At 71.4% G+C, this 115,343-nt stretch carries 96 protein-coding genes, 1 tRNA gene, 2 rRNA genes and 4 pseudogenes (2 of these 103 only partly in view); 38 read left to right on the top strand and 65 right to left on the bottom strand.

Going from position 1 to position 115,343, the window contains the following annotated elements; all coding sequences use genetic code 11:
• From ACQP26_RS12710 to ACQP26_RS12700, 3 genes are all read right to left on the bottom strand, one after another.
• A protein-coding gene (locus ACQP26_RS12710) for a family 43 glycosylhydrolase (RefSeq protein WP_433495819.1) crosses the window boundary here: on the bottom strand, positions 1-727 show its 5' portion. 728 nt of this gene lie to the left of the window's left edge; the window shows 727 of its 1,455 coding nt (coding positions 1-727); its start codon is at positions 725-727; the stop codon falls past the left edge of the window.
• Positions 728-982: 255 nt separating this feature from the next.
• Positions 983-1,435, bottom strand: a complete 453-nt coding sequence (locus ACQP26_RS12705; RefSeq protein ID WP_433495818.1) for an OsmC family protein — start codon at positions 1,433-1,435, stop codon at positions 983-985.
• 9 nt (positions 1,436-1,444) lie between these two features.
• A complete protein-coding gene (locus tag ACQP26_RS12700) occupies positions 1,445-2,242 on the bottom strand; it encodes a TIGR02452 family protein (protein WP_433495817.1) in 798 nt (265 codons plus the stop codon).
• A gap of 276 nt (positions 2,243-2,518) precedes the next feature.
• Between ACQP26_RS12700 and ACQP26_RS12695 the strand changes: the two genes are divergently transcribed.
• Together ACQP26_RS12695 and ACQP26_RS12690 are read left to right on the top strand one after the other, a co-directional pair.
• A complete protein-coding gene (locus ACQP26_RS12695; RefSeq protein ID WP_433495816.1) occupies positions 2,519-4,801 on the top strand; it encodes a fibronectin type III domain-containing protein in 2,283 nt (760 codons plus the stop codon).
• 11 nt (positions 4,802-4,812) lie between these two features.
• Entirely contained in the window at positions 4,813-5,523 is a 711-nt protein-coding gene (locus ACQP26_RS12690; RefSeq protein ID WP_269706788.1) for a hypothetical protein, read from the top strand.
• Between the two features lie 59 nt (positions 5,524-5,582).
• Here the strand turns inward: ACQP26_RS12690 and ACQP26_RS12685 are convergent, their stop codons facing one another.
• The 7 genes from ACQP26_RS12685 to ACQP26_RS12655 are packed head-to-tail and all read right to left on the bottom strand — an operon-like array spanning position 5,583 to position 14,323.
• Positions 5,583-6,863, bottom strand: coding sequence for a sensor histidine kinase (locus tag ACQP26_RS12685; protein ID WP_433495815.1), 1,281 nt, complete (start codon positions 6,861-6,863; stop codon positions 5,583-5,585).
• Positions 6,863-7,534: a response regulator transcription factor gene (locus tag ACQP26_RS12680; protein ID WP_269706790.1), complete on the bottom strand. Its 672-nt coding sequence runs from the start codon at positions 7,532-7,534 to the stop codon at positions 6,863-6,865. Before ACQP26_RS12680 ends, ACQP26_RS12685 begins: the two co-directional genes overlap by 1 nt.
• A gap of 52 nt (positions 7,535-7,586) precedes the next feature.
• On the bottom strand, positions 7,587-8,855 hold the full coding sequence (locus tag ACQP26_RS12675; RefSeq protein WP_433495814.1) for a cation:proton antiporter: 1,269 nt from the start codon (positions 8,853-8,855) through the stop codon (positions 7,587-7,589).
• On the bottom strand, positions 8,852-10,183 hold the full coding sequence (locus ACQP26_RS12670; RefSeq protein WP_433495813.1) for a cytochrome P450: 1,332 nt from the start codon (positions 10,181-10,183) through the stop codon (positions 8,852-8,854). The genes ACQP26_RS12675 and ACQP26_RS12670 overlap by 4 nt, the downstream gene beginning before the upstream one ends.
• Positions 10,180-11,256 carry an alpha-hydroxy acid oxidase gene (locus tag ACQP26_RS12665; RefSeq protein WP_433495812.1) on the bottom strand — a complete coding sequence of 359 codons (1,077 nt, stop codon included), beginning with the start codon at positions 11,254-11,256 and terminating at the stop codon, positions 10,180-10,182. Before ACQP26_RS12665 ends, ACQP26_RS12670 begins: the two co-directional genes overlap by 4 nt.
• Before the next feature lies 1 nt (position 11,257).
• Complete coding sequence (locus ACQP26_RS12660) at positions 11,258-12,823, bottom strand: NAD(P)-binding domain-containing protein (protein WP_433495811.1); 1,566 nt, start codon at positions 12,821-12,823, stop codon at positions 11,258-11,260.
• Between the two features lie 12 nt (positions 12,824-12,835).
• Positions 12,836-14,323, bottom strand: a complete 1,488-nt coding sequence (locus ACQP26_RS12655) for an aromatic amino acid ammonia-lyase (protein WP_433495810.1) — start codon at positions 14,321-14,323, stop codon at positions 12,836-12,838.
• 63 nt (positions 14,324-14,386) lie between these two features.
• On the opposite strand from ACQP26_RS12655, the gene ACQP26_RS12650 reads away from it, so the two are divergent.
• The 5 genes from ACQP26_RS12650 to ACQP26_RS12630 all read left to right on the top strand — a co-directional run bounded on the left by ACQP26_RS12650 (position 14,387) and on the right by ACQP26_RS12630 (position 19,530).
• The gene (locus ACQP26_RS12650; RefSeq protein WP_433495809.1) at positions 14,387-15,931 is read left to right on the top strand and encodes an NAD(P)-binding domain-containing protein; all 1,545 of its coding nucleotides are present in this window, start codon (positions 14,387-14,389) and stop codon (positions 15,929-15,931) included.
• Positions 15,921-17,354, top strand: a complete 1,434-nt coding sequence (locus ACQP26_RS12645) for a class I adenylate-forming enzyme family protein (RefSeq protein ID WP_433495808.1) — start codon at positions 15,921-15,923, stop codon at positions 17,352-17,354. The genes ACQP26_RS12650 and ACQP26_RS12645 overlap by 11 nt, the downstream gene beginning before the upstream one ends.
• Before the next feature lie 25 nt (positions 17,355-17,379).
• A complete protein-coding gene (locus ACQP26_RS12640) occupies positions 17,380-17,796 on the top strand; it encodes a hypothetical protein (protein ID WP_433495807.1) in 417 nt (138 codons plus the stop codon).
• Between the two features lie 166 nt (positions 17,797-17,962).
• On the top strand, positions 17,963-18,157 hold the full coding sequence (locus ACQP26_RS12635) for a hypothetical protein (protein WP_433496239.1): 195 nt from the start codon (positions 17,963-17,965) through the stop codon (positions 18,155-18,157).
• The gene (locus ACQP26_RS12630; protein WP_433496133.1) at positions 18,064-19,530 is read left to right on the top strand and encodes a CopD family protein; all 1,467 of its coding nucleotides are present in this window, start codon (positions 18,064-18,066) and stop codon (positions 19,528-19,530) included. Before ACQP26_RS12635 ends, ACQP26_RS12630 begins: the two co-directional genes overlap by 94 nt.
• Before the next feature lie 29 nt (positions 19,531-19,559).
• Here the strand turns inward: ACQP26_RS12630 and ACQP26_RS12625 are convergent, their stop codons facing one another.
• The 7 genes from ACQP26_RS12625 to ACQP26_RS12595 all read right to left on the bottom strand — a co-directional run bounded on the left by ACQP26_RS12625 (position 19,560) and on the right by ACQP26_RS12595 (position 24,420).
• Positions 19,560-20,483 carry a M56 family metallopeptidase gene (locus ACQP26_RS12625; RefSeq protein WP_269706801.1) on the bottom strand — a complete coding sequence of 308 codons (924 nt, stop codon included), beginning with the start codon at positions 20,481-20,483 and terminating at the stop codon, positions 19,560-19,562.
• Positions 20,480-20,842, bottom strand: a complete 363-nt coding sequence (locus ACQP26_RS12620) for a BlaI/MecI/CopY family transcriptional regulator (RefSeq protein ID WP_269706802.1) — start codon at positions 20,840-20,842, stop codon at positions 20,480-20,482. Before ACQP26_RS12620 ends, ACQP26_RS12625 begins: the two co-directional genes overlap by 4 nt.
• Before the next feature lie 87 nt (positions 20,843-20,929).
• Positions 20,930-21,589, bottom strand: a complete 660-nt coding sequence (locus ACQP26_RS12615; protein ID WP_269706803.1) for a DUF305 domain-containing protein — start codon at positions 21,587-21,589, stop codon at positions 20,930-20,932.
• A gap of 76 nt (positions 21,590-21,665) precedes the next feature.
• Positions 21,666-22,073, bottom strand: coding sequence for a DUF6153 family protein (locus ACQP26_RS12610; RefSeq protein WP_269706804.1), 408 nt, complete (start codon positions 22,071-22,073; stop codon positions 21,666-21,668).
• Between the two features lie 139 nt (positions 22,074-22,212).
• Positions 22,213-22,677: a DUF3237 family protein gene (locus tag ACQP26_RS12605; protein WP_281578191.1), complete on the bottom strand. Its 465-nt coding sequence runs from the start codon at positions 22,675-22,677 to the stop codon at positions 22,213-22,215.
• A gap of 49 nt (positions 22,678-22,726) precedes the next feature.
• Positions 22,727-23,194, bottom strand: coding sequence for a MarR family winged helix-turn-helix transcriptional regulator (locus tag ACQP26_RS12600; RefSeq protein WP_269706806.1), 468 nt, complete (start codon positions 23,192-23,194; stop codon positions 22,727-22,729).
• Positions 23,191-24,420, bottom strand: coding sequence for a flavin-dependent oxidoreductase (locus tag ACQP26_RS12595; protein ID WP_281580012.1), 1,230 nt, complete (start codon positions 24,418-24,420; stop codon positions 23,191-23,193). The genes ACQP26_RS12600 and ACQP26_RS12595 overlap by 4 nt, the downstream gene beginning before the upstream one ends.
• 248 nt (positions 24,421-24,668) lie before the next feature.
• Between ACQP26_RS12595 and ACQP26_RS12590 the strand changes: the two genes are divergently transcribed.
• From ACQP26_RS12590 to ACQP26_RS12570, 5 genes are all read left to right on the top strand, one after another.
• Complete coding sequence (locus ACQP26_RS12590; protein WP_281578192.1) at positions 24,669-25,643, top strand: ABC transporter substrate-binding protein; 975 nt, start codon at positions 24,669-24,671, stop codon at positions 25,641-25,643.
• A gap of 7 nt (positions 25,644-25,650) precedes the next feature.
• Positions 25,651-26,421, top strand: coding sequence for an ABC transporter permease (locus ACQP26_RS12585; RefSeq protein ID WP_269706808.1), 771 nt, complete (start codon positions 25,651-25,653; stop codon positions 26,419-26,421).
• Complete coding sequence (locus ACQP26_RS12580; RefSeq protein ID WP_433495806.1) at positions 26,418-27,233, top strand: ABC transporter permease; 816 nt, start codon at positions 26,418-26,420, stop codon at positions 27,231-27,233. The genes ACQP26_RS12585 and ACQP26_RS12580 overlap by 4 nt, the downstream gene beginning before the upstream one ends.
• Positions 27,226-28,074 (top strand): ABC transporter ATP-binding protein, encoded by an 849-nt coding sequence (locus ACQP26_RS12575; protein ID WP_281578193.1) that lies wholly within the window; start codon positions 27,226-27,228, stop codon positions 28,072-28,074. The genes ACQP26_RS12580 and ACQP26_RS12575 overlap by 8 nt, the downstream gene beginning before the upstream one ends.
• Positions 28,075-28,450: 376 nt before the next feature.
• Positions 28,451-30,853: a phosphoketolase family protein gene (locus ACQP26_RS12570; RefSeq protein WP_433495805.1), complete on the top strand. Its 2,403-nt coding sequence runs from the start codon at positions 28,451-28,453 to the stop codon at positions 30,851-30,853.
• A gap of 107 nt (positions 30,854-30,960) precedes the next feature.
• On the opposite strand, the gene ACQP26_RS12565 is transcribed toward ACQP26_RS12570, so the two are convergent.
• Positions 30,961-32,925 carry a right-handed parallel beta-helix repeat-containing protein gene (locus ACQP26_RS12565; RefSeq protein WP_433495804.1) on the bottom strand — a complete coding sequence of 655 codons (1,965 nt, stop codon included), beginning with the start codon at positions 32,923-32,925 and terminating at the stop codon, positions 30,961-30,963.
• Positions 32,926-32,979: 54 nt separating this feature from the next.
• Positions 32,980-34,638: a CocE/NonD family hydrolase gene (locus tag ACQP26_RS12560; RefSeq protein WP_433495803.1), complete on the bottom strand. Its 1,659-nt coding sequence runs from the start codon at positions 34,636-34,638 to the stop codon at positions 32,980-32,982.
• Between the two features lie 98 nt (positions 34,639-34,736).
• Here ACQP26_RS12560 and ACQP26_RS12555 point away from each other — a divergent pair, with 98 nt between their 5' ends.
• Positions 34,737-36,266, top strand: coding sequence for a glycoside hydrolase family 43 protein (locus ACQP26_RS12555; RefSeq protein WP_433495802.1), 1,530 nt, complete (start codon positions 34,737-34,739; stop codon positions 36,264-36,266).
• Between the two features lie 17 nt (positions 36,267-36,283).
• On the opposite strand, the gene ACQP26_RS12550 is transcribed toward ACQP26_RS12555, so the two are convergent.
• From ACQP26_RS12550 to ACQP26_RS12525, 6 genes are all read right to left on the bottom strand, one after another.
• Positions 36,284-37,153, bottom strand: a complete 870-nt coding sequence (locus tag ACQP26_RS12550) for a carbohydrate ABC transporter permease (RefSeq protein WP_269706815.1) — start codon at positions 37,151-37,153, stop codon at positions 36,284-36,286.
• Positions 37,150-38,103, bottom strand: a complete 954-nt coding sequence (locus ACQP26_RS12545) for a carbohydrate ABC transporter permease (RefSeq protein WP_269707118.1) — start codon at positions 38,101-38,103, stop codon at positions 37,150-37,152. Before ACQP26_RS12545 ends, ACQP26_RS12550 begins: the two co-directional genes overlap by 4 nt.
• A gap of 70 nt (positions 38,104-38,173) precedes the next feature.
• Positions 38,174-39,433, bottom strand: a complete 1,260-nt coding sequence (locus ACQP26_RS12540; RefSeq protein WP_269706816.1) for an ABC transporter substrate-binding protein — start codon at positions 39,431-39,433, stop codon at positions 38,174-38,176.
• A gap of 342 nt (positions 39,434-39,775) precedes the next feature.
• A complete protein-coding gene (locus ACQP26_RS12535; protein ID WP_433495801.1) occupies positions 39,776-40,531 on the bottom strand; it encodes an SDR family oxidoreductase in 756 nt (251 codons plus the stop codon).
• A gap of 131 nt (positions 40,532-40,662) precedes the next feature.
• Complete coding sequence (locus tag ACQP26_RS12530; RefSeq protein WP_433496132.1) at positions 40,663-41,592, bottom strand: phosphotransferase enzyme family protein; 930 nt, start codon at positions 41,590-41,592, stop codon at positions 40,663-40,665.
• Between the two features lie 413 nt (positions 41,593-42,005).
• A complete protein-coding gene (locus ACQP26_RS12525; protein WP_433495800.1) occupies positions 42,006-43,331 on the bottom strand; it encodes a polysaccharide pyruvyl transferase family protein in 1,326 nt (441 codons plus the stop codon).
• Positions 43,332-43,741: 410 nt separating this feature from the next.
• Between ACQP26_RS12525 and ACQP26_RS12520 the strand changes: the two genes are divergently transcribed.
• From ACQP26_RS12520 to ACQP26_RS12510, 3 genes and pseudogenes are all read left to right on the top strand, one after another.
• Entirely contained in the window at positions 43,742-44,473 is a 732-nt protein-coding gene (locus tag ACQP26_RS12520) for a hypothetical protein (RefSeq protein WP_433495799.1), read from the top strand.
• Between the two features lie 66 nt (positions 44,474-44,539).
• A pseudogene (locus ACQP26_RS12515) lies at positions 44,540-44,779 on the top strand (transposase); the annotation flags it as partial.
• A 426-nt stretch (positions 44,780-45,205) separates the two neighbouring features.
• Positions 45,206-45,688, top strand: a complete 483-nt coding sequence (locus tag ACQP26_RS12510; protein ID WP_433495798.1) for a cytidine deaminase — start codon at positions 45,206-45,208, stop codon at positions 45,686-45,688.
• A gap of 585 nt (positions 45,689-46,273) precedes the next feature.
• Here the strand turns inward: ACQP26_RS12510 and ACQP26_RS12505 are convergent.
• Positions 46,274-46,708, bottom strand: a complete 435-nt coding sequence (locus tag ACQP26_RS12505) for a DoxX family protein (RefSeq protein WP_281578205.1) — start codon at positions 46,706-46,708, stop codon at positions 46,274-46,276.
• A gap of 505 nt (positions 46,709-47,213) precedes the next feature.
• The gene (locus ACQP26_RS12500) at positions 47,214-48,239 is read right to left on the bottom strand and encodes a DUF808 domain-containing protein (RefSeq protein ID WP_269706823.1); all 1,026 of its coding nucleotides are present in this window, start codon (positions 48,237-48,239) and stop codon (positions 47,214-47,216) included.
• 508 nt (positions 48,240-48,747) lie between these two features.
• Here ACQP26_RS12500 and ACQP26_RS12495 point away from each other — a divergent pair.
• The 4 genes and pseudogenes from ACQP26_RS12495 to ACQP26_RS12480 all read left to right on the top strand — a co-directional run.
• Positions 48,748-49,404: pseudogene (locus ACQP26_RS12495) on the top strand (ABC transporter ATP-binding protein); the annotation flags it as partial.
• Between the two features lie 53 nt (positions 49,405-49,457).
• On the top strand, positions 49,458-50,222 hold the full coding sequence (locus ACQP26_RS12490) for an ABC transporter permease (RefSeq protein ID WP_433495797.1): 765 nt from the start codon (positions 49,458-49,460) through the stop codon (positions 50,220-50,222).
• A complete protein-coding gene (locus ACQP26_RS12485; RefSeq protein ID WP_433495796.1) occupies positions 50,223-51,551 on the top strand; it encodes a sensor histidine kinase in 1,329 nt (442 codons plus the stop codon). It begins immediately after the preceding gene.
• Positions 51,548-52,168 carry a response regulator gene (locus ACQP26_RS12480; protein ID WP_281578208.1) on the top strand — a complete coding sequence of 207 codons (621 nt, stop codon included), beginning with the start codon at positions 51,548-51,550 and terminating at the stop codon, positions 52,166-52,168. Before ACQP26_RS12485 ends, ACQP26_RS12480 begins: the two co-directional genes overlap by 4 nt.
• Positions 52,169-52,526: 358 nt before the next feature.
• Here the strand turns inward: ACQP26_RS12480 and ACQP26_RS12475 are convergent, their stop codons facing one another.
• The 5 genes from ACQP26_RS12475 to ACQP26_RS12455 are packed head-to-tail and all read right to left on the bottom strand — an operon-like array spanning position 52,527 to position 57,655.
• A complete protein-coding gene (locus ACQP26_RS12475; protein WP_433495795.1) occupies positions 52,527-54,071 on the bottom strand; it encodes a long-chain-fatty-acid--CoA ligase in 1,545 nt (514 codons plus the stop codon).
• Positions 54,068-54,532, bottom strand: a complete 465-nt coding sequence (locus ACQP26_RS12470; protein ID WP_433495794.1) for a MaoC family dehydratase — start codon at positions 54,530-54,532, stop codon at positions 54,068-54,070. Before ACQP26_RS12470 ends, ACQP26_RS12475 begins: the two co-directional genes overlap by 4 nt.
• A complete protein-coding gene (locus tag ACQP26_RS12465) occupies positions 54,529-55,701 on the bottom strand; it encodes an acyl-CoA dehydrogenase family protein (protein WP_433495793.1) in 1,173 nt (390 codons plus the stop codon). Before ACQP26_RS12465 ends, ACQP26_RS12470 begins: the two co-directional genes overlap by 4 nt.
• 32 nt (positions 55,702-55,733) lie before the next feature.
• Positions 55,734-56,492 carry an SDR family NAD(P)-dependent oxidoreductase gene (locus tag ACQP26_RS12460; protein ID WP_433495792.1) on the bottom strand — a complete coding sequence of 253 codons (759 nt, stop codon included), beginning with the start codon at positions 56,490-56,492 and terminating at the stop codon, positions 55,734-55,736.
• Between the two features lie 14 nt (positions 56,493-56,506).
• Positions 56,507-57,655 (bottom strand): acyl-CoA dehydrogenase family protein, encoded by a 1,149-nt coding sequence (locus ACQP26_RS12455; protein ID WP_433495791.1) that lies wholly within the window; start codon positions 57,653-57,655, stop codon positions 56,507-56,509.
• 90 nt (positions 57,656-57,745) lie between these two features.
• On the opposite strand from ACQP26_RS12455, the gene ACQP26_RS12450 reads away from it, so the two are divergent.
• On the top strand, positions 57,746-58,411 hold the full coding sequence (locus ACQP26_RS12450) for a TetR/AcrR family transcriptional regulator (protein WP_433495790.1): 666 nt from the start codon (positions 57,746-57,748) through the stop codon (positions 58,409-58,411).
• A 73-nt stretch (positions 58,412-58,484) separates the two neighbouring features.
• On the opposite strand, the gene ACQP26_RS12445 is transcribed toward ACQP26_RS12450, so the two are convergent.
• Together ACQP26_RS12445 and ACQP26_RS12440 are read right to left on the bottom strand one after the other, a co-directional pair.
• Positions 58,485-58,796 (bottom strand): hypothetical protein, encoded by a 312-nt coding sequence (locus ACQP26_RS12445; RefSeq protein WP_433495789.1) that lies wholly within the window; start codon positions 58,794-58,796, stop codon positions 58,485-58,487.
• A gap of 618 nt (positions 58,797-59,414) precedes the next feature.
• Positions 59,415-60,392: a helix-turn-helix transcriptional regulator gene (locus ACQP26_RS12440; protein WP_433495788.1), complete on the bottom strand. Its 978-nt coding sequence runs from the start codon at positions 60,390-60,392 to the stop codon at positions 59,415-59,417.
• Between the two features lie 63 nt (positions 60,393-60,455).
• Between ACQP26_RS12440 and ACQP26_RS12435 the strand changes: the two genes are divergently transcribed.
• The 6 genes and pseudogenes from ACQP26_RS12435 to tuf all read left to right on the top strand — a co-directional run bounded on the left by ACQP26_RS12435 (position 60,456) and on the right by tuf (position 66,963).
• Positions 60,456-61,640, top strand: a complete 1,185-nt coding sequence (locus ACQP26_RS12435) for an epoxide hydrolase family protein (protein ID WP_350816846.1) — start codon at positions 60,456-60,458, stop codon at positions 61,638-61,640.
• Positions 61,641-61,702: 62 nt separating this feature from the next.
• The gene (locus ACQP26_RS12430) at positions 61,703-62,545 is read left to right on the top strand and encodes an NAD(P)H-binding protein (RefSeq protein WP_433495787.1); all 843 of its coding nucleotides are present in this window, start codon (positions 61,703-61,705) and stop codon (positions 62,543-62,545) included.
• Between the two features lie 57 nt (positions 62,546-62,602).
• Entirely contained in the window at positions 62,603-63,748 is a 1,146-nt protein-coding gene (locus ACQP26_RS12425) for a winged helix DNA-binding domain-containing protein (RefSeq protein WP_433495786.1), read from the top strand.
• Between the two features lie 710 nt (positions 63,749-64,458).
• Positions 64,459-64,887: a GNAT family N-acetyltransferase gene (locus tag ACQP26_RS12420; RefSeq protein ID WP_433495785.1), complete on the top strand. Its 429-nt coding sequence runs from the start codon at positions 64,459-64,461 to the stop codon at positions 64,885-64,887.
• Positions 64,888-64,961: 74 nt separating this feature from the next.
• Positions 64,962-65,462, top strand: a pseudogene (locus tag ACQP26_RS12415) (sigma-70 family RNA polymerase sigma factor); the annotation flags it as partial.
• Positions 65,463-65,775: 313 nt separating this feature from the next.
• Positions 65,776-66,963, top strand: a complete 1,188-nt coding sequence (tuf, locus tag ACQP26_RS12410; protein WP_433495784.1) for an elongation factor Tu — start codon at positions 65,776-65,778, stop codon at positions 66,961-66,963.
• A 226-nt stretch (positions 66,964-67,189) separates the two neighbouring features.
• On the opposite strand, the gene ACQP26_RS12405 is transcribed toward tuf, so the two are convergent.
• The 3 genes from ACQP26_RS12405 to ACQP26_RS12395 form a co-directional block, all read right to left on the bottom strand.
• Positions 67,190-68,134: a lysostaphin resistance A-like protein gene (locus tag ACQP26_RS12405; protein ID WP_433495783.1), complete on the bottom strand. Its 945-nt coding sequence runs from the start codon at positions 68,132-68,134 to the stop codon at positions 67,190-67,192.
• 3 nt (positions 68,135-68,137) lie between these two features.
• Positions 68,138-68,713 carry a hypothetical protein gene (locus ACQP26_RS12400; RefSeq protein WP_208576637.1) on the bottom strand — a complete coding sequence of 192 codons (576 nt, stop codon included), beginning with the start codon at positions 68,711-68,713 and terminating at the stop codon, positions 68,138-68,140.
• Between the two features lie 153 nt (positions 68,714-68,866).
• Positions 68,867-69,883 (bottom strand): protein kinase domain-containing protein, encoded by a 1,017-nt coding sequence (locus ACQP26_RS12395; RefSeq protein WP_433495782.1) that lies wholly within the window; start codon positions 69,881-69,883, stop codon positions 68,867-68,869.
• Positions 69,884-70,464: 581 nt separating this feature from the next.
• Between ACQP26_RS12395 and ACQP26_RS12390 the strand changes: the two genes are divergently transcribed.
• Positions 70,465-71,253 carry a hypothetical protein gene (locus ACQP26_RS12390; RefSeq protein WP_433495781.1) on the top strand — a complete coding sequence of 263 codons (789 nt, stop codon included), beginning with the start codon at positions 70,465-70,467 and terminating at the stop codon, positions 71,251-71,253.
• Here ACQP26_RS12390 and ACQP26_RS12385 read toward each other — a convergent pair.
• Positions 71,231-73,966 (bottom strand): AAA family ATPase, encoded by a 2,736-nt coding sequence (locus tag ACQP26_RS12385; protein WP_433495780.1) that lies wholly within the window; start codon positions 73,964-73,966, stop codon positions 71,231-71,233. The two genes, ACQP26_RS12390 and ACQP26_RS12385, sit on opposite strands and share 23 nt — an antisense overlap.
• 341 nt (positions 73,967-74,307) lie before the next feature.
• Here ACQP26_RS12385 and ACQP26_RS12380 point away from each other — a divergent pair, with 341 nt between their 5' ends.
• The 6 genes from ACQP26_RS12380 (at position 74,308) to ACQP26_RS12355 (ending at position 79,395) form a co-directional block, all read left to right on the top strand.
• Positions 74,308-75,204, top strand: coding sequence for an ABC transporter ATP-binding protein (locus tag ACQP26_RS12380; protein ID WP_210890708.1), 897 nt, complete (start codon positions 74,308-74,310; stop codon positions 75,202-75,204).
• A 16-nt stretch (positions 75,205-75,220) separates the two neighbouring features.
• A complete protein-coding gene (locus ACQP26_RS12375) occupies positions 75,221-75,940 on the top strand; it encodes an ABC transporter permease (RefSeq protein ID WP_433495779.1) in 720 nt (239 codons plus the stop codon).
• Between the two features lie 72 nt (positions 75,941-76,012).
• Entirely contained in the window at positions 76,013-76,852 is an 840-nt protein-coding gene (locus ACQP26_RS12370; RefSeq protein WP_433495778.1) for an alpha/beta fold hydrolase, read from the top strand.
• 50 nt (positions 76,853-76,902) lie between these two features.
• Positions 76,903-77,547, top strand: a complete 645-nt coding sequence (locus ACQP26_RS12365) for a GOLPH3/VPS74 family protein (RefSeq protein WP_433495777.1) — start codon at positions 76,903-76,905, stop codon at positions 77,545-77,547.
• A gap of 289 nt (positions 77,548-77,836) precedes the next feature.
• Complete coding sequence (locus tag ACQP26_RS12360; RefSeq protein ID WP_433495776.1) at positions 77,837-78,694, top strand: NAD(P)-dependent oxidoreductase; 858 nt, start codon at positions 77,837-77,839, stop codon at positions 78,692-78,694.
• Between the two features lie 29 nt (positions 78,695-78,723).
• A complete protein-coding gene (locus ACQP26_RS12355; protein WP_433495775.1) occupies positions 78,724-79,395 on the top strand; it encodes a hydrolase in 672 nt (223 codons plus the stop codon).
• A 275-nt stretch (positions 79,396-79,670) separates the two neighbouring features.
• Here ACQP26_RS12355 and ACQP26_RS12350 read toward each other — a convergent pair.
• The 9 genes from ACQP26_RS12350 to ald form a co-directional block, all read right to left on the bottom strand.
• Positions 79,671-79,744: transfer RNA gene (locus ACQP26_RS12350), tRNA-Pro, on the bottom strand.
• A 150-nt stretch (positions 79,745-79,894) separates the two neighbouring features.
• Positions 79,895-81,304 carry a ribosome biogenesis GTPase Der gene (der, locus tag ACQP26_RS12345; RefSeq protein ID WP_433495774.1) on the bottom strand — a complete coding sequence of 470 codons (1,410 nt, stop codon included), beginning with the start codon at positions 81,302-81,304 and terminating at the stop codon, positions 79,895-79,897.
• A 46-nt stretch (positions 81,305-81,350) separates the two neighbouring features.
• Entirely contained in the window at positions 81,351-82,031 is a 681-nt protein-coding gene (gene cmk, locus ACQP26_RS12340; protein WP_269700365.1) for a (d)CMP kinase, read from the bottom strand.
• Between the two features lie 173 nt (positions 82,032-82,204).
• Entirely contained in the window at positions 82,205-82,975 is a 771-nt protein-coding gene (locus ACQP26_RS12335; protein WP_433495773.1) for a pseudouridine synthase, read from the bottom strand.
• A complete protein-coding gene (scpB, locus tag ACQP26_RS12330; protein WP_433495772.1) occupies positions 82,962-83,969 on the bottom strand; it encodes an SMC-Scp complex subunit ScpB in 1,008 nt (335 codons plus the stop codon). Before scpB ends, ACQP26_RS12335 begins: the two co-directional genes overlap by 14 nt.
• Positions 83,970-83,973: 4 nt before the next feature.
• Positions 83,974-84,984, bottom strand: coding sequence for a segregation and condensation protein A (locus ACQP26_RS12325; RefSeq protein ID WP_433495771.1), 1,011 nt, complete (start codon positions 84,982-84,984; stop codon positions 83,974-83,976).
• A gap of 41 nt (positions 84,985-85,025) precedes the next feature.
• Positions 85,026-85,949 carry a ParA family protein gene (locus tag ACQP26_RS12320; RefSeq protein WP_013285595.1) on the bottom strand — a complete coding sequence of 308 codons (924 nt, stop codon included), beginning with the start codon at positions 85,947-85,949 and terminating at the stop codon, positions 85,026-85,028.
• Between the two features lie 194 nt (positions 85,950-86,143).
• Positions 86,144-87,115, bottom strand: coding sequence for a tyrosine recombinase (locus tag ACQP26_RS12315; protein WP_269700371.1), 972 nt, complete (start codon positions 87,113-87,115; stop codon positions 86,144-86,146).
• Between the two features lie 11 nt (positions 87,116-87,126).
• Entirely contained in the window at positions 87,127-88,242 is a 1,116-nt protein-coding gene (gene ald / locus ACQP26_RS12310) for an alanine dehydrogenase (RefSeq protein WP_260032712.1), read from the bottom strand.
• Positions 88,243-88,413: 171 nt separating this feature from the next.
• Here ald and ACQP26_RS12305 point away from each other — a divergent pair, with 171 nt between their 5' ends.
• Positions 88,414-88,785, top strand: a complete 372-nt coding sequence (locus ACQP26_RS12305) for a TM2 domain-containing protein (protein ID WP_332367293.1) — start codon at positions 88,414-88,416, stop codon at positions 88,783-88,785.
• Positions 88,786-88,852: 67 nt separating this feature from the next.
• Here ACQP26_RS12305 and ACQP26_RS12300 read toward each other — a convergent pair whose 3' ends face one another.
• From ACQP26_RS12300 to recN, 9 genes and pseudogenes are all read right to left on the bottom strand, one after another.
• A complete protein-coding gene (locus tag ACQP26_RS12300) occupies positions 88,853-89,458 on the bottom strand; it encodes an NUDIX domain-containing protein (RefSeq protein WP_269700373.1) in 606 nt (201 codons plus the stop codon).
• On the bottom strand, positions 89,455-91,185 hold the full coding sequence (locus ACQP26_RS12295) for a CTP synthase (protein WP_269700375.1): 1,731 nt from the start codon (positions 91,183-91,185) through the stop codon (positions 89,455-89,457). Before ACQP26_RS12295 ends, ACQP26_RS12300 begins: the two co-directional genes overlap by 4 nt.
• A 243-nt stretch (positions 91,186-91,428) precedes the next feature.
• Positions 91,429-93,768 (bottom strand): annotated as a pseudogene (locus ACQP26_RS12290) (hypothetical protein); the annotation flags it as partial.
• Positions 93,768-94,901: a glycosyltransferase family 4 protein gene (locus ACQP26_RS12285; protein ID WP_433495770.1), complete on the bottom strand. Its 1,134-nt coding sequence runs from the start codon at positions 94,899-94,901 to the stop codon at positions 93,768-93,770. The pseudogene ACQP26_RS12290 and the gene ACQP26_RS12285, both read right to left, overlap by 1 nt.
• Positions 94,898-96,595 (bottom strand): murein biosynthesis integral membrane protein MurJ, encoded by a 1,698-nt coding sequence (murJ, locus tag ACQP26_RS12280; protein WP_433495769.1) that lies wholly within the window; start codon positions 96,593-96,595, stop codon positions 94,898-94,900. Before murJ ends, ACQP26_RS12285 begins: the two co-directional genes overlap by 4 nt.
• A gap of 1 nt (position 96,596) precedes the next feature.
• On the bottom strand, positions 96,597-97,460 hold the full coding sequence (locus ACQP26_RS12275; RefSeq protein ID WP_047894135.1) for a hypothetical protein: 864 nt from the start codon (positions 97,458-97,460) through the stop codon (positions 96,597-96,599).
• A 59-nt stretch (positions 97,461-97,519) separates the two neighbouring features.
• Entirely contained in the window at positions 97,520-98,461 is a 942-nt protein-coding gene (locus ACQP26_RS12270; protein WP_433495768.1) for a copper transporter, read from the bottom strand.
• A gap of 27 nt (positions 98,462-98,488) precedes the next feature.
• Positions 98,489-99,667 carry a putative cytokinetic ring protein SteA gene (steA, locus tag ACQP26_RS12265; protein ID WP_269700385.1) on the bottom strand — a complete coding sequence of 393 codons (1,179 nt, stop codon included), beginning with the start codon at positions 99,665-99,667 and terminating at the stop codon, positions 98,489-98,491.
• A 118-nt stretch (positions 99,668-99,785) separates the two neighbouring features.
• Positions 99,786-101,540 (bottom strand): DNA repair protein RecN, encoded by a 1,755-nt coding sequence (gene recN, locus ACQP26_RS12260; protein ID WP_269700387.1) that lies wholly within the window; start codon positions 101,538-101,540, stop codon positions 99,786-99,788.
• A 79-nt stretch (positions 101,541-101,619) separates the two neighbouring features.
• Here recN and ACQP26_RS12255 point away from each other — a divergent pair, with 79 nt between their 5' ends.
• On the top strand, positions 101,620-102,594 hold the full coding sequence (locus tag ACQP26_RS12255; RefSeq protein ID WP_433495767.1) for a helix-turn-helix domain-containing protein: 975 nt from the start codon (positions 101,620-101,622) through the stop codon (positions 102,592-102,594).
• 46 nt (positions 102,595-102,640) lie between these two features.
• Here ACQP26_RS12255 and ACQP26_RS12250 read toward each other — a convergent pair whose 3' ends face one another.
• From ACQP26_RS12250 to ACQP26_RS12230, 5 genes are all read right to left on the bottom strand, one after another.
• Positions 102,641-106,369: a S8 family serine peptidase gene (locus ACQP26_RS12250; RefSeq protein ID WP_433495766.1), complete on the bottom strand. Its 3,729-nt coding sequence runs from the start codon at positions 106,367-106,369 to the stop codon at positions 102,641-102,643.
• Between the two features lie 468 nt (positions 106,370-106,837).
• On the bottom strand, positions 106,838-107,722 hold the full coding sequence (locus ACQP26_RS12245) for an NAD kinase (RefSeq protein ID WP_120570454.1): 885 nt from the start codon (positions 107,720-107,722) through the stop codon (positions 106,838-106,840).
• Entirely contained in the window at positions 107,719-108,567 is an 849-nt protein-coding gene (locus ACQP26_RS12240) for a TlyA family RNA methyltransferase (protein WP_269700394.1), read from the bottom strand. The genes ACQP26_RS12245 and ACQP26_RS12240 overlap by 4 nt, the downstream gene beginning before the upstream one ends.
• A 21-nt stretch (positions 108,568-108,588) precedes the next feature.
• Complete coding sequence (locus tag ACQP26_RS12235; RefSeq protein WP_194799848.1) at positions 108,589-108,816, bottom strand: hypothetical protein; 228 nt, start codon at positions 108,814-108,816, stop codon at positions 108,589-108,591.
• Positions 108,813-109,394 (bottom strand): phasin family protein, encoded by a 582-nt coding sequence (locus tag ACQP26_RS12230; protein ID WP_269700397.1) that lies wholly within the window; start codon positions 109,392-109,394, stop codon positions 108,813-108,815. The genes ACQP26_RS12235 and ACQP26_RS12230 overlap by 4 nt, the downstream gene beginning before the upstream one ends.
• 111 nt (positions 109,395-109,505) lie before the next feature.
• On the opposite strand from ACQP26_RS12230, the gene ACQP26_RS12225 reads away from it, so the two are divergent.
• A complete protein-coding gene (locus ACQP26_RS12225; RefSeq protein WP_269700399.1) occupies positions 109,506-109,841 on the top strand; it encodes an SCP2 sterol-binding domain-containing protein in 336 nt (111 codons plus the stop codon).
• A gap of 13 nt (positions 109,842-109,854) precedes the next feature.
• Here ACQP26_RS12225 and ACQP26_RS12220 read toward each other — a convergent pair whose 3' ends face one another.
• Both ACQP26_RS12220 and ACQP26_RS12215 read right to left on the bottom strand, forming a co-directional pair.
• The gene (locus tag ACQP26_RS12220) at positions 109,855-110,922 is read right to left on the bottom strand and encodes an HAD-IIA family hydrolase (protein WP_433495765.1); all 1,068 of its coding nucleotides are present in this window, start codon (positions 110,920-110,922) and stop codon (positions 109,855-109,857) included.
• A complete protein-coding gene (locus ACQP26_RS12215; protein ID WP_433495764.1) occupies positions 110,919-111,854 on the bottom strand; it encodes a Replicase polyprotein 1ab in 936 nt (311 codons plus the stop codon). The genes ACQP26_RS12220 and ACQP26_RS12215 overlap by 4 nt, the downstream gene beginning before the upstream one ends.
• On the opposite strand from ACQP26_RS12215, the gene ACQP26_RS12210 reads away from it, so the two are divergent.
• Positions 111,831-113,402, top strand: a complete 1,572-nt coding sequence (locus ACQP26_RS12210; RefSeq protein ID WP_433495763.1) for a hypothetical protein — start codon at positions 111,831-111,833, stop codon at positions 113,400-113,402. The genes ACQP26_RS12215 and ACQP26_RS12210 overlap by 24 nt on opposite strands.
• Positions 113,403-113,496: 94 nt before the next feature.
• On the opposite strand, the gene rrf is transcribed toward ACQP26_RS12210, so the two are convergent.
• Positions 113,497-113,613: ribosomal RNA gene (gene rrf / locus ACQP26_RS12205) — 5S ribosomal RNA — on the bottom strand.
• A gap of 75 nt (positions 113,614-113,688) precedes the next feature.
• Positions 113,689-115,343, bottom strand: a 23S ribosomal RNA gene (locus tag ACQP26_RS12200); it runs 1,455 nt beyond the window's last position.

The raw sequence follows: 115,343 nt of genomic DNA, 5'->3' as shown, positions 1-115,343 counted from the left end.
CCGCGTTGCGAAAGGCGATCCGGTCGGCGGAGGTCTTCAGCGCGATGTCGTCACCGGTGTGCGCGACGAGGTACGTGCCGTCGGGCCGTTTGACCACCGTCGGGTCGTGGACACCGATGTCGCCGGTGACCCGGCCGGGCTGCGGGTAGGCCGGTGCCGGGCTGGTGGGTGCCGGGCTGATGGGTGTCCCGCCGCCCAGCCGGATCAGCTGCCACTGCTGGTTGGCGCCGTCCAGGTCGGAGTAACCGGCCAGCCGCCCACCGTCGGCTGTCGACCAGCCCCACACGTCGACGACCTTGTTCCACTGCCGGTTCACGAACCGCACGAACCCACCCGCGGAGTCCTGCAACCGGAACTGCTGGGTGGCCGAGGACCGGTCAGTGGACTGCACCAGCTGGGTGCCGTCGGTGCCGCTCGGCAACTCCAGCACCTTCCCGCTGTGCCGCGACCGCACCTTGTAGAACCCGCCACCGGCGTCCACGAACTGCCACTGCTGCACCGCGAGGTCGTTGCGCGTCCACTGGTTCACCGGCGCGTTCTCCGCGGTCGACCAGTCGTACAGGTCCATCGCCTTGCCGCTGTGCCGGTTCACGACCACGTACGACGCGGTCGTGTCGACCGTCGCCGCCGACGCGGGCGGCACCCCGGCCAGCACTCCCGCGCCGAGTACCACTGTCGCCGAGAACACCGCCGCTACCGTCCGCGTCGTCTGAGCGGTCCCTGCCACCGAAACCTCCCGCGCTTGGTCGCCTCCGCTCCCGGGATCACGAGACGGGGCGAGCGATCATGGCAGCGGCGTTACGTCCGGGTTACCAGTCATGTTTTCGATAACATAGACGACTGTCAAGGTGAGCACGGGGGTGAAGCTTCCCGGATGGCCTTCTTGGGTCGAACGGCCGCGCATGCCGGAGCGCCGCCCTGGTATGTGGTTAGCGTTAACAATCCCCGCCGATCGGGTCGGGTGGCGTCGGACTTTCCTCGGTCACCGCGACTCGGCCGAGCCCGGGTCGCTCGCGTCCACCATGGTGACGGGGGTGCCCAGCTCCACCGTGCGGGACACGGTGCAGAGCCGGTCGTGTGACTGCCGCAGCGATCGGGGCAGGACCTCGCGGGCCCGGTCACCGTCCGCGCCTGCCGGAAACTCCACAGCGAAGGTGACGGTGAGGTTCTGCATCCGGTTGCCGGCTTCCGGGTCACGGATCTTGTCACCGCTCACCGTGACGGCGAACCGGGCCGGTTCGGCACGACGGCTGGTCACCAGGTCGACGTCGACTGCGGTGCAGCCACCGAGCGCCGCCAGCAGCAACTCCACCGGCGTGAAGGTCGCGTCCTCCCCCGTACCCATCGACAGCTCGCCGCCCCGGGCGTTGCGCACGACGTACCTGCCCACGCTGGTGCGCTCGATCTCCACCGACCGGAGCGTGTCCTCACTCATGTGACGAACCTACCGAAAACGCTCCGCGAAGGTGCGGTACACCGGTGTCCCCGGCAGCCCGTCGCGAACGGCGAACACCACGAGGTCGAACCGGTCGACCACCCGGAGCGCGTCGGCGAACGCGCCGGCCACCACTGCCGGGTCGTTGCGGAACACCCCGCACCCCCACGCGCCCAGCACCAGTGTCCGATGCCCGTGCGCGGCCGCCACCTCCAGCACCCGCCGGGCCCGCCGGCCCAGCACCGCCGGCACGTCCGCGGCGTGCTCCGGCTGGTTGCGCACTATCGCGCCCAGGTTCGGCGCCGCCGCGGTCAGGAAGGACGTCGTGTACGGCCGGTCGAGCAGGTTGCCCTTGTCGTCGCGGAACACCGGCACGCCCGGGGACCAGACGACCCGGTCGCTGTAGCGCAGGTCCCGCTGCCCTCTGTGGAAGGCGTAGAAATCCGGGGCGGCGAGCAGACACGGGTACAGCGCCGACGAGCGGGCGATGCTCTCCTCCTGCGCCGTGGCGCCGCCCAGGAACCCGCCACCCGGGTTCTTCGCCGACGCAAACACCAGACACGCCGCGCCGGGTCCGAGCCGGCGGGCGGCCTGCAACGTCGACTCGTACGCCACCTCCACGGCACCGGCGCCCGGCCGCGCGCCGTCGAGCTGGAGGACGTCGTCGGGCAGGTGCTCGCGGGTGCCGGCGACCGCGGCGCGTACCGCCGCTCCGATCTCGACGTCGTCACCGGCATCGTTGCGATAACGTCCGGCTTCCGCGATCGCGACCGTCTGCCGGGCGATCTCGCGGAGACGGCTGCTCATCCGGCACGCCCGTCGATGTCGTGCATGAGCGGCAATCTAGGCAGCCCTCACCGGACGGGCAACCGATTAGCGACCCCCGCTCCGGCCACGTCACCTGGTGCGACCGGGCGACGAGGGGGCACCACGATGGACCGTGCCTTGCTAATGTCCGCCCAACCATTGATTGGCGTCATTCACACGGGGGTAGGCATGGCCAACCATGGGCACGACAGGCATTTCAGCAGATTCATACGAGCTACGGCACTCGCCGTCTCGCTCATCCTCCCCGTCGGCCTGGTGAGCCAGCCGGCTGCCGAGGCGACTCCGGCCGAGCAACTTCCCGCGTGCGCCGACCCGTCGGTGCCGGAGGACGTCAACCACGCCTCCATCCGGCTCGAAGGGCCGACGACCGGGACCGAGGTCGCGGTCGACGAGCACGGGAAGATCGCTCTCAACGGCTTCCTGCACAAGAACGCCACCATGGTCGACGTCTCGATCGGCCGGCTGACCACCACCGACATCACCCTCGGGCCGCCGCCGGCCGGGGTGTCGAACTGGTCGGCGTCGTGGACCGCCAGTCTTCGCCCGGCGGAACTGGGCGAGAACGAGGTGTGCGCCCGTGCCGAGCGCGAACCCGGACGCTACGCCCGGATCCTGCGGTCCGTCACCGTGGTGGACCTGCTCCCGCCGAGCGCCGTCCCGGGCCTGACCATCGGCGCGATCACGGCGACCTCGGCCAAGGCGACCTGGGGCGAGGCCACTGACAACTACGGCCTTGCCGGGTACGAGGTCACCGTCGACGGCGGGACCCCGCACCGGACCACCATCGGCACCCGGTCGTACTCCATCACCGGGCTGTCGCCGTCCACCGACCACACGGTGTCCGTGGTCGCCGTCGACCTGGCCGGCAACAAGTCCCCGACCCGCGCCACGGCGTCCTTCACGACGGCCGCCGCACCGCCACCACCGGATCCCGATGCCGACCTGGTCCTCGACCCGGAGCAGGGTGCCGCCACAGCAACCTGGCAGCCCGACCCCGCCACCGAGAGCAGCTACCGCGCCTACCTCGACGGCCAGTTGTACGACGAGTTCTCGCTGACCCACTTCTGCCAGGACGCCGACGGCAATCCGGCGAACCCGTGCACGGCGGAGAACAGCATCGTCCTTCCGATCGGCCCCCTGGAGGAGTACACGCCGTACACGTTCCGGGTCGAGGCGCTACGCGCCGACCGCACGGTGGCCCGTGAGCTCTCCGCCGACTTCACCACCATGATCAATACGGACGAGGTGTCTCCCGCCGCCACCCAGCAGGCGGCAAGCGAAGGCTCTCAGTGCGCCGGGAGCGGCGGAGACTTCTACCTCGCTGCGGACTCGCGTACCAGTGTCACGGTGCCGGCCGGCAGCACGGAGCTGTTCCCGGGCTGCTACACCGTCTCGAACGACAGCTGCCTGGACGCCTTCCTACCGCCGTCCGGGGAGAAGCTCGTCAAGTGCGCGGACAGCCTCACCCAGCTTCTCTTCTCGGCGGCGCCGCCCGGCCGTGGTCCGGTGATCTCCTCGGTGGCCCCGGCCCCCGGTCGCGTCTCGACGCTGTTCGACCCGGGCAACGCGACGATGCCGATCACCTGGTGCGCCCAGAACACCACCACGTGCACGCTCGTGCTGGCCCCTGCGGCGCAGGCCGTCCGGCTCGTCGCGGTCGCGCCCGCTGCCGCCGTCGGCACCTCCTGGGTCGTCGTCGCTCTCTCGGGCATCGGCGTCGGACTCGCGCTCTGGGCGCTGCTCGAGATCCTCTTCCCCGGTCAGATCGGCATCCACGGCATCCTCGAGTACCCGATCCGGCACGACACCGACTTCGACACGTTCGAGAACTGGGGCGCGGACGAGGGCGAGTGGTACAACAGCTTGAAGATCTACGCGGAGGTGATCAAGACGACGAAGCTGGTGGCCGACCGGGACGGCATTCCCTTCGCCTGGACCAACGCCGAGGACGGCCGGCTCAAGCGGATCATCGATGCGGCGTGCACCGCCCAGCGTGGCACCCAGGGTACGGCCGGCTGCGACAACGGCTTCGCCGTCTACGTCCCCGGTGGCGTGTCCTACGACCTCCGGCCCATGAAGGAGACCGGGACCCACATCGTGACGGCGATGGGTGACGGTGGATATCCGCAGCCACCGACGCGGGCCCAGTGGTTCTACCCGGCTCGCAGCCAGGGCGGTCGGGCCGCCATCGACGCCGGCTATCCACGCCGGTGGTTCAACACCCATTTCACGCCGAACGAGTGCACCGGGCGCGCGCCGGGAACCGTGTGCGACGAGTTCCCGTTCTGGGTGACCAACCAGGCGGTGAACCTGTCGGGCGAGCGCGCTTCCCTGAAGCCGGTTCCACCGTCGGAGTCGAGCCCGCAGGGCACCGAGATGTCGGCGTTCTTCCGCAAGTGCGAGGTCGCCGACGGAGAGCGGTTCATCGTGCTGCCGGTGAAGCCGTGGGTCGCGGCGAACGGGCCGAGCTTCGGGTTCCGGGTCAGTGAGGGCGGGGCCAGCATGTGCATGAGCCCCAAGCCGGCGGCGGCTCCCTGATGCTCGACGACATGCGCGTACTGCGTGACGCCGTCGCGGAGTACCGTGCGGCGGCGACCGCGGCCGGCCTCGACTGGCCCGAGCACGCCGAGGCGCCCGCCGGGCAGCCGCCCGGCTCGGTCTACCGCATCTTCGGCGTGGACCACGTCGCGGAGCAGCTGACCTGGTTCCAGTCACAGAACTGGCCGCCCCGGCGGCTGCTCCCCAACGGCGGTTGGATCATGCCGTGGCCGGCCGACGGGGGCGAGGAACTCGACAGCCTGGCCATCTCGATCGGCACGCCGTTCCCGTGGCGGCACCAGGTGCGGTTGTTCAACTTCGAGGATCTGGTCTACACGTTCGTGCTCGCCGGCGACCACGAGGGCGAGATCTGGCGTTACGAGTTCACCCCCGACGTCTGGGGTTCGGCTCGTGCCGCCACCAGTCTCGCCGCGCTCTTCACCGGCTGGACGAAGGGCATCGCCGCCGGCGCGGTCGTCCACGACGACCTCAACGGCTGGCTTCTGCTGCGGGACGACGGGCCGGACGAGGTCGGCATGCTCCGGGAACGGGTTCCCGACGTCGATTTCCTGACCTTTCCGGTGTACGTGGCGGACGAGTCACTGCTGCGCGCGCGACAGCGCGAATGCGGGGTCGACATGGACTGCATCGAGCGGGGATTCGACTGCTACGAGGAACTGTCCGACACGGTGCGGGCCACCCGGAGGTCGCTCGGCATCTGACCCTGCGCCGCCGGCCCAGGCATCGCCCGGGCCGGCGGCGATCTCGTCCCGTCCGGCGCTCACGTACCGGCACCGAGCTGCCACACCCGGAGGTTCCTGATCCGCGCGGCCCTGCCCGGGACGCTCGGCGATCGCCCCATCGGGAGACGTACGGTGAAGCGGGCTCCCCGCCCCGGGCTGCCCTCGGCCTCGATCGTGCCGTGGTGGCTCGTGACGACCTCCTGGAGCAGGGCCAGTCCCAGGCCGAAGCGTCGGCCCCCGGCGCCCGCACCCCTGTGGAACCGGTCGAAGATCCGCCGGGCGTCCGCCTGGTCGAAACCCTTCCCGGTGTCGGCGATCACGAACTCGGCGACGTCGCCGTCGGCCCGGAGCGTCACGTCGATCCGGCCTCCGGCGGGGGTGTGGGCAAGCGCGTTCGCGAGCAGTTCGCCGACGACCCGGCGCAGGGCCGACTCGACACCCGGCACCGGCAGCGGGTCGCCGGGTGTGTCCAGGGTGAGGGTGACCTGCCGTTCGGCGGCGCGGTCGCTCTCGGCGGCGACCGTCGTCCCGATCAGCGTGGTGAGGTCGACGGGCGGGTCCGGTTCCCGGTCGGCGGGAGCGGCGGCGAGCCGGGCCGAGAGCAGCAGGTCGTCGACGATCTCGCCGAGCCGGCGGGTGGTGCCGATCAGCCGTTCCAGGTCGTCGAGGTTCGTGGCGGCGCCGTCGTGGCGCGCGCGCCGCGCGATCAGCTGGGCCCGGGTGTGCACCTGGGCGATCGGCGTGCGCAGTTCGTGGCTGGCGTCCGCGACGAAGCGGCGCTGCCGGGTCAGCGCCTCCGCGAGTGGTGCGACGGCCCGGCGGCCGACGAGCACACCGGTCAGCACGGCGGCGAGCAGCCCGGCAGCCGCCGCGAGGCTGAACGCGAGCAGGAGGTGCCGGCGGTCGGACATCTGGAACCGGGCGTCGAACACCGCCTGGACCACGTGGTCGCCGCGCGCCTCGGTGCGTACGTGGTAGGTGGTGCCGTTGCGGGCGACGGTGGTGACCTCGGTGGCCCGGGTGGTGGCCACGGCGTCCAGTGTGTCGCGCATCGGGAAGCCCGGTGGCGGCGGGTTCGCGCCGGTACGCACTGTGGTCCCGTCGTACTGGAAGATCCAGCTGCAGGCGGGCGGGCCGGCGATCGTCCCGTGTTCGGTGCCCCACGCCAGCTCCCGATGGATCTGCGCCTCCTGGCCGCGGACCAGGACCGCGTACGAGATGCCGCCGGCCAGCAGCAGCAGGCCACCGATGGTCAGGCCGACGAGAAGGCCGATCCGTAGCCGGGCCCGTCTGACGATCGCCTGCTCGGCCGCCTCCATCAGAGGGTTCCGAGCCGGTAGCCGAGCCCGTGCACGGTGCGTACCACCGCGCGGCCGAGCTTGCGCCGGAGGTAGTAGACGTAGGTGTCCACTATCGACGCGGCGGCGGCCTCCTCGAAGACCTTGCGGCGCAGTACCGCGCGTGGGTGGACGGTGCTGGGCCGGGCCGCCAGCACCCGGAGCAGCTCGAACTCGCGGGTCGACAGCGCCACCCGGGTGCCGTCGGCCAGCACCGCCTCGCGTGGCGCGAGGTCGAGCAGTCCGGCCCCGATGCGCAGCACGTCCGTCGGCTCGGGCCGGCGCCGGCACAGCGCCCGGACCCGGGCGCTCAACTCGTCGAGGTCGAAGGGCTTGACCAGGTAGTCGTCGGCGCCCGCGTCCAGCCCGGCGATCCGGTCGTCGACGGTTCCGAGCGCGGTCAGCATCAGGGTCCGGGACGGGACCGCCCGGGCCCGCAGCCGGGCGACCAGGTCGAGGCCGTCGAGCGCCGGCAGCATCCGGTCGATGACCATCACGTCGTACGAGCGGGTCAGGCCGAGATGCAGCCCGCGCTGGCCGTCGAAGGCCTGGTCGACCAGGTAACCTTCATGGCCGAGCGTCTCGGTGAGCATCTCGGTCAGATCCGCGTCGTCCTCGACCAGCAGCAGCCGGTTCGATCTTCCGCCCCGCATATGTTAACAATCCCATAGATGCGGATCGATTAGACCATCGTTATTTGCTTCTTCAACTATCTGAAACCGCGAGCACCGGTGTGCGGACGACATCGGGCTGCCGGGCCTCGCGGCGCTCGATCCAGCTCAGCGCCGGTGTCGTCATCAGCGTGGTGACCAGTGCGACGAGGACCAGCACGGTGAACAGGGCCGGGCTCACGATGCCCGCCTCCAGCCCGACGTTCAGCGCGATGAGCTGCATCAGGCCGCGGGCGTTCATCAGCGCGCCGACCCGCAGCGCGACGCCCGACGGCTCGCCCCGGAGCCGGGCCGCCGCCCAGCAGGCACCGAACTTGCCGGCGATCGCCGCCGTCACGCAGGCCAGCGCGAACAACAGCACCGGCGGCGAACCGAGCAGGCCGAACTCCGTACGCAGGCCCGAGTAGGTGAAGAACAGCGGCAGGAACAGCGTCGCGGCGACCGGGGTGAGCGTGTCCACCACCTTGTCGGTGTTGTCGGTGCGGGGCATCACCACGCCGACCGCGAACGCGCCGAAGACCGCGTACAACCCGATCTCGTCGGTGTACCAGGCGACCAGGAACAGCAGCGCGACGGTGCCGAGCAGCCGGGCGCGGTCGTTGAGGGCACGGTGGGTCATCAGCGTGGCAGCGGCCGTACGTCCGCCGAACCAGAGCACCAGCCCGAACAGGACCGCTCCGCCCGCGGTGACGATCGCGGGACCGGCCCGGCCGGACGCGACAGCCAGCACGGCGGCCAGCATGATCCAGGCGACCACGTCGTCGATCGCGCCGCTGGCCAGGGCAAGGGTGCCGTGCCGGGTGCCGGCGTGCCCTTTCTCGGTGATGATCCGGGCCAGCATCGGGAACGCGGTGATGGCCAGCGCGACGCCGACGAACGCGGCCGAGACCCCGAGTGACGTCCCGTCGGCCCGGATCGGCACGGCGCCCGCCGTCACCAGCACCAGCAGCACCCCGAGCAGGAGCGGCGCGGTGACCCCGGCCAGGGAGACCACTCCGGCGGTGCCGGCCAGCCCGGTGACCCGGTGGGCGCTGAACGCGTACCCGGCCTGGAACATGAACAGCACCAAGCCGACCTGACCCACGACGTAGAGGATCGGAAGCAGGGGGGCCGGGAACAGGGCGTTCTGCACGTCCGGCAGGAGGAGCCCGAGCAGCGACGGGCCGAGGAGGACGCCGGCGAGCATCTCGCTGACCACGGCGGGCTGGCCCGCCTTGCCGAGCAGCCAGGCGACCCCTTTGCAGAAGATCAGGATCACCGTGACCGCGATGAAGAAGCGTGGTGCCAGCTCCGTTGGTGTCATCGGACAGCCCTCTCGAAGTAGTCGGTGCACAACCGCTGCCGGCGGGCGTCGACCACCATCCAGGTGCCGAACACCAGTTGCCGGAGGCTGCGGCCCACGTCGGCCCACCGGTCCCGCGACCGCATCGCGGCCAGCCGCAGCCGCCCCGGGCCGGTGAGCCCGGCCGGTGTCAGATACGCCGGGCCCCGGCTCGGCAGGGACCGGGTGTGTGAGGCCGACGAGGTCAGGAGGTACCGGCGCAGCACCTCACGGGTCGCGGCGCGCATCATCACCGGCGCCACGCCGCGGGCCGGGCAGGCCCGGTTGGCGGTGACGCCGTACGGGATGAAGTGCGCGTCGCCGCGCTTGAGCGTCAACCACCGGTCCGGGTCGAACCGGTCGTCGGCGGCGGCTCCGCCGCGGTGGAACGCCAGGTAGTTGAAGAGCAGTACCGTCCCGGTGGGCAGGGACACGCCGGTGGGCAGCGTGATCGGCGCCGACGTGATCCGGTGCGCGACGCCGAAGAGCGGATGCACCCGCAGCGTCTCGTCGACCACCCGGTCCAGCGCCTCGTCGTCGTCGAGTCCCCGCTGCAGGTCGGGACGGGTGGCGAGGGCGAGCAGCACGTGCGCCATCGCCTCGGACATTTGCACCACGGCGGTGTTGAAGAAGGCGCCCTGGAGATACCAGGCCGTCTCCTGTGTGGTGAACGGCGGCGGCAGCGTCACCGGGCAGGTCCCCGCCTCGATCCGGTCTTGCAGATACGCGGTCAGCCGCTCGCGCCGCCGCATGTGCCGCAGGCCGGTGCACTTCAGCCCGTTCACCACGTCCTCGGCGTTGGCGACGATCAGCGCCCGCGCGTCCGCCGGGCACGTCTCGCCGAAGACGAGTTCGTAGTAGACCTCGGCCCAGACCGGCATCATCAGATCGCGCAGCCGGACGTGGCTGGTCCGGTCGGCCGGCAGCCGGTCGAGCGCCCGCCGGGTGGCGGCGGTCGCGAGGTCGTCGCAGCGCCGGCGGCGTACCGCGAGCACCCGCCGGGTCGTCGCGGCGACGGTCCGGTAGCGCTCGCCCGGCTCCAGGTGCTCCTGGTGCATGTGCGGTCCGGGCGCCAGCCAGTACCAGAACAGGTCGGACAGCCCGGCGCCCCGGCTGCGCCCGTCCGCCGCCGGATCGGCGTACACCCGCTCGAAGTGCTCCATGCCGACGGTGGGACCGGGCACCGGTACGCCCTCGACGCCGTTGACGGTGACGAACACCCACTCCCGCAGCCGGACCACCGTGCGGGGCAGCCAGTACGGCAGGGTCCACGCCACGCCGACCCCCGCCAGGACGATCAGAGCGCTCATCCGTACGCCACCGTGGCGACCAGATCCCCGCGCAGGTCGGCCGGCCCGGTGGCACCGGCCAGCGCCAGCGCCCGGTCGAGGTCGGCGCGCAGCAGGTCCAGCACGTGGCGTACCCCGGCGGCGCCGCCCACCGCGAGGCCCCACAGCACCGGACGGCCGACGAGCACCGCCGTCGCCCCGAGCGCCAGCGCCACCAGGACGTCGGTCCCCCGGCGGACGCCGCCGTCCAGCAGCACCGGCAGCCGCCCGCCCACCGCCTCCACCACGGCGGGCAACGCGTCCAGGGTGGCCAGCGCCCCGTCGAGCTGCCGGCCTCCGTGGTTGGAGACCAGCAGACCGTCGACGCCGTACGAGACGGCGAGCGCCGCGTCCGCCGGATGCAACACCCCCTTCAGCAGGATCGGCAGCGTGGTGACCTCGCGCAGCCAGGCGATCCGGTCCCAGTCCAGCCCCGCGTCCATCCCGATGTCCCGCACCCGGCCGCTCGCGTCGCGCATGTTCTCGCAGACCAGGCCGGGCGGCAGGTCGGCGAAACCGTGCCGCAGATCGCGTTCCCGCCGCCCGAACACGGGCGAGTCGACGGTGACGACCAGGGCGGTGCAGCCGGCCATCTCCGCCCGCCGCACGACCGACGCGGTGAAGTCGAGGTCCGCCTGCGGGTAGAGCTGGAACCAGAGCGGCCCGCCTTCGGCGGCGATCTCCTCGACCCGCCGGGTGGCCGCCATGCTGACCACCATGATCGTGCCCGCCTCGGTGGCGGCGCGTGCGGTGGCCACCTCGCCCTCCGGGTGGGCCAGCCGGTGGAACGCGGTCGGCGCGATCAGCACCGGCATCGAGATCCGCGTGCCGAGCAGCGAGATCCGCAGGTCGCGGTGGCCCGCGCCGCGCAGGACGCGGGGCACCACGTAGCGCCGGGTGAAGGCGGCCTCGTTGGCGCGTACCGTGCGTTCCTCGCCCGCTCCACCGGAGTAGAAGTCCCAGTACACCGGGTCCAGGCGGCCCCGCGCGTCGGCTGCCAGCTCGGCCAGGTTCAGCGCCGGGCCGTCCAGCGCCGTGCCCTCCGACGGGCGCATCTCAGCTCTCTACTCGGCTCAGGCAGCAGTCGACGAACGCGACCAGCGGTGCCACGTGCGTCTCCGGCCGGTCCCATCGGTTCTCCAGGTTCTCCGCCAGGTGGTGGGTGGCGACGACCTGGCCCGCCCGGTGGTGGCGGACGACCGGATGCAGGTAGGCGGCGTCGTGGGCCTGGCCGGGTACGTCCTGGGCGACCCGGCTGACGGTGATGTCGAACGGGTCCACCCGGTCGTGGTCGGGGCCGTACTCGAGGGTGACGACGAAGGCGTCCGTGTAGTCGTGGTCAGGGGTACGCAGGCCGGTGCGGGTGAAGTACTCGACCGGCACCTCGTCGTGGTAACGCGCGTCGGATCCGGCCACCGTGACCACGTCGCCGAGGAAGCCGAACTGCTGCCACAGGGCGGAGGTGCGGTTGACCCGCGCGACGACAGCGCCGGCGATCGACTCGCCGGTGGCGTCCAGCTTCTCCGCCGGCCACGGCGTGTCGCCGTACCGCCGTTCCAGGATCCGGTGCAGCGCCCGTACGGCGTACCGGAAGCCGTGGATGAAGCCGCTTGTCGAACGCTTGAAGTCCCGTTCCTGGCTGATCGTGCCGGCGAAGTACAGGCCGGGGACGTTCACCGACTCCCACTCCGGGGTCTGCGCCGGAAAGCGGTCCCTGATCGCGAGCGCCGGACGGCAGGTGTCGTCGAAGACGGACGCGTCGAAGGCGAACCCGGTGCAGGCGAGCACCCGGTCGTACCACAGCTCCTTGACCACCTCGTCGGCGCGGGAGAACGAGAACGTCACCTTGTATCCGGTGCCGTCGCGCTCGATGCGCTTGACGTCGCCGTCGAGGATCGCGTTCGCCGACTTCAGCTGGTAGGTGTCCAGGAAGTTGTTGTTCACCGCGCGCAGGTGCCCCACGTAGTGGGTGCGCCAGGCCATCCGCACCGAACTCGGGCCGGCGACGTGGATCAGCGTGGTGGTCTCCATCAGGCTGTCCGCGGTCTCGAACGCGGAGTTCCCCTTGCCGATGATCAGCACCTTCTGGTCGAGGTAGTCGCGCGGGTCGACGGACATCTCCGCGTACTGCTCGGCCAGTTCCAGCCCGGGGATCTCCGGCCGGTACGGCCGGGAGACGCCGGTGGCGACGATCAGCCGGCGCGCCCGGAAGACCTCCTCCCCCGCCCGGACCTCGAACACCCCGTCGACCTTGCCGACCGACGTCACGCGGCAGCCGTACCGGACCCGTACCCCCGTCTTCGCGGCGAAGTCCGCCAGGTAGCGGACCATCACGTCGGCGTCGGGGAAGTACCGCTCGGTGTAGCCGGTGAACCGCAGCGCCGGGTCGTCGCTGAGCAGCGAGTTCCAGTCCAGCCGCAGGTTCAGCTCCGGGTCGTCCGAGCCGGTGTGCGGCTTGTTGATGGAGATCAGTTGCCGGTGGCGGGGAAAGGTGGCGAAGAACGCCCCCGGAATATCCGCCTGTTCCAGGACCAGATAGTCGCGTCTGCCGTCGGCCTCCAGCAGAGCCGCGAGTTGCAGGCCCGCCGGTCCGGCCCCGACGATCAGGTAGTCAAGCGTCATGTGCGTCCACCCTCAGGAAAGAGAAACGGAGAAATCCGCGATCACGTCGGCCGCGCGCCGCACGTCACCGTCCAGCGGCCGGTCCGGGTCGACCGGCGGTACGACCGCCGCCAGCGCCGCCAGCGCCTCGGCGCAGCCGGAGGCGGTCGGCGTACGCGCACCCACGTACGCGGCCTGGCGCAGCCCCAGCGCGAGCGACCCGACGACGAGGTGCAGCAGCCGGGCCTGGTCCAGGGCCCGCAGCGCGGCCTGGGTGCCGAGCGGGACGACGTCCTGGTTGTGCAGGTTGGTCGGCACGCTCTGCATGCTCGCGGGCATGGTGTCCCGCCGGATCTCGGTGATCAGCGCGGTCGCCGCCAGCTGCACCCCCTGGAGCCCGTGCTGCTGTCCCGGGCCGGCGGCCAGCATCGGCGGCAGGCCGCCGTTGCGGTTCGGGTCGACGAGCAGGTCGAGTTGCCGTTCGGCGAGGTTGCCGACCTGCGCCACGACCATCGACAGCACATCGGCGGCGAACGCGGCCGGCTGGCCGAAGAAGTTGCCGCCGTGCACCACGAGGTCGTCGTCGGGAAAGAACAGCGGGTTGTCGGTGACGCTCGCGAGGTCGGCCGCGACGACGGCGTCGACGTAGCGCAGGGCGTCCTCGGCCGCGCCGAGCAGTTGGGGCGTGCACCGGATGCTGTACGGCTCCTGCAGCGGGCGCGCGCCGGACGCGACGAGGCCGTCGCTGACCCGTCGCATCCGCGCGCCCACGTCGATCGCGCCCGGATGGCCGTACGCGCCCAGCAGCCGGGCGTCGAGGAACTGCGTGTCGCTGCCGAGCAGGTCGGCGAGCAGGCAGGTGAGCACCTGGACCGCCCGGTGCGCGGCGCGGACCGCGTCCAGCGCCAGCGCTGTCGCCGCGGTGGTCAGCGACGTCCCGTTGACCAGGGCGAGGGCGTCCCGGCCGTCCAACGGCAGCGGTTCCAGGCCGGCCAGCTTCAACGCCTCGCCGGCCGGCATCCGCGTCCCGTCCAGATAGGCGTGGCCGCGGCCCCGTAACGCCTGGGCGGCCGCGCCCAGCGGGATCAGGTCGCCACTGGCACCGACCGAACCCAGCCGGGGCATCGCGGGGACGAACGTGGTCGCGAGCATCGCCGCGAGGGCGTCGATCACGTGCGGGGAGACTCCCGACGCGCCGCGGGCCAGCGACCCGGCCCGCAGCAGCAGGGTCGCGCGTACCACCTCCGGACCGAGGTCCGCGCCCTGCCCCGCGCCGAGGTGGGCGAGCGTGTTGTCGGCCTGGTCGCGCAGGTCGGCGCGGCCCGCGTACCCGACCAGGGCGCCGAAGCCGGTGGTGGCGCCGTACACCGCGCGGTCGTCACCGAGCACCGCGGACAGGAAGGTGCGGGCGGCCGTGACCCGGTCCCGGACCCGCGGTCCGATCACGACTTTGACCGGGTCACGGGCGGCGCGCAGATCGGCGATCCGCAGTGGGACATCGAGGTCCACCTCTGTCGTCATGCGATCGCACCCTAGAGACGAATTCTCAGAACGCTCTGAGATCGAGTCGCTACGTTGCGGCGCATGACGCTCGACTATCTGATCATCGGAGCCGGACCGGCCGGGCTGCAGCTCGCTCACCTGCTCGATCGCGACGGCCGCGACTATCTGGTCCTGGAGGCCGGCCCGTCGCCGGGCACGTTCTTCGCCACCTATCCCCGGCACCGGAAGCTCATCTCGATCAACAAGGTCTGGACCGGCTCCGACGATCCGGAGTTCAACCTGCGCGCGGACTGGAACTCGCTGCTCACGGACGATCCGGCGCTGCTGTTCAAGAACTACAGCCGGCGCTACTTCCCGGACGCCGCGGACCTGGTGCGCTACCTCGCCGACGCCGCCCGCGGCCTGCGGATCAGGTACGACACCCGGGTCTCCCGGGTCGCGCGCGACGGTGACCTGTTCACCGTCCACGCCGGAGACGACACCCTCACCGCCCGCCGGGTGGTCGTCGCCACCGGCGTGTCCCAGCTGTACGTGCCGCCGATCGAGGGCGCCGAGTTCGCCGAGCGGTACGACACCGTCAGCGTCGACCCGGACGACTTCACCGACCAGCGTGTCCTCATCATCGGCAAGGGCAACTCCGCCTTCGAGACCGCTGACGCGCTCGTCGAGACGGCAGCTGTCATCCACGTCGCCGGCCCGCACTCGATCAAGCTGGCGTGGCAGTCGCACTACGTCGGGCACCTGCGCGCGGTGAACAACAACTTCCTCGACACGTACCAGCTCAAGTCGCAGAACGCGGTCCTCGACGGCACCGTGGAGCGGATCGCCCGGCGCGACGACGGCGGCTTCCGGATCGACTTCCGGTACGCCCGCACCGTCGAGGCGATCCGGCAGATCGACTACGACCGGGTCATCCTCTGCACCGGGTTCCGGTTCGACGCCACCATCTTCGACCCGTCCGCCCGGCCCCGGCTCGTCATCAACGACCGCTTCCCCGAGCAGACCTCGGCGTACGAGTCGGTGAACGTACCAGGCCTCTACTTCGCCGGCACGCTCACCCAGCAGCGCGACTTCAAGCGCTCGACGAACGGGTTCATCCACGGCTTCCGGTACGGCGTGCGCGCCCTGCACCGGATCCTCGACGCCCGCCACCACGGCACGCCGTGGCCGGCCCGGTCGCTGGAGGTCACCCCGGAGGCGATCGCCGACGCGATCATCGAGCGGATCAACCGCACGTCGGCGCTGTGGCAGCAGTTCGCCGTCCTCGGCGACGTCGTCGTCGTCTCCGGTGACACCGCGCGCTACCACGAGGAGGTACCCGTCGCGTACGTGCACGACGGCGGCCTGGGTCCGGAGCTGTTCGCGTTCGTGGTCACCCTCGAGTACGGGCCGGACCACGACCAGGTCGACCCGTTCGACATCACGGTGCCGCGGATCGCCGAGAACGACGCCGCGCACGCGCACGACGCCAGCTACCTGCACCCGGTCGTCCGGGTCCACCGCGGCGGCCGGGTCGTCGCGGCGCACCACCTCGCGGAGAACCTGGAGAACCACTGGAATCTGCCGGACGTGCACCACCAGCCGCTCGTGCTCTTCGTCAAGGGCGTCCTCTCCGATGCCGGCTGAGGTCTGGCCGCAGCCCGTGCTGGACCTGCTCGCCGCCGGTGACGACCGGCCGGTGTTCGAGGACGGCGACCGGAGGGTCACCACGGCCCAGATGTACCGGCTGGTCCGGCGCATCGCCGCCGGGCTCCGGGCCGCCGGGGCCGGCCCCGGTGTCGGGGTGGCCCTGCGACTCGGCGTCACCGCGGAGGCGTTCGCGACGATCATCGCGGCGTTCGCCGTCGGCGCCCGGGTCTCCGGGGTCCGCCCCGACCTGAGCCCGGCCCACCGCGGCTGGCAGCTCGGCGAGAACACGCTGTTGATCGACGACGCCCGGGTCGCCGAACTGGCACGAACGCCCGACGACGGAGGCCCGCTCATCGCCGCCGGCCGTCCGGACGACGTCGCCCGGATCATCTGGACCAGTGGCAGCACCGGCAGCCCGAAGGGCTGCGCGCAGACGTACGCGGCGATGAGCGCCGCCTGGGCGCCGTACCCGGATCGCTGGCCGCCGGCCATCGCGGACCTCGCCACCCGGCTCCAGCGTTATCTCGTCTTCGGTTCGCTGAGCAGCCAGGTGATGCTGGAGTACGGCATCCTCACCCTGGCCGCGGGCGGCACGCTGGTCGCGGCCCGGCCCCCGGGTTTCCCCGGCATGATCGCCCGGCACCGGGCCACCGCGAGCGTGATCACCGTGGGCAAGCTGTACCAGCTCGTGCGGGACCAGCGCGCCCACCCGGTCGACCTGAGCAGCCTGCGGGCCCTGCTGGTCTCCGGCTCTCCGCTCGCGCCGGGCCGGCTCGCCGAGGCGCTCGACGTGCTCGGCCCGGTGGTCTTCCACGGCTACGGCCAGACCGAGACCGGCATGATCACGATGGTGACGCCGGCCGAGATGCTGGCGTCCCCGGCCGCGCTCGCCTCGGTCGGCCGGCCTCCCCCGGTGACCGCGCTGTCCATCCGGGACGCCGACGGCCGTCCTGCCACCGAGGGCGAGCTGTTCGTGCGCACACCGGCGCAGGCCGCCGCGTACTGGAACGATCCGGCCGAGAGCGCCGAGGTGTTCGCCGACGGCTGGGTCCGCACCCGGGACCTGGCCCGGCGCGACGGCGACGGCTACCTGCACCTGCTCGGCCGGATCCGGGACGTCATCATCGTGCACGCCAACCTGGTGTACGCGGGCCCGATCGAGCGGGTCCTCGCCGCCGATCCCACAGTCGCCGAGGCGTACGTGGTCGGCCGTCCCGACGACGCGACCGGGGAGGCGGTGCACGCGTACGTGGTGCCGGCCGCCGGTCACACACCGGATGCCGGACGGCTGCGCGCCCTGGTAGCCGAGGCGCTGGGAGAGGCGTCGGTCCCGCGGACGATCCGGTGGATCGACCGGGTGCCGGTGGGACCGAGCGGAAAGCCGGACAAGCGCGCCCTGGAACGCGCGCCGATCCGGTGAACCACCGGTGGCCTACCATCCGTGCATGGCCGTACTCGACGAGGCAGCGCAGCGTACCCGCACCCGGCTGCGGGGCACCGCCGTCGGATTCGCCGCCCTGTGGTCCGTCGCCCTCACCGCGTTCGCGGGCGTCACCGTCGTGACCGGGGCGCGGAACAGGGATTACCTGCTGCAGTACGGCAGCGACGCGGGCGATCGGTTCGGGACCAACGTCGTGGTGTTGCTGTCGTGGCTCGGCATCGTCGCCACTGTCGGCCTCGCCACGTGGGTCACCGCGCTGCTCGTGCTGGCGCGCACCCCCGACATGCACAAGGTGCTGCGTACCCGGGTCCGGGTGGCATCGACGGTGGTGCTCGTCGGCACGCCGGTGGTCACCGTCGCCGCGCTCGTCCTCGCGTACACGCTGATCGTGCCGTGGATCTACGCGGGAGTGCAGGCCTGAGGCCCAGGGCTTCCCACGCCCCCGGAAGCATTTCCCCGACGCGGTAGGCGGCGCAGCACACCCGGTCGGCCGCGCGCTCTACTACCAACCGCTAGTAGTTCCCTTAGGATGGCGACCGCATCAGGTCGGGGCGATGGGCGCCGGCTCCACGGCGAAGGGATCAGCGGTGCCATTCCCGCGGCGTCATCGGTTTACGGCGCGCGGCGCGGCGCGATGGCTGCTGCTCGTGTGGCTGGCGTGCTGTCCCGCCATGTTCGTGGTGCTCGGATTCGCCTCGCCCGCCGCCGCGCACTTCAAGCTGCTCAAGGCCGTGCCGGCGGACGGCGCGCGCGTGGACGGCGCGGTCGGGAGATCCGGCTGACGTTCAGCGCCCCCGGCACGCCCACCGGGGCCGGCTTCCGGCTCTCCCGCGACGGTACGGCCGTGCCGGCGACCAGTCACACCCCCGACGGGGGCCGCACGTGGCTGGTCCACCCCGCCGCCGCGTTGACCGACGGGAAGTTCACGCTGCGCTGGACCGTGGCCGCCCCGGACGCCCACCCGCTGACCGGAACGGTCACGTTCACGGTGGTCCCGGACGCCGCGGCACCCGGCGCCACCGCCACCCCTCGCCCCACCACCGGTTCCCACGGGCACGCCGGTCACGGCGCACCAGCGGTTCCCTCGGCGTCGCCGCCGGCCCACTCCGGCGGGCACGCGGTGGGTCACACCGCCGACGCCGACCAGGGTCCGGTGCGGTTCGTCGGCACGGCGGGGCGCTGGCTGTCCTACGGGGCGATCCTGCTCGGTGTGGGTGGCCTCGTCTTCGCGCTGACCACACTCGTGGGTACGCGCAGCGACATCCGGCTGGTCCAGGTCTGGGTCCGCGTCGCCGGGCTGACCGTGGTGGCCGGCGTACTGCTCGAACTGGCGGCGCTGGCGGCCGTGTTCGGCGGGGGCGGTCTCGCCTCGGCGGTCAGCGTGCAGGCGCTGACCGCGCTCGGCCGTACGCCGGTGGCCGCCGGACTGGGTCTGCGGATCGCCGGCGCGGCCGGGCTGCTCGTGGCAGGTTCCCTGGAGGCAGCGCTGATCCGGGGCCGGCACGCGGTCGGGCGGCACGCCTTGGTGACGGTCGCCGCGATCCCCACCGCCCCTCGCCCTCTTGTCGTGCCGCCCGCCGCTGAGATGAGCGGCGACGAGGTCCAGCGGGTACGCGCGCGAGCGGTCCGGCCGGTGCTCCTCGGCGTCACGGTGGCGCTGCTGCTCGGTTCGTTCCTGTTCGACGGGCACACCGTCACCGCCGGGCCACGGGCGATCGTCGTGGCCGCGGACGTGGCGCACACCGTCGCCGCGGCGGTGTGGGTCGGCGGCGTTCTGCTCCTGGCGGCGCTGCTGCTGGGACGTGCGCGCCTCGGTGTGCCGACGGGCGCCGCCGAGATGGCGGTGCGGTTCTCCGTTCCGGCCACCGCGGCGGTGACGCTCACGGGCTTCGCCGGTGCCGCATTGACGCTGGCGATCCTGGACCGGCCCGGTCAACTGGTGAGCACCGGATGGGGACGGGTGCTCCTGGTCAAGGTCGCGTTGGTGGCGGTCGTCGCCGTCGTCGGGCTCTACAACAGCAGACGGGTGGTGCCCCGGCTGGACGACCCCACCCCGGAGGGCATGCGTCGCCTGCGCCGCACGGTGCTGGCGGAGGCGGTGCTGATGGTCGCCGTCCTGCTGGTCACCGCGATCCTGGTCAACACCGGCATGTAGTCGGATCCGCCGCCGGGGCGTCCCGAGGTCTACAGGCAGAACAGGATGCCGGTGACCACGCCGGCGCCCAGGGGTGCCGCCAGGGCGGTCGAGGCGAGCAGCGCGCGGGCGACCAGGTTGCGGCGGTGCGGGCGGCGTCCCTGGAGGCGCTGCAGCCGGATGGCCACGTCGGCGCCGGCCATCGACAGCGCGGACGGCGGGCGCGGCGCGCCGGCGAAGGTGAGCAGCGCGTCGCGAACGGCGGTCGGGCCGCATTCGCGGACGGCGGCGGCGTCGGCGCGCAGTTCGACGAGCAGGCGCACTGCCGCGGGCGCCTGGCGGGTCAGGGGCAGCCACGGCACGGCGGCGGCGAGCCCTTCCACGGCGGCCACCAGGAGATGGTGACGCTCCCGCAGGTGTGCCCGCTCGTGGCTGAGCACCGCGGCGAGTTGGTCCGCCGGCAGGTCACCGGCGGCGCTGGCCAGGACCGTCAGCCCGCCGGACCCGCCGAGGCTGTAGGCCATCGGGGTCGGGTGCGGGATCCACAGCACCGGCGCCTCGCCGCGCTCCGAGGGACCGCCGGCGAGCGTCAGCAGGTCGGCGTGGGCGCGGCGAGCACGGTGGGCACGCATCGCCCGGCGGGTGCACGTCACCGTGAACCGGGCGAGCACGACCAGCAGGAACAGCGCTCCGGTCGCCCCGACGATCTCGTCGACCGCGGGCGGCCGGGTGGGTTGCGCCCAGTGCCAGCAGATGCGGGCGAGGTCGTGCAGCGCCCACTGCCGGGTGCTGCCGGGGGCGAGGAGCATCACGGTGGCGAGGACGAAGGTACCGGTCACCGCGACGATCAGGCCGAGCCAGCCGAGCAGCATCGCGACGGGGTCGGCGACGCGCCGGAAGCACAGCCGCAACGCGGCGGGGCCACACCAGGCGACGACCGCCGCGCCCGTGACGAGGGCGAGCGCGAGGCTCACGCCTCGGACTCCCGCTCGTCGAGGACCTGCCGCAGGATGTGCAGCTCGCGGTCGGAGGCGGACCGGGCGAAGTGCAGGAGCACCAGGTCGGGGTGGGTGCTCGTCTCGACGACCCGGCGCAGTGTCCGCGCGATGATCTCCTCGCGGGTGCCGGCGGCCCGGTAGCGGTAGGCCTTGCCGTCCTTCTCGCGTACGGCCCAGCCCTTGCGGTGCAGGTTGTCCAGCACGGTGAGCACCGTCGTGTACGCCAGGACCCGGTCGGTGGTCACCGCGTCGAGGACGTCACGCACGAGCACGGGCTCGGGGGCACGCCACAGGACCTCCATCACCGACGATTCGAGTCTGCCCAGTTCCGCCACGTGCTCTCCCTTCGTGCCGGTCAGGGTACGTCAGGTGTCGTGGCGATGCGGCCGGTCCCGACGCCGGGACCGGCCGCACCCGGCCGTCTACAGGCGGTCGAGGATCTTCTGCAGGGTCTGCACCTCGGCGGCCTGGTCCGAGGCGATTCTGGCGGCCAGCGCCTTGGCCTCGGGGTTGCTCCCGTCGGCCTGCTCGGTCCTGGCCATGTCGATGGCGCCCTTGTGGTGGGCGATCATCATCTCGGCGAACATCTTGTCGAACGCGGGGCCCTTCGCCGCGGCGAGGTCCTTCATCTGCTGCTCGGACATCATGCCGGGCATCCCCGCGTCCATCCCCGGCATGCCGTGCCCGGGCGTGGCGCTCATGCCGGGCATGCTGTGGTCGCTGGGCAGGTCCGTGGGCTTACCCCAAGCCGTGAGCCACCCCTTCATGGTGGCGATCTCCGGATCCTGCGCCGCCTTGATCTTTGCGGCCAGGTCCTTCAGTTCGGGGTCGCTCACGCGCGTCGAGGCCAGGTCGGCCATCGTCACCGCCTGCTGGTGGTGCGGGATCATCATCTGGGCGAACATCACGTCCGCGTCGTTGACCGTGGCGTCGGCCGAGGCCGAGGTACCCGCCGCGGAACTGCTGCCGGTGCCGTGCGTCATGCCGCCGGTGTCGTCCGCGCCACCGCAGGCGGCGGTGGCGAGCAGGGCGGACAGGGCGACGCCCGCGAGGGCGGCGCGGCGCAGGATGGTCGGTTTCATCAGTACGTGGTCCTTGTCGTGAGGTGTGCCGGAACGGAGTCGTCGGGTCCGGGCGAGACGCCGGACCGGGCTCTCCTCACGTGCGCAGGACCGTGACGGCTCGCAGCACCAGCCCGATGGGCGGGCGGGGTGGACCCCGGTCCGGGCCGGGTCCGCGTGACCGAGGACCGGTCGGCGTGCCGGTGCCGCGGCGGGGCCGCCACAGCAGGGACAGGGCGCCGAGGACGAGGGCGCCGCCCAGCACCGCCAGGCACACGGTGAACACGTGCGTCCCGTCGCGGTGCCCGGCCGGGCCGTCGTCACCGTGTGCGGCGTCGGGCGCGGCGGCGATCTCGCGGCCGACGTCGGCCGCGTGGCCGGCGTGTACGGCGCTGGCGTGGGCGGCGTCGGGTCCGGCCGGGTGGCCGAAGGTGTGCATGCCGAACACCCCGAACGTCACGGCGACGAACAGCGCCAGCCGCAGCAGCGGGTGAGCGCGTCCCATCCCATCCCCTCCGCACGTCCGGCCCGGCGCGTGGCGTCCGCCCCGACACCAGCGTCTACTAAAGGCGCATAGTAGATGGGATATCACGGCGGCCGGGCACGGGGAGGGCGAACGCGCCCGACGCGCCGCCCGGGAACACCTACGTGACGCGGTAGGCGGTGTAGCGCACCCGGTCGGCCTCACGGATCGCCGACGCCACGAAGACGCTCTGCTCCAGGACCGCCAACGCAGGCACCGACGTCTCCAGTCGTACGCCCAGCCGGAAGTAGTACTCGGCGGGGTCGACGGCGTCGCCGCGCAGCAGGGCTTCGAGGACCTCCGGGCGGCCGCTGCGGACGCCGAACGTCCGGAGGTAGACGTGACCGCCGTCTGCGGTGCGGGCCGAGTAGCGGGTGTCGATCTCGATCGCGCCGTCGGGACGAACCAGTTGCCAGTCGGCACCGCCGGGAAGGATGTCGGCCTCTAACAGGCCGGTGACCCGGCCGCCGACAACGGGCACCACGCGGCGGTGGCCCGCGCGGGTCACCCCGTGGTCCTCCAGCACGCCGAGCCGGACCTCCACCTCGAACGCGGCCTCCAGACCGGGAACCGGCGGGGCGCTCACCGGGCCCCACCCGGCTGCTCGGCGCGGCGGACGGCGCGTCGGCGCGTACTCATGGGGTGTCCTTGGTCTGCGCGAGGGCGTCGCGGAGGCGTTCCAGCGCGGGCACCGCGGCGGCGAGGGCCGCGCGGTCCTCCGCCGGCAGGGTGGCCGCGGCGCGGGCGACCAGCTCTCCGCTCGCCAGGTCGAAGCGGTCGAACAGGTCGAGGGCCTTCGGGGTGGCGAGGACGTCGACGTGGCGGTGGTTGCCGGGACGGGGGCGGCGCTCGACGAGACCGTTGCCCTCCATCGTGGTCAGGAGGTTGCTGACCGTCGAGCGGCTCAGCCGGAGTCGTTCGGCCAGCTCGCCGGGGCCGGACACGGTGCCCCGGGGCAAAGCCCGCACGATCTCGATCTGCGCGTCCGGGATCTCCGGCAGGTGCTCGGCGGCCCGGGCGGCGGCGAGCAGCGTGCGGCGCAGCGGTGAGATCACCGACGCCAGGCGCGCCGCGTCCAGCTCGGGCGGTTCCGGGCCGGTCACGGCAGGACGCCCGAGAAGACCGTCGGCGTCAGGGAGGCCCGTGCGTTGAGGTCGGCGGGCAGGAAGCCGGCCGCCTTCTTGTACCCGGTGGCGATCTCGGTCAGCTCCTCCGGTCCGATGACGTCGTGGATGTGGTCGAACCCGTCCGGCGCGCGCTCGCGGGCGAGCACCATCACCTGTTCCGGGCCCTGCCGCCGGTTGCTCAGCACGAGCGCGGTGGTCGCCGGCCGCCGGTCCGCCTCGTAGGCGTCGAGCGCCGCCCGCACCGTCGGCGCGGTGGCGAGGTGGAAGGCGAGGGTACGCGCGTCGAGGATCGCCTGCGACGCCCCGTTGGAGCCGTTGGGATACATCGGGTGTGCCGCGTCCCCGAGCAGCGTCGTGTTCCCGTGGGTCCACGTGTCGATCGGATCGCGGTCCACCATGGGGTATTCGAGGATCTCGTCGGCGGCGGCCAGCAGTTGCGGCACGTCGAGCCAGGGGAAGCGCCAGTCGGCGAAGAGGGCCACGACCGGCGCGGGGTCGACCGCCCGGTTCCAGTCCGCGTTGGGCCCGGCGAAACCGGGGCCGCGCCGCTCGGCGACCACATTGATCAGGCCGGCGCCGATCGGGTACGCGACGAACTTCTGTTCCGCGTCCCCCGCCATGATCATGGTCCGTCCGTCCAGGAATCCGGGTGCCCGCGCCGTCCCCCGCCACAGCGTCAGCCCGTTCCAGAGTGGCGCTCCCTCGCCGGGATGATGCTGCCGGCGCAGCTCGGAGTGGATGCCGTCCGCTCCGACGATCAGGTCACCCGCGACGCCCACCTCCCCGGCTGCCGTCTCGAAGCGCGCGACGCCGTCCCGGATGCCGGCGAACCGGTGCCCGGTGCGCACCGCGTCGGCCCCGAGCCGTTCCCGCACCGCGGCGAGCAGTTCCATCTGGAACCGGCCGCGGTGCACGGAAAGCTGCGGCCAGCGATATCCGGCGTCCCGTCCGCGCGGTTCGCTCCAGATCTGCTGACCGTACCGGTTGTAGTAGGCAAGGGTTCCGGGCGCGGCACCCAGCCTTTCCACGCGTTCGCCGAGGCCCAATTCGGTCAACTCCCGGACGGCGTGCGGAAGCAGATTGATCCCGACGCCGAGTGGGCGCAGCGCGGCGGCGCGCTCGTAGACGGCGATGTCACGGAAGCCGGCTTGATGCAGGCTGAGCGCGGTGGTCAGGCCACCGATACCAGCGCCCACGATCACGATCGCCAAGTCGTCGCTCCCTTCGCCACCGTGCCACCAACCGCACAGTTTGGTCACAAAATCGTCACGCGTCAAGACCTATTCGCATCGACGTCGGGCCGCTCCGCGCGCAATGCGATTCGCTTATCAGAATTCTTGACAATCAATCGCCTCTGCATGAGTCTGATCGACGCGGTCGGATGGTTAACCTCTCTTCGCCGCCACCACTCCTCCGGATGCACCAGCGCTTCGCACGGAAGGGCTCGTCCATGAAGAAGGTCACCGCCCTCGCTGTTCTCGCCGGCGTCGCGATCGCCCTGACCGGCTGTACGGACTCCGACGCCACCGATCCGTCTCCCGGGTCCAGCGGCGACCTGCGGAAGGTCCGCGTGGCGGCGCTGCCGATCAGCGAGACCGCCGCGCTGTGGGGCGGCATCAAGGCGGGCATCTTCCGGGAGCAGGGGCTCGACGTGGAGGTGGTGCCCGCGCAGGGTGGCGCCCAGGCCATCCCGGCGTTGATCAACGGCGACATCGACTTCGCCATCGGTCAGCCGTTCGGCCCGTTCCGTGCCGACCTGCAGAACCTCGGTGTGGTGATCATCGGGAACTACGCGTCGTCCTATGCCGACGGTGACGACATCAACGCCGTGGTGGCGTCGGGGAAGTCCGGCATCACCCGGCCGGCCCAGCTCGCAGGGCGCAAGGTATCGGTGAACAGCCTGGGCGCGGCCGGCGACGTCACGATCATGGCGGCGGTCGAGAAGGACGGCGGCGATCCCACCAAAATCAAGTTCGTCGAGGTGGCCTTCCCGGACGCGCCGGCCCAGCTCGCCGCCGGCAACATCGACGCCGCCTGGGTGACCGAGCCGTTCATCACCCAGATGCGCAAGCGCGGTGACGTCCTCGTGGTCGCCCCGTACCAGGCCGCCGTCCCCGGGCTCACCACCCTGACGACAATCACGTCGAGCAAGCTGAAGGACTCCGACGCCTCCCTGGTCGCGGACTTCTCGGCGGCGATGAAGAAGACGCTCACCTGGGCCAAGGATCCGGCGAACGAGAAGGACCTCCGCCAGGCCATCAAGGACAACCTGGAGCTTCCGGAACCTGTGGCGGACTCCGTCCGGCTCCCCGCATTCGGATGGGAGCTCGACCGGGCCGGCCTGGAACAACTGGCGACGCTCGCCCAGAAGTACCGCGTCCTCGACCGGCGACCCGACTTCGACCGCCTCATCCAGCAGCAGTAGCCCGCCGATGCGCAAGATCCTGCTGGGTGCCGTGGGCCTGCTGGGGTTCCTCGTCGTCTGGCAACTGATCCCGACGCTGGGACTGGTCGACCCGCACGACCTGCCGTACGCCACCGACGTGTTCGGCCGGCTGGTCCAGGAGGTCCGTGACCTGGCGTTCTGGCGGCGGCTGCGGCTCACCATGACGTCGTGGGCGATCGGCCTGGCGCTGGCCACGCTCGCGGCTGTGGCACTGGGGACCGTGGTCGGGATGGTGCCGTTCCTGCGTCGCGCCACGCACACGACAGTCGAGTTCCTGCGACCGGTGCCGTCGGTCGCGCTGATCCCCCTCGCCGTGCTGATGTTCGGCCTGCAGATGCGCGCCGCACTCGTCATCATCGTCTACGCGGCGTTCTGGCAGGTGTTCGTGCAGGTGATCTACGGTGTCGCCGACGTCGACACCGTCGCCCGGGACACCGCGCGAAGCTTCGGCCTCACCCGCGCCGAGCGCCTGCGCTATCTGGTCCTGCCGACCGCGCTGCCGTACCTGATGACCGGCCTGCGCCTCGGCGCGGCTGTCGCTCTCATCCTGGCCGTCACCGCGGAGATGGTGATCGGGAATCCCGGCCTGGGGCGTTCGATCGAGCTCTCCCGCTCCTCCGGGGACGCCGTCGGCCTGTACGGCCTCGTCGTGGTCACCGGGCTCCTCGGCCTGCTGGTGAACGTGGTGTTCCGTTTCGTCGAACGCCGCTCGCTGGCCTGGCACCAGTCGGTGCTCGGGGACGAGGCGGCCCGGTGACCGCCCTCGGCGCGGGCCGGGCCCGTCCCCGCGACCTGGGCGTCAGGGTCGCCGAGAACGTCCTGTCGGCGGTCGGGTTGCCCGTCCTGCTCGTGGGGCTCTGGGCCGTCTGGTCCACCCGGTCGACGAACCGGTTCCTCGTCGGCCCCCGCGCGCTCCTCGACGCGTTCCGGCAGACCTGGATCGGCCCGGCGTTCGTCGAGGACGTCCTGCCGAGCCTGTACCGGCTCATGATCGGTCTGCTCGCGTCGATCCTCCTCGGCGTCGCCGCCGGCGTCGTCATCGGCCGGTTCCGCCCGCTCCGCGAGATCCTCGAGCCACTGCTGGAGTTCTTCCGCGCGATTCCGCCGCCCGTGCTGATCCCGGTCGCGATGCTCCTGCTCGGCATCACCGACACCATGAAGGTGGTCGTCATCACCTCCGGCGCGATCTGGCCGATCCTGCTGAACACGATCGAAGGCGTACGGGCGACCGACAGCGTGATGACCGAGACCGCGTACTCGTTCCGGATCTCCCGGTGGGACCGGCTGTGGCGGCTGATCCTCCCGTCGGCGAGTCCGCGCATCATGACCGGCGTACGGCAGGCGCTCTCGGTGGCCCTGATCCTCATGGTGATCTCGGAGATGTTCGCGTCGTCGGCCGGCCTCGGTTACCGGATCGCCTACTTCCAGCGGAACTACCTCATCGCGGAGATGTGGAGCGGCATCCTCCTGCTCGGCCTCATCGGCGTCGTCCTCGCCGTGGTCTTCGGTGTCGTCGAACGCCGTGTCCTGCGCTGGTACCACGGAATGAAGGAGGTCACCCGTGCCTGACGGAAGCCCGCTGCTGCGGGTCGAGCACCTGCGGAAGGTCTACGCCTCCGGCCGGGGCGAAGTCGAGGCGATCGGGGACCTCAGCTTCACCATGGACCCGGGTGAGCTGCTGTGCGTCGTCGGTCCCTCGGGCTGCGGGAAGACCACCCTCCTGAAGTGTCTCGCCGGGCTGCTCCGGCCCACCAGCGGCCTCGTCGAGATGGAGGGATCGCCGGTGACGGGCCCGAGTCCGGCGATGGCGGTGGTCTTCCAGGAGTACGGCCGCAGCCTCTACCCGTGGCTGACGGTCCGCGGCAACGTGGAGCTTCCGCTGCGCCACAAGAAGCTCTCCCGCGCCGAACGTGCCCGGATGGTCGACGACGCCCTCCAGGCGGTCGGGCTGCCGGAGTCGGCGCGCAGCCACCCGTGGCAGCTGTCCGGCGGGATGCAGCAGCGGGTGGCGATCGCCCGCGCCATCGCGTACCAGCCGGAAGTGCTGATCATGGACGAGCCGTTCGCCGCGGTGGACGCGCAGACCCGCGCGGACCTGGAGGATCTCGTCCGCGAACTGCACCTGACCCGCGGGATCTCCACCGTGTTTGTGACGCACGACATCGACGAGTCGGTGTACCTGGGCCAGCGCGTGCTCGTCCTGTCGAACTCGCCGACCCGGGTGCAGGAGGACCTGGCGATCGACCTCCCGCGGGAACGCGACCAGCTCACCACCCGGGCCCTGCCCCGGTTCACCGAACTGCGGACCCACGTCTACGAGCAGATCCAGCGGGCCAAGCGCGAGCCCGGTCGCGGCGCCGCACCCGGCGCCGTGACCGCACCTCGCCGGCCCCGGCAACGGGTCACGTAGCCACCGGCACACCCGCGTGGCGGACGCTTGTGTTCCGGTCCGCCGACGGCACCTGGGTGTGGGGCTTCCACCTCCGGCCGGACGGCGCGGGCACCCGGCTCATCAGCCGTAACCGGATCTCGTAGGCGGCACGCCCGGGGCCGGGCCGGGTACCGCCTGGTGGTGGACCCGGGCAGCCTGGTCATGGAGGGTCGGAGGCTGCTGGGCATCGAGCAACGCGCGGGAGGTACGCCGTGAACGTGCTCGCCCGAAGCGCGGCGGCGGTCGCAGCCGAGGGCCGAAGGTCCTTCGACTTGCGGCCTGCGGCCCCCCGCGGCAGATCCCGTTTGGTCCTAACCTGAGTCCGGACAGGACGAGATCAGTGAAAGGAAGCACGGTGACCACGGTCGAATCCGAACTCCGTACGCTCGCCGAACTCGACGACACCGAACTCGCCGGTCTGGACGCGTGGTGGCGGGCGAACAACTACCTGACCATCGGGCAGATCTACCTGCAGGGCAATCCGCTGCTGCGCGAGCCCCTGGCGGCCGAGCACATCAAGCCGCGTCTGCTCGGCCACTGGGGAACCAGCCCCGGTCTGTCCCTGATCTACGCGCACGTGTCCCGGCTCATCCGCCGCACCGGCCAGCAGGCGATCTACCTGGCCGGTCCCGGTCACGGCGGCCCGGCGCTGGTGGCCGCCGGCTACCTGGAGGGCACCTACAGCGAGATCTACCCGGCGGTCAGCCAGGACGAGGCCGGGATGCTGCGCCTGTTCCGGCAGTTCTCCAGCCCGGGTGGCATCCCGTCGCACGTGTCGGTGACCACCCCCGGCTCCATTCACGAGGGCGGTGAGCTGGGCTACGTCCTGGTCCACGCGTTCGGCGCGGTCATGGACAACCCGGACCTGCTGGCCATCGCGGTGGTGGGCGACGGTGAGGCCGAGACCGGGCCCCTGGAGGGTTCCTGGAAGGGCGTGTCCTTCCTCAACCCCGGACGCGACGGCGCGGTCCTGCCGATCCTGCACCTCAACGACGCCAAGATCTCCGGTCCCACGGTGCTGGGGCGCAAGGACCCCGAGGAGGTCCGCCACCTCCTGCGTGGCCACGGTTACGACGTCATCGAGGTCGAGGGCTCCGACCTGCCCGGCATGCACCACCGCTTCGCCGCCGCCCTCGCCACCGCCTGGACGAGGATCCGCGACATCCAGACCGCCGCCCGTGACGGTTCCTGGGACGGAACCCGCCCGACCTGGCCGCTGATCATCCTGCGGTCGCCCAAGGGCTGGACCGGCCCGGACACCGTCGACGGGGTCACCGTCACCGGGACGTGGCGGTCGCACCAGGTGCCGCTGTCCGGCGTCAAGGACAACCCGGAGCACCTCGCGCTGCTGGAGCGCTGGCTCAGGTCGTACGGTCCCGAGGAGCTGTTCGATTCCACCGGTGCGCCGGTGGCGCTGATCCGGGACCAGGCCCCCGACGGTGACCTGCGGATGAGCGCCAGCCCGCACGCCAACGGCGGCCTGCTGACCCGGGACCTGGACCTGCCGGACTTCCGTTCCTACGCGATCGAGGTGCCCCGGCCGGCCCAGCAGCGGGCCGAGTCGACGCGCAAGCTGGGCGAGATGATCCGCGACATCTACACGCGCAACGCCGACCGGTTCCGGTTGTTCTGTCCGGACGAAACCAACAGCAACCGCCTCGGCAGCGTCTTCGACGTCTCCGACCGCGCCTTCATGGAGCGGGTGACACCGGAGGACGTGGCGATCAGCCGCGACGGCCGGGTCATGGAGGTGCTCAGCGAGCACAACTGCCACGGCTGGCTGGAGGGCTACAACCTGACCGGCCGGCACGGCATGTTCGCCACCTACGAGGCATTCGCCATGGTCAGCGCCTCCCAGACGGTGCAGCACGGCAAGTGGTTGCAGGAGGCGAAGCACCTGCCGTGGCGCGCGAAGGTGCCGAGCCTCAACGTGCTGCTCACCTCGACGGCATGGCGCAACGACCACAACGGCTTCTCCCACCAGGGGCCGGGCCTGATCCAGGTGGTGCTCACCCAGCGGGGCGACGTCGCCCGGGTCTACCTGCCGCCGGACGCCAACACCCTGCTGTCGGTGGCCGACCACTGCTTCCGGTCGCGGTCGTACATCAACCTGATCGTCATCGACAAGCAGCCGCAGCTGCAGTACCTCTCCATGGACGAGGCGATCGAACACTGCGCCCGCGGCGCGGGAATCTGGGAGTGGGCCGGCACCGACGACGGCACCAGCGACCCCGACATCGTCCTTGCCTGCGCCGGTGACGTCGTCACCATGGAGACCGTCGCGGCGGCACAGATCCTGCGGGACCGGCTGCCCGGTCTGAAGGTGCGCGTGGTCAACGTCGTCAATCTGATGACGCTGGTCCGGCCGAAGGACCACCCGCACGGCATGAGCGAGACCCTGTTCACCGAGCTGTTCACCGACGACGTGGACGTAGTCTTCTCGTTCCACGGCTACCCGGGCGCGATCCACCAGCTCGTCCACGGCCGCCCGGACGCGGACCGGTTCCGCGTGCGCGGCTTCATCGAGCAGGGCACGACCACCACCCCGTTCGACATGACGGTGCGCAACAAGGCGTCGCGCTACCACCTCGTGATGGACGCCATCAACAACGCCAAGCGTCTCCCGCGCGGCGCGGCGGACCTCAAGGCGTGGTGCCGCAGTCAGCTCGACCGCCACGAGACGTACGTGGTGGAACACCTGGAGGACATGCCCGAGGTCCGCGACTGGGCCCTGGGCGACTGGGCCGCACGCGGCTGAGGTCTACCGGTACGAGTCGGTGGCGCCGGTACGTCGGCGCCACCGTCTTCGCCTCGGACGGGCGGTCGCGGTCGTCACCGTGGCCACATGTCCGCGCGGGTCCGCCGTCAGAAGACGCGCGTACGGCGCGTCCCGGACGCCAGGCCCGCGATCGGGCCGACCGCGCCGTCCCGCCCGGGTTGCCGGGGCGCACCCGTGAGGTCGGTGTCCATGACGGCGGGGCTGCCGTCCGCCTCCTCGAAATCCGCGTCGGCGCACCGGACCCGTTCCAGGTCCCGGCCGGTGACCACACCGACACGCGCCTCGTCGAACGCGTCGGGAAGGTCGGTGACGAGCCAGACCCCGTCACCGTCGTCGACGACCGTCGCGGTCGCGGCTCCCAGCACCCGTGGCTCGCGCTCACCGTCGAACGGCCGGGCCCCGGCGGCGTAGGCGTTCGCGCGGGCGTACACCGGTTGTCTCACGTCGGCGTACTTCTGCTGGTCGCTGGGCGGCTGGTCGGCGAGGCGGGCCAGGTACTCCTCGAACGACGCCGGATGGCCGTCGTATCCGGCGGTGCCGGCCAGCGCCGGCCCCTCGCCCTCCGCGCCCGCGCCGTAGGCCGCGCCCGGGTCGCCGCCCAGGAAGAGGTTCCCCACGTACCTGTCGTCGCCGCCGTAGACGACCGCGTACCCGGCGACCTGCGTGCTGTGCGGCAGGTGGTACGGCGTGGCGCGGTCCATCACCGGCTCCAGCCGCACCGTGCCGCAGATCAGGTTGCAGACGAAGGCGCCGCCCTGACTGAACAGCTCCAGCGCGGCGGGCGAGCCGAAGATGTTGTGGTCGACCAGGTAGGGGCCGTGGCTGACCTCGACGAAGAGGTCCCGGGAGTTGTCGTGGTAGACGTTGCGGGACAGCCGGGTGCCCTGCGCCTGCCAGTCCAGCCAGGTGCCGAGCGAGCAGTCGTGGATCCGGTTGTGCCGGATCACCACGTCGATGGCCGCGTGCAGCTTGATGCCGGCGATCTCGTACCCGTAGAACTCGCGCTTCACGCCGATGCGGTGGATGTGGTTGTCCTCGATGGTGGAGAACGCACAGCCGAGGTGGCCGACAATCGCGTTCTGGCCGCAGTCGTAGATGGTGTTGCGGCGGATCACGTGCGAGCCGATGTGCTCCCGGTCCCACCCGATCCGGCGGGCCGCGAAGACCGACTCCAGCTGGTACTGGTAGCCCGGCTTGTCACCGCGCAGCGCCGAGAAGTTCTGCCCGGTCGAGCCCTCCTTCCCGATCGAGATCGCCGCGCACTTGGCGTCGTGGATCACGTTGTCCTCGATGACCCACCCCTTCGCCCAGCCGGGCCCGATCAGGCCGGGCTGGTCGGCGGTCGGCGGCGCCCACGGGCTGGCCGCGTGCGCCAGCTCGAAGCCACGAACGGTGATGTAGTCCCGGTGCGGCTGGTCGGGGTAGAAGACGCTGCGGCGTACGTTGATCTCGACCAGTTCCGTGTTCGGGTCGGCGCCCTGGAAGTTGGCCCAGATCGTCGTCCGCTCACCGACCTCGGCGTACCAGACGAGCCGGGTCTGATCGGGGTCGCCGATCGGCTGCGTCACCCGGGTCCAGTCGTCGACGACCTCGGTACGCCGGGGCGGATCGTCGACCTCCGCCCGGCTCCCCACCTCGAAGAAGCTCAGGCCGTTCAGGTAGACCTCGCCGAGGTGCCGGCGCGGCGCACCCGGGCGGTAGACGATCCAGTCGCCGGTCACCTCCTCGGCGAACGGGTTGAACGAGCCGAACAGCGCGTTGTCGACGACCGCCCGCCACACCGTCCCGTCGAGCGGCTCCCAGCCGGTGACACGTTCCGATCCCTTGATCACCACGTGCTCGCCGGGCGCCGCCTCGTAGGTGATGCGGCGGGAGTCGCTGAGACCGCCGTGGCGTGGCTTGACCCACTCGCGGTACTCCCCCGCGTGCACCACCACCGTGTCGCCGGGCTGCGCGACGCGCGCGGCCCGGTTGATCGTCCGGAACGGCCGCTCGGCGCAGCCGGCGGCGCGATCCGAACCGCTCGTCGCCACATGGAACACCGATGCCATCCGGGAGCCCTCCTTGTCGATTGATCGAGATGCCGCCGGCGCGCCCGCCCCCGGTCACGTGCACACCGGCAGGTCGATCGCGGACGGGCGGGCGCCGTCGTGGGAGATCTCCTGCCTCGCCCGTACGGTCGTGGTCGCGGTGGCGGCAGGCTCACCGCTTCCGGGATTGCGGGCGTAGCGCGGATGCGCCCCGGAGCTGACCTGCACCGCGACGCGGTGGCCGACGGCGAAGCGGTGGAACGCCGGCCACAACGGCACCTCCAGCTCGACGAAGCCGTCCTCGTCGGGCCGCGGATCGGTGGCCGCGGTACCGGCGCCGCCGATGCGGCGGATGCCGTCGCACACGCTCATCGAGCGGCCGTCGGGGTGCACGTCGCAGATCCGGACGAACACGTCCGCGCTGGCCGCCGTCGAGCGGAACCGGACGCGGGCGATCGGCTCCCCGGCGAGGATGACAGCGCGATCCAGCGGTGGACTGCGGAACACTGCCACGTCCGTACGGCGTTCGTGGGCGCTGTTGTCGACCGGCCCGCAGGACGGGCCCAGACCGGGACCGCCGAGTGCGGGTGTGGGCCGATCGGGATCGTAGGTGTAGCGGGTGCCGCCGCCGTCGGGGCGGGCCGGGTCGAGCAGCCCGGACGGGTGCAGGTACCACCGCCGCGCCGCGGTGCCCGGCGGCGGCCACGCGGACAGGTCGCGCCACTGGTCCGCGCCGGTCAGGAAGGCGCGTACGGGCGCGGGCCGGGCCGCCGGCGCGCCGGCGAAGTGTTCCTTGAGGAACGCGACCGACTCGGCGAGGAACGGGCTCTGCTCGCTGCGGTGGCCCCACGGGCCGATGGTCAGCCGGGGCGGGCGACCGGCGGCGGCGAGCTGGGCGTAGTTGCGCAGCTGCCAGGGAAGGAACAGGTCGTACCAGCCGGTGGCCATGTACACGGGTGCGGTGACGTCCGGCACCGACGCGGTGTGCGACTGCCGGGCCCAGTAGTCGTCGGTGAGCTTCTCGTGGGCCAGCCAGTCCTGGTACCAGCCGATCGGGTGGCCCGCCACGGTGGAGTCGCCGCGCGACAGCGGCAGGACGTCGAAGGCTTCGGCCAGCTTCCGGTCCGGCCGCCGGGCGAGCCGCGCCCGAACCAGGGCGCCGCGCATGCCCCGCAGGGCCATCAGGCGCGACCAGCCCAGCGAGCTGCCCAGCGAGAAGGCGCCGTTGGTCCAGGTGACCGCGCCGAAGTCGGCCATCGTCACGTTCAGGCACAGGGCATCCGGGGCGTTCCCGGGATCGTCCCGGCACATCCGTCCCGCCACGGCCCACTGGGTGTAGCCGAGGTAGCTCTCCCCGTACGTCGCGACAGTGCCGGTGAACCACCGCTGGCGGCGTACCCACCGGTGGGTGGCCATGCCGTCGCGCTGCTCGTCGAGCTGCGGCCGGAAGGTGCCGCCGGAGCCACCCGTACCGCGGCAGCTCTGCACCAGCACCGTGAACCCCTCGCCGGCCAGCGCCGGCGCGTGGGTGAGCGAGCCGTGCCGGCCGTACGGCGAGCGGACGACGATCGTGGGCAGCGGCGGTTCCGCCGGGCCGGCCGGCAGGTAGAGGTCGGCGACCAGCTCGACGCCGTCGTCCATCGGCACGCGCAGCCCGCGCCGCACCGTGAAGGGGTACGGGCTGCCACGGGCGCGCCGGAGCCGGCCGGGCAGTCGGCGGCGAAGGCTCGTCACCGGCCGTCCCCGGTTCCGGAGCCGCCGCCCCGCGCGGCTTGCCCGAGGCGGTACGCGACATCGACACTCATGCCGTGCCCGTACGAGAAGGAGCGGAAATGGAACCGGAGCCCGCGGACGGCGGCTACCGCAACCCGATCCTCCCGGGCTTCTGGCCCGATCCGAGCATCTGCCGCGCCGGTGACGACTACTACCTCGTGTGCTCGAGCTTCGAGTACACGCCCGGCGTCCCGATCTTCCACAGTCGCGACCTGTACACCTGGCGGCAGATCGGCAACGTGCTCGACCGCGCCGAGCAGCTTCGGCTGCCCGCCGACACGCTTGCCTCGCGAGGCATCTACGCGCCGACGATCCGCCACCACGACGGCCGGTTCTGGGTCGTCACGACGAACGTCACGCTCGACCGGCACCTGATCGTCACGGCGACCGATCCGGCCGGCCCGTGGTCGGATCCGGTCTACCTGGACCTGCCCCACGTGGACCCGTCGCTGGCGTGGGACGACGACGGCACCTGCTGGATGACGGTGTCCGGAGTCGAGTCGTACCGGATCGACCCGCGTACCGGAGAGGTCTTCGAGGGGCCGGTGCCGATGTGGTCGGGCACGGGCGGCCAGTACCCCGAGGCGCCGCATCTGTACCGGGTCGGCGACTGGTGGTACCTGCTCGTCTCGGAGGGCGGCACCCACACCGGCCACGCGGTGAGCGTCGCCCGCGCGCGCTCGCCGCGCGGGCCGTTCCAGCCCGGACCGGCCAACCCGATCCTGACGCACCGCGGCACCGACCAGCCGGTGCAGGCGACCGGGCACGCCGACATGGTCGAGGCCACCGACGGCAGCTGGTGGATGGTCCTGCTGGGCATCCGCCCTCGGGGTCAGTGGCCGCCCTACCACGTCCTGGGGCGGGAGACGTTCCTGGTGCCGGTGCGCTGGGTCGACGGCTGGCCGGTGGTCGACCCCGTCTCGTCCGGGACCGGCCCGGCGGGGACCAGCCGGTGGGAGGACCGGGACGACTTCGACGACGATCGGCTGGGCGTCCAGTGGATCTCTCCCCGTGACCGGCCCGCCTCGGCGTGGTCGCTGACCGACCGGCCGGGCTGGCTGACCCTGCACGCGACCGGCGACAGCCTCGACCGCGGTGGCGCCACCGTCGTCGGCCGCCGCCAGCAGCACCACGACTGCCGGGTCAGCGCCCGCGTCGATCCCGGCTCGGGCCGATCCGGCCTGACCGTCCGGATCGACGAGGCCCATCACTACGACCTGGAGATCGCGCGGGGACAGGCGCGGGTCATCGGCCGGGTCGGGCCGTTCCGTCAGGTGTTCGGGCAGTGTCCCGTCCGGGCGGGGGCGGTGACGGTGGCCCTGAGCATCCGGACCACCGACGTGCTGCCCCCGACCGTCACCTCGTCCGGCGCTCTGGCGCAGGCGGGCTACGTGGGCGTCACGGCCGCCGGCAGCGACACGATCAGCTTCGAGGTCGAGACCGGGGACGGCTGGTCGTGTCTGGCGGAACTCGACGGTCGCTACCTGTCCACCGAGGTCGCGTCCGGGTTCACCGGCCGGGTCATCGGCATGTACGTCACCGAGGGGACCGCCAGGTTCGACTGGTTCGACTACCGGCCGGCCGGCTGACGGGACGGCACGGGACCTCACCCCTTGAACGCGCCTTCCATGATTCCCTGCACCAGACGGCGCCCGACGAAGACGAACAACACCAGCAGCGGAATGGTGGCCAGGAAGGAGCCGGACATGGCCAGGCCCAGATCGATGTCCCGGTTCTGCTGCAGCGCCTTGATGGCGATCTGGACGGTGTAGTTCTCCGGCGACTTCAGGACGATGAACGGCCACAGGAAATCGTTCCACGCGTAGACGAACGTGAACAGCCCCAGCACGTACGCCGCCGGCCGGACCAGCGGGAAGGCGATCCGCCAGAAGATCTGCCAGGTGGTCGCGCCGTCCACCCGCGCGGCCTGCATCAGCTCGTCGTCGATGGTGCTGCCGATGTGCTGGCGCATCCAGAAGATGCCGAACGCGCTCACCAGCCCGGGAACGATCACCGCCTGCAGGCTGTCCACCCAGTCCAACTGGGACATGATCAGGTACTGCGGCACCACCGCCAGCTGCGCCGGCACCGTCATGGTCAGCACGACGATGAGGAACAGCGTGTTGCGGCCCGGGAAGGACAGCTTGGCGAAGGCGAATCCGGCCAACGCGCAGAGCACCGCCTGGCCCACGGCGACCGTGCCGGCGACGATGACGCTGTTGAGCAGGGACTGTACGAACGGCACGATGGTGAAGACCAGCTCCGCCAGGTGCAGGAAGTTGCCGCCGGGCGTGAGGGTCGGGGGAAGCGTCGTCGCGGTGGCGGAGTCCGTCGTCGCCACCACGAACATCCAGTAGAGCGGGAAGACGCTGACGAGCGCCATGAGGGTGAGCAGCGCGTACACCGGGATCGAGACGCGGTTGGCCTGGCGCCGCCGGGCCCGCCGGGGCGCGGCGGTCGGTGCTACGGGCTTCATGGGCGCTCCGAACGGATTCGGGTGGTCAGCAGATAGTTGAGGGCGGAGAAGGCCACCACGATGACGAAGAGCGCGACGCCGACCGCCGCCCCGTAGCCGAAGTGGAACTGCCCGAAGGACTGCTCGTAGAGGTAGAGGGTGACGGTCTGGCACTGCCGTGCGGCCCCGCACGTGAGCCCGCCCACCGGGTTGACCAGCAGCGGCTCGGTGAAGACCTGCAGCCCGCCGATGGTCGACGTCACGACGGTGAACGCGATGATCGGCCGCAACGAGGGGATGCTGATGTGCAGGAACTGTCTCCAGCCGTTCGCGCCGTCGGCGGCGGCGGCCTCGTACAGTTCCCGGGGCACCGCCTGCAGCGCGGCGAGGTACAGCAGTGTGTTGTATCCGGTCCAGCGCCAGGCGATCATCGTGGCGATCATGATGTGGCTGCCCCACAGCGACGCCGTGAAGTCGATGTGCGCGAAGCCCAGCAGCCCGAGAAACCAGTTGATCATGCCGTAGTCACGGTCGAACATCTGGGCGAAGACGATGGTCGTGGCCGCCACCGAGGTGACGTAGGGAACGAGCACCGACATCCGGAACAACGCGGCCAGCCGCAGCCGCGCGTGGTTGAGCAGGTGCGCCAGGCCGAGCGCCAGGAGCAACTGCGGCACCGTCGAGAGCACCCAGATGCTGAACGTGTTCCGCAGCGCCCCCCAGAAACGCGGGTCGTCCAGCAGCTCGGAGAAGTTGTCCAGCCCCACGAAGCGGTGCTCGCCGATGGGATCCCAGTCGAACAGCGAGATGTAGAAGGTGAACAGCAGCGGGAACAGGCCGAAGATCAGGAACAGTACGAAGAACGGCGAGATGTACGCGTACGGCGCCAGGAACTCCCGTACGCCCTGCTGGATCCGCCGGTTGCGAGCGGGCCTGCGGACGTCCGGTGGAACCGGGGCCGGGCCGAGCATGGTGGTCAAGGCGTCACCCTCCCGATGGGCGGCGGCCGGGCTCGGCCCGGCCGCCGCACTCAGCCCTCCGTCATTCGCGTACGGCGTTCTTGACGTTTTTCAGCGCGGTGTCCCAGGCGTTCGCCGGGTTGACCTTGCCCTGCTCGACGCTGGTGAGCGTGTTGAGGAACTCGGTGCCGATGGGACCGTCCTGCGGCCCGAAGTAGAAGGGCTTGATCCCGATCACCGACTGGGTGTAGATCTTGCCGATCGGCGCGTTGCTGAAGAACGGGTCGGTCTTCCCGACCAGCTGCGGGTCCGTGTAGACCGACGGCGTGGTGGGCAGAGACCCCTGCATCAGGAAGTGGTCCAGCTGACCCTTCGGCGACTGCATCTCGTTGATGTAGTTCCACGCCGCCTTCGCGTTCTTGGCGCGCTTGGGGATGGCGAGGAAGCTGCCGCCCCAGTTCCCCGAGCCACCGGGAATGGTGGCGATGTCCCACTTGCCGTTCGTCTCGGGGGCGTTCGTCTTCATCTGGCTGAGCATCCAGGACGGCGAGCACACCACGGCGTAGTCGCCCTTCTTCATCGCCGCGGTCCAGCCGGACGAGAACGACCCCTGCTTGGCGGAGATGCCCGCGCCGAAAGCCTTCAGCGTCACGTCGAACGCCGCCTTGACCTGCTCGTTGTCGTAGTCGAGCTGGCGGTCGGCGCTGTAGTAGCGCTGGCTGCCCTGGTTGACCGCCTGGAAGAAGACGCTGGTGGGCGTGTTGTCCACGAACGGCTTCCCGGTCTTCTGGACGTACTGCTTACCGACGTTGATGAACTCGTCCCACGTCGGCCAGAGCTTGGAGACCTCGTCCCGGTCGGTGGGCAGGCCGGCCGCCTTGAACAGATCGGTACGGTAGGCCACCGCCAGGCCGCCGACGTCCGTCGGCACACCGATGATCTTGCCGTCCTTCGTCGTCGACTGTGCCATCACCCAGTCGAGGTAGTTGCCCTTGATGTCGTTCGCGCCCAGCGTGGTGAGGTCGACGAAGTTGTCCGGGGACTGCATGAACTTCGGCAGGTCGTCGGCCTGGATCAGCACCAGGTCGGGCACCTTGCCGCCGGCCAGCGCGGCGGTGAGCGCCTGCGCGGTCTCGGTGGTGCTGCCCACCTCGGTGAGCTTGATGCGCACATCGGGGTGCGCCTTGGTGTAGACGTCGACGTCGGCCTTCTGGTTGATGTTGGCGAACGACCAGAACTCGAAGGTCTTCGAGTCCGACTCGCCGTCTGATCCCCCACAACCGGCAAGGAGGAGCGCGGCGGCGGCGATGACTGCTGTGGCGGTGGTCCGGACGCGTTTCAACGGCCCTCCAGCGGTGTGATCGTGAGCAGCGGTGGTGGGGTGGTGGGTTCTCGCCGGCGCCGGCGCGCAGGCAGAAGCCGACGGGTGGCCCCACCGACGGGTCAGCCGTTGTCCCGCGGCCGGTGAGGTCGCCGCCTCCGAAACTTATCGAGATATTTGCATGCCATGATTTTGTGCGCTGAGGCTACTAAGTGCTCCGGCATCCGTCAACAGGCCCGCTGCCAGCACGAGCGCTTGACGACACTGCGGATTCCTGAACCGACACAGCACCGAAAGTTTCGGAACAAGGAGCGTAGCTCCGCGCGACGGACACCGGCGCCCCTCGCATCCGCTCCCGGACAGCTACCGGCCGTGGGTCGCCCGCGTCCGCCAGTCGTCGAGGCGGGTGGCGGCGATGCGGGCGCCGTCGGCGGGGACGAGCGAGCGTTCGGACAGCGCGGCACCGAAATACCGGGCGCCGGGGTCACTCACCACCGATCGAGGATCCTGCCGGGCCGCGAGGGTGGATCGTCCCAGTTCGTCGAGGCGGAACTGCTCCGGACCGCCGACCTCGACCACACCGTTGGCCGGCGCGCCGACCACGACGTCGGCCACCGCGGCCGCCACGTCGTCCGCCGCCATCGGCTGGATCAGCACCGGCGCGAGGTGCACGGTGTCGCCGTCCGTGGCGGCGTCGACGATGCCCTGCAGGAACTCGAAGAACTGTGTGGCGTGCACCAGGGAGTACGGAAGCCCGGACGCGGTGACGAGATTGTCCTGGGCGACCTTCGCCCGCATGTAGCCGCTGTCCGGAAGCCGTTCGGAGCCCACGACGGAGAGCACCACGTAGTGCCCCACCCCGGCGTCCGCGGCGGCGGCAAGGAGGTTACGCGTGGACGTCTCGAAGAACTCCAGTGCGGCGCCGCCCTCGAGCGACGGCGAGTTCGACACGTCGACAACCGCGTCGGCGCCGGACAGCGCCTCCGCCACCCCCTCACCGGTCAGCGTGTTCACGCCGGTCTTCGGCGACGCCGGCACCGCCTCGTGGCCCTGGGCGCCGAGGATCTTCACGAGTTTGGAGCCGATGAGCCCGCTGCCACCGATGACGACGATCTTCATGATCGAGCCCCTCCCTGTCCGCACTGGCTGAGTCGCGCTGCAACCAGTAGGACGGAATCCCGGGGCGGACGCAGGAAATTGCCGAAAGAGCTCGGCCCGGCTCGTCCTGTTGGTGGCTGGTTACCGACGTTTCACGCTGTCGCATGCCCCCTGCGTGCCCCGGAAGGCTCTTTGGCCGCCAGGCGGTCGAGCCATCGATGCGCATTCTCCAAGCCCACGTCGTTGTCGGCCATGCTCGTGATTCCGGTCAGATCGTCGGTCACAAGGCGGCGGGCGAAGTAGTCGGCCTGCACCGCCCAGCGAAACCGGAGCATGGCCGGCAAGCCGTGTTCCACCTCGGCGCGCGTCATCGTCTTGTTCTCCAGGTATGCCTCCACCAGGTAGTCCGCGTTATCGATTCCGCCGACATACATCACTGCCGATGCTAGGTCGTACATAAGCGGACCGCTCATCGCGATACTCCAGTCGATCAGTCCGCACTCTCCCGTCTTGCGGTCGAGCCGGAATGCCTCTGGAGCCGGATCGGTGTGTAACAGGCCCCACGACAAAGACCCGACATCAAGCGCCTCGTAACCGGCAAGGGCGGCCGCCACGGAGGGTTGGACCCAAGGACGGACCAGCAGATGCGGCGCCCGCGGATCGACCCAGTGGAACCGGTCGGCATCCTTGATCGTCACGCTTCTGAGTGCTGCGTGCACACGCGCCAGGGTTGCCCCGATCAGCCGTTGCTCGTCCGGCCTCCTGCCGATCAGCCCGCTGCCTGCGACCCAGTTCAACAACGCGAGCGGCACTCCGTCGACGTCGACGACGATGCTTCCGCGCCTCGTCACCAGCGGGGTGCCAGCCGCAACGCCTGCCCTCTCGACATGAGCCGCGACCTCAAGGCCGCCGATGAAGGGCCGGCGCGATCCCGGCGCAACTGCCTTGGCTACCCACCGTTCACCGCCCTCGGAGACGAACCACGTCGCCGAGTTCATTCCGCCGTTGTGTACCTGAACCGCCGCGTTCACCAGTCCCCAATGGGCCACGAGACACGCACGCAGCTTCCCGCCATCGATCACGAGCAAGAGTCAAACACCATCCACCGCAACCGGCCACGAACTTCTGACCTCACCGAGTGCCACCTCACCGACGCGGCCGACGTGTGCCTCTCCCGCGCCACGGGCTGGTGGCCGAGCGGCCCGGCCGGCTGCCGGCCCACCAACGATCAACTGTCTGTCGTTCTGCGGCGGCCTGCCGGGTTTCTCGATGTCCGCGCCAGCCGCCGGGCATCAGGCATCGCCAAGGCGGCAGCGGCCGGCGCGCGCCGGGGCGGCAAAGCGTGCAGCCCGGGGCCGCTTTGAGGACGGGCCGGGGGGCGTACACACGCAGCTTCGCCATGCACTGCGCGTACCCGGCGGAACCGCTGCTGGACGCGGCAGGGTGCGGGCCGGACGGCGGGTGATCGACGTCGGCTATCCCGGGCCTGCGACCGTCAGCGCGACAGCATCCGGCGGACCCGGCCGCGCACCGCCTGCTTGACCTGCTCGCGCAACGGCTGCGCGCGGCGCGTCTTGAGCTTCTGCTGCAGCGTCTGGTTCTCGTCGCGCAGCCACTGCATGCGCGCCAGCAGTTCGTCCGTGGTGTAGGAGGAGGCCGGCCGGACCGCCTGCGGGTAGACGGTTCGGCGGACCTGCTCGTCGAAGCGGGTGGCGCTGTCCCCGTCGGCGAACGACAGGCCGAGGTCGTGCTTGGCGAGGAACGCGCTGATCCGCGCGAAGCGCTCCTTGTGGCCCTCGTTCAGGGCCGTGTAGTCGGCTTCCTCGTAGAGTTGGGCGGCGTCGAGGTCGCCCGGTACGTCGCGCATCAACCGGTGCGGGATGTCGAAGTAGCGGGCCAGTTCCAGGGTGCGCGAGTCGTGTGCGAGGAGGTACCCGGGAGTGCCGGAGATCAGCGCCGTGATGGTGCCGTGGATCCGGGTGCCGAAGGCGAAGTCGAACCCGGAGAGGTACTCCATCCAGGGCCACGGGTCCATGAACATCCGCACCTTGTCCTCCGCGAAGAGCGGGTGCGAGGTGTGGATGGGCATGTCGTCGGTCTTGCCGCGCAAGTTCGGTGCGTCGCCGTAGAGCAGGGTGCCGAGGGCGTACAGGCCCTGCGCGATGTAGCACAGGTTCGGGTAGCGCTGGTGGTGGTGGCGGACGAGCGGGGCCAACGCGCGGACGTACGGCGAGATGACGAACGCGAGCCGGTCCTCGGTGTTCAGGGTCGCCTTCGCCTTCTCGACCCGGAGGTTGTCGCCGTGCAGGAACATCGACGGACAGCCGATCTGCTCGACGGCGGAGAAACCCAGCGAACGCAGGTAGCTCTCGCTGATCTCGCCGCGTACGCCGATGCTGTGCGACCGGTTCAGCACCGCCCGGCAGAACGCCTTCACCGGCTCGTCGATCGGGCGCAGGGACTCCAGGCCGCCGTCCACGTCGGTCTGCGCCCCGACCCCGAGCACCACCACCGGGATCTTGAGCCGCTCGATCAGCCGGGCCATCGAGGTCAGCCGGTTCGCGTAGTCGTGGCGGAACGCGTTTGCCAGCGGGATCACGAAGACGTCGTACTTCTCGTTGATCTCGTCGGCGTCGCGCGGGTCCGCCCGGAACCGCGACGGGGTGATCTCCGCCGCCGAGGTGGCCAGCAGCTTGTGCGCGGCGTGGCTGAAGACCAGGTTGCCGCTGTTCTTGCCGATCCAGTCCCGCTCGTAGGTCTCCTCGGCGGTGACGACGTCGAACGGGCCCTTGCGGGCTCGCAGCAGGATCCGCTGGTGCATTCGGGGTGTCCATCCTTCGTTTCGGACGCCACAGCGCCCGGCGAGGCCGAAGCGGCGCGACCGGCCGAGCACGGCCCCGTTCCGTGCAGGAGCAGAAATCCTACCGTCTCCACGTCGGCTCGAATCCCACGTGGCGGCCGTCACGTCGGCCCGAAGGTGGGCGGGGATACCAGCCAATAGATGGGCTGCGGAACTGCGCCTGAGGCGTGTCGCATATGTCGGTCAGAGTCATCCGCTGATGATCGTGATCGTCAGGACGGCCTGTAACCGGACGGCCAACTCGTCGTGGCGGGTGGCAGCCTCCAGCTATCGACGTCTGATCATCGGCGCCACCACCTCGGCCACCTGGTAGACGACTGGGCCTGAATCGCTCGCCAGGACGGGCGGACGGGTGGTCAATAATCGATGCTGTGGAAGCACCCGACCGAAGTCGAAGGATCGTGCTTGTTTCCCTCGCGGTGGTCACGGCTCTGCTGCCAGTCCTGTGGAGGCTTGTGGCCTCGGCCGGCAGTCAGGAGTTCAGCGATGACGGCGGCGAGATCCGTCAGACGTTGCAGAGCGCTGCTGTGCTGCTGCTGCTCTGGTCGGTGATCGTCGGCGCGGTGGTGCGCTCGCTGTGGCGCTCGCTGCTCATCACCGTCGGAGTCAGCGCCGTCATGTTGGTCCTGCTGGGCGTCACGCTGGCGGTCGGCTATCGCACCCTCAGTCCCTCTGACGAGATCGATCACGCTTTCTGGGTTGGCGCCGTTGGCGTCGGCCTGCGAGGGCTCGGCCTGGCCGCGTTTGGCACGAGCGTCGGCTTTGCGATCGGAGGCATCGCGGATCGGCTCGCCTTGCCGCTCGATCGCCCGCCGATCGTCGGGGTGGGCATCGTTGTGCTGCTGCTCTGGCTGGGCAGCGAGGCGATTGGGTGGATGATTCCGACCGGACGGTTTCAGCTCTCTACCCACCTCATTGGCTGGCTGGACGGCGACTGGATTATCTATCGTCTGCCGGCGGACTGTCGGGGCCAGCCAAACGCCACCTGCGGGATGTACCACGCAACGTGGCAACGCTCCCTGCCGGTGCTGGTGACGGTAGCGGTGGCGGCAGTGCTGGTTGGCGGGGCGGCGCGGGCGGTGAAGGTCCCGGCGTGGCGATGATCGGCATCTAAAGAGGTCTCCGGTAAGTGGGTTAGCGACCAAGCAAACCTGAATACCGGAGACCTCGTGGCGAGCGTAGCGGTGACGAGGCGGCACGACCTCACCGACGCTCAGTGGCAGCGCCTCGCCGCACCGCTGCCTGCCACGTCGGCGAAGGGTCGGCCGCCGAGGTGGGAGAAACGGCAGCTCATCGACGGGATCAGGTGGCGGATCCGGATCGGGTCGCCCTGGCGTGACGTCCCGGTCGAATACGGCCCTTGGCAGACGATCTACAGCCTGTTCCGTCGCTGGCAACGCGACGGCAGCAGGAATCTTGCCCCAACGCTTGAGACTTGACCAACTGTCAAGCAGCGCCACCCACGCTCTTGACTGATCTTGGCCCCAGAACGCCAAAAGGGCCGACCAGATATCCGGATCAGCTCTCTGACCTGCATCGAGACGGCCGGATTCGAACCGACGACCACCAAAACGGCCTGTCGTCACGCGGCGGCCCATCGGGCTACCTGCTGTCCGCGCCAGCAGCCGGGCGTGTTGCGTGACCGGAGTCGGAACGCCAGCGAAACGACGGACACGCGCCCAAGCGGCGGCGCGTGCGGCCCGTTCAGGGACGCCTTGAAGACGTGCCGAAGTTCTCACCGATTGGCCGGGGCAGTCGGTGTCCGGTCTCGGGACCTGTATGACGGATCGTTATCAGGACCTGGGTGACATCGGTCGTGCCCTTACGCTCGCGCTATGAATCTTGATCAGCGCCTCATCGATGCAGCTGTTGACCAGATGAATCGCCGGTGGCCGGCTGAGGAGTACGGCGGGGCAGCTGCGGTCTACCTCGAGGACGGTCAGATCTTGACTAGCGTGTGCCTCGACAATCTCAACGCCGGGGTCACTCTTTGCCATGAAACCGGAGCCATCTGCCAGGCGTACACGCTGAACAGGCGGGTGACTGCTTCGGTGTGCGTGGGAAGAGAGGCTGGCAGCAGCGACGTCTTCGTACTGGCGCCGTGCGGTATCTGCCAGGAGCGCCTCGCCCTGTGGGGGCCGGAGGTTCAGGTGGGAGTTGCCGATCCGAGCAGCCCATCCGGATGGACGGCACGGACACTTCTCGAGGTCAACCCGTTCTACTGGGGGCTCGGTTTGCCGACGGTGGCCCCTGGCCCTCTCCGGCGGTCCATGCATCCTGACCCGCTGGTTGCTGAGCACTCCCGCGCACAGCATTGATCATCTGGGCCGGAGGTGTCATCCACGCTCCGATAGTTCTTGCTCCAGGACGTCAAGCACGTCGGGCCAGTCAAGTGCTCCTCGATGGCGCCGTGATCATGGATCGGAGCTTCGACGCTGAGGCGTAGTCACCCAGTTAGTCACCCGGACGCGAGAAGAGGACCTACCCATCAATCGGATATGCCCTCTGATCAGTGTCGGGACGGCCGGATTCGGACCGATGGACCCTTGTTACCGTCGTAGCCATTCCGACCTTGTCAACATCCGTCGAAGGTAGACGCTGAGCTGCACAGAAACGATCAAGCGATAATCGCCGCTTGTCACTGATTGTCGTCCACATGCGGGGGTCTTCGGGGGTAAAAGGGGGCCGCATGGGGCGTCCCCGTCGCCAGTCCACCGCGCCCCGCTCCCCTACCAGCAGAACCCCGTCACCGGGGGAACGTTGCGCCCCTACCCATCGCTACAGGCCGCCTGCAGGCACCGGGGGGACATGCGGGCATCTATTGTCACCATCAGAAACGCAACTGACGCCCAGGTAGTGAGCGGCAACCGGGCTGACGGATATCGTTGGATTCGGTTCGTGTGTCAGGGGCTACGGCGCAGTGAGCGGAGCGCGGGAACCGCGTCGGTGGCGGCGAGCGCCCAGAGTACGAGCAGCGGCTGGAAGAGCAGGCGGACCGCGCGTGCCGCGTCGGTGTCCAGGCCGAATCCGTCACGACCTTCGGTGAACTGAGCGACGTTGCCCGGGAAGACCGCGACGAAGAATGCCGCTACGACCGCTCCGGTGATGCCGCGTACAGGCTGTCTCCAAGCCGCGAGCAGGGCCAGCCCGAGACAGATCTCGACCACTCCGGAAGCGACGACGACGAGATCGGCGTCGAGCGGGAGCCAGGAGGGCACCTGCGCCAAGAACTCCTGGCGCGCGACTGTCAGGTGGGCGGTGCCGGCAACGAGCAGCATCGCGCCCAACGCGACCTGGCCGACCGCGCCCGTCAACCGTCGGGCAAACGTGGAGGTCATGGTGTGTCTCCCGTGGCGTGAGCGAGGGACGGACAGCCGGCCCGCTGCATGGGCGGCTCCCACCACCCGAAGGACAGAAGGGGCAGGCCGGCTCCAGGTCGGGTACCGCCTCGGTCTGTCGACGGAGTTGGGGGAGCCTCCGCCACGGTGACCGACACTGCCCCCGACCGCGGCCACGCTCAGTTCCAGCGACGGACGGTACGGCCGGTGGGCTCCTGTCGACGCCGCCCCAACCACTAGCCTTTCAGACGGAGCCGACAGGCGGTCCAGCATCGGGCGGTGCGGCCACTGGCCCGCCGACGGCCGGGATGGTCAGTCCGTCCACCGTGTCAACGCCGCCTCAGACGGGACCACCGTGGTCCGGCTGAAACTGGACCACGGTGGTTTGGTTGATCTTTAGTCGTTGGTCTTGGTGGCTGCGGGGACGCGGCCGAGGTCGCGGTCTTTGAGTCGGTAGGTCAGCACCAGAACGCCTGACCCGTGGTCGATTTGCGATGATTTGCAGTCAACCGCGCGGCGCCCGGTCCGCAGGAACGTCGCGACGCTCAGCTGCACGGCTCGACGGCACGGGGATGGTGCCGTCAGTACGAGTCGTGGCCGGCGCAGCCTTGGATTTGCGGCGGTGGAGCGTGAGAGTCATGACCAGCACGACCAGCGCTCCGACGATCAGCCCGAGGATCGCGCTGGCCACCGTGTTGACGAGCCAGCCGACGAGCCCGCCGAGAACACCCGTGGCGTCGTGGGCGGCGACCTCCACGTGGTGCACGGCCTCGTACAGGAAGGGCAGGTTCAGCTCGTTCGTGCCGAGCAGCAGGATGTGCCCGCCCACCCACAGCATCGCCGCAGTGCCGACTACCGTCAGCACGGTGAGGACTACCGGCATCGCCCTCACCAGACCGCGGCCGAACGTGGCGACGGCACCGGAACGTTGCGACAGACGCAGCCCGGCGTCGTCCATCTTCACGATCAGGCCCACCACGCCGTACACCAGGACGGTGATGACGACGGCGACGACAGCCAGGATCACCAGGCGGGACCAGAACGCCTCATCGATCACCTCGTTGAGGGCGATGACCATGATCTCCGCCGAGAGGATCAGGTCGGTTCGTACCGCCCCGGACACCAGTTTCGTCTCGTCCTGCACCTTTTCATCGCCCGCGCCGTGGGAATCGTGATGGGCGATCTTGGCCCACACCTTCTCCGCGCCTTCGTAACAGAGGTAGGCGCCGCCGAGCATGAGGATCGGAGTGAGCAGCCAGGGCACGAACTGACTGAGCAGCAGCACCGCCGGCAGGATGATGAAGAACTTGTTGCGCAGCGACCCCAGGGCAATGCGCTTGATGATCGGCAACTCGCGCTCGGCCGCCAGGCTCCGCACGTACTGCGGCGTGACGGCAGCATCGTCGACGACGACGCCCGCAGCCTTGGCGCCGGCCTTCGCGGCGGCCGCCCCGATGTCATCGATCGACGCGGCAGCGGCTCGGGCCAGCACCGCCACGTCATCCAACAGGGCTACGAGTCCACCGGCCAAGGGAGGATCCTTCCAGGGTTGCGCGGAGTACGAACCGGCCCATTCTCGCTCAGGTTCCTGTGCGCGGCACACCACCGCCCGGTCGTACCGACGCCGTATCGATGGTTCCGTCGCTGGCAGCGTGATGGCACCTGGGCCACACTCGTCCCCGGAGATCCTCCAGCAAGCCCGGCGAGCAACCACCCTCGGGCCGATCAGCCTCGTCAACGGCTTGGTCGTCCCGCGACGTCGGCACGAACAACCGCCCATCTAGGGCGGCCGAGGCGGCTCGCTCGAGGGCTCGGCAAGAGGTTGGTACGCCAGTCGAAGCGAACGAGCGCAGGGGTGCGTCCCGGCGTGCGTCCACTGAACCGAACAGCGGCGCGGATTCGCCGGTAGCGGCACGAATTCGAGCGATTCTTGATCGCGGCTCGCGCCCGGATCCACCGATCGGTGGAGGCACGAATCAACCCAGGCGCACCCGCCACGGTCGACGTGGCGGGGCGGGATGCGACCGTAGCTTCGCAGCATGACGGCATTGGAAGTACGAAATCTACACAAGCGCTACGGGCGACATGTTGCCGTCGATGACGTCTCTTTCACCGTGGAAGAGGGCGAGATCTTCGGCATCATCGGGCCCAACGGCGCCGGCAAGACGACAATCGTGGAGAGCATCGCCGGGCTGCGAGCGCCCGACTCGGGCTCGATCGCGGTGCTGGGACTGGACCCGATACGGGACCGGGCGGAGGTGCGGGAGCTCCTCGGCGTGCAACTGCAGGAGAGCAGCCTCCCGGACGCGATGAAGGTCGCCGAGGCCCTCGAACTCTACGGCTCCTTCTACCGCGACCCCGCCGACCGGCGCGAGCTCATGGCGCTCCTCGGCCTCGCCGAGACGCGGAACACGCAGTACAAGGCCCTGTCGGGCGGGCAGAAGCAGCGGCTCTCGATTGCGCTCGCCCTGGTCGGCAATCCGAGGGTCGCGATCCTCGACGAGCTCACGACGGGACTGGACCCGCACGCCAGGCGCGACACGTGGAGCCTCATTGAGCGGGTTCGTGACACCGGTGTCACGATCCTGCTCGTCACGCACTTCATGGACGAGGCGGAGCGCCTCAGCGACCGGATCGCCGTCATCGACGGTGGCCGGGTCGCCGCGGTGGACACGCCCTCGGGACTGACCGCACGGTTCCGTACCCTCGAGGACGCGTTCGTGGCCTTCACCGAGAAGAGGGGTGACTGATGCCTGCTCTTCTGCAGATGGTCAAGGCGGAGACGAGGCTCTTCCTTCGCGACTCGGCCACCGTCGGCTTCGGTGTGCTGTTCCCGGCGGGACTCCTGCTCGCGCTGGGCGCCGTCCCGGCGCTCAGAGAGCCGTCGCCGGCAACCGGCGGCCTCCGGTCCATCGACGTCTGGGCCCCGACCGCACTGGTGTTCGGGATGGTGATGATCGCCGTGCAGCACCTCCCGGCGGTGATCGCGACGTATCGTGAGCGCGGTATCCTGCGCAGGCTGTCGACGACGCCCGCGCATCCACGGACCGTTCTGCTCGCGCAGATGATCGTGGCGTTCGCCTCGGTGGTCGTCTCCGCGGCGCTCATGATCCTGCTCGCGTGGGCGGTGCTCGACATCGCGCCGCCCGAGCGGCCCCTGGAGTTCGTCGTCGCCTTCGTCGCCGGCTACGCGGCGCTGCTCGGGGTCGGCATGATCTCCGCGGCCGTGGGCCGTACGGGCAGCGCCGCGAACCAGATCGGCACGCTGCTGTTCGTTGCGCTGATGTTCACCGGCGGCGCGTTCCTGCCCCGTGTCCTCATGCCCGACGTGCTGCGCGAGGCCGGCGAGTTCATACCGCCCGGGCTGCAGGCGCTCACCGCGGCGTGGTCCGCCGAAGCGGGCGAGGCCACCGCCACCGCCGGCGGGCAGCCCTTCTGGCTGCAGATCGCCGTGATGGCCGGCATTGCGGTCGTCGCGAGCGCGATCGCCGCCAAGCTCTTCCGCTGGGAGTAGATGTCGATGACGCGGGATGCCGGGGCCGATGAGCGGCCGAACTTCGGGACGCACGAATCCGCCGTCGCGGAGGATGCGAATCGGCCCCGGCTGGCGTGGAAGAAGGAGCAGCTCCGGGTCTGGGACCTCCTGCATCTGAGCACACCGTGGCTGCTGCTCGCGGTCTCGACGACTACCTATTTCTTGTGGGTGCTCCCGGCCTCCGGCGAGCGCTTCCGACTCTCCGTCCTCGGGCTCGTCGCGGCCGCCGCGCTGTGGGTGCTGTTCGGCCACACGCTGCCCATCCGGAAGAGGACGCTCCGGCCCGTGCCGGCGGGCATCTTCTTCGCCGGACTGCTGGCGCTTTGCGTCGCCCTCATGACGTACTCCGAGATCTTCCTCGTCTTCACCATCGCGGGCTTCTTCCACGCCTACCTGCTCCGGCCGTGGCCCCTGGGAGTGCTCGGCGTCCTGGCCACTTCCGTGGCCCTCAACGGCGCGGCGATGCGCGTGTGGGCCGGCGCAACCCCGGCCACGCTCGCGGAGTTCATCCTGATCGTCGCCGTGCAGACCGCGGCGATCGGGGTGGGCATCGTGCTGACGGCGCGCAGCGAACCGGAGGAACGCAAGCGGGAGGAGCTCGTCGAGCGGCTCGAGGCGGCGCTGCACGAGAACGCCGGGCTGCACGCGCAACTGGTCGCCCAGGCCCGGGAATCCGGGGCGCACGACGAGCGGCAGCGACTGGCCAGGGAGATCCACGACACGCTGGCGCAGGGCCTCGCCGGCATCATCACCCAGCTCCAGGCGGCCTCCGCGAAGGTGCCGGGCGAAACGGAGGAGCACGTCGCGCGGGCGCTGCGGCTCGCGCGCAGCAGCCTGACCGAGGCCCGGCGGTCCGTGCAGGCGCTCGCTCCGCAGGAGCTCGGGCGGGCGCATCTCCCCGACGCGCTGCGCACGTTGACCGAGCGATGGTCGGAGGACCACGGGATCGGCGCGCGGCTGGAGGTCACCGGCACCCGGGAGCCGCTGATCCCTGCCATCGAGGTGTCGCTCTTCCGAGTCGCCCAGGAGTCGCTGACCAACGTGGCCAAGCATGCGGAGGCCTCTCGCGTCGGCGTCACGCTGTCGTACACAGGCACCGAGGTGCTGTTGGACGTGCGCGATGATGGACGCGGGTTCGTGACCGGGGCCAGCACCGGCTTCGGCCTGACGAGCATGCGTCAGCGCATCAGAGGCGTCGGGGGCCACGTCGAGGTGCAGAGCGCGCCGGGCGAAGGGACAGCCGTCAGCGCGCGCGTTCCGGCGATCGCTCCCGCGCGCACGAGAACAGAGGGGCAGACCGGCCGATGATCCGACTGGTAATCGTCGACGACCATCCGATCGTGCGGGGCGGTCTTCGCGACACGTTCGCGGACGCCGAGGACATCGTGGTGGTCGGCGAGGCCGGCGACGGCGCCGAGGGCATCGAACGCGCGGAGCTGCTGGCGGCGGACGTCGTACTCATGGACCTCCGGATGCCCCGGATGGACGGCGTCGCCGCGACCGCGATCCTGCGCGAGCGGGCACCGGATGCCCGGGTGCTGGTCCTGACCACGTTCGACAGCGAGAGTGACGTCCTGCCTGCGATCGAGGCGGGCGCGATCGGATACCTCCTGAAGGACGCCCTGCCCGACGAGCTGATGCGAGCCGTCCGCGCGGCTGCGCGGGGAGAGTCGGTGCTCGCGCCGTCGGTGACGCAGCACCTGATGGGACAGGTTCGCAGGCCCGGCGCAGGCACGCTGACCGATCGCGAGAAGGAGGTGTTGCAACTGGTCGCGAACGGCAATTCGAACCGAGAGGCCGCCACAGCGTTGTTCATCGGCGAGGCAAGCATCAAGACCCATCTGCAACACATCTACGACAAGCTAGGCGTACGCGACCGAGCCTCGGCGGTGGCCGAGGGCTACCGCCGCCGACTGCTGACGTGACGGTCGGCGTTTCGGTGGCCGCCCACTAGCCCGAGATCGGCACCCGCAAGGCGCTGAAGGAGCGCAAGGCCCGCACATGGGAGTCACTCGGCGGCACCCGTGGAAGTCGAGGTGTGGCGACCACGCGCTGCCGCGCCCGGACGTCCGGGCGCGGCAGCGAGCGCTCCGCAAGGCCGGCGACCGGCTGGTGTGGACCACCGACCGCGGCGCCGGTGAGATCGCGTTCCTGCACCCGGTGCCGCACCCTTCCGTGCCGGCCCTCGGCGACCACCGCCCGATCACCCGCAAGGCCCTCCCCGCGCGGCGAGCGCGACGAGGGCCGCGGCCTGGCCGGGTGGCAGCGGACGGCGGGCGGTGGTCAGTCGGGCGGGGCCATCCGGCGTCGCAGTTCCCGCTTGAGCACCTTGTGGCTCGGCCCGAGCGGCAGGTCGTCGACGTACCGGACCTGCCGCGGGTACTTGTGCCGGCCCAGATGCTCCCGCGACCAGTCGATCATCTCCTGCTCGTCGGGCAGGCCCGGGCCGGCCGGGTCCGCCACCACCACCGCGCAGACCTCCTCGCCGTGACGCGGGTCGGGCACCCCGATCACCGCCACCTGGCCGACCGCCGGGTGCCCGGCAAGGACCTCCTCCACCTCGCGTGGGTAGACGTTGAAGCCGCCCCGGATGATCATGTCCTTCTTCCGGTCGATGATGGTGATGAACCCGTCGGCGTCCTTGCGTCCCAGGTCACCGCTACGGAACCAGCCGTCCACCACCGCCTCCGCGGTCGCCTCGGGCCGCCCCAGGTAACCGGCGAAGACGTTGTGCCCCCGGATGACGATCTCGCCGAGCTCTCCGGTCGGCAGCAGCTCGATCCGCTCGTCCACCTCCGCGCGGGCGATCTCCACCTCCACGCCCCAGACCGGGTGCCCGATGGTCCCGGCGCGGGTGCCGAAGTGCGGCTGGTTGGTGGTGGCGGTGGGTGAGGTCTCGGAGAGCCCGTACCCTTCGAAGACCGTCGTCTGGAAGGCGGCGTGGAACCGTTCCAGCACGGCCACCGGCAGCGACGCCCCGCCGGAGACGCAGAGCCGCAGCCGGGGCAGGTCGTCCCGGTCCCGGGCGGCGTCGAGCAGCGCCACGTACATGGTGGGCACGCCGTGGAAGACGTCCACCCCCTCACGCAGCATCAGGTCGATGGCGGCCGGCCCGGTGAACCGGCTCAGCAGCACCAGCGTCGCGCCGATCCGGAAGGTGCCGTTCATCGCCACCGTCTGGCCGAAGCTGTGGAACAGCGGCAGGCAGCCGAGCACTACGTCCGTCCTGCGCGCGTCGTTGGCGTCGAAGACGTTCACGGTGGCGTTCATGACCAGGTTGAGGTGGGTGAGCACGGCGCCCTTGGGCACTCCGGTGGTGCCGCTGGTGTAGAGCACCACCGCCGGGTCTTCCGCCGACCGGGTGACGTACGACGGCAGCGGTGGCAGCGGGTGGCTCAGCTCCTCCAGGCGGGGCGCGACCGCGCCGGCGACCGCCGGCCCGACGGTCACCAGCGGCACGCCGGCCGCCGCCGCGGCGGCGGCGCCCAGGGCGAGCTGGGAGCTGTGGCACACCAGCAGCTTCGTGCCGCTGTCGGTCAGCACGTGCGCCGCTTCGTCCACTGTCAGCAGCAGGTGCACCGGGACGAGCACCGCGCCGGCGGCGAGGGCCCCGTAGTAGACCCGGGGGAAGTCCACCACGTTCGGGGCCAGCAGGGCCACCTTGTCGCCGGGGCCGACCCCCCACTCGCGCAGCCCGGCGGCGTAGCTGCGCGCCTCCAGCCACAGCTCGGCATACGTCACGCGGGTGTCGCCGTCGACCACCGCGACGGTGTCGGCGTGCCGGCGGGCGGACTCGGCCAGCACCATGGCCAGCGACAGCGCGGTCATCGGGCCACGCCCCGCACCAGGCGGCTGACCGTCTCGGCGACGCAGACCGGCTTGCCGCCGGCGTCGCTCTCCACGGTGGCCGCGGTGACCACCTGCACGCCGCCGTCCACGGGTGACACCTCGGCCAGGGTCGCGGTGGCGCGGACCGCGCTGCCGACCCGGAGCGGGGCCGGGAAGCGCACCCGGTTGAGCCCGTAGTTGACCCCCATGGCCACCCCCTCGATCCGGTAAAGGGCACCGGCCAGCGCCGGCAGCAGGGACAACGTGAGGTAGCCGTGCGCGATGGTGCCGCCGAACGGGCCGGCCGCGGCCCGTTGCGGATCGATGTGGATCCACTGGCGGTCGTCGGTGGCGTCGGCGAACCGGTCGACCCGTTGCTGGTCGATCCGGAACCAGGGGCCGGGGCCCAGGGTCTCGCCGGTCGCCTCGGCCAACTCCTCGATGGACGCGAAGACCCTCATGCCAGGTGCCCTCCCAGCTTCGTGTAGCCGCGCAGCAGGTCGCGGGAGATGATCAGTCGCTGCATCTCGTCGGTGCCCTCGAAGATCCGGTAGAGCCGGACCTGCCGGTACCAGCGTTCGATCGGCAGCTCCCGGGTGTAGCCCATGCCGCCGTGGATCTGCAGGACGCGGTCGACCACCCGATTGACCATGCCCGCGCCGTACAGCTTCGCCATCGAGGAGGCGTGCCGCGGGTCCATGCCCTGCTCGACGGTCCAGGCGGCGCGCAGGATGAGCCAGCGGGCCGCCTCCAGCTCGGTCTCCGAGTCGGCGATCATCCACTGGATGGCCTGGTTGGTGCCGATCTTCGCGCCGAAGGTCTCCCGGGTGTTGGCGTAGTCGATGGCCATCGACAACGCCCGCTCGGCGATGCCGACGGCGTGCGACGGGATGATGTAGCGGCCCTTGCCGATCCACTCCATGCCGAGGCTGAAGCCCTGCCCGGGCTCGCCGAGGATGTTGCGCCCGGGCACCCGGACGTCGTCGAAGACCAGCGAGGCGGGCCCACCCTCGCCCATCGTCTGGATGAACTCCGAGCGCCAGCCCATCGACCGGTCCACCAGGAACGCGGTGGCGCCGCCGTGGCGGGCCCCCTTCTCCCGGTCGGTCACCGCGATCACGATGGCGAAGTCGGCGTCGTGACCGCCGGTGATGAAGGTCTTCTCGCCGTTGAGGATCCAGTCGTCGCCGTCGCGGCGAGCGCTGAGCTTGATGTTGGCCGCGTCGGAGCCGGCGCCGGGCTCGGTGATCGCGAAGCAGCTGCGCCGCTCCCCCTCGATGGTCGGGACCAGGTACTCACGCTTCTGCTCGTCATTGGCGTGGAACAGGATGTTGTCCGCCTCGCCGCCGAACCGGAACGGCACGAACGAGCGGCCGAGTTCGGTCCAGATCAGGGACTGGGTGACGGCCGGCAGGTCCATGCCGCCGTACTCCTCCGGGGTGGCCAGCCCCCAGAACCCGAACTTGCGCGCCTTGAGCTGCAACTCGCGCAGCTCGCTGTGTTCCAGTCCGGGCCGGTGCGCCCGTTCCCGCCGCAGCAGCTCCTGCTCCAGCGGCATGACCTCCTTGGTGATGAAATCGCGGGCGGTGTCGCGGATCGCCCGCTCGGTGTCGGAAAGCGCGAAGTCCATGTCCCCTCCGGGTGCTGGTCCGCCGGCGCGCCTCAGCGCGCGCCGCCGTTGACGTACAGGGTCTGTCCGCTGACGTACGACGCGTCGTCGCTGGCCAGAAAGGCGATCACCGAAGCGATCTCGGTCGGCTGGGCGACCCGGCGCAGCGGGGTGTGCTCGGCGGCCATCCGCTGATGCTCCTCCGGACTGCTGCCGACCCGCTGCGCGGTGGCGGCGGTCATCGCGGTGGCCACGTAGCCCGGGGCGACGGCGTTGACCGTGACGTTGTACGGGCCGAGTTCGATGGCGAGGGTGGCCGTCAGACCCTGCACCCCCGCCTTGGCCGCCGCGTAGTTGACCTGGCCCCGGTTGCCGAGGGCGGAGCGGCTGCTGAGGTTGACGATCCGGCCGTAGCGGGCCGCGACCATGTGCTGTTGGGCGGCCTGGCAGCAGAGGAACATGCTGGTCAGGTTGGTGGTCAGCACCGCCTCCCAGTGTGGCAGGGGCATCTTGAACAGCAGGTCGTCGCGGGTGATGCCGGCGTTGTTCACCAGCACGTGCAACCCGCCGTACGCCTGCACCACCCGGTCGCTCATCGCGGCCACCGCCGCGGGGTCGGTCACGTCGCAGCCGATGCCGACGGCCCGGCCGCCGTTCGCGGTGATCTCGTCGGCGACCGCCCGGCTGCGCTCCTCGTCGAGGTCGACCACGGCGACGGCGGCGCCCTCGGCGGCCAGCCGGTGCGCGGTCGCCGCGCCGATGCCCTGTCCGGCCCCGGTGACGACGGCCACCCGGTCGGCGAATCTGGTCACGGTTCTCCCCTTTGCTAGAAGGCGTTGACGCCGGTGAGCGCGCGCCCGATGAGCAGCTGCTGGATCTGGCTGGTGCCCTCGTAGAGGGTGGCGACCCGGGCGTCGCGCAGGTACTTGCCGACCGGGTACTCGTCGATGTAGCCGTACCCGCCGAAGACCTGGACGGCGTTGTTGGCCGCCCGGACCGCTGCCTCGCTGGCGAAGAGCTTGGCCATCGAGGCCTCGGTGGCGAACGCCTCGCCCCGGTCCACGAGGTCGGCCACCCGCCACACCAGCAGTCGGGCGGCGGCGGTGTCCACGGCGATGGCGGCGAGCAACTGCTGCACCAGCTGGTGCCCGGCGATCGGCTTGCCGAACTGGGTGCGCTGCCCGGCGTAGCCGACCGCCGCGTCGAGGCAGCCCTGGGCGATGCCGACGCAGCCGGCGGCCACCGACATCCGGCCCTTGGCCAGGGTGGCCAGGGCCAGCCGGAAACCGCCGCCGGCCGGGCCGAGGCGCGCCGAGTCGGGCACCCGGACGGCGTCGAAGCGCAGCTCACCGGTTGCCTGCCCGCGCAGCCCGAGCTTGCCGTGGATCTCCCTCCGGGTGAGCCCGGCGACGTTGGTGGGCACCAGGAACGCGCTGATGCCCCGGTGTCCGGGTCCGCCGGTGCGGGCGAAGAGCAGGATCACGTCGGCCACGGTGCCGTTGGTGATGAACGTCTTCGCGCCGGTGATCAGCCAGTCGCCGCCGTCGCGGGTCGCCCGGGTGGTCAGCGCGGCCGCGTCCGACCCGCTGTCCGGTTCGGTCAGGGCGAAGCAGCCGAGCGCGGTGCCGGCGCAGAGCCGGGGCAGCCACTCGGCCCGCTGCGCGGCGGACCCGTACGCGGCGATGGCCTTGGCGACCAGCCCGAGCGACACCGAGACGATGCCCCGGACGGCGGAGTCGCCCCGGCCGAGCTCCTCCAGCACCAGGCAGTAGGAGAGGTGGTCGCCGCCGGATCCGCCGTCTTCCTCGGGGATGGTCAGCCCGAGGAAGCCCAGCCGGCCGAGCTTGTCCACGATCTCCGGGTCGACCGACTCGCGCCGGTCCCAGGCCGCGGCGTGCGGAACCACCTCACGGTCGACGAACTCGGCGGCGAGCTGACGAACCGCCGCCTGCTCCGCGGAGAGCTGAAGGTCCATGCGGCATAAACTAGCGCTGCAAGTTTAAGTACGCCAGACCCGGCTGTGGCAGAGTTGCCGCGGACCGACGAGTGAGCGAGGGAGGCGCGGATGCCCCGGCCGAGGCAGGCGCTGCTCAGCCGGCAACGGATCGTCGATGCCGCCGCCGCGCTGATCGACGCGGACGGGCTGGAGGCGTTCTCCACCCGCCGGCTCGCTGCCGAACTCGGCGTACGCGGGCCCTCGCTCTACAACCACTTCGCCACCAAGGACGACATTCTCGACGCGGTGGCCGACAGCGTCACCGCCCAGGTGGACGTCTCCTTCTTCGGGCGCCTCGACTGGCGCGAGGCGCTGCGCCGGTGGGGGCACTCGTATCGGGCGGCACTGGCCGCGCACCCGAACATCGTGCCGTACCTGGCCCGCGGGCCGGGCCGGCGGCCGGCGGCGCTGGCGATGGCCGACGCGGTCTACGGCGGGCTCGTCGCCGCCGGCTGGCCGCCCGCGCGCGCGACGCACATCGGCGCGCTGATGCGCTACTTCGTGGCGGGCTCCGCGCTCGGATCGTTCGCCCGTGGCTTCGTCGAGGACCCGGGGTTGTACGGGGAGCGGTACCCGCACCTGACCCAGGCGCACCGGCTCGCCGAGCATCAGCAACGGGTGGACGAGGGCGCCTTCGCGCTCGGCCTCGACGCGCTCATCCATGGGCTCTCCCGCACCTACGAGGAGCACATCGGGCCGCTACCGCCCCTCCCGCCAGCCGATTCGGGGCACTAGATTAAGAAGCTTGCAGCGCTAGTTTTCGACCACCGTGAGGGGCGCGGTGGATCTCGCACGAACCGACATCCATCTAGACGGAGCGTTGGTCGCCCCCTCCTGCGGACAGACAATCGCGGTGCACAACCCGGCGACCGAGGAGGTGCTGGCGAGGGTGCCGGCCGGCACGGCGGCCGACGACGAAGAGGCAGCGGTGGCGCAGCGCAGTGCGGAATCCGCGTTCGGCGTCGGCGCTGCCGCGCGCGGAGAGCGCCCGCCGGGACGGGCTGGCGGTGCTGCTCGCCCACTGGTCGAAGACGGCGAGCGCGGCGGTGGCGGCCGATCGCCGGCCCGCGCCGGCGGCTGCCTCGACCAGGTACGGGGTGGCCATCACCTGGATCAGCACCTGCCCTCAGCCGCCGCCGACCTCTTGTTACCAACAGTAATGAGCTAGCGCTTGTCATTCGTTGTCGACAATTGGCGCTGACCTGTGAGGACGGCCCGATGGGATGATCGCCAATTGTCACTGATTGTGCGGCCAGACAGGGGTTTTCGGGGGGTAAATGGGGGGTGCGATCTTGGTCCAGTGTGGGTGATCAACCCGGCGTGACGGGCTGGGCGGGTCACAGCCACTCGTTGATCGCCCCGACGTGGAGTGCGGCCTGGGCGGTCCGGCGGAGTGGGCGGTGAGCGTGGCCCAGCGCCGGACCGGCACGCCGGCTGACCCAGCGCTGCGCCGGCCGGTCGCGCCGAGACCTAATGCACGAGTCGAAGTCGGGTGGTTCTCCAGAGATTTCGAGGTGTCTCAGGGGCGAGACGTCCCCCGCGCAGTCAACCTGACCATGCCGACCCACGCGGCTTGATCGAGACCACGGTGAGTTGCTACCGGCAGCTCTGCGACATCGATGCGGTGTCCGCTTCTGCCGAGAAGAGTGCATGCCTCGGGTGTGCGGATCGTCCTGTCGGTCTGCGGTAATCCGTGCGACCTTGATGGTGAAGATGGGTCGTGCCGGGCGGCCCTGGCCTAGGTGTCCTGCGGACGCGGTTCGGTGGTGGCGCGGTGGTAGCGGCCGGCGAGCGTACGCACGAGTTCGACGAGTTCCGCGGGTTCCGTCACGGTGAAGTCGACGCCGAGCAGGCCGAGGTGGACGGCGAGCGCCTCGATGCTGTCCGCGCCGGTGTCCAGCAGACAGTGGGTGTCGTCGACCGGGGTGATGGTGCCGATGGCGGCGTTGATTTGCTCGATGAGCTGTTCGGCCGGTGCGTGTACGACGACCTGGACCCGGTACCGCCATGCGGCCGACGACACGCCCCGGCGTACCTGGTCGACGGCTTCCTCGGGGAGATCGCGGGGGATGAATCGGGGGCCCGTCGGGGTACGTGGGTGGAGCCGGTCCACCCGGAACGTTCGCCAGTCGGCCCGCTCGACGTCGAACCCGACGAGATACCACCGTCGTCCCCAGTTGACCAGCCGGTACGGTTCCACCTCGCGCCGGCTCTCGGAGCCGTCGTGGCTTCGGTAGCCGAATCGCAGGCGCTCGTGGTCCCGGCAGGCTGCGGCGAGGACACTCAGCCTGTCCGCGTCCACCCGCGGGCCCAGGTCGTCCCGCGGCACCACGACGGCGTACCGCTTGAGGGCGTCAACGCGACGCTGGAGTCGCGCCGGTAGCACCTGCTCCAGCTTGGCCAGCGCGCGCAACGAGGTCTCCTCGACCCCGGTGATCGTGCCCCCGGCGGCAGTGCGCAGCCCGATCGCCACCGCGACCGCTTCCTCGTCGTCGAGCAGCAGCGGCGGCAGCGTGGCCCCGGCGCCGAGTCGGTAGCCGCCCACCGCGCCCCGGCTGCCGTGCACCGGATAGCCGAGGTTCCGCAGGCGGTCCACGTCGTTGCGAACGGTCCGGGTGCTGACCGACAGCCGTTCGGCCAGTTCGGCACCGGTCCACTCGCGGGGTGTCTGGAGTAGCGAGAGCAGGCGCAGCAGCCGCGCCGCGGTTTCCAACATTCTTCGCAGTATGCCAGTTTATTAGGAACGGGTCTTGCCTAATTTCCTCCTATGCTGATGACCATGACGAACGACAGCACGATCGCACCGTTTCGGATCGACATCCCCCAGGCTGAGCTCGACGATCTCCAGCAGCGGCTGGCCCGCACCCGGTGGGCGGAGGAACTGCCCGCGGACGAGTCGGCGCCGGCTGGTCCGGTGCCGCCCGGTTGGGAGTACGGCGTCCCGGTGGGCTACGTGAGGCAACTGGTCGAGCGGTGGCGCACCGGGTACGACTGGCGGGCCTGGGAGGCGAGGCTGAACGCGTACCCGCAGTTCACCACCGAGATCGACGGCCAGAACATCCACTTCCTGCACGTGCGGTCGCCGGAGCCGGACGCGACGCCGCTGATACTGACCCACGGTTGGCCGACCTCGGTGGTCGAGTGGCTGGATGTGATCGGCCCGCTCACCGAGCCACGAACGCACGGCGGCGACCCGGCGGACGCGTTCCACCTGGTCATTCCGTCGGTGCCGGGTTTCGGCTTCTCCGGGTCGACCCGGGAGCGCGGCTGGGACCGGTACCGGGTGGCCCGGGCCTGGGCCGAGCTGATGCAGCGGCTCGGCTACGACCGGTACGGCGCGGCCGGCAACGACGGCGGATCGCTGATTTCGCCCGAGGTGGGCCGGGTCGATCCTGAGCACGTCTGCGGCGTGCACGTGACACAGGTCTTCTCGTTCCCGTCGGGCGACCCCGCCGAACTGGCCGGCCTCTCCGAGGAGGAGCGCGGCAAGCTCGCGTTCGCCGAGTGGTTCACCCAGAACCGGGGCGCGTACGACAAGCTCCAGTCCACCGAGCCGCAGAATCTGGCGCACGCTCTAGCCGACTCCCCGGCCGGCCTGCTGGGCTGGAACGCGCAGCTGCTCGGCGCTTCGCTCGACCCGGATTACGTGCTCACGAACGTGATGATCTACTGGCTGACCAACACAGCCGCCTCAGCCGCCCGGTTCTACTACGAGGACGCGGCGGCGGCCCCCGTACAGCAGAAGTCGAACGGCCGGGGCACCACCGTGCCGAAACCGACCACCGTGCCCCTCGGCCTGGCCAACTTCGCCTGGGACTACCAGTCGATCCGGACGTTCGCCGACCGCGACCACGAAAACATCGTCTCCTGGAACGTCTACGACCGGGGCAGCCACTTCGCCGCCCACGACGCGCCCGATCTGCTCGTCCACGACATCCAGCAGTTCTTCCGCAAGGTTCGCTGATCCGCCGCCGGTTGTAGGCGGACCCCATCAGACCCCCAGTCTTCACACGAAGGGAAACCCTCATGTATCTCGTCTTTGGTGCCACGGCTCAGTTCGGACGTCAGGCAGTAGAAGAGCTGGTCGCCGCGGGTGCGCCGGTACGGGCGCTGACCCGTACCCCGGAACAGGCCGGGCTCCCGGCGGAAGTCGGCGTCGTCCAGGGCGATCTGACCAAGCCCGAGACGCTGCCAGCGGCGCTGGCCGGCGTCCAAGCCGCCTTCCTGGTTCTGCAGTACGGGATGGATGTCGCTCCGCTACTGGCGGCCGCGGGGCGGGCCGGGGTGCGGCGGCTGGTGTTCCTGTCCTCGGGGGCGATCGTCCCGGGCGCCGAGCGGCAGCCCGACGTAATCGCCCAGTACCACCGCGACGTCGAGCAGGCCATCGAGGCATCTGGGATCGAGTGGACGTTCCTGCGGCTACTCTTCCCCGCCATCAACTCGTTGACGTTCGCGATGCAGCTCCAGGGCGGTGACGTCATTCGCGCGCCGTACGCCGAAGCCGCGTTCAGCGCCGCGCACGAGAGGGACGTCGCCGAGGTGGCCGCGCGGATCCTGACCGGCGGCGGGCAAGCGGGGCAGGCCTACGACCTGACCGGCCCCGAGTCGCTGACCCAGGCGCAGCAGGTCCGCATCCTCGGCGAGACGTTGGGGCGCCCGCTCACCGTCGAGGACCTCGACCCGGAGCCCGTGCTGGAGCAGATGAGCCAGTTCATGGACCCCGAGTTCCTGGCGGCGCTGTTCGGTCTCATGGCGCAGGCGGTCGGCAGGCCCGCGCCGGTCAACGACGTCATCGAGCAGATCACCGGGCACCCCGCGCGTACCTACGCTCGGTGGGCCGCAGATCACCGGGCCGACTTCGGCGGCTGATCGACGAGGCAGGGGCGGCATCCGCCGCCCCTGCAATACGATGGAAAGGACGGCACGGTGGCACAGGTGCTGCGGCGACGGGAGCTGGGGCGAGCCCTGCTGGCCCGTCAGATGCTGCTGGAACGGGCCGACGCGACCGCCGAGGAGGCGGTCACCCGGCTGGTCGGCATGCAGGCGCAGGCGCCCTACGCGCCCTACATCGGGCTCTGGAGCAGATTGCGGAAGTTCGGCACTGCCGACCTGAGGGACGCGCTGACCAAGCGCCGCCTGGTGCGGGTCGCGCTGATGCGCAGCACCGTCCACCTGGTCACCACGGCGGACTACCGCTCGTTGCGGCCATGGGCGCAGCCCGCGCTCGACCGTGAGCTGGACACCGCGTTCAAGACGATCCTGACCGGTCTGGACCGTGCGGCCGTGGCGGAGTCGGGCCGGGCACTGCTCGGCGCACGACACCTCACCCCCAAGGAACTCGGCGCGGCGCTGCACGAGCGGTGGCCCGATCGCGAGCCCCGCGCACTCGCCACCGTGGTGCGGAACCTGGTACCGCTGGTGCAGGTGCCGCCACGGGCCGTCTGGGGCGTCGGCGGCACCACCCGGTACGCGACGGCGGCCTGCTGGACCGGAGCCGAGCCCGCCTCCGCCGCCGACTCCGAACACATCGTGCTGCGCTACCTCGCCGCGTTCGGCCCGGCGTCGGTCGCCGACGTGCAGACGTGGGCCGGCCGAACCCGGCTGCGGCCCGTCCTGGAGAGGCTGCGGCCACGGCTGGCGGTCTTCCGCGACGAGCACGGGGTGGAGCTGTTCGACCTCCCGGATGCGCCACGCCCCGACGCCGACGCCCGCGCGCCGGTTCGCTTCCTGCCCGAATACGACAACCTCCTGGCCTCCCATACCGACCGCACCCGCGTGATCTCAGAGGAGGCCCGCAAACGGGTCATGACGCGCAACGGGATGCGCGCCACCTTCCTCGTGGACGGGCAGGTGACGGGCGCCTGGAAGCTCCATCCAGGCAAGGCGTCAGCGACTCTGGAGATCGACCCGTTCCGGCCGCTGACCGCCATCGAGCGCGCCGAGATCGAGGCCGAAGGCGCCCGGCTGCTGGAGTTCGCCGTGCCCGGCGCCGCCCACGACCTCCGCGACGGCACGGCCCCGTCCGTCGGCTCCGAGGACAAGGTGACCGGCGAGGAAACCGGTCAGCAGTGATCGAACCGTGCTCATGCGCGCCTTCCACCGACGCCCGCTCATAGCCGAGCGGGCTGCGCCGCTGGCACCTTTGTTCGATGGTCACGTGCTCTGCACGGCGGCCCACGAGCTGAGCCACTGCCCCTCTCACCCTGAGGTGAGTCGGAGTAGGTGGTTGTCACCGATGCGAATCCGGTTGTCTGACCATGCTGACCGTCCCTACAGGGCCGCGTCCTCAACGCCGTCGGATTGACGATTCGCATGCCGCAGGTCGAGGCAGACCTCGAGCACGCCGCTTTCGCCGCTGGTCAACCGCGCGCCAGCCGCCCCCAACCCGGCTGCTCGGACAGACAGCGACCAGTTCGCTTGCAACCGAGTGCGCTGACGGTGCCAGCTAAGGGGCTTTTACCGATGCCGAGGTGCCGCCAGTGGCGGAAGCCTTGTGTCGAGACGAAAGGATCCGCGATGCCCATCCGATGTGCCATCGAAGTCGACGAACCGAAGCTCGCCTACAGCGAGCTCCGCGCCGTCAACGCCTCCTCCACGCCGGCGGTCATCGAGGGCCACCGGACGGCGTCGGTAGGCACGGTGCGCGTGTTCGGCAGGAGCCCCACAGACCGGAGCGCGGTGCGTCCTTCCGCACGGAGGCTCGGCTACCGAGCAGATCGTCGACGCATCGTGGCCGGGGAGCGGCCAGCACGGACGCCATCAATATCTGGAAAGGACGCCGAATGATTCGACAAATCCATGACAGAACCGGAGCACTCGTAACGGTAAGGCTCAATCAAACCCTCCCGATCGGCACCTACACCATCAGCCTCGCCGAGGGATCACCGCTCGGTCGGGCCGACTTCGTCGACTCTCCCGGGGTGGATGGTGAGAGAGTCGTTTTTCACACCGAAGTAGACCAAAAGTTCCTTGGACGGGGCCTGGCCGGGCTGCTGGTCCGCGAAGTGCTCGCGGACAGCATTCGCACGGGTGTCACAGTCGTTCCGGTGTGCCCGCTGTTCGCTGGCCATCTACGAAGGCATGGTGCCGAGTTCGTCGCGGATGGGGGCAAGTTCCGTGCGCCGACACCTACCGACATGGCGCTCGTCAGGCGCGCCACGAAGTCCCGCGTCTCTTCTCCGCTACGAGCGTTCAGAGAGGATCACCAATGACCGCGCACACGATCAGCGAGCAGCGGACCAGACCGTGTGCCGCCCGGAAGCCCGACCCGCGCCCGCCCACCGACCCGGTCGCCATCGGGGAGCCCAAGCGGCATCTCCGCGACCGCACCTGGGACGTCCAGACGCCGTGCCGTCTCCAGGAGTTGCGGCTGGCCATCTTCGACGCCAACAGTTCACTGCTGCAGGCCCTGGGCCGTTCGCCGACGGTGGCCGACGTCGCCGTCCACCTCAGCATCACCGAGGAGGAGGTCCTGGAGGGCCTGGAGGGCGCCCGCGCGTACGACGCGGTGTCCACCTCAACCGGCCACGGCGACCGGGCCACCGAGTCGGATGACATGCTCAGCGGTGCGGACAGCGAGTTCGAGCTGTCCGAACTGCGGGTCGCCTTGGGCCCTGCGCTGGCCACGCTCACCGAATGCGAGCAGCGGATCCTCACCCTACGCTTCTACGGCAACCTGACCCAGTCGCAGATCGCCGAGCAGATCGGCGTGCCCCAGCCGCACGTGTCCCGGCTGCTGGCCCGGGCGCTGACCAAGCTGCGCGGGCAGTTGGACGGCACGTACTAGGTGCTGGGGACGGGCCGGGAATATCAGTCGCCCCTCCAGAGGTTCAGAGCTAGCGTGATCGCCATGTTCGGCACCATCGGCTCTGTGCGGCCCGCAGGTTTCCACCTGCCGGCTGCCGCCGACGTGTGCGCATGGCTGGCTGATACCCGAGGCTGACCCTCCTCCCGCTCCGGCAGAACCACGGAGGAGGGTGGCCCGGTGATCCGGCGCGCTGGTGAGCGCGCCGTGACATGCGGTTCTGGCGCGGTTCTTCGCGGAGTGGCATCCGCCCGCGTTCGTCGTCCGCCAAATCGTCTCCAATGTGGAGCTCATCATGGCCAAGAGCCAATTCGTGCGCGCGAAGCCGCACCTCAACATCGGCACGATGGGTCACGTCGACCACGGCAAGACGACCCTGACGGCCGCCATCACCAAGGTCCTCGCCGACCGCGACCCCGCCGTCAACCGGTTCGTGTCCTTCGACGGCATCGACCGGGCGCCGGAGGAAGCGGCGCGCGGCATCACCATCAACATCGCCCATGTCGAGTACGAGACCGAGACCCGGCACTACGCCCATGTGGACATGCCCGGCCACGCCGACTTCGTCAAGAACATGATCACGGGAGTGGCGCAGGTCGATGGCGCGATCCTGGTTGTCTCCGCGCTTGACGGGGCGATGCCGCAGACCCGCGAGCACGTGCTGCTCGCTCAGCGGGTCGGCGTGCCCTACCTGGTGGTGGCGATGAACAAGGCCGACGCCGTCGAAGACCCGGAACTTCTCGACCTGGTTGAACTCGAGATACGGGAGTTGGTGTCCGAGTACGGGTTCCCCGGCGACGAGGTGCCCGTCGTACGGGTGTCAGCGCTGCGGGCCCTCGAGGGCGACCCACGCTGGGTTTCCTCCGTCATGGAGCTGCTCGACGCGGTCGACCGGTACGTCCCGGTGCCACCCCGCGAACTCGGCGAGCCGTTCCTCATGCCGATCGAGAACGTGCTGACGATCTCCGGACGGGGGACGGTGGTGACCGGCGCTGTCGAGCGTGGCGTGCTCCGTGTCGGCGACCCGGTCGAGGTGGTCGGTCTCAGCCCTACGCTGTCCACTGTGGCAACCGGGCTGGAAACGTTCGGCAAGTCGCTGGCGACCGCCGAGGCCGGGGACAACGCCGCCGTGCTGCTGCGCGGGGTCAAGCGCGACCAGGTGCAGCGGGGCCAGGTGGTAGCACTGCCGGGCAGCGTCACGCCGCACCAGCGGTTCCGGGCCAGGCTCTATGCGCTGACCACCGCCGAGGGCGGGCGCCACACGCCGTTTCTCGCCAACTACCGGCCGCAGTTCTACTTCCGCACCACCGACGTGGTCGGGTCGGTAGACCTCGGTGATCTGACGATGGTCCTGCCCGGTGACACCGTCGACCTGTCGGTGGAGCTTGGCAGGCCGATCGCGATGGATGTCGGGCTCGGCTTCGCCGTCCGGGAGGGCGGCCGTACCGTGGCCGCCGGCACCGTGACCGAACTACTCGACTGAGCTACGTGGCAGGGCCCCTTGCCGGCAAGGGGCCCTGCCACGTACGGCCTTGCTCAGGTGCGCTGGCCGAGCCCTCCGTAGGACCGACTCCGTGGCACTCCGCACGCCGTACCCCGACCTTCGGTTTCCGTGTCCCCCGCAACTCGGAAACCTGGACGGGGTACGGCGTGCGCTGTTGATCAGGGTCGAAACCCTCCCACGAGAACGTCACGAGGGCCATCTTCGGCTACCCGCGAGCTGCGGCCCTCGAGAGCGCGGACGCGGATCGAACGGCCGCCGAGGGCGGTGTTCGCGTGGGGCCGCTGCGCCGGGTGCGCACCCAGACCACCAAGGCGGTGATGACGACAACCGCGCTGGGAACGAGGACCCCGATCGTCGCGGCGCCCGCTGCGCGATCCGTCACGACTTTGGCGATATCGGTGCGCAGCGCAGCATCGAACACGAAGGACAGGGTGTTGTACCCCGCGTGTAGCACCACTGCGATCTCGATACCCCCGCTGCGCCAGGTGATGAGCGTGAGCCCGATGCCGAAGATCAGGTACCAGAGATTCAGCCAGATGTCGGTCGACAGGTGGACGACCGCGAAGGCGACGCTGGAAACCAGCACACCGACGGCGAGGCCCGCCCGCGCTCCGCGCGTCCAGCCACCGGCGACGCGGAAGATGAGCCCACGGAACCCGTATTCCTCACCCGCGGCCTGCAGGGGCGTGAGCAGGAGCGTGGCGAGGAGTATCCACAGGACGTCGGTGTAACTCCATTCGGTCTGCGGCAACGGCACCCAGTAGTGGAACGCCATGACGGCAACCCACGCGGGGGTGATCAGAAGCAGCGCGCGCCCGAAGACGTCGAACCGGAACCGCGAGATCACCGAGTGCAGCGACGGGCCTCTCACGCCGTAGAGCCACCGCTGGATGAGCATGCTCCACGGGATGATCAGTGCGACGGAAACCATGCCGGCGGTGTGCATCAGAGGCGTCCACTCAGTGCGGCCGTCGGTGTCGACGGCGGCATCCACGAACGCCGCCATCAGGCTGAGTGCGACGCCGGACAGCGTCATCCCGCCGATCAGAAGCACGATCGCGAGAATCCCACGACCGATACGACGTCTCTCCCCGGCCAGCACCCTGTGGTACTCGACACCGGGCGGAACGGTGTGCGTTTGCTCAGTCATGGCTCACGGCACCTCGACGACGAAGGTGAGCGCGGCCCACGCCGCGACGGTGCCAACCGTCGTCCAGATGACGATGGAGATGGCCTGCCAGAGCAGGACCCACCGGCGTGGAGTTCCGCCGCCCACGAGGATCGCCGACGTGATCTGGGTCGGAATGGCGAGAGGACCGAGGATGCTCGCACCGGGGACGCCAAAACGGACGAGCCATCTGTTGAAGCGCCGACGCCCCTTCGACTCCGGCTTCGTGGCTGCCGTCTCCTGGTACGTCTCCCGGAGGGCGCTCGATCGCGCTCCTGCGCCTCCGCCCACCCCGACCAGGCTGTCTCGGCGATCGACGATGGTCGTCCTGGCGCGTGAGGTGACCGCGACGACCAGCAGCACGCACAAAAAGTTCCCTACGGCGGCTGCGACGCCTGCGACAATCGGATGGAGACCACCGGCAATGCCGATGATGGCCGCTCCCTCACCATCGACAAACGGGATCGCGCCCGCCAGCATGACGATGAACGGCTGGACGATCCCGGGCACTTGGGCGACGAGCTCCTGGAAATTGCTGATGAGCTGCTCGATTGGACTCATGTCTGGTCCTCACCTTCATGTGATGTGAGTGCGTCAAATGGCGGCGCGGCAGTCCTCGCCGTCGAGGGAGTTACGAAAGGCGCGCAGGTGGCGTTGACCTCGCCGGCGTGCGTCCAGAGCGGCCAGAGGTGGTGAGCCAGTGCGGACCGTTGCCTAGGTGGATCGTGTGGTGGCCATGTCCTTGTCATGGGCGGGTCGACGAGGCGAGTGGTCCGATGGCGATGCGGTGGAGATCGTCGATGTCAGCGCAGTGCGCCACGGCGGGTGGATCGGATTCGCGTTGTCCAACGCGTCCATGTCGGTGCGCTCGTCCGCACGGACCAGGCCCTTCGCCGCGGATTGGAGCGCTTCCCTGAACGATCGGGCGCTCTGGAACCGATCCTTTCGGTCCTTGGCGAGCGCCGTGAGGAGCACCGCGTCAAGCGCCGGAGTCACCTCGGTGCGGTAGGCACTGGCTCGCGAGGGCTCCTGGTGCACGTGCTGATAGGCGACGGCAACCGGGTTGTCACCGGTGAAGGGCGGCCGCCCGGTCAGCAACTCGTAGAGCAGGCAGCCCGCGGAGTACAGGTCACTGCGCGCGTCGGCGACCTCACCGCGCACCTGTTCGGGAGAGAGGTACTGGGCGGTTCCGAGGAGTTCGTGGGTCTGCGTTGCTGGGGCGGCACCACCCTCGACACGCGCGATGCCGAAGTCCACGACCTTGATTGCACCGTCGGGAGTGACCATGACGTTGGCGGGCTTGATGTCGCGATGGACAACGCCTGCACGATGGCTGAACTCGAGTGCCGACAGGACCGCTATCTGATGCTGGATCGACTCCTCCAGCGTGAGCGCGCCCTCGCGGAGTCGGGCCCCCAGCGACTGGCCGGCGACGTGCTCCATGACGATGAACGGAACGGTCGGCTCGTCCGCCCGGCTGCCTTCGACGTTCTCATGTCCGACGTCATGAACGGCGACGATGCCGGGGTGGTTGAGGCGGGCGACGGCCTGTGCTTCCCGCCGGAACCGGGACCGGAACAGCGGATCGCGGGCTAGCTCTGCGCGGAGCACCTTGACCGCGACCCAGCGCTTGAGCCGGATGTCACGAGCCAGGTGAACAACGGCCATGCCGCCCCTGCCCAGGACGTCGCAGAGCTCATAGCGTCCGCCAAGCACACGATCCGTACTCATGGGTCCTCCCAACTTTCTCGTTGTCGGTGCGTACCGGGAACGGGTTCGACGTCTGGTCTTCAGACGCCCGCCACGGGTTCCGGAGTCCATCAACCCCGGGTACGCCGGGGTCCGGATGCCCGATCCTGGCGACGTCATCAGGCTCGCACCGGAGGCCGAGCCCTCGCGTCGGTCACAACCACGTAGGTCCTCACGTCCCAGCGCCACCGAGAACCACTGAGGTGGCAGGTGCTAACTTGCAGCTTCCGCACTTCGCATCAGGGACGACTACGGTGTCGGCTACTTACATCTGGCGCGTTGACGGAAGGCACAACTGCTGGCCGAGGTCGCCGAAGAACAACCGCTGCTGTGTCTCGTCGACGACGCGCAGTGGCTGGATGGGGCTTCGGCGCAGGTCCTGGCCTTCGTGGCCCGACGGGTGGGGGCCAAAAGGTTGGCCCTCCTGTTCGGGGTACGCGACTCCGACGACGGCGACCGCCTTTCGTTCGCCGGGGTTACCAGAGCTGGGCCTGGAGCGGCTCGGCACGTCCGATGCCCGGGTACTGCTCAACGCTGCGGTACGCACACCGCTGGACGACGGCGTGCGCGAACGAATCCTCGCCGAAGCGGGCGGCAACCCGTTGGCGCTGCTGGAGCTGCCCCGCAACATACGGTCGCCGTACTGGGCCGGCGGGTTCGAGCTGCCCGACGCGCTGAGCGTCCCGCGGCGCTTGGAGGAGAGCTTCCGACGCCGGTCAGCGAGCCTGCCCCCGCAGACGCAGCTGCTGCTGGCCGCCGCGCCCGAGCCGACAGGCGACGTGGCCCTGCTGTGGCGTGCGGCCGCGCACCTGGGCCTGGCTCGCGAGGCTACGACACCCGCGGAGGTCGCCGGGCTGCTGGAGATCGACGTCCGGGTACGGTTCCGTCACCCGCTGGTGCGGTCCGCCGTGTACCAGGCGGCCACCCTCCCGGACCGTCGCCGCGCCCACGGCGCGCTGGCCGAAGCAACCGACCCACAGGCCGACCCTGATCGCCGTGCCTGGCACCGCGCACAGTCGGTGCTCGGAGCTGACGAAGAGGTAGCTGAAGGGTTGGAGCGCTCGGCCGAGCGGGCGCGTGCCTGCGGGGGCCTGGCCGCCGCGGCCGCGTTCCTGCAGCGTGCAGCCGAGCTGTCCCCTGAGCCCGGCGCCCGCGCGAGGCGGGCTCTTGCGGGCGCACACGCCAAGCACGAGTCCGGTGCGCCCGAGGCCCCCCTTGAGCTGCTGGCGGTCGCGGCTGTCGGGCCGCTGGACCCTCTGCCACGCGCCCGCCTGGAACTGCTCCGCGCCCAGATCGGGTTCCACCTGACACCAGACAGCGACGGCCCGCTCAGGGCAGCCGCACATCTTTGAGTTGCCGGCGGGAGGTGATGCCGAGTTTGCGGAAGATGTTGCGCAGGTGGGCTTCGATGGTGCGGGGACTGAGGAACAGTTGTGCGCCGATCTCCCGGGAGGTCGCCCCGGTGGCTACCAGCCGGGCGATGTGCACCTCGTGTGGGGTGAGGGCGTCGGTCGGGTGGGCGGTGCGCTTTCGTGGGTGTTCGCCGGTGGCGCGGAGTTCGCGGGCGGCCCGCTCGGCGAATGCGCCCGCGCCCATGTCCGACAGCAGTTGATGGGCGGTGTGGAGTTGGTCGCGCGCGTCCTGGCGCCGCCCTTCGCGGCGCAGCCACTCGCCGTAGACGAGCCGAGCACGAGCCGCGTCGCCGGCCATCCGGGACTTTCCGAGCCGTTCGATCGCTTCGCGGTAGTACTCCTCGGCATCAGGCCCTGCGCTGGTCAGCGCTCGTGAGCGCGCGGCCAGGCCCAGCGCCCACGAGGTGCCGCACGCAACTGCGAGTGAGGTGAACTGCTCTAGTGCGAGCGCTGCTCGTGCCGGCTCGCCGGCCCGGACGGAAGCCTCGATGAGCTCGGGTAGGCACGCGCTGCTGATCGACTGTTCGTCAGACCTGCACGCCCTCGTCGCCGCTTCCTGCGCGACCGAGTAGTTGCCCAACCCGTTGTGGAGCACTGCCATCGCGTACTGAGCCAGGGAGACCTCCGCGCCCTCGTCGGGGTAGGTGTCATCGCTGGCGACGGTGGCGTCGAGCGCGGTGGTCTCGGCTTGGTCACCACGCCAGGCGTGGAGAATGACGCGAGCATGGCGCAACGGCACGCCCCCGGTGGCCTGTGTGATCACCGTGGCCTCGGTGGCCAGCTCGTCGGCGCGGGCGAGATCGCCCGTCAGGACCGATGTGATGGACAGGAAGTTCAGTGCGGCGGGGAGCGTCGCCAGCGCGCCGGCCTCACGAGCGAGCTGGACGTTGCGGCTGGCCAGCACATGGAGCAGCTCGTCGTCGAGGATCGCCACGGCGTTGCGGGCGGCCAGCCACAGCCACCGGTCGCTCTGGCTGCACTGCACAGATTCCGCCTGCGGGCCGTCGCGGAACGCTTCCAACGCGAGCCGTAGACCTGGCACTCCCGCCGCAGAGCCCTTGCTCAAGGTCGTCGTGAGCCCGTCGAGGAGCAGGTCCACCGGTCGCGTCGGCGTCCCGGGTGCGGGGGCGGCCAAGGCCGCTTCGGCGATGCGCGCCGCGTCACCCCCTCCGTTGATGATCGCCGCATCCAGCGCATGTAGGTAGGTCTCGCGGGACAGCGCAGCGTCTAACGGGGCGAGTGCCTTGGCGGCATCCATCAGCATGCCCGGCACCTCGGTGCCTCGGGTCAGGTGGAAGGCGATCTGGGCTCGCAATAGGTCGAGATGCGCGCGTTGCAGGGAATCCAGCGGCTCGAGCGGTGCCGTCGTGAGCAGGTCCAGCGCGCTGTCGGACGCGCCGGCCTCGTGCTTGGCGCGGGCGGCTCCCAGCATCCGCCGAGCACGGGTGGCGTGATCGGGGGTGAGGGCTGCCGCGCGCTGCAGGAATGCGGCTGCGGCGGCCAGCCCGCCACGGGCCCGCGCCCGGTCCGCCGAGCGCTCCAGCTCCGCGGCGGCTTCCTCGTCGGTGCCCAGGACCGCTTGTGCGCGGTGCCAGGCGCGCCGGTCCGGGTTGGTCTGCGGGTCGATGGCGGCGGCTAGGGCGCCGTGGGCGCGGCGGTGGTCGGGCGGCGTGGTGGCCCGGTAGACCGCCGAACGCGCCAACGGATGACAGAACCGCACCCTGGTATCGATCTCGAGCAGTCCGGCGGCTTCTGCGGGTGCGGCCGCCTCGCGGGCGATCCTCAGCTCGGCGGCGGCACGCCACAGCAGTGTCACGTCGCCGGTCGGCTCGGCGGCGGCGACCAGCAGTAGCAGTTGGGTGTCGGGGGGCAGGTCGTCGGAGCGGCGCCGGAATTCGTCCTCGACGCGAAACGGGACGCTGAGGGTGTTGGGCAGCTCGAACCCGCCGGCCAGCTGGGTGGGCCGCGTACTGCGGGGGAGTTCCAGCAGCGCCAGCGGGTTGCCGCGCGCTTCGGCGACGATCCGATCGCGTACCCGGCCGTCCAGCGGTGCGCGGACCGCGGCCGTCAGCAGCATCCGGGCGTCGGGCTCACCGAGTCCGCCCAGGCTCAGCTCAGGCAATCCGGAGAATGGGTGACTGGTGCTGGCGTCGCGTAGCGCGAACACCAGCGCCACCTGCTCGGCTGCCAACCGACGTGCCACGAACGCCAGCACCTGCCCGGAAGCCTCGTCCAGCCATTGCGCATCGTCGACGAGGCACAACAGCGGCCCGTCCTCGGCGACCTCGGCCAGCAGGTTGAGGGTGGCCAGCCCGACCAGGAACCGGTCCGGCGCAGGCCCGTCGCGTAGGCCGAACGCCACGCCGAGGGCGGCCTGCTGCGGCTCGGGCAGCGGAGCCGCGCGGTCCAGCAGCGGCCTGCACAGCTGATGCAGACCGGCGAACGCGAACAGCTCCTCGGACTCCACTCCGACCGAGTGCTCCACCCGGAACCCCGATCCGACCGCGACGCCACGGGTGTACTCCAGGATCGCGGTCTTCCCGATGCCAGCTTCCCCGCGCACCACCAGCTTCCCGCTGCGTCCAGCTTGAACCTGGGCGAGCAGGTGTTCGATGGCGATGCGCTCCGCGCGCCGGCCGAGAAGGTCGGTCAATTCCGCTCCCATCCGAGGCTGGTTGAGGTCCGTCGGGCCGGAGTTAGGTAGTTCTCACCGACGCGAACCGCAATACTTTCTGATCTTGACCGCCGTAGCAAGCCCGTGATCTTCACACGGAGCGGCTGACGAAGCGGATGCCGCAAGTCGAGGCGGGCCCCAGGCCCACGGCTTTCATCGCTGGTCAACCGCGTACCGGCCGCCCCTCGCCTGCTACTCGCACCGCCAGCGACCAGCTCGCGCCCGACACGGTGAGCTGACGGTGCGAGCTAAGGCGTTCACACCGATGCGATGGCGCCGCCAGTGACGGAAGTCTTGTGCCGAAGACGAAAGGATCCGAGATGCCCGTCAACCCAGTCATCGAAGTCGACCAACTGAATGTCACCTACGGCGAGTTCCACGCCGTCAAGGACCTCTCGTTCCAGGTCGCCCGCGGGGAGCTCTACGCACTCCTCGGCACCAACGGAGCCGGCAAGACCTCGACCCTCGAGGTCATCGAGGGCCACCGGACCGTGTCGGCGGGCACGGTGCGTGTCTTCGGCAGGAGTCCCACCGACCGGCGCGCGGTACGTCCCAGGATGGGGATCATGCTGCAGGAGAGCGGCTTCGCCGGCGACCTCACCGTTGCCGAGTCGGTCCGGCTGATCGGCCGGCTCTCCGAACGTCAGGACACCGTGGCGAGGGTGCTCGATCTGGTCGATCTCGCCCACCGGGCCGACACCCGGGTGGCGCAGCTTTCCGGCGGAGAGAAGCGGCGATTGGACTTCGCCACCGCCGTGTACGGGCGGCCGGAGCTGATCATCCTGGACGAACCCACCACCGGGCTGGACATCCAGTCACGGGACGCCCTGTGGGAGACCGTTCGGCAGTTACGCGAGGACGGCGCCACGGTCGTGCTCACCACGCACTACCTGGAGGAGGCGCAGCAGCGGGCCGACCGCATCGGCCTGATGCACCAGGGCGTTTTCCGCCGTCAGGGCACGCTGCCCGAGCTGACTCAGACCCTGCCGGCATCCATCCGGTTCTCGCTGCCACCCGGTGCCCCGGCGCTGCCGCTGCGACCCGCTCCGACGGCCGACGGTTCCTACACGATCGACACGTTCGACCTTCAGCGGGACCTCAAGACGCTGCTCGACTGGGCGGACGTTCACATGGTCGAGCTGGCGGGACTGTCCGCCGCACCGACGCGGCTGGACGATGTCTTCCGCGCCGTCGGCACCGAGTCCGTACCCTCCTGACCTCGAAGGATTGCCCATGTTCCCCATCGCGCAGGGCGAGCTCATCCAGCTCCTCCGAAACCGTGCCGTGCTGATCAATAGCTTGATCGTGCCCGTGGCGGTGAGCGTCTTCTTCATCAGTTACCGCGACACGTTCAGCCGGATCGGCAGCCTCGGCTACGTCGCAGCAGTGCTCATCTTCACCATCGCCGCGTTCGGTCTCTACGCCACCACGGTGACCACCCTGGCAGCTCGCCGGCAGAACCTCTTCCTCAAGCGGCTCAGGTCCACCGCCGCCAGTGACGCGACGATCCTGACCGGTCTGGTGCTCCCGATCAGCGTCATCGCGACCGTCCAGGTGACGGTGATCCTCGTCGTGTTCGCCGGCGTGGGTCGAACCCCCGCCAACCCCGCACTGGTGGCGGCGGCCCTGGCCGCGACGTTGGTGATGATGCTCGCGTTCGCGATCGCCACTGCCGGAGTCACGAACTCCCCGGAGCACGCGCAGGTCACGACGCTTCCGCTCAGTCTGGCTGTGGTCGCCGTGGCCAGTTGGGTCGGGATCACCGGCACCGAGAGCCTTGCGCTGCTGAAGCGGATACTGCCCGGCGGCTCGGCCACCGAGCTGGTCGTCAACGCCTGGAACGGCGGGGTCCCACTCGCCGACTCCATCCTCCTGCTGGCACCGACCCTGGGCTGGGTGGTGGTGGCGATCGTATTGGCCGCGCGGATGTTCCGCTGGGAGCCCCGTCGATAGGCGTCGGGCCACGACAACGACGTCCAACACCGACACCACCACCCGGTATGCGACAACAGGAGGGAAACGATCATGGGATTCATCGCCGTCGGGACCGAGAACAGCACCCCGATCGAGCTGTACTACGAGGATCAGGGTGCCGGTCAGCCGATTGTCCTCATCCACGGGTATCCGCTGAACGGCCACAGCTGGGAGCTTCAGACGCGTGAACTGCTTGCTGCCGGATACCGGGTGATCACCTACGACCGTCGTGGCTTCGGGCGCTCGTCGAAGGTAGGTTCCGGCTACGACTACGACACGTTCGCGGCCGATCTGAACACCGTGCTGGAGACGCTCGACCTGCGCGACGTCGTCCTGGTCGGGTTCTCGATGGGCACCGGTGAGCTGGCCCGCTATGTCTCCCGGTACGGCCACCAGCGGGTGGCGAAGTTGGCATTCCTCGCCTCACTCCAACCGTTCCTGGTCGAGCAGGACGACAACCCCGAGGGCCTGCCGCAGAAGGTGTTCGACGGGATCGAGGCCGCGGCGAAGGGTGACCGCTACGCCTGGTACACGCAGTTCTTCTCGGACTTCTACAACCTCGACGAGAACCTTGGCAGCCGGATCAGCCAGGAGGCTGTCACCGGCAGTTGGAACGTCGCAGTCTCCAGCGCGCCCGTGGCGGCCTACGCCGTCGTGTCTTCTTGGATCGAGGACTTCCGCGCCGACGTCGAGGCGGTCCGTGCCAGCCGCAAACCGGCCCTGATCCTGCACGGCACCGCCGACAACATCCTCCCCATCGACGCCACCGCCCGGCGCTTTCGCCAGGGCCTGCCCGACGCCGAGTACGTCGAAATCGAAGGCGCCCCACACGGTCTGCTCTGGACCCACGCCGAGGAGGTCAACGCCGTCCTGCGCACCTTCCTCGGCTGAGCTGACGGAAGGGACACCGCGCGGAGAGAACTACGAGAAAGGAACGAGATATGGGCGAGAAGCCGACGTCGGTACGGGACGACCTGCTCATCGTCGACGACCTCATGCTGCTCCTGATGGACGACGACGGCGTTTCCATCCAGACAGCGGGCACCCTGCACGACGCGCTTGGCGGCGCGGTGCTCACCGAGCTTGCCCTGCTCGGTCGGATCCAGACCGACAACTCCGGGGTGCTGGACGGCCCGCGGGTCACCCCGTCGGGCGAGGGTCCGCTGCCCGACCCGCTGCTGCAGTCGGCCTACGACACCGTCGCCGAGAAGCCCCAGCGGGTGCGGCCGCTGCTCGTCGCGCTCGGCACCGATCTGTGGTGGGTGGTACTCGACCGGCTCGTGGATCGCGGCCTGCTGCATCCAGCACGTCCTGAGGAGGCGCAGCTGCGAGCGCGGATCCGCCGGGTCCTGGAGGACGGCGAAGCCCCGGATCCCCGCACTGCGGCGATCATCGGGCTGCTCTTCGCCAGCGGCGCCGTGCCTTCGCTGCGGCCGCCGCTGCCTTGGACATCGGCAACGGTGACCCGAGCCAGCGAGATCGGACGCGGCCATTGGGGATCAGAGGCGGTCTCCACCGCGGTGACCCGCACCGCGGCGGCGATCGTTGCCGTCAGTGCCGCCAGCGTGGCGACTACCACCAGGTGAGCGCCGACCGGCGAGAGGAACGCTGCATGACCGCCCCGGACCAGGCGCTCGAGGTCCGAGCGACCGCGGTCGAACCGGCCTCGCCGGCGGCGGCAAGGGCCCTGGATCGCCTCCGGCGTCCTGCTGGTACTCGTGGTCGCGGTCGGTCCCGGTGCTGCAGTTCACGGGTCCGGGATGTCCGGCCACGGGGAGTTCCATGACGTTCACTACGCAGTTCAACGGTCTGGCCGACCCATGACCTGCCGAACCTCACCCGTGGGCACGGATCTATTGAATAGGAGCTAAATGCATGGCAACGATCGCAATCGTGGGATTCGGCGACATGGGCGAGCAGTTGGCGCCTCATCTCCTCGCTGCCGGACATCAAGTGCGAGTATCTGATATCTCGGACTCCCGGCTCGAAGCAGCTAGGCGCATCGGGACGACCGCGGTCGCGTCGGCCGCAAAAGCGGCGCGGGGCGCTGATGTGATCTTCGGCCTCGTGATGTCGAATGACATCCCGACCGCCTACCTGGGCGACGATGGAATACTCGCCGGCGCCCAGCCTGGTGCATCAGTGCTGATCTGCTCGACCACCACCCGAGCAATCGTCGACCAGGTCCGCGCGGCGGCGCCCAGCGGAGTGGCCGTGCTCGACTCGCCCATCGTTGGCGGTGTGAAGTACGCGCGCGAGCGGACGATCACGTTCCTGGTCGGCGGATCGGCCGACGATTTCGGGCGGGTGAAGTCGGTACTCGATGATCTCGGCAGATCCCGGCACCTGGGTGAGTTCGGTGCGGGCGTGGACTACAAACTGATCACCAACGTAGCCATCATGGCTGCGGAGGCGGGACTACGCGAGGCGCTGGACCTCGCGGACATCCTCGGACGCGACTATGAGACCTCGTTGGAGTTGATGGCGGCTGGGCCTATGAGAGCGGTCGTGGAGCGTGCTCTGGACGTCGCCAACCCTCGTCCGCTACGTCGTTCTGCGGAGGACGACGACACGCTGGTGTCTGCCGTCGATGACCCGGCCAGGTTGCTGCCGATCTCCACCGCGGGCCGACAGCGACTGTGGGAAGCGGTCAACGTCGATCCGAACTTCGAACCCGACTTCGTGGACCTGACGCGCAAGACCACTTCGCGCGCCGCCAGCATCCGCTCTTAGGCCAGCAGACCCACCAGAGGAGATGACGTATGACTACTATCCCGACAAGCAAGAAGATCAATCCTGAACCGATCCGCGATCCCGATTCCGACCACCTCTTGACACCGCAAAACTGCGCCATTGCGTTCATCGACTACCAGGAAGGCCAGTACGCCACAGTCGGTTCCGCCAGCCGGGACAAGATCAACCTCGGTGTGGTGACGCTGGCGCAACTGGCGCGAGCTTATGAGATTCCGACGGTCGTGACCACCGTGGCGGTGGGAATGGGCGTGCACAAGCCGACCGTCGACGAGATCACCCGTGAACTACCCGGCATCACTGAAATCGACCGCACAGGTGTCAATTCCTGGGAGGATGCAGACTTTCGGGCCGCGATCGAGGCCACTGGACGCAAGAAGATCGTGATGGCCGGCCTGTGGACAGAGGTCTGCCTCGCGTTCCCAACCCTGGACATGCTTCTGGAGGGCTACGAGATCTACCCCGTGATCGATGCCGCTGGAGGCGTTTCGGCGGTGACCCACCAGACAGCCATCGACCGCATGCTTCAGGCCGGGGCGCAGCCGATCACCTCGCTGGCGTTCGGCTGTGAACTCATGCGGAACTGGGCCCGCTCGGACGCTGACCGGTACCGAACCATCATCAACGACTACTTCCGCCGCAAGCGTGAAGCAGGGCAGTCCGCAGGTGATCTGTTCTCCTAGACGAGTAATTCCGAAGTCGGGTCAGTGGTCGTAGGCGATCAAGGACCTACTACATCGCCAAGCCGGTACAAGCCCCAGACGTGTCCGGCATCCTCGAACGGCTCGGCAGCCACCCGAGCCGCCAAGGATCGTCGCCAGGAGAGAACAATGCACACCGATGACGAACTTGGTTGCCGCACCGCGTAAACGGGGGGTTTTCGGGGGGCGGTTCAAATCTCCATCGAAGAAAATCTAAGCCCTGACCAGCGTTCCCGCTGGTCAGGGCTTTCTCTTTGTCGGGACGGCCGGATTCGAACCGACGACCCCTTGACCCCCAGTCAAGTGCGCTACCAAGCTGCGCCACGTCCCGATGCCCCCGCAAGGTCTCCCCCGCGGCAGCCGGTACAGCTTAGCGCAGGATCTTCGCACCGTGCGCAGAGGCCCCTCCCGCGCCGCGCGCCACACCCCCTAGAGCATCCTAGGAGGGTGGGCGCGACAGCACAAAGCCGCAAGCAGCGGGTCAGCCGTGGGCCTTGCCCCGGCCGCCGGGGCCCAGCTTCTTGCGCGGGCGTACCGAGATCTCGATCGGGCTGCCCTCGAAGCCGAACTCCTCGCGGAGCTTGCGCTCGACGAAGCGCTGGTAGCCGGCGTCCAGCGGGCCGGTGGTGAACAGCACGAACCGCGGCGGCGCCGCCCCGGCCTGCGTGGCGAACAGGATGCGTGGTGCGCGTCCGCCGCGTACCGGGTGCGGGGTGGCCTGGACCAGCGCGGTGAGCCACTGGTTGAGCTGCGCGGTGGGGATGCGCGTCTCCCAGCTGGCGAGCGCCTTGCGCAGCGCGGGTGCGAGCTTGTCGACGGCGCGGCCGGTCTTCGCGGACAGGTTCAGCCGGATCGCCCAGGGGATGCGCCGCAGCTCCCGGTCGATTTCCTTGTCCAGGTAGTAGCGGCGGTCACCGTCGACCAGGTCCCACTTGTTGAACGCGATGACCAGTGCCCGGCCGGATTCGACGACCATGGTGAGGATCCGCTGGTCCTGCTCGCTGATCACCTCGCTGGAGTCGATCAGCACCACGGCGACCTCGGCCGCCTCGATCGCCGAGGCGGTACGCAGGCTGGCGTAGTACTCGGTGCCGCTGGCCTTGCCGACCCGCTTGCGCAGACCGGCGGTGTCGACCAGCTGCCACGTCTCGCCGCCGATCTCGACCAGGCTGTCGACCGGGTCGACTGTCGTGCCGGCGACCGAGTCGACCACTGCCCGCTCCTCGCCGGAGAACCGGTTGAGCAGGCTGGACTTGCCCACGTTGGGGCGGCCGACCAGTGCGACCCGGCGCGGGCCGCGCGGTCGGTTCTCCACGATCTTCGGCGCCTCGGGCAACGCGTCCAGGATGGCGTCGAGCAGGTCGCCGGACCCGCGGCCGTGCAGCGCCGAGACCGGGAACGGCTCACCGAGGCCGAGCGACCACAGCGAGGTGGCCTCCATCTCGATGGTGGTGTTGTCGGCCTTGTTCGCGATGAGGATGACCGGCTTGGCGCTGCGGCGCAGCATCTTCACCGCTGCCTCGTCCACGTCGGTGGCGCCGACCATGGCGTCCACCACGAACAGCACCACGTCGGCGGTGCCCACCGCGATCTCGGCCTGGGCGGCGATGGCCGCTGCCCGGTCCTTGGCGTCGGGCTCCCAGCCGCCGGTGTCCACCACGGTGAACGACCGGCCGTTCCACTGCGCGTCGTAGGGCACGCGGTCCCGGGTCACGCCGGGGATGTCCTCCACGACCGCCTGGCGGCGGCCGATGATGCGGTTGACCAGCGTGGACTTGCCGACGTTGGGCCGCCCGACCACTGCCACCACGGGCTGCGGACCGGCCGGCTCACCGGAGTCGACCTCCGGCTCGCGCAGCTCTACCCAGCCACCGAAATCGTCGTCACTCATGCCGAGCCGCCCTTCGTTCGCGTCTGCGGCACCTGCGAAAACCCGCTCACGCGACACCCCGCTCCGTGAGCATCTCCCGCAGTCGGGCCACGACCTCGTCGATGCCCAGCTCGGTGGTGTCCAGCACCACCGCGTCGGGGGCCTGCTGCAGCGGGTTGACCTTGCGGGTCGAGTCGAGGCGGTCCCGGCGGGCCAGGTCGGCGGCGGTCGCCGCGACGTCGGCGGCGTCCTCGGCGCTGCGCCGCTTCGCGCGCGCCGCCTCGGAGGCGGTCAGGTACACCTTCAGGTCCGCGTCCGGCGCGACCACCGTGCCGATGTCCCGGCCTTCGACCACGATCCGGCCCGCGTCGGCGATCACCCGCCGCTGCCGGTCCACCAGCAGCTCGCGTACGGCGGCGACGGCGGCCACCGCGGAGACGGCTGCGGTCACCTCGGAGCCGCGGATGGCGGTGGACACGTCGGTGCCGTCGACGGTCACGGCGTACCCCTGGGGGTCGGTGCCGATGCGGAGGTCGGCCTCGGCGGCGACCTTCGCGACCGACTCGGCGTCGGTGAGTTCCACGCCGGAGCGCAGGACCGCCCAGGTCAGCGCCCGGTACATGGCGCCGGTGTCGAGATAACGGGCGCCGAGGCCCGTCGCCAGTCGCCGCGACACGGTGGACTTCCCCGAACCGGACGGCCCGTCCACAGCGACCACGCATCGCCCGGCCGGTACGTTTTCCTCCACCGTTGTCCTCCTCAGCCCGTACCTCGCAGGTCGCCCGGTGTGTCCGGCGCCGTTGAGCGGATGGTTCTGTCGTCAATCATGCCCGCGCCGCGCGGGCGTCCCGCCGGGCCGGCGTGTGCCGGGCCCGCGGACCGCGTCGAAGCCTACCGGGAGCCGTACCCCGATCGTCGGGGTCAGTCACCCACCGTCTTGAACAGGGCGGCGACCTCCGCGTTGGTGAGCCGCCGCATCCGCCCGGTGCGCAGGTCGCCGAGCTTGATCGGACCGATCGAGGTACGGATCAGACGGCTCACCGGGTGTCCCACCTCGGCCATCAGGCGCCGGACGATGTGCTTGCGCCCCTCGTGCAGGGTCAGCTCCACCTGGGCGGTTTTGCCGAGCGTGTCGACCAGCTTGAACCCGTCGACCTTCACCGGCCCGTCCTCCAGCTCGACGCCGGCGGCGAGGCGCTTGCCCAGGTTGCGCGGGATCGGCCCGGCCACCTCGGCGAGGTAGGTCTTGAGCACCTCGTACGACGGGTGCATGAGCTTGTGGGCGAGGGTGCCGTCGTTGGTGAGCAGGAGCAGGCCCTCGCTGTCGGCGTCGAGCCGCCCGACGTGGTAGACCCGCTGCTCCAGCCGCGCGCCGATGAAGTCGGCGAGCTCGGTGCGGCCCTTCTCGTCGGCCATGGTGGTGACCACCCCGCGCGGCTTGTTCATCGCCACGTAGACCAGGCGGACATCGGCCTGCAGCCGCTCCCCGTCGACGACGATCACGTCGCGGGCCGGGTCGGCCTTGTCGCCGAGCTGCGCCACCCGCCCGTTCACGGTGACCCGGCGCCGGAAGATCAGGTCTTCGCAGGCGCGCCGGGAACCCACCCCCGCGGCGGCGAGCACCTTCTGGAGGCGCTCGGCGCCCTCGTACACGGGGGCGTCGGGCTTCGGGGCACGGTCATCGCGTCGCATCGGCAAGCTCTTCTACGTCGTCGGGAAGGAACGGGGCGAGCGGCGGCAGGTCGTCCACCGAGTTCAGCCCCAGCTTCTCCAGGAACATGGTGGTGGTCCGGTAGAGGTAGGCCCCGCTGTCCGCTTCGGTGCCGCACTCCTCGACCAGGCCGCGACCCACCAGGGTACGGAGCACCCCGTCGCAGTTGACACCCCGGATGGCCGAGATGCGCGAACGGGTCACCGGCTGCCGGTAGGCGACCACCGCGAGGGTCTCCAGCGCGGCCTGGGTCAGCCGCACGGACTGCCCGTCCAACACGAACCGCTCCACGTACGTCGCGTATTCCGGCCGGGTGTAGAGACGCCAGCCACCCGCCGCCCGGCGCAGGTCGAACCCGTGCCCGGCCGCGGTGTATCCGGCGGCGATCTCGTCGAGCATCGCGCCGACCCGCTCCGGGGCCTGTTCGAGGACCTCGGCCAGGACCATCTCGCTGACCGGCTGGTCCACCACGAGCAGGATGGCCTCCAGGGCGCCGCGCAGCTCCGCGTCGTCCAGGACCGGCGCGGGCGGCGGTTCCGGCGCGGCTCGCCGCCGTCCCCGCTTCGGGGGTACGCCGTCAGCCCCCGCTCCCCCGCTCACCCGGTCCCCCGGTTCCTGCGCAACCGCGTCGCCGTCCCGCCGGCCGTCGCCGCCGGCCCCGCTCTCCCCCGAGATCTTGGTACGGGAGCGCCCTCCGGAGGGCGCTCCCGTACCAAGATCCGCCCCGGCCGCTGCGATCTTGGGAGGAACGGGCCCCTCCGAGGGCCCTTCGCTTCCAAGATCCGCCGAGGAATCCGGTGTCGCGTCGAGATCCGCTTCCCGGGAGTCGGCGGTGTCCGGGGTCTCGGGTTCGGGCTGCTCGGCGGCCGTGTCGGAGTCGTCCGGGGCGGGCCTGGGTGGGGCGGGGCGCTCCCACGGGGGCACCCATGCGGCGGCCTGGTCGGCCAGGGAGTCGCGGCGTTCCTCGTCGCTCATCCGTTCACTCCTGCGTCGGTGCGGGTTCGTCCGCCGCCTCGGCGGGCACGGCGGCGTCGGATGCGTCGGCATCGCTCGGCGCGGCGGCGTCCGCGACGGGGGTGGACGTGGTCGTCGGTTCGGGGCTGCCGGCGTACTCGTCGACTGTCAGCTCGGCCTCGCCGTCGACCGGGCCGGTCCAGCGGACGGTCAGTTCCTCGAGCGCCTGCTCCTGCACGAAGGCGACGAGGCCCTGCCGGTACAGCTCCAGCAGCGCCAGGAACCGGGCCACCACCTCGAGCGTCATCTCGCAGTCGGCGCAGAGCAGCGAGAACGTGGCGACCCCGGCGCGGCGCAGCCGGTCGGCGATGATGCCGGCGTGTTCCCGGACGCTGACCCGGACCATGTGCACGTGCGCGATGGACACCTCGGGCACCGGCTTCGGGCTCATCGCCTTGACCGCGAGCGCGCGCAGCCGCTCCGGGCCGATGCCGAGCACCAGGTCGGGCAGCGCCTCGGCGTACCGCGGTTCGAGGGTGACCGCCCGCGGGTAGCGCCGGCCGCCGACCGCCTCCAGCTCGGCGATGTGCGCGGCGGCCTCCTTGTACGCCTTGTACTGCAGCAGCCGCGCGAACAGCAGATCCCGCGCCTCCAGTAGCGCCAGATCCTCCTCGTCCTCGACCTCGGCCGAGGGCAGCAGCCGGGCCGCCTTCAGGTCGAGCAGGGTGGCGGCGACGAGCAGGAACTCGCTGGTCTCGTCCAGGTCCCACTGGTCGCCCATGGCGCGCAGGTACGCGATGAACTCGTCGGTGACCTTGTGCAGCGCGACCTCGGTGACGTCCAGCTTGTGCTTGCTGATCAGCTGGAGCAGCAGGTCGAACGGGCCGGTGAAGTTGTCCAGCCGGACCGTGAAGCCACTCGTCTGTTCGCCGGTGCCCGGGTCGGCGGGCACCACACCGTCGACCTCGGCGGCCAGCTCCGCGGCGACGGCGTAGTCGCCGGGGCCGTGCGGCGGGTCGAGGGGCGGTGCGGTCACCGGGAAACCGTAGACGACGCGGCGGGCGGCCGGCGTGCGCCCTACCGGTCCGCCTGGGCGGCGATGACCTCCCGCGCGAGCTGCCGGTAGTTGCGCGCGCCGGAGGAGGCCGGGTCGAGGGTGGTGATCGGGGCACCGGCCACCGTGGACTCGGGGAACTTCACCGTCTTGGTGATGACGGTCTGGTAGACCTTGTCGCCGAACGCCTCGACCACGCGTTGCAGCACCTGGCGGCAGTGGGTGGTGCGGCTGTCGTACATGGTGGCGAGGATGCCTTCGAGTTCCAGGTCGAAGTTGAGCCGTTCCCGCACCTTGTCGATGGTGTCCAGCAGCAGCGCGACACCGCGCAGGCTGAAGAACTCGCACTCCAGCGGGATGAGTACGCCGTGCGCGACGGTCAGCGCGTTGATCGCCAGCAGGCCCAGCGAGGGCTGGCAATCGATCAGGATGAAGTCGTACTCCTTGCGGATGGTGCGCAGCACCCGCGCCAGGGCCATCTCCCGGGCGACCTCGTTGACGAGCTGGATCTCGGCGGCGGAGAGGTCGATGTTGGCGGGCAGCAGGTGCAGCCCGGCCACGTCGGTCTTGATGAGGACGTCCTCGGCGGTGACGTCGTCCTGCATCAGCAGGTTGTAGACCGACAGGTCCAGGTTGTGCGGGTTGACGCCCAGGCCGACGGAGAGGGCACCCTGCGGGTCGAAGTCGACGAGCAGCACCTTGCGGCCGTACTCGGCCAGCGCCGCACCCAGGTTGATGGTCGTCGTGGTCTTGCCGACGCCACCCTTCTGGTTGGCCATCGCGATGATCCGCGCGGGGCCGTGCCGGTCGGTCGGCATGGGTTCCGGGATCGGCTTGCGCATGGTGTACGCGGCCGGGTCGGCGGGGCCCAGATCGGCGCCGAGCGTCGCCTGCTGCTCACGGAGCTCCGACGTCCAGGTCTCGGCACGGTCACCGTTTCCTGCCATGTCCTCGTTGCCCCCTCCCGACGACCACCCGGCGTCGGAGCCGTCCGACGTCCCTCGCGGCGCCGCTGCGCACCTCCGGTCCGTCGCACCTGGAGGCCCGCGCCGATGCCGACTGTACGCCACCGGCCAGCAGCGCGTTCGGTAGCGGGTCGGCGTGTCGGCCGCCCGTCAGCCGGGCCTCACGACGCCGGCGCTCAGCGCGCCCGGGGGTGGGCGGTCGCGTACACCTCGCGCAGCCGCTCCACCGTCACCAGTGTGTAGACCTGGGTCGTGGTCACCGAGGCGTGGCCCAGGAGTTCCTGCACCACGCGCACGTCCGCGCCGCCGTCGAGCAGGTGGGTAGCGTACGAGTGGCGCAGCGTGTGCGGGGAGACCGCGTCGGGTCCGTCGACCGGCAGGCCGGCCCGGGCGGCGGCGGTGCGCAGCACGACCCAGGCGCCCTGCCGGGTGAGCGGGCCGCCGCGCGCGTTGACGAACACCGCGTGGGTGCCGCGTCCGGCGGCGAGCAGCGCCGGGCGGCCCCGGACCAGCCAGGCGCGCAGCGCGTCGGCCGCGTACCCGCCGACCGGGACCAGCCGGGTGCGGCCGCCCTTGCCGCGCAGCAGCACGGTGCCGGCGTCCAGGTCGAGGTCGTCGACCGCCGCGCCGACCGCCTCGGAGATGCGCGCGCCGGTGCCGTACAGGAATTCCAGCAGCGCCCGGTCGCGCAGCGCGCGGGCGGCGGCGTCGCCGGTGGCGCCGGGCAGGCCGGCGGCGGCTAGCAGCCGCAGGACCGCGTCGACGGGCAGCGCCCGGGGCAACCGGCGCGGCGGCGCGGGCGGGCGGACGTCACGGCTGGGGTCGGCGCCCGTGAGTCCCTCGCGCAGCGCGAAACGGTGCAGGCCGCGTACCGCGCTGGCCGCGCGGGCGGCGGAGGAGACGGCGAGCGGCGGGTGGTCGTCGTCGCCCGCGCGCAGCCGGGCCAGGTGGGCCTCGACCTGCGCGGGCCCGGCCGCGGCCAGGTCGTCCACCCCGGCCGCGGCCAGGGTGGCGAGATAGCGGTCCAGGTCGCGGCGGTACGAGGCGAGCGTGTTCGCGGACAGGCCGCGTTCGACGGTGAGGTGGTCCAGGTAGGTCCGGACCGCACGGCGCAGGGCCGGCGCGGGTTCCGCGCCGGCCGCGCGCACGGCGGCGTCGGTCAGCTCAGCACCTCGTCCAGCGGCAGCACGTCCATGCCGTGCGCCTCGGCGACCGGGCCGTAGACGACCTTGCCGGCGTGGGTGTTCAGGCCCAGCGCCAGCGCCGGGTCGTTGCGCAGCGCCTGCTGCCAGCCCTGGTTCGCGAGTTCGAGGGCGTACGGCAGGGTGACGTTCGTCAGCGCGTAGGTGCTGGTGTTCGGCACCGCGCCGGGCATGTTCGCCACGCAGTAGAAGATCGAGTCGTGCACCTTGTAGGTCGGGTCGGCGTGCGTGGTCGGGCGCGAGTCCTCGAAGCAGCCGCCCTGGTCGATGGCGATGTCGACGAGCACGCTGCCCGGCTTCATCCGGGAGACCAGTTCGTTGGAGATGAGCTTCGGGGCCTTCGCGCCGGGCACCAGCACCGCGCCGATGACCAGGTCCGCGTCGAGGACGGCCCGCTCGATCTCGTACGCGTTCGAGGCGACGGTCTGCAGGTGACCGCGGTAGATGGCGTCGGCCTGGCGCAGCCGGGCCACGTTCTTGTCCAGCAGCAGCACCTCGGACTGCAGGCCCAGCGCGATGGCGGCGGCGTTGAGGCCGGACACGCCCGCGCCGATGACCACGGTCTTCGCGGCGTAGACGCCGGAGACGCCGCCGGGCAGCACGCCGCGCCCGCCGCCGGTGCGCATCATGTAGAAGGCGCCCACCTGCGGGGCGAGCCGGCCAGCCACCTCGGACATCGGGGCGAGCAGCGGCAGCGACCGGTCGGGCAGCTCGACGGTCTCGTACGCGATGCCGGTGACCTTGCGGTCGACGAGCGCGTCGGTGCACTCGCGGGAGGCGGCCAGGTGCAGGTAGGTGAAGAGCACCTGCCCCTCGCGCATCCGGTGGTACTCCTCGGCGATCGGCTCCTTGACCTTGAGGACCAGCTCGGCGGTGTCCCACACCTCGTCGGCGGTGGCCAGGATCTTCGCGCCGGCGGCGGCGAACTCGTCGTCGGTGATGCTGGAACCGACTCCGGCGCCGGCCTCCACGAAGACCTCGTGGCCGTGGCGGGTGAACTCGTTGACGCCCGCGGGCGTGATCGCCACCCGGTACTCGTGGTTCTTGACCTCGCGGGGGATTCCGACCTTCACGATGCAGACACCTTCCTCCGGGGCTGCTCACCCCCGACTGCGCGGCGCCGCGCCGGCTCCGTTGCCGGCGCGGTACACCGGTCCCGCCGGCGGCAGTCTAGAACCGTGGGAAGCCCACGGACGGCGACACTGTGACATCCGGTGCCCGCTGGTGCTGACGGTGTGTCAGGCATGCCGCAGGCTGGCCGGTGGAGACGCCATCAGCCGACAGGACAGAGTTCGGTAAATATCCTTCCACGACCGGGGTGCCGGGGCCGACAGGACGCGAGTGGATCACTATTGTGTCCGCTCATGACCACTCCTTACCAGCAGTACCCGCAGGGCGTCTCGGACAAGAGCAAGGTCGTCGCGGGTGTGCTCCAGATCCTCCTCGGCGGCTTCGGCATCGGCCGGTTCTACATGGGCGACACCAAGACCGGTGTCATCCAGCTCATCGTCACGCTCGTGACGTGCGGTATCGGCGCGATCTGGGGCCTCGTCGACGGCATCCTGATCCTCGTCAACGGTGGCGTCGACGGGCAGGGCCGCCCGCTGCGCGACTGAGCGCAGACACACGAAAGGGGCCGCGCGGTGCGTCGCACCGCGCGGCCCCTTCGTCGTCCGTCCCGGATCAGCGCGGCAGCGGCGCCTCGGGGCGGCGCAGCTCGCTGAAGCCGGTGTCCCGGGCGCGGGCGGCGGCGAGCAGCCCGGCCACGCAGGACGCGTTGGTGATCTCACCGGCCAGCACCATCCGCACCGCCTCGTCGAGGTCGACGCGGACCACCTGGAGGTCGGCCTCCTCGTCGTGCCGGTCGTGCCGCTGCTCGGCCGGCACGTCGGCCAGGTCGCGGGCCAGGAAGACCCGCACCACCTCGTCGGTGAACCCGGGCGAGCTGTGCAGGTCGACGAGCACGTCGACGCGCCCGGCGGTCAGGTCTGCCTCCTCGGCCAGCTCCCGCAGCGCGGCGGCGGCCAGGTCCTCGCCGCCGACGTCCATCAACCCGGCGGGCAGCTCCCACAGGTGCCGGCCGACCGGGTGCCGGTACTGGCGGATCAGCACCACCTGACCGGCCTCGTCCAGCGCCACCACGGCGACCGCGCCGACGTGCCGCACGTAGTCCCGGGTCGCGCTGCCGCCGCCGGGCATGGTGACGTCGTCGCTGACCACGGAGAAGATCCGGCCGGACCAGATCGCCCGGTGGCCGGTCACCTCGTACCGGTGCTCGACGCCGCTCACTTGGCCGGCGCCTTCGCGCCACCGCCGCGGCCGGGCTTCTTCGACGCGCCGTCCAGGTCCACCGGCAGCTGGTCGGCCTGCGAGTACGCCACGGCGGCGCCGACGAACGCGGCGAACAGCGGGTGCGGCCGGGTGGGACGGCTCTTGAGCTCCGGGTGCGCCTGGGTGGCCACGAAGAACGGGTGCAGGTTGCGGTCCAGCTCGACGAACTCGACCAGCCGCCCGTCCGGCGAGGTGCCGGAGATGGTCAGCCCGGCCTTGGTGAGCTGGTCCCGGTAGGCGTTGTTCACCTCGTACCGGTGCCGGTGCCGCTCGCTGACCTCGGTGCTGCCGTACGCCTCGGCGACGATCGAGCCCTCCGCCAGCTTCGCCGGGTACGCCCCGAGCCGCATGGTGCCGCCCAGGTCGCCGCGCCCGGCGACGATGTCCTCCTGGTCGGCCATGGTGGCGATGACCGGGTGCACGGCCTCCTCGTCGAACTCCAGCGAGTTCGCCCCGTCGAGGTTGGCCAGGTGGCGGGCCACCTCGATGGTCATGCACTGCAGGCCGAGGCAGAGGCCCAGCAGCGGGATGCCGTTCTCCCGCGCGTACCGGGCGGTGCCGACCTTGCCCTCGATGCCGCGGACGCCGAAACCGCCGGGGATCACGATGCCGTCGACGCCGGCCAGCGCGGCGGCGGCGCCCGCCGGGGTCACGCAGTCGTCGCTGGGCACCCACTTGAGCTGTACCCGGGCGCGGTGGCCGAACCCGGCCGCCCGGATCGCCTCGCTCACCGACAGGTACGCGTCGGGCAGGTCGACGTACTTGCCGACCAGCGCGACGGTGATCGTGTGCCGGGGCTGGTGAACCCGCTCCAGCAGGTCGTCCCAGCGGGTCCAGTCCACGTCGCGGAACGACAGGCCGAGCCGGCGCACCACGTACGCGTCGAGGCCCTCCCGGTGCAGCACCTTCGGGATGTCGTAGATGCTCGGCGCGTCCGGGGCGGCGGTGACCGCCTCCCGGTCGACGTCGCAGTACAGCGACAGCTTCTCCTTGACCTTGTCCGGGATCTCCCGGTCGCAGCGCAGGACCAGCGCGTCGGGCTGGATGCCGATGCTGCGCAGCTGCGCCACCGAGTGCTGGGTCGGCTTGGTCTTCAGCTCGCCCGACGGCGCCAGGTACGGCACCAGCGACACGTGCAGGTAGAAGCAGTTGTCCCGGCCCAGGTCGTGGCGGATCTGCCGGATCGACTCCAGGAACGGCAGCGACTCGATGTCGCCGACGGTGCCGCCGACCTCGGTGATCACCACGTCGGGTACCTGGCCGTCGGCGTCCGGGTCGGCCATGCCGCGGATGCGGGCCTTGATCTCGTTGGTGATGTGCGGGATGACCTGAACCGTGTCGCCGAGGTACTCCCCGCGCCGCTCCTTGGCGATCACCGCCGAGTAGATCTGGCCGGTGGTGACGTTGGCCTTGCCAGAGAGGTCGCGGTCGAGGAACCGCTCGTAGTGGCCGACGTCGAGGTCGGTCTCGGCGCCGTCCTCGGTGACGAAGACCTCGCCGTGCTGGAACGGGTTCATCGTGCCGGGGTCGACGTTCAGGTACGGGTCGAGCTTCTGCATCACCACGCGCAGTCCGCGCGCGGTCAGCAGACTGCCGAGGCTGGAGGCGGTGAGGCCCTTACCCAGCGAGGAGGCGACGCCCCCGGTGACGAAAATGTGCCTGGTCGTCCGTGCTGTAGGGGCCAAGGCCTGCTCCCGTGTCGTCCGTAGCGGTCGTGCGAACCGCCGTGCCGATCAGCAGAGTGATCACGCGATCCACGGGATTCCACGGTAACACCATCCGGACCGTGAGCCGGCGTCGCACTCGCTGTCGGCGCATGTGGGGCCGGTGCCGGCCCTTGATCGACCCCACCCCGCGCGGGCGGGGTCAGCCGGCGGGGATCTCCGAGGACGCCGGGGTCGGCTGCGCGGGCACCCGCGCCCCGCGGGCCGTGACGGCGGCGCGCGGCCCGTCCGGCGCCTCCGTGCCGGCGGAGTCCGCGCCGTCCGGTCCGACCGGCTCCCCGGCCTCCCCGGGTCGCCGGCACCGTCACCGGCCGGGCCGCCGGCAGCCGGCCGACCACCACCCGCACCGTCGCCGGCCGGGGCTTCGCCGGCCGCGCCGCCCCTGGAGGATTTGTCCGGGCCGCCCGGTGGGACCGCGCCCGTCTCGCCGCCGCCACGCCCGCTGTCGGGCACCGTACGGTCGGTGGAGTGGTCGAGCACCCGTAGCGCCGCCAGGGCCGCCATCGGCACCACGAGCGCCGCCGCCGCGCCCGCCACGTCCAGCGCCGACCCGCCGAGGACACCGCCCAGCCCGACCGCCACGCCGGTGCCGGCCATCGCCGCCCGGATCGCCGGGTAGATGCCGAACAGCCGCAGCAGCCCGCCCCACGGCTGGAGCAGCGCGAGCCAGACCAGCGCGGCCCCGGCCAGGGCCAGCACTGTCAGCGGGCTGTTCACCAGCGTCTGGATGTTGGCGCTGCTGGACCGGTGCACGGTGAGCCCGCCGGTCCCGTCGCCCACAGCGGCCAGGAACCGGCCCAGGCTGCCCCGCTCGTCGGCCGGACGGCCGAGGTCGACCAGGGCGAAGCCGACGGTGACCGCCAGTGCGGCCATGGTGGCCCAGGCCAGCCGGCTCACGGTGAGCCAGCCGCCGCCGCAGATCGCGGCCGCGACGCTCACCCCGGCGGTGAGCGCGATCGCGCCGATCGAGTCGGCGCCCAGGTACGGGCTGCCCACGACCACCACGGCCAGCCCGCCGACAGTCACCATCACCATCGGCCGCCAGCCCTTGCGGAACCGCTGGGCGAGCCAGCCGCCGCACAGCAGCGCCCCGGCGATGAACACGCCCAGCCCGACGGTGCCGAGCCCGGCGTACCGGCCGCCCTCCAGCGCCGAGTAGCCGACCACGCCGTTGAGCTGCAACCGGGAGCCGGTGAGCACGTCCACGCCGACGACGAGCGTGGCCAGCCCGGCGACCGCGCCGAGCGGGCCGAGCGTGCGCTCGTGCCCCGGGCTGAACCGGACCAGGGCGGTGCCGCCGACGATCAGCAGCGCGGTCACCGAGGCGTACCAGAGCCCGGCGTGGTCCCCGCGCCACCAGGGCACGGCGTCGGCGAGCAGCGCCGCGGGCACGGCGAGCGCGGCGGCGATCAGCATCAGCTCCACCACGGCGACGATGCGCGGGGACACCGGCTCCGGCCCGTGCGGGCCGGCGAGGCGGCGGGCGCGGCGCAGCAGCGGCAGCACCGCCACCGCGAGGGCCAGCTGCGCGGCGGCCAGCAGCGTGAAGAACCAGCCGGCGACGCGGCGCTGGGCGGCGGCCTCCCGGTCCGCGTCGGCCGGTGCCTCGATCGCGGCCCGCAGGTCGTCCGGCCGGTCGTCGACGGTCACCGCGGGCCGCCCGAGGAACGCCCGTTCCGGCATCGGCTTGTCGAGCACGGCGAGGACCGTCGGGGCCAGGTCGATCAGTTGCAGGTAGCCGGACCGGGCGGTGCTGGGCGAGGTCAGCCAGCCGCCCTCCCAGCCCGGTCCGTCGGCGATCGCGACGTGCAGCCGCGCCGGGGATTCGGTGTCGGACACGCCCGCGACGAGCACCAGCGAGCGCGGTGGCCGGGCGGCGAGCACCCGGGCCAGCCGGGCGTCGGCCTGCCGTGCCTGCGCGGCCCGTGCCGCCGGGTCGTCGTCGTCGACGGTGCCGACGTCGACGATGCTCAGCACGCAGGAGCCGAGCAGTTCGGCCGGGTTCTCGGGGAGCGTGGGCGCGTACCTGTCGACCCGGCCGAACGGGCGGGCCGCGGCCACGGCGGCGCCCGGTCCGACCGCCACCGAGCAGCGCACCGACTCGGCCAGCGCGCCGGGCGTGGCACCCCAGGACAGCTGCTCCTGGTTGTGCACGACCGCGCTGGGCTGGTCGGGCAGGTTCGCGCCGATGCCGTCGGGCCGCTCGACAGTGACAGCGGTGGCCGGGCAGCCGCCGCCCGGGCGGGTGCCGGGCCAGGCGGCGAAGTTCCCCGCGCCGAGCGTGAGCCAGCCGTCGACCGGGCAGGTGGGGCGGTGCGCGGAACGTACCGAGAGGGACCCGATCGCACCCTGCTCGGCCATCCGCCACAGTGTCGGCGTGTTCTCCGGGTCGACGTCGTCCCATCGCAGGCCCGCCGCGCCGACGAGCACCACGTAGTCGGCGTTCGGACGGGACGCGCCGTCGTCCGGGCGGGCGGACAGCGCGGTGATGCCCAGCGCCACCACGACCAGGGTCAGCAGCACCGGGGTCAGTCTGCGCAGCATCAGCGGTTCCCGGTGGAGAGCTGGGGTGTCAGCTCGGCGTAGAGGCCGGCGAGCGCGGCCACGGTGTCCGCCTCGGTGGGCCAGGTCGCGGCCCGCGCCGTGCCGCGACGGGCCAGGTCGTCCCGGCGTACGGGGTCGTCGAGCAGGTCGCGCACCGCCGCGTCGATCGCGTCCACGTCGCCGGGCGGCACCAGCACGGCCGCGTCACCGACCAGGTCCGGCAGCCCGCCGACGGCGGTCGCGACGAGCGGTACGCCGGCCCGCAGCGCCTCCTGCGCGAACAGCTGGCGGGCCTCCCAGTCGCTCGTCACCACCGCCAGGTCGGCGCCGCCCAGCAGGTCCGCCACGTCGGTACGGTGCCCGAGCAGCGTCACCGGCGCGCGGGCGGCCGAGATCCGGGCGGCCAGCGGCAGGTACGCCGGACCGCTGCCGGCGATCACGACCAGCGGGGCGGGGGTGCGGGTCCGCCAGCGGGCGGCGGCGTCGATCAGCACGTCGTACCGCTTCTGCGGGTGCAGCCGGCCCACCGAGAGGATCAGCGGACGGTCGGCGGCCACGTCGAACTCGGCGCGTACCGCCGCGCGGCGGCGGCGCGGCGCGGGCAGCGCCGGCGCGGCGACCAGGGCCAGGCGGGCGTCGGCGGCGCCGAGCGCGGCGGCGCGGTCGACCAGGTCGGCGGAGGCGCCCAGGGCGACCCGCACGGACCGGGCGACGACCCGCTCGACCAGCCGGGACACCGCGCCGCGCAGGCCACCGGCGAGGACCGCGTTGTGCCAGGTGACCACGAGCGGCGCGGCGGGCCGGGCGAGCGCGGCGACCAGGCCGGCGCGCAGCCCGTGCGCGTGCACCACGTCGACCGGTGCGTCCGCGAGCGCCCGGCGCAGCGCGGTGACCGCGCGCGCGTCGCCCGGCGTGGGGCTGGCCGGGATCTCCACCGGCGTGAACCGCGCTCCGGCCCCGGTGAAGTCGAACTGTTCCTCGGTGGCGGCCGGGCCGCAGACCAGCACGGACGCGCCGGCCTCGGTCAGCCCCCGGCTGATCGAGCGGACGTGCTGCCCGACCCCGCCGGTGCTGGAGGCGAGAACCAGGGCCACCGACCCGGGCCAGCGCGGTGCCGGCGAGGCGTCCGTCATGAGGAAACGGTCTCCCTTCCGTCACCCCGCTCGCCGGGGTGCTGCTGCGCCGGCGGGCCGTCGTCCCCGCCGGCCGGGCGTCGCCGGCGCAGCCGGCGGGTCACGGTCGCGAGCAGCGGCCGCAGGTCGCGAGCGTCGGTCAGCCAGGCGACGGCGAGGAACAGGACACCGACCACGACCCCGGACAGCATGCCCTGCGCGAGGGCCCACGGTGTCGTCGGGGTGCCGTCACCGAGCCCGGCGAGTCCCGCCGCGACGGCCGCCCCGCCGGCTGCGGCGACGACGGCGGCGAGCAGCCCGGCGGCGCCGGCCCGGCCGGCCCCGGCCAGCGCCTCGCCGCCGGCGGCCCGCCGGACCGCGGCGAGCAGCAGCGCGCCGAGCAGCAGCATGCCGGCCGAGGTCGCCAGCGTCACCGCGAGCACCCGGTCGGCCAGCGGCGCCACCTGGGCGGCCACCACGGCCAGCGCGGGCACGCTGAGCCAGCCCAGCGCCGTGGCGACGGTGGCCGCGCGGGTCTCGCCCCGGGCGTACAGCGCGCGGGTGAGGACCGCGAACAGGCCGTAGCCGACCAGGCCGGGCGCGAACCCGGCGATCCCGGCCGCCGCGGTGCGCGCGTCCAGGGGGTCGGAGAAGAAGAAGTGCCCGACCGGGATCGCGGTGCCGACGAGCGCGGCGGCGCCGAGCAGGCTGAGCAGCACGACCCCGCGTACCGCCGGGGCCAGGGTCTGCCGGTAGGCGCGCTCGTCGCCGGTGGCCCGCGCCGCCACGAGCGTCGGGTACGCGGCCACCGCGAGCGGCACCGCCAGCACCGCCCAGGGCAGGAAGTAGACGGTCTGCGCGAGGTTGTAGACGCTGACGTCGGCGGTGCGGCCGTAGGTGACCTGGTTGAGCGCGACCACCAGGGCGATCTGCTGGGCGGCCACGGTGACCGCCCCGGCGACCACCAGACCGCCGACCCGGGCGCGGGCGTCGGCCGGGAAGCGGTAGCCCGGACGAATCCGCAGCCGCAGCCGGCGCACCGGGATCAGCAGCGACAGCGAGAGCACCACCACGCCGAGCGTGGTCCCGGCGGACAGCAGCAGCTCGCCGCCGCGACCGGCCTCCCCGATCGTGGCCAGCCGCCCCTCGGCAGCGGTGAACCCGAGGTAGACGGCGATAACCGTGACGCTGGACAGCAGCGGCGCGATCACCGGCCAGGCGAAGCGGCGGTGCGCCTGGAGCACGCCGGTCAGCACGATCCCCACGCCGTACAGCGGCAACTGCGGCGCGAACACCCGCAGCATCCGCGCGCCGGACGCCTGCTGGGCCTCGCTGAGACCGTTTCCGATCAGCCCCGGCAGCGGGTCGGCGAACACCGCCAGCAGCACCGCCAGCGGCACCAGCAGGCTCAGCGTCCAGGTCAGCAACGCGCCGGTGGTGGCGGCCACCGCGCGCCGGTCACCCGCCTCGACGGCGCCGGCCAGCAGCGGTACGACCAGACTGGCGAGCGCCCCGCCGGCGACGATCTCGAAGATGAAGTTCGGGACGTAGTTGGCCACCAGGTAGGCGCCGCCGAGATCGGTGGGGCCCAGCATCCAGGTGAACACGGCGGTACGGCCGAAGCCGGCGAGCCGGCTGAGCACGGTGAGGACGGCGATGAGGGCGGCCGCCCCGGCGACCCGGCCGGCGGCGGCGAGAGGAGCCGGTTTCGTCACGTCAGTCCGGGAGCCGGCCCAGCTCGTCGAGGTGCCGCAGCCCCGGAGTGGACGCGATGACCTGGGTGAAGCTGACCTTCTCGCTGGCCGCGGTGAGCGCGGCGAGCACGGCCAGCACACCGGCCCGGCCCAGCGGCCCGGTACGCGCGGCCAGGCTCACGCCGAGCAGCGCGCCGAGCGCGTTGGCGCCGCTGTCGCCGACCATCACCCGCTCACCGAGGTCGTCGCCGACCAGCGCGGCCGACGCTCCCACCGCGCCCGCCGCGACGCCGCCGTACGGGCCGGTGGTCAGCGGCGCGCCGAGCAGCATGCCGGACTTCAGCGCCCGGCCGGGCCGCAGGTCGAGCAGGTTGACCAGGTTGGCGGTGCCGGCCACCACGCCGGCGCCGAGCAGCACGTCGAGCCCTCGGCCGAACGCCCCGGCCCGCCGGCGGCGCGGGTGCGCGGCGACCCGCCGGTCGGCGGCGAGCAGCGCGGCGGCGCCCAGCCCGGCCACGCCCACCCCGGCGACCTTGACCATCCCGGCGGTGACCTGACCCTCGCGCAGCGCGGCGAGGTGCCCGGCGAACCCCTTGGCGGCCTTCTGCTCGGGGCGCGCGCCGACCACGTCGTCGTAGAGGCCGACAGCGCCCGCGCCGAGCCCGGCGACGAGTGCGGCGGCGCCGGCCGGGGCGCTACCGGCGCCGAGCGCGGCTCCGGTGGCCGCGCCGACGGCCAGGGCCGGACCGGCGGCCAGGGTCACGGTGCGGCCCCGGTAGTTGGTGCGCTCCAGCGCCGGCCCGCCCGGCGACGTGCGCGTCTGGCGCAGCACGTAGCGGGCGGCCAGCGCGCCCGCGCCCACGGCGAGCAGCCGACCCAGTCTCACGGGACCTCCTCGATCCGGACTTCGAACGCGACGCGGCACGGACCGGGCGGCCCGCAGGGTCACCGGGGCAGTGTAGGCACCCGGGAGGTGGCGTTGTCGCCCACGCCGTACTGGCCGGTCTTCTTGTCGGTGAGCTGCTGCGCCAGGGCGAGGCTGGTGCCCAGCTGGCCCTGCACGGTGTTGGCGTTGTCGACGGTCGAGATGGTCTGCGACAGCACCGGGTCGCCGCGGACCACGGAGACCAGGTTCCCGCCGGTCGAGCCCATGCCGGCGACCACGAGCGCGGCGGCCCGGTCGAACTGCTCGGCGATCTTCACCACCGACTCGTCCTTCTTCGCGGAGTCCTTGTCCACGTACGGCTGGCCGGTGACCATCACCACCGCCTCGGCGGCGGCGGAGATCTTGTCGGCCGGGGTGAGGTAACCGGCGGTGGCGTACTGCTCCAGCACGGCGCGCCGGTCGGCCTCGCTGACCGGCGGGCTTCCGGCCGGGCGGTCGACCAGGACGTTCGCCAGCAGGGCGCTGGAGGTCTCCACGCCGTGCCCGTTGCCGGGCAGGTTGCCGGTGGGGGCGCTGTTCGGCCGGGCCGCGGTGACCGCCAGTTCCAGCAGGTTGTTGTTGCTGTCCGGGTTGACGAACTTGTCCTGCACGTCGATGCGGCCGGTGACGTCGGCGCCGGCGGTCTGGAGCATCTTCACCACGCCGTCGGCCTGGTCCCGGCCGCTGGGCAGGGTGAGCACCAGCACCCGGCGGCCGGTCAGCTTGCCCGGCAGGACGAGCTGGGCCATCTCGGCGGCGAATTCCTCCTCGGTCTCCAGCTGCTTCTGCATGCTGTTGACCGACTGGCGCATCAACGAGTTGTCCTTGCGCAGGCCGTTGACGTTCTCCCGGAGCGAGTCGGCGACCGGGCCGTTGAGGGCGGCGGTGCCGACCACCAGACCGATCGCCAGTGCCAGGAACACCGCGGTCAGGGACACCACGTGGTAGCGAAAGTTGATCACGCTTGCAGCCTCTTGATCGTCGGGGAGCTAGAAGAGCTGGCCGAGCTGGAACACGAAATTGTCCCACCATTCGGAGACCACGCCCAGATACGCCTTCCCGACGGTGGAGACCGCCACCGCGGAGGCCATCGCGGCCACCGCCGACAGGACCAGCAGCAGCAGCGACGACCCGGAGATGCTCTGCCGGTAGAGCCGGCTGACGCCCTTGGCGTCGACCAGCTTGCCGCCCACCTTCAACCGGGTCAGGAACGTCGACGCCATGCCGCCGCGCCCCTTGTCGAGGAACTCCACCAGGGTGGCGTGGGTGCCGACGGCCACCAGCAGCGAGGCGCCCTTCTCGTCGGCGAGCAGCATGGCCAGGTCCTCGCTGGTGGCCGCCGCCGGGAAGGTGATCGCCGGTACGCCGAGCCCGTTGACCCGGGCCAGGCCCGGCGCCCGCCCGTCCGGGTAGGCGTGCACGATCACCTCGGCGCCGCAGCGCAGCACGTCGTCGGTGACCGAGTCCATGTCGCCGATGATCATGTCAGGCGTGTAGCCCGCCTCGACCAGCGCGTCGGCCCCGCCGTCGACGCCGATCAGCACCGGCTTGAACTCCCTGATGTACGGGCGCAGCACGTCCAGGTCGGCCTTGTAGTCGTAGCCGCGCACCACGATCAGGCAGTGCCGGCCCTGGATGTGGGTCTGGATCTCCGGTACGCCGACGCCGTCGAGCAGCAGGTCGCGTTCCTGCCGCAGGTAGTCCATCGTGTTGGCGGCGAACGCCTCCAACTGCACCGACAGGCCCTCCCGGGCGTCGGCCATCGACTTGGCCACGGTTTCGGCGTCCTGCAACGTGCCGTGCGCGACCGGCTCCTCGCCGGCGAAGACGGTGTTGCCCTCGATGCGGACCCGGTCGCCCTCGCGGACCTGCTCGAAGACGCTCTCGCCGAGATCGTCCAGCAGCGGGATGCCGGCCGAGATCAGCACCTCCGGGCCGAGGTTGGGATAGCGGCCGGAGACCGACGGCTTGGCGTTGAGCACCGCAGCCACACCCACCGCGACGAGCGAGTCGGCCGCCACCCGGTCCAGGTCGACGTGGTCGATGACCGCGATGTCGCCCGGCCGCAGCCGCCCGACCAGCCGTTTCGTCCGGCGGTCGAGGCGTGCGGTGCCGACGATGGAGCCCGGCTCCGGGTTCCGGCTCCGGCGCAGTATGGGTAGACGCATCGTGACCATCCTGGCATGTGAGGCAGGTTTTGCTGTCGCGACATGCCTGAGCAGGGCCGCCTACCCAGGGAAGCACACCGCAACGCGTGCCGGTGTGCTTGCGCTCACAATCGGGGTATCACGGACGCCTTTCCTTGGCCGCCACGGCCAGGAGTTCCTCGGCATGGGCGATACCCAGATCCGAGTCCGGCAAACCGGCGAGCATCCGGGCCAGTTCCCGGGCGCGTTCGGTGTCCTCCACCACGCGCACCCCGCTGGTGGTGACCGCTCCCCCGGTGTCCTTGGCCACCACCAGGTGCCGGTCGGCGAACGCGGCGACCTGCGGCAGGTGCGTGACCACCAGCACCTGGTGGCTGCGGGCCAGCCGGGCCAGCCGGCGGCCGATCTCCACCGCGGCCTGGCCGCCGACACCGGCGTCGACCTCGTCGAACACCAGCGTGGGCGGGCCGCCGGAACCGGCGAAGACCACCTCGATGGCGAGCATCACCCGGGACAGCTCGCCACCGGACGCGCCCTTCTGCAACGGCAGCGCCGGCGCGCCCGGGTGCGCCAGCAGCCGCAGCTCCACCTCGTCGGCGCCGTCCGCGCCGACGCCGGTCTCCACGCCGTTGACCGGCAGGCTCGGCTCGGAGCGGCCCGCCGGGCGCGGCAGCACCGCCACCTCGATGCGGGCGTGCGGCATGGCCAGCCCGGCCAGCTCGACGGTGACCTCCTCGGCGAAGCGGACCGCGGCCTCCCGGCGGGACGCCGACACCCGGCCGGCGAGGTCGGCCACCTCACCGGCGAGCCGGGTCGCCTCGCGGTCCAGCTCGTCCAGCAGCTCGTCAGAGGTGTCCAGATCGGACAGGCGGGTGCGGGCCCGCTCGGCCCACGCCACCACGCCGTCGACGTCGTCGGCGTACTTGCGGGTGAGCGCGCGCAGCGCGGCCCGCCGCTCGTAGACGGTCTGCAGGCGGGCCGGGTCGGCGTCCAGCGCGGCCAGGTAGGCCGACAGCTCCGCGGCCACGTCGGTGACCAGCGTGGCCGCCTCCTCCAGCCGGGCCGCCAGCTCGCCCAGCGCCGGGTCGGTGCCGGCCTGCGCCTCGAGCGTGCGCCGCGCGGTGCCCAGCAGCGCCGTCGCGTCCGGCGTCTCGTCGGTCACCTCGCCGCCGGCCACGCACTGCTGCGCCACCTGTGCGGCGGTGCGCAGCCCTTCGGCGTGTTCCAGCCGCTGCGCCTCGGCCTTCAGCTCGTCGTCCTCCCCCGGCTGCGGGTCGACCCGGGTGATCTCGTCCAGGCCCAGGCGCAGCAGGTCGGCCTCCTGGTTGCGCTCGCGGGCGTTGCGCCGCCGGTCGGCCAGGTCGTCGACGACGGTGCGCCACCGGGCGTACGTCTCGCGCAGCGCGTCGAGCAGCTTCTCGTGCTCCGGCCCGGCGAACCGGTCGAGCGAGGCGCGCTGCTCGGACGGGCGCAGCAGCCGCAGCTGGTCGGACTGGCCGTGCACGGCGAGCACCTGCTCGCCGACCTCGCCGAGCGTGGACACCGGCATGGACCGCCCGCCCAGGTGCGCGCGGGAGCGCCCCTCGATGGTCACGGTGCGGCTGAGCAGCAGCGAGCCGTCCTCGTCGGGTTCGCCACCGGCGTCGACGATGCGGGCGTGCACCGACTCGGCCACCCGGCCGCCCAGGCGCAGCCGGCCCTCCACCACGGCGCGGCCCGGCTGGGCGCGCACCCGGCCGGCGTCGGCGCGGCCGCCGAAGAGCAGGCCGAGGCCGGTCACCACCATGGTCTTGCCGGCGCCGGTCTCGCCGGTGATGACGTTCATCCCCGCGGCCAGCGGCAGCGTGGTGTCCTCGATGACGCCCAGTCCGGTGATGCGCAGCTCTTCCAGCACAGCACCCGACAGTAGCCCCGCCGTGTGACAGTTGACCAGCCGGCAGGTCGCGGCGCGGGCACCCGTACAGTTCAGCCCCGTGCTGGAGGAGATCGGCCTGACCTCGGACGAGGAGGAGCTCTACCGCAGCCTGGTGCGGGCGAACACGGCCCGGATCGGTGAACTCGCGCAGAGGCTGGGCCGGCCGCGCGCGGAGGTCGCCGCCCGGCTGGACACGTTGCGGGACAAGGGTCTTGTGCTGCCGACCGGGCCGGAGCCGGACGCCCCGCTGCGGCCGCTCGCGCCGGACGTGCCGCTCGGCGAGGCGCTGCTGCGCCGCCAGTCCGCGCTGGAGTCGGCCCGCGTCGCGGTCAGCCGGCTCGCCGAGGACTACCGGGCCGGGATGCGCCGCCACGACGCCGCGCACCTGGTCGAGGTGGTTACCGGCGCGCGGGCGCTGCGCGAACGGCTGCGCGAGCTGCAGAACGGCGCGCGCGAGGAGGTGCTCTGGTTCTGCCGGGCGAACCCGCTGGCGATGCCGGGACCGGAGAACGTCGAGGAGTTCGACGCGCTCGCCCGGGGCGTGCGCTACCGGGCCATCTACGAACGCGCGATGCTGCTGGAGCCGGGCGCGCTGGCCGACGTCGAGCGGGGCGTACGCGCCGGGGAGCAGGCCCGGGTGCTGGACCGGCTGCCGGTGCGACTGGCCGTCGTGGACGGTCGTACCGCGGTCTGCCCGCTGGTGCCCGACCGTGACGGCGGGGAGCCGACCGCCGCGGTGATCGGCCGCAGCCAACTGCTGGACGCGCTGGTCGCGCTCTTCGAGAGCCACTGGCTGATGGCGACGCCGCTCGGCCCCTCCGGCGACCGGGCCGCGACCGGCTACCAGCCCGACGGCGACGAGGTGCGGCTGCTGTCGCTGTTCGTGGCCGGGGTGCCGGACAAGTCGATCGCGTCACAGCTCGGGGTGAGCCGGCGTACCGTGCAGCGGCGGCTGGCCGACCTGATGGCCGCCGCCGGTGTGGACACCCGGCCCGGGCTGGCGTTCCAGGCCGCCCGGCGCGGCTGGATCTGACCGGGACCGGGGCGGGACGGCCCCAGGACCGCCCCGCCCCGGCGTCTCACCGCAGCCCGTACGCGTCGACCACGGTCTGCGTGACGGTGCTGCCGGCCCGGTCCCGCGCCGAGACGCGCAGCGACACCGTGCCGCGCCCGGCCGGCACCTCGGCGGTGAACCGGGTGCCGGAGCCGCGTACCGGCGCGTTGCGCCAGGTGCGTCCGCCGTCGAACGACACCTCCGCGCGTACCGTCGTGCCGGCCGGAGCGGGCAGGCCGGCGGGGTGGCGCAGCGTCAGCCCGACGGTGTGCTTCCGCCTGCCGGGCACCTCGCCGCGCAGGTCGGCCGGCACCCGGTAGTCGACCTGGAGCAGCGGCAGCGGCCGGGCCGCGTCACCGGCCGGGCGGGCCGAGGTGAACTCCCACGCGGTCTCGGTACGGGTGGCCCACCGCCACTGGGCCGACGACCGGGCCGTGGTCACGTCGAGGCGGTAGCGGGCCGGACCCGCGGTGGCCGGCACCGGCGCCCAGCCGGCGGAGAGGTCGGCGATCGGCTGCCCGTCCCGGCTGACCCGGCGGGTCACCGTGTCCTGCTCCTCCGACCGGTTGTCCACGCCGGCGTGGCCGTCGGCGTCGACGAACTCGGCCACCCGCAGGTCGAGCGTGTCGCCGGTCCGGCTCGGCCCGGCCGCGCCGGCCGGCACGGCGGGACGCACCAGCGGCGCGTGCCACGACTCGGTGGTCCGGTCGGTGGCCGCGTAGCGCCGGGGCCGGTCGGACAGGCCGCCGGTCAGCGTCCCCATGTTCGAGAACATCAGCCGGTGCAGCACCCGGTGCTGCCACCACGAGTCGCCGGAACTGACGTACTCCCGGCGGGTCGTCCCGGTACGCACCATCCGCTGGTCGTCGTTCCAGGAGAACTCCTGCCAGGGCCGCCACCCGAAGCGCTGCTCGGTGGCCCAGTCCAGCCCGCCGGTGTGGCCGTAGCGCGCGGTCACCTCGGCCGTGTTGGCGGCGGTGACCCGGTGGGTGATCCGCTCCGGCACCCGGCCCTTCGACACCTGGAACACGTCGTAGAGGTACGGGCTGTCCACGGTGAGCGTGAGATCCATCCGGGCCCGGCCGGTACGCGCCGCCGCCAGTAGCCGCTGCCCGTCGTCGTACGCCACCGCCAGCGCGGGCGCGGGCAGCCGGTCCCCGGTCGGACGCCACACCGTCCACGCGCTCTGGTCCGCCGGCCGGACGATCAGCACCGCCTTCGCGCCGGCTGCCGCCGCGGCGGCCACCTGCTCCTCCTCGGACCGGTCGGCGGACGTGGTGAGCAGCGCCGCCGCGCCCCGCATCCCGGCCAGCTCGCCCGGTGCGCCGGTGCCGGCGGCGACCAGGCGCAGCCGCTGCCGCCCGGCCGGGGCCGGTGACTGGCCCATCAGGTTGACGTCCAGCGCGCCGGACACGCCGCTGACGTCGATGTCGACCATCGGCGCGACGAGCTGCCAACGCGAGGAGAACTCGAACTCGCCGCGGCGCACCGGCCGGGTCGGCGTGACGTTGAGCTGCTGCACCGTGCTGAACGTCATCACGCCGTGGTCGACCTGCCGGCCGTTGCCGAACACCCGGTGCTGGTAGAAGCTGAGGATCGCCCGCTGCTCGGACGGTTTCGGCGTCTCGATCCGTACCGGCGTGCCGCGCCGCGGGTCGAGCACCACGGTCAGGTCCCGGTCCACGATCAGCTCCGGGTCGGTCACCAGGGTGAGCTGCTCGTCCAGCGGCGCGCCGTGCTCGATCAGCGCGTGCAGCAGGTACGGGCCCTCCTCCACCTGGACCTGCCACTCGTCGCCGCCGCCGAGCCAGCCCAGCGCGTCCGACTCCGGGTGCTCGCCGAACAGCGTCACCACCGGCGCCGGTCCGGGCCGCCCGGCCAGGTCCAGCGCGCGCAGCGTCACGGTGTGCTGCGGGCCGCTGAGCGTGAGCCCGACCGCGGTACGCACCGTCACGCCGTCCGCGCCGGTGGCCACCAGCCACCCGCCGTGCGGGCCCCGGTCCAGCCGGGCCGGGTCGGCGCGCAGCGGCACGTCCACGCCGCCGCCGGCCGGCACCGTCACCGTGGCGGCGTCGAGCGTCAGGCCGTCGGTATCGGCCGCGCCGCTGTCCAGGTTGCGCAGCTCCAGCGCCAGCCGCAGCGTCTGCGCGCCGGCCGTGCCGTTGACGTAGCGCACCGTCCGGGTCGCGGACGGGCCGCCGGTGGTCAGCCGGCCGAAGTCGGCGGTGGCCGTGCCGTACACCCGCTGGCGCAGCGCGCGGGCCACGTCGACCCGACCGGCGCCCTGCTCGAACACCGTCGCGCCGGTGCTCGGCCGGGTGGTGCTCACCAGCGCGTCCTTCAGTTGCGCGGCGGTCCACCCGGGGTGCTCCTGGACCAGGACGGCGGCGGCACCCGCGACGTGCGGCGTGGCCATCGAGGTGCCCGAGGCGCGGGTGTAGGCGTCGTCGACGGGCGTACCCATCGAGGTGCCGGCGGCGCGGGCCGCGACGATGCCGACGCCGGGCGCGGTGATCTCCGGCTTCAGGCCGTTGTCGCCCAGGCGCGGGCCGCGGCTGGAGAAGTCGGCGAGCACGTCGTCGCGGTCGACGGCGCCGACGGTGAGCGCGGCGGTGGCCGCGCCGGGCGCACCGACGCTGCGCGGCTCACCGTCGTTGCCGGCGGCGATGACGAACAGCGCGCCGGTTTCGGCGGTGAGGTCGTTCACTGCCTGGCTCATCGGGTCGGTGCCGTCGGTGGGCGCGCCGCCGAGGCTCATGCTGACCACCTTCGCGCCGGAGCGCGCGGCCCACTCCATGCCGGCGATGATGCCGGAGTCGTAGCCGGAGCCGGAGTCGTCGAGCACCTTGCCGACCAGCAGCCGCGCGCCCGGTGCGACGCCCTTGCGCAGCCCCGCGGAGCCCGCGCCGCTGCCGGCGACGGTGGCCGCCACATGGGTGCCGTGGCCGTGGCCGTCGCGGGCGCTGCCGCCGCCGGTGAAGTCGCGCGCCTCGGCGATGCGGCCGGCCAGGTCGGGGTGGCCGGCGTCCACACCGGTGTCGAGCACCGCGACCCGCACCCCGGCGCCGTCGCGGCCGGCCGACCACGCGGCCGGTGCACCGATCTGCGGGACGCTGTGCTCCAGCGCCACCCGGGCCCGCCCGTCGAGCCAGACGCGCTCCACGCCCGCGCCGAGCCGGACCGGTCCGGCGCCCTCGGCGCGCGCCTGCGGCGCCTCCCGCAGCGACGTCCACAGCGCGCCCAGGTCGTCCTTGCCGACGCGCAGCGCGGCGCCGTTGATGCTGGACAGCGGACGGGACTCGGCGGCGACGGCGAGCGGGCGCACCCGCCCGGAGGCCGGTTCCCGGTAGCGCACGATCAGCGGCAACTCCTCGAGGGCCGCGTCGCCGTAGCCCTGCTCGGCCAGTTCCTGCACGTCGAACAGGTCCGGGTCGAGTACGCCCGCCGACACGTACGGCACGACGTCGGCGGGCAGCACCCGCAGCCCGCCGTCGACCTGCGTGGTCTGGAAGACGATCCGGTCACGGCCCGGTCCGGGGTGGACCGTGGCAGCGACCCGGCCCGGCGCGGCCCGGACCAGCTCGACCCGGTCGCCGGTGATCAGTGTGATGCGGGCGGGCGGCGCGCCCGGGGCTGATGTGCCCGGGGACGGGCCGGCAGGCGGGGCGGGCGGGACGGCGGACGCCGGTACGGCGAGCCCGACCACAAGCGCCCCGGCCGCGCCGGCGGCGAGCCAGCGGGGGAACCGGTGCATGTGACGCTCCTCTACTCCGAGGCCGGCCTCGTGGGGCCGGCGATCGGAGTCTGCGACGGCGTCCGCCACCCGGTCACCGGGTACGGGCCGCCGCACCGGCGACATGTCGCCAGGTGGACACGAGCACGACGCAGTGGAGGCCGGGACGCCGGAGAGCGCATCGCCCAGCTCGCGTGCCGCCGCTTCCTCCGGCGGCGGCCCTGCGACCTGTCGGCCCGGCCGGGGTCGACACCCGACCGGACGCGGCGTGCCGGTCCGCCCGCCGCGGCCGGCTTCGACGCTCCGGCGTCCCGACCGTCGCGGCCCCGACCACCCCCTGGCCGAGCCCGCGACAGGTGGGCCGCATCCGGGAAGCGGCGGGCCTCACCGCCGCGCCCGGACTCACCTCATCGCGGCCCGTACGCCCACCGTAACGCGCGCCGGCGCCGGGACCGGTGGGCCGAACGGAGATTTTCGCTGAGCCGCTGGTCAGCGACGGTTGCCCCGCCAGCCCTGGACGGGTAGGTCGAACTTGGCCACCAGCCGGTCGGTGAACGGACGGGCCCGCAGCCGCACGATGCGCACCGGCAGCGTGCCGCGGCGCACCGTGACCCTGGCGCCGGGCGGCAGGTCGTAGACGCGCCGCCCGTCGCAGCAGAGCACGGCCAGGGTGGTGAACGGGTCGACGGTGATGACGAACGTCGACGTGGGCGCGGTAACCAGCGGGCGGCTGAACAACGCGTGCGCGCTGATCGGCACCAGCAGCAGCGCCTCCACCTCGGGCCAGACCACCGGCCCGCCGCCGGAGAACGCGTACGCCGTCGAGCCGGTCGGGGTCGCGCAGATCACGCCGTCGCAGCCGTACCGGGACAGCGGCCGGCCGTCCACGTCGACGAGCAGCTCCAGCATCTGGGCGCGTTCGCCCTTCTCCACGCTGATCTCGTTGAGCGCCCACGACTCGATGGTCGGCCCGCCCTCGAACTCGGCGGTGACGTCGAGGGTGAGCCGTTCGTCCACCGTGTAGTTGCGGTCGACGACGTCACGCACGGCGGTGTCCAGGTCGTCGATCTCCGCCTCGGCGAGGAAGCCGACCTTGCCCAGGTTGATGCCGAGCAGCGGCACCTTGGTCGGGCGGGCCAGCTCGGCGGCGCGCAGGAACGTGCCGTCCCCGCCGAGCGCGAAGACGATCTCGGCGCCCTCGGCGGCCTCCGGGCCGGTCACCGGCACCACGCCCGGCAGGTCCAGGTCGTCGGCCTCCTCGGCCACCACCCGTACCTCGAACCCGGCGGCGATCAGGTCGGCGGCCACCGCGCGAGCGTGCTCGGTGCTGCGTCGACGGCCGGTGTGCGTGACCAGCAGCGCGGTACGGCTCACCCGGACACCTCCTCGGTCGTGGCCGCCGTCGCGGCGGCGCCCTGCGGGCCGGCGGCCACCACCGCGCGGACCCGCTCCGGATCCGCGGCGGGCGCGTCCCCGCGCAACCATACGAAGAACTCGACGTTGCCGCTCGGCCCGGGCAGCGGGCTGGCCGCCACGTCGGCGAGGCCGAGACCGAGCCCGGCGGCCGCCGCGGCCACGTCGAGCACCGCCTCGGCGCGCAGCGCCGGGTCGCGGACCACGCCGCCGGCGCCGACCCGCTCCTTGCCGACCTCGAACTGCGGCTTGACCATCAGCGCCAGGTCGCCGCCGGGCCCGGTGCACGCGGCCAGCGCGGGCAGCACCAGCCGCAGCGAGATGAACGACAGGTCGGCCACCGTCAGGTCGACCGGGCCGCCGATCGCCTCCGGCGTGAGGGTACGCACGTTCGTGCGCTCGAACACCCGCACCCGCTCGTCGGTCCGCAACGACCAGGCGAGCTGCCCGTAGCCGACGTCCACGGCGACCACCTCGGCGGCGCCGCCGCGCAGCAGCACGTCGGTGAACCCACCTGTCGACGCCCCGGCGTCCAGGCAGCGCCGGCCGGTGACGGTCAGCCCGCCGGGGGCGAACGCGGCGAGCGCGCCGGCCAGCTTGTGGCCGCCCCGGGAGACGTACTCGTCGGCCGGGTCCTCGCCGGTGACCAGCAGCGGATCGGCCGGGTCGACCATCGCCGCCGGCTTGCGCGCCCGCACTCCGCGCAGCTGGACGCGACCGGCCTCCACGAGCGCGGCGGCCTGCTCCCGGGAGCGGGCCAGCCCGCGCCGGACGAGTTCGGCGTCCAGCCGGGTACGACGAGCCATCAGGTGTGTCTCCGCCTCTACTCAGGCCTGGTCGATGGTGGCGAGGGTCTCGCGCAGCGTCTCGTACGCCGCCTCGTACTGGGCGATCTGGTCGGCCGGGGCGAGCGCCTCGGCGTTGGCCATGCCGAGCACCGCCGCGTCCACCGCCGGGTGGCTCGCCTCGCCGACCTCCTCGACCGGCGCGGGCCGTACCCCCGGGGGCGGTCCGGGCCGCGGACCCGGCGGCGGGCCGGGCCGGGGCGCGGTCACGAGCCGGCCGCCCGGCGCCCGGTGGCCTTCTTCGCCGGCGCGGATTCCGGGGTACGGGAGACCGTGGCCGGTGGCTTCTTCGCGATCGCCTTCTTGGCCACCGTCTTCTTCGCCACCGCCTTCGTCGGCGTCGTGGCTGGGGCCTTCGCGGGTGTCGTGGCCGGGGCGTCCGGCAGCGTGGCAGAGGCCGCCTCTGCCGGGGACGGCTCCGGCGTGGACGGCCCAGCCCCGGACGACTCGGGCCCGGACGGCTCAGTGGCGCCCGGTTCGAGAGGACCCCTCGCCTCGCGCAGCTGCCGCTCCAGGTCATGCACCCGGCGGGTCAGCTCGGCGACCTCGTCGGCGGTGGCCAGGCCGACCGCGCCGAGCGCCCGGTCCACCTCGAAGCGGACCAGCTTGGTCAGCGACTCCCGGTTCGCCAGGCCGGTCGCGACCAGTTCCTCGGCGAGCGTCTGGAGCTGGGCGGCCGTCGCGCCGCCCTGGCCGACGACGCGCATGACCGCGTCCTGTGCCTTCTTCCGGGGCGCCTCCGTCAGGCCCATGGCCAGCTCGAGGTAGGCGCGCCACGCGTCCTGCATGCCTGAGTCCTTCCGCGGGGCGAGGTGTGCAGGTGCCACGCTACCGGGCACCCCGGACGCCCCATTGCGGTACGGTGCCGGGAACGGCGTGGTTCGTGGTGAGGAGACGATGTGGCCAGCGTGGACGAGTGCCGGCAGGCGTTGCACGATCTGGCCGCGCGGCTGGACCGCAACGCCGAGGCGCAGGGCCGCATCGACCTCGACCGCACCCTGGCCTGCCGGATCACCGACCTCGGCACCGCGTTCCACGGGCGCCTGGAGGGCGGCCGGCTGGTCGACCTGGCCGACGGCGACGACCCGAAGGCGAAGATCGCGCTGAGCACCGGCAGCGACGACCTCGTCGCGCTGGTGAACGGCCGGCTCGACGTCATGTCGGCGGTGGCCTCCCGGCGGGTCTCGATCAAGGCGAACCCGTTCGACCTGATGAAGCTCCGCAAGCTGCTCTGAGCGGCCCGGCGCCTCAGTCGTCGAGCCCGAACGCGGCGAGGGCCTCCTGCGCCGCCGGTGACTGCGCCCGTACGCGCGGCCCGGCCGCCGTCGACCAGGCAGCCGCGCAGAGCGCGGCGAGCGCGTCCAGGGGCGGTCCCGCGCCGTCGAGCACCAGGTCCGCGCCGGCCTCCGTCACCGACCAGCCGCCGTCGGTCGCCCGGCCCGGCACCGCCACCACCGCGGCCGGGTCGAACAGCCCCGCCAGGTCGAACGAGACGTACGCGGGGCGGCGCTCCTCGGGTGCGGCCAGCAGCTCGGCGGCGTCACTGACCCCGGTGAGCACCAGCAGGCTGTCCAGCCCGGCCCGGCGGGCCCCCTCGATGTCGGTGTCCAGCCGGTCACCCACCACGAGCGTGCGCCCGGTCCCGGCCCGCCGCGCGGCGGTGGTGAACAGCGCCGGCTCCGGCTTGCCCACCACCACGTCGGGGTCGCGGCCGAGCGCGGTCCGCAGCACCGCGACGAGCGAGCCGTTGCCCGGTAGCGGACCGCGCGGGCTGGGCAGCGTGCGGTCGGTGTTCGTGGCGTACCAGGGTGCGCCCGCGCGGACCGCCAGGGACGCCTCGGCCAGGTCGGACCAGCCGACCTGCGGGCCGTAGCCCTGGGCCACCGCGGCGGGCTCCTCGTCAACCGTGGACACCGGCCGCAGGCCCACCGCCCGCAGCTCGGCGCGCAACGCCTCCGCGCCGACCACGAGCACCGGCGCGCCCTCGGGCAGCCGGTCCCGGAGCAGTTCGGCGGTGGCAGCCGCGGAGGTGAGCACCTCCGCCGGCTGCGCCGGGACGCCCATGCCGGTGAGCAGGTCGGCCACCTCGCTGGAGCGGCGGGAGGCGTTGTTCGTCGCGTACGCGACCGCGCGTCCCTCGGCGTGCAGCCGGCCGACCGCCTCGACCGCGCCGGGGATGGGCCGGTCGATCAGGTAGATGACGCCGTCGAGGTCGAAGACCACGAGCGAGTACGCGTCGACGAGCCGCCCCGCCCCGGCGCGGTCGGGTTCGCCCCGATCCGCGCCGGAGGCGGTGTCACCGGCGTACCCGGTCATCTGCGCTCCGCCGCCTCGCCCTCACCGGCCGCGGCGCCACCCGGCGCGGGCCGGTCGCCGTCGGCCTCGTCCGCGGTGGTGACCTGGTCGGCCGGGGTGGCCGCAGCCGGCTCCCCGGTCTCGGCGGCAGTCGTGACCGCGGCGGCCGGGGTGTCGGCGGCGATCGAGCCGGCCTCGTCGTCGACCAGGTCGTCGTCGTCGCCGCTCAGCCGGTCGTCGTCGTCGTCATCGTCGTCGTCATCGTCGTCGTCATCGTCGTCGTCATCGTCGTCGTCATCGTCGTCGTCATCGCCCTCGGCCGACGCCTCGGACGTGTCCGCGTCGTCCTCCGGCTCGTCGTCGCCCTCGATGACCACGCCGTCCAGTTCCAGCAGCCGCTCGGCGGCGTCGGTCTCCCCCTCGGAGTCGACGTCGGCGGCCCGGGAGAACCACTCCCGCGCCTCCTCGCGACGGTCCACCGCCAGCAGGGCGTCCGCGTACGCGTAGCGCAGCCGCGCCGCCCACGGCTCGGTCGAGTCGCCGGTCAGCTCGCGCACCTGGAGCATCGCCACCGCGGCGTCCTTCTGCCCGAGGTCACCGCGCGCCCCGGCGGCCACGATCAGCAGCTCGACCGCGACGGCCTGGTCGAGCTTGTCCCGGTCCGCGCCGCGGAACAGGTCGATCGCCCGCTCGGGACGGCCCAGCGCACGCTCACAGTCGGCCAGTACCGCCAGGTGGCTCTGCAGGCCGCTCATCCGGTGGTACGTCCGCAGCTCGGCGATGGCCGTCTGCCACTCGCCCGCGTGGTACGCGGCCAGCCCGACAGCCTCCCGCACGGCGGCGATCCGCGAGGCGAGCCGGCGGGCCGCCATGGCGTGCGCCAGCGCCAGCGCCGGGTCCTCGTCGATCAGCAGGCCGGTCGCGACCAGGTGCCGGGCGACCGTCTCCGCCACCGGCTTGGCGAGGGAGAGAAGCTCCGCCCGGACGGCCGAGTCGAGGTCGCTCGCGACGACGTCGTCGGGCAGCTCCGGCGCCTCGCCGGTACGCCCCTCGCCACGCTCGTCCTGGCGCTCCCGCTGCGGGCCGTAGCTGCCGCGGCGGTCGTCACCGCCCGGCCGGTCACCGTAGCCGCGGCGCTCACCGTCCCGCTCGCCCCGGAAGCCACCCGGCCGCCGGTCGTCACGTCGGTCGTCGCGCCGGAAGCCACGGTCGCGGTCGCCGCCGCGGAACCCGCCGTCGCGGCGCTCACCGCCGGCGTAGCCCTCCCGGCGGTCGCCGCCCTGGTAGCCGCCCTCGCGACGGTCGCCACCACGGAAGCCACCCTCACGGGCGCCGCCTTCACGACGATCCCCACCACGGAAGCCACCGTCACGGTCACCGCCTTCACGACGATCCCCGCCGCGGAAGCCGCCCTCGCGACGGTCACCGCCCCGGAAGCCACCGTCACGGTCGCCCCCGCGGAAGCCGCCTTCACGCCGGTCTCCACCACGGAAGCCACCCTCACGGGCGCCGCCTTCACGACGATCCCCACCACGGAAACCACCCTCGCGACGGTCGCCGCCCCGGAAACCACCCTCGCGACGGTCGCCACCACGGAAGCCACCGTCGCGGCGCTCACCGCCGGCGTAGCCCTCCCGGCGGTCGCCGCCCTGGTAGCCGCCCTCGCGACGGTCCCCACCACGGAAACCGCCCTCGCGACGGTCACCACCGGCGAAGCCGCCTTCACGACGGTCACCACCGCGGAACCCGCCTTCACGGCGGTCGCCACCACGGAAGCCACTGTCCCGGGTGCCGCCTTCACGACGATCCCCGCCACGGAAACCGCCCTCGCGGCGGTCGCCGCCCCGGAAGCCGCCCTCACGGTCACCACCGCGGAAACCGCCTTCGCGACGGTCACCGCCCGGACGGCTTCCGCTCCGGAAGCCACCCTCACGGTCACCACCGCGGAAGCCACCCTCGCGGGCCCCGCCTTCGCGACGGTCTCCACCGCGGAAACCGCCCTCGCGGCGGTCGCCGCCCTGGTAGCCGCCTTCGCGACGGTCACCACCACGGAAACCGGCTTCGCGACGATCGCCGCCGCGGAACCCGCCCTCACGACGCTCGCCGCCCCGGAAGCCGCCGTCACGCTCACCGCCGCGGAACCCGCCTTCACGACGGTCACCGCCCGGACGGCTTCCGCTCCGGAAGCCACCCTCACGGTCGCCACCACGGAAGCCGCCTTCACGACGGTCACCGCCGCCGAAGCCGCCTTCACGACGGTCACCACCACGGAAGCCACCCTCGCGGCGGTCGCCACCACGGAAACCGCCCTCACGACGGTCGCCTCCGCGGGCGCCGCTGTCGCGGTCGCCACCACGGAAGCCGCCCGGGCGGTCGTCGCGGCCGCCCCGGTACGAGGGACGGTCATCGCGACGGCCGTCGCGGCCGGCGTCACCACGCCCCTGGCCACGGTCGGCGCGATCCTCGTAACGACGGGGGCGGTCCCCGCCCTGGGGTCCTGAGCTCACAGGTACATCCTTCCTGATGGCGTTTCCGCCGAGAACGCTAACGCAGTCGAGGGCCGCCCCTGCTGGGGCGGCCCTCGACTGGAAGTTTGTCCGGCGGTGTCCTACTCTCCCACACCCTCCCGAGTGCAGTACCATCGGCGCTGGAGGGCTTAGCTTCCGGGTTCGGAATGTTACCGGGCGTTTCCCCTCCGCCATGACCGCCGTAACTCTATGAACATGTCAACCAACCCTGGTGGGTGGTGGTTTGTTCAGAGTTGCACAGTGGACGCGTAGCAGCTTGGTAGTCAAGTCCTCGGCCTATTAGTACCGGTCAACTGAACCCGTTACCGGGCTTACATTTCCGGCCTATCAACCCAGTCGTCTAGCTGGGGGCCTTACCCCACAATGTGGGTGGGATACCTCATCTTGAAGCGAGCTTCCCGCTTAGATGCTTTCAGCGGTTATCCCTTCCGAACGTAGCTAACCAGCCGTGCCCCTGGCGGGACAACTGGCACACCAGAGGTTCGTCCGTCCCGGTCCTCTCGTACTAGGGACAGCCCTTCTCAAGTATCCTACGCGCACGGCGGATAGGGACCGAACTGTCTCACGACGTTCTAAACCCAGCTCGCGTACCGCTTTAATGGGCGAACAGCCCAACCCTTGGGACCTGCTACAGCCCCAGGATGCGACGAGCCGACATCGAGGTGCCAAACCATCCCGTCGATATGGACTCTTGGGGAAGATCAGCCTGTTATCCCCGGGGTACCTTTTATCCGTTGAGCGACACCGCTTCCACATGCCAGTGCCGGATCACTAGTCCCGACTTTCGTCCCTGCTCGACCTGTCAGTCTCACAGTCAAGCTCCCTTGTGCACTTGCACTCAACACCTGATTGCCAACCAGGCTGAGGGAACCTTTGGGCGCCTCCGTTACCCTTTAGGAGGCAACCGCCCCAGTTAAACTACCCACCAGACACTGTCCCTGAACCGGATAACGGTCCGAAGTTAGATACCCAAATCAACCAGAGTGGTATTTCAAGATTGCCTCCACCCATACTGGCGTATGGACTTCACCGGCTCCCACCTATCCTACACAAGCTAATTCAGATACCAATGTCAAGCTATAGTAAAGGTCCCGGGGTCTTTCCGTCCTGCCGCGCGTAACGAGCATCTTTACTCGTAATGCAATTTCGCCGGGCCTGTGGTTGAGACAGTGGGGAAGTCGTTACGCCATTCGTGCAGGTCGGAACTTACCCGACAAGGAATTTCGCTACCTTAGGATGGTTATAGTTACCACCGCCGTTTACTGGCGCTTAAGTTCTCCGCTTCGCCCCGAAGAGCTAACAGGTCCCCTTAACGTTCCAGCACCGGGCAGGCGTCAGTCCATATACATCGAATTACTTCTTCGCATGGACCTGTGTTTTTAGTAAACAGTCGCTTCCCCCTGCTCTCTGCGGCCATACAACGCTCCACCCGCGCGGGGCTTCACGTCTCCGGCCCCCCTTCTCCCTAAGTTACGGGGGCAATTTGCCGAGTTCCTTAACCACAGTTCGCCCGATCGCCTCGGTATTCTCTACCTGACCACCTGTGTCGGTTTGGGGTACGGGCCGCTAAGAACTCGCTAGAGGCTTTTCTCGGCAGCATAGGATCACTGACTTCACCTGAATCGGCTCGGCATCACGTCTCAGCCCTAGTGGTGTGCGGATTTGCCTACACACCGGCCTACACGCTTACCCCGGCACAACCACCGGCCGGGCTCAGCTACCTTCCTGCGTCACCCCATCGCTTGACTACTACCCGCCAGGTTCCCACGCTCCCCACCATTGGTCCGAAGACCGCCGGCGGTTCGGGTGGTTAGCACAACGAGGTTCGTCAGGGTCGCTCTTTCGCGGGTACGGGAATATCAACCCGTTGTCCATCGACTACGCCTCTCGGCCTCGCCTTAGGTCCCGACTCAC

It is taken from the genome of Micromonospora sp. CA-248089 (assembly GCF_050948515.1).
In the GTDB taxonomy this organism is placed as follows: Bacteria; Actinomycetota; Actinomycetes; order Mycobacteriales; family Micromonosporaceae; genus Micromonospora.
Note: the sequence above shows the minus strand (reverse complement) of the source record. Positions and strands in the feature narration are given on the sequence as shown.

Bases quoted from the DNA above. Each gene is read 5' to 3' on its own strand.
- ACQP26_RS12610 (WP_269706804.1), bottom strand. From the start codon at position 22,073: ATGGGACGCGCTCACCCGCTGCTGCGGCTGGCGCTGTTCGTCGCCGTG.
- ACQP26_RS12455 (WP_433495791.1), bottom strand. From the start codon at position 57,655: ATGGACCTTCAGCTCTCCGCGGAGCAGGCGGCGGTTCGTCAGCTCGCC.
- ACQP26_RS12400 (WP_208576637.1), bottom strand. From the start codon at position 68,713: ATGAGTCCAATCGAGCAGCTCATCAGCAATTTCCAGGAGCTCGTCGCC.
- ACQP26_RS12375 (WP_433495779.1), top strand. From the start codon at position 75,221: ATGTTCCCCATCGCGCAGGGCGAGCTCATCCAGCTCCTCCGAAACCGT.
- ACQP26_RS12475 (WP_433495795.1), bottom strand. From the start codon at position 54,071: ATGACCGCGCTGTCGCTGGCCATGGTGCTGGCCGAGTCCGCCCGCCGG.
- ACQP26_RS12590 (WP_281578192.1), top strand. From the start codon at position 24,669: ATGAAGAAGGTCACCGCCCTCGCTGTTCTCGCCGGCGTCGCGATCGCC.
- ACQP26_RS12505 (WP_281578205.1), bottom strand. From the start codon at position 46,708: ATGACCTCCACGTTTGCCCGACGGTTGACGGGCGCGGTCGGCCAGGTC.
- ACQP26_RS12655 (WP_433495810.1), bottom strand. From the start codon at position 14,323: ATGACGACAGAGGTGGACCTCGATGTCCCACTGCGGATCGCCGATCTG.
- ACQP26_RS12250 (WP_433495766.1), bottom strand. From the start codon at position 106,369: ATGCACCGGTTCCCCCGCTGGCTCGCCGCCGGCGCGGCCGGGGCGCTT.
- ACQP26_RS12545 (WP_269707118.1), bottom strand. From the start codon at position 38,103: ATGCTCGGCCCGGCCCCGGTTCCACCGGACGTCCGCAGGCCCGCTCGC.
- ACQP26_RS12285 (WP_433495770.1), bottom strand. From the start codon at position 94,901: ATGACGGACGCCTCGCCGGCACCGCGCTGGCCCGGGTCGGTGGCCCTG.
- ACQP26_RS12485 (WP_433495796.1), top strand. From the start codon at position 50,223: ATGTCGATGACGCGGGATGCCGGGGCCGATGAGCGGCCGAACTTCGGG.
- ACQP26_RS12660 (WP_433495811.1), bottom strand. From the start codon at position 12,823: ATGACGCTTGACTACCTGATCGTCGGGGCCGGACCGGCGGGCCTGCAA.
- ACQP26_RS12665 (WP_433495812.1), bottom strand. From the start codon at position 11,256: ATGCGCCCGTCGGAGGGCACGGCGCTGGACGGCCCGGCGCTGAACCTG.
- ACQP26_RS12220 (WP_433495765.1), bottom strand. From the start codon at position 110,922: ATGACCGGGTACGCCGGTGACACCGCCTCCGGCGCGGATCGGGGCGAA.
- ACQP26_RS12700 (WP_433495817.1), bottom strand. From the start codon at position 2,242: ATGAGCAGCCGTCTCCGCGAGATCGCCCGGCAGACGGTCGCGATCGCG.
- ACQP26_RS12380 (WP_210890708.1), top strand. From the start codon at position 74,308: ATGCCCGTCAACCCAGTCATCGAAGTCGACCAACTGAATGTCACCTAC.
- ACQP26_RS12405 (WP_433495783.1), bottom strand. From the start codon at position 68,134: ATGACTGAGCAAACGCACACCGTTCCGCCCGGTGTCGAGTACCACAGG.
- ACQP26_RS12470 (WP_433495794.1), bottom strand. From the start codon at position 54,532: ATGAGGGTCTTCGCGTCCATCGAGGAGTTGGCCGAGGCGACCGGCGAG.
- ACQP26_RS12535 (WP_433495801.1), bottom strand. From the start codon at position 40,531: ATGAAGATCGTCGTCATCGGTGGCAGCGGGCTCATCGGCTCCAAACTC.
- ACQP26_RS12355 (WP_433495775.1), top strand. From the start codon at position 78,724: ATGACTACTATCCCGACAAGCAAGAAGATCAATCCTGAACCGATCCGC.
- ACQP26_RS12555 (WP_433495802.1), top strand. From the start codon at position 34,737: ATGGAACCGGAGCCCGCGGACGGCGGCTACCGCAACCCGATCCTCCCG.
- ACQP26_RS12370 (WP_433495778.1), top strand. From the start codon at position 76,013: ATGGGATTCATCGCCGTCGGGACCGAGAACAGCACCCCGATCGAGCTG.
- ACQP26_RS12320 (WP_013285595.1), bottom strand. From the start codon at position 85,949: ATGGCAGGAAACGGTGACCGTGCCGAGACCTGGACGTCGGAGCTCCGT.
- ACQP26_RS12645 (WP_433495808.1), top strand. From the start codon at position 15,921: ATGCCGGCTGAGGTCTGGCCGCAGCCCGTGCTGGACCTGCTCGCCGCC.
- ACQP26_RS12675 (WP_433495814.1), bottom strand. From the start codon at position 8,855: ATGACACCAACGGAGCTGGCACCACGCTTCTTCATCGCGGTCACGGTG.
- ACQP26_RS12430 (WP_433495787.1), top strand. From the start codon at position 61,703: ATGTATCTCGTCTTTGGTGCCACGGCTCAGTTCGGACGTCAGGCAGTA.
- ACQP26_RS12230 (WP_269700397.1), bottom strand. From the start codon at position 109,394: ATGCAGGACGCGTGGCGCGCCTACCTCGAGCTGGCCATGGGCCTGACG.
- ACQP26_RS12690 (WP_269706788.1), top strand. From the start codon at position 4,813: ATGCGCGTACTGCGTGACGCCGTCGCGGAGTACCGTGCGGCGGCGACC.
- ACQP26_RS12615 (WP_269706803.1), bottom strand. From the start codon at position 21,589: ATGAAACCGACCATCCTGCGCCGCGCCGCCCTCGCGGGCGTCGCCCTG.
- ACQP26_RS12705 (WP_433495818.1), bottom strand. From the start codon at position 1,435: ATGAGTGAGGACACGCTCCGGTCGGTGGAGATCGAGCGCACCAGCGTG.
- der (WP_433495774.1), bottom strand. From the start codon at position 81,304: ATGAGTGACGACGATTTCGGTGGCTGGGTAGAGCTGCGCGAGCCGGAG.
- ACQP26_RS12565 (WP_433495804.1), bottom strand. From the start codon at position 32,925: ATGGCATCGGTGTTCCATGTGGCGACGAGCGGTTCGGATCGCGCCGCC.
- ACQP26_RS12435 (WP_350816846.1), top strand. From the start codon at position 60,456: ATGACGAACGACAGCACGATCGCACCGTTTCGGATCGACATCCCCCAG.
- ACQP26_RS12680 (WP_269706790.1), bottom strand. From the start codon at position 7,534: ATGCGGGGCGGAAGATCGAACCGGCTGCTGCTGGTCGAGGACGACGCG.
- ACQP26_RS12550 (WP_269706815.1), bottom strand. From the start codon at position 37,153: ATGAAGCCCGTAGCACCGACCGCCGCGCCCCGGCGGGCCCGGCGGCGC.
- ACQP26_RS12585 (WP_269706808.1), top strand. From the start codon at position 25,651: ATGCGCAAGATCCTGCTGGGTGCCGTGGGCCTGCTGGGGTTCCTCGTC.
- ACQP26_RS12650 (WP_433495809.1), top strand. From the start codon at position 14,387: ATGACGCTCGACTATCTGATCATCGGAGCCGGACCGGCCGGGCTGCAG.
- ACQP26_RS12395 (WP_433495782.1), bottom strand. From the start codon at position 69,883: ATGAGTACGGATCGTGTGCTTGGCGGACGCTATGAGCTCTGCGACGTC.
- ACQP26_RS12335 (WP_433495773.1), bottom strand. From the start codon at position 82,975: ATGCGACGCGATGACCGTGCCCCGAAGCCCGACGCCCCCGTGTACGAG.
- ACQP26_RS12510 (WP_433495798.1), top strand. From the start codon at position 45,206: ATGAATCTTGATCAGCGCCTCATCGATGCAGCTGTTGACCAGATGAAT.
- scpB (WP_433495772.1), bottom strand. From the start codon at position 83,969: ATGAGCGACGAGGAACGCCGCGACTCCCTGGCCGACCAGGCCGCCGCA.
- tuf (WP_433495784.1), top strand. From the start codon at position 65,776: ATGGCCAAGAGCCAATTCGTGCGCGCGAAGCCGCACCTCAACATCGGC.
- ACQP26_RS12525 (WP_433495800.1), bottom strand. From the start codon at position 43,331: ATGCACCAGCGGATCCTGCTGCGAGCCCGCAAGGGCCCGTTCGACGTC.
- steA (WP_269700385.1), bottom strand. From the start codon at position 99,667: ATGCGTCTACCCATACTGCGCCGGAGCCGGAACCCGGAGCCGGGCTCC.
- ACQP26_RS12490 (WP_433495797.1), top strand. From the start codon at position 49,458: ATGCCTGCTCTTCTGCAGATGGTCAAGGCGGAGACGAGGCTCTTCCTT.
- ACQP26_RS12365 (WP_433495777.1), top strand. From the start codon at position 76,903: ATGGGCGAGAAGCCGACGTCGGTACGGGACGACCTGCTCATCGTCGAC.
- ACQP26_RS12465 (WP_433495793.1), bottom strand. From the start codon at position 55,701: ATGGACTTCGCGCTTTCCGACACCGAGCGGGCGATCCGCGACACCGCC.
- ACQP26_RS12480 (WP_281578208.1), top strand. From the start codon at position 51,548: ATGATCCGACTGGTAATCGTCGACGACCATCCGATCGTGCGGGGCGGT.
- ACQP26_RS12420 (WP_433495785.1), top strand. From the start codon at position 64,459: ATGATTCGACAAATCCATGACAGAACCGGAGCACTCGTAACGGTAAGG.
- ACQP26_RS12450 (WP_433495790.1), top strand. From the start codon at position 57,746: ATGCCCCGGCCGAGGCAGGCGCTGCTCAGCCGGCAACGGATCGTCGAT.
- ACQP26_RS12440 (WP_433495788.1), bottom strand. From the start codon at position 60,392: ATGTTGGAAACCGCGGCGCGGCTGCTGCGCCTGCTCTCGCTACTCCAG.
- ACQP26_RS12685 (WP_433495815.1), bottom strand. From the start codon at position 6,863: ATGGAGGCGGCCGAGCAGGCGATCGTCAGACGGGCCCGGCTACGGATC.
- ACQP26_RS12240 (WP_269700394.1), bottom strand. From the start codon at position 108,567: ATGGCTCGTCGTACCCGGCTGGACGCCGAACTCGTCCGGCGCGGGCTG.
- ACQP26_RS12640 (WP_433495807.1), top strand. From the start codon at position 17,380: ATGGCCGTACTCGACGAGGCAGCGCAGCGTACCCGCACCCGGCTGCGG.
- ACQP26_RS12360 (WP_433495776.1), top strand. From the start codon at position 77,837: ATGGCAACGATCGCAATCGTGGGATTCGGCGACATGGGCGAGCAGTTG.
- ACQP26_RS12305 (WP_332367293.1), top strand. From the start codon at position 88,414: ATGCCGCAGGCTGGCCGGTGGAGACGCCATCAGCCGACAGGACAGAGT.
- ACQP26_RS12670 (WP_433495813.1), bottom strand. From the start codon at position 10,183: ATGAGCGCTCTGATCGTCCTGGCGGGGGTCGGCGTGGCGTGGACCCTG.